General features: G+C 72.9%; 95 protein-coding genes, 1 tRNA gene, 1 rRNA gene and 1 other RNA gene (1 of these 98 running past the window's edge). 62 read left to right on the forward strand and 36 right to left on the reverse strand.

Features of this window, described 5'->3' with window-relative positions; all coding sequences use genetic code 11:
• A 5S ribosomal RNA gene (gene rrf / locus ACIGO8_RS16255) occupies positions 1-92 on the forward strand; the annotation flags it as partial.
• Between the two features lie 127 nt (positions 93-219).
• Here the strand turns inward: rrf and ACIGO8_RS16260 are convergent.
• The 5 genes from ACIGO8_RS16260 to ACIGO8_RS16280 are packed head-to-tail and all read right to left on the reverse strand — an operon-like array spanning position 220 to position 5,597.
• Positions 220-1,515: a DUF58 domain-containing protein gene (locus ACIGO8_RS16260; RefSeq protein ID WP_399730138.1), complete on the reverse strand. Its 1,296-nt coding sequence runs from the start codon at positions 1,513-1,515 to the stop codon at positions 220-222.
• Between the two features lie 12 nt (positions 1,516-1,527).
• Entirely contained in the window at positions 1,528-2,511 is a 984-nt protein-coding gene (locus ACIGO8_RS16265; protein ID WP_399730141.1) for an AAA family ATPase, read from the reverse strand.
• On the reverse strand, positions 2,508-3,704 hold the full coding sequence (locus tag ACIGO8_RS16270) for a DUF4350 domain-containing protein (RefSeq protein WP_399730145.1): 1,197 nt from the start codon (positions 3,702-3,704) through the stop codon (positions 2,508-2,510). The genes ACIGO8_RS16265 and ACIGO8_RS16270 overlap by 4 nt, the downstream gene beginning before the upstream one ends.
• Entirely contained in the window at positions 3,701-4,381 is a 681-nt protein-coding gene (locus tag ACIGO8_RS16275) for a DUF4129 domain-containing protein (RefSeq protein WP_399730148.1), read from the reverse strand. The genes ACIGO8_RS16270 and ACIGO8_RS16275 overlap by 4 nt, the downstream gene beginning before the upstream one ends.
• 4 nt (positions 4,382-4,385) lie before the next feature.
• A complete protein-coding gene (locus ACIGO8_RS16280) occupies positions 4,386-5,597 on the reverse strand; it encodes a glycerophosphoryl diester phosphodiesterase membrane domain-containing protein (RefSeq protein WP_399730151.1) in 1,212 nt (403 codons plus the stop codon).
• A gap of 261 nt (positions 5,598-5,858) precedes the next feature.
• Here ACIGO8_RS16280 and ACIGO8_RS16285 point away from each other — a divergent pair, with 261 nt between their 5' ends.
• The 7 genes from ACIGO8_RS16285 to ACIGO8_RS16315 all read left to right on the forward strand — a co-directional run bounded on the left by ACIGO8_RS16285 (position 5,859) and on the right by ACIGO8_RS16315 (position 13,875).
• Complete coding sequence (locus ACIGO8_RS16285) at positions 5,859-6,101, forward strand: hypothetical protein (RefSeq protein ID WP_399730154.1); 243 nt, start codon at positions 5,859-5,861, stop codon at positions 6,099-6,101.
• A gap of 204 nt (positions 6,102-6,305) precedes the next feature.
• Positions 6,306-6,983 (forward strand): two-component system response regulator MtrA, encoded by a 678-nt coding sequence (mtrA, locus tag ACIGO8_RS16290; protein WP_010356958.1) that lies wholly within the window; start codon positions 6,306-6,308, stop codon positions 6,981-6,983.
• Between the two features lies 1 nt (position 6,984).
• Positions 6,985-8,976 (forward strand): MtrAB system histidine kinase MtrB, encoded by a 1,992-nt coding sequence (mtrB, locus tag ACIGO8_RS16295; RefSeq protein WP_399730155.1) that lies wholly within the window; start codon positions 6,985-6,987, stop codon positions 8,974-8,976.
• Positions 8,977-9,151: 175 nt separating this feature from the next.
• The gene (locus ACIGO8_RS16300; protein ID WP_399731262.1) at positions 9,152-10,918 is read left to right on the forward strand and encodes an LpqB family beta-propeller domain-containing protein; all 1,767 of its coding nucleotides are present in this window, start codon (positions 9,152-9,154) and stop codon (positions 10,916-10,918) included.
• Between the two features lie 154 nt (positions 10,919-11,072).
• A complete protein-coding gene (locus ACIGO8_RS16305; RefSeq protein WP_399730158.1) occupies positions 11,073-11,927 on the forward strand; it encodes a ComF family protein in 855 nt (284 codons plus the stop codon).
• 295 nt (positions 11,928-12,222) lie between these two features.
• Complete coding sequence (gene hpf, locus ACIGO8_RS16310; RefSeq protein ID WP_399731265.1) at positions 12,223-12,903, forward strand: ribosome hibernation-promoting factor, HPF/YfiA family; 681 nt, start codon at positions 12,223-12,225, stop codon at positions 12,901-12,903.
• 216 nt (positions 12,904-13,119) lie between these two features.
• The gene (locus ACIGO8_RS16315) at positions 13,120-13,875 is read left to right on the forward strand and encodes a response regulator (protein ID WP_399730161.1); all 756 of its coding nucleotides are present in this window, start codon (positions 13,120-13,122) and stop codon (positions 13,873-13,875) included.
• 26 nt (positions 13,876-13,901) lie between these two features.
• Here the strand turns inward: ACIGO8_RS16315 and ACIGO8_RS16320 are convergent, their stop codons facing one another.
• Together ACIGO8_RS16320 and ACIGO8_RS16325 are read right to left on the reverse strand one after the other, a co-directional pair.
• Entirely contained in the window at positions 13,902-15,065 is a 1,164-nt protein-coding gene (locus ACIGO8_RS16320) for a winged helix-turn-helix domain-containing protein (protein WP_399730164.1), read from the reverse strand.
• A 126-nt stretch (positions 15,066-15,191) separates the two neighbouring features.
• On the reverse strand, positions 15,192-15,776 hold the full coding sequence (locus tag ACIGO8_RS16325; protein WP_399730167.1) for a GNAT family N-acetyltransferase: 585 nt from the start codon (positions 15,774-15,776) through the stop codon (positions 15,192-15,194).
• A gap of 252 nt (positions 15,777-16,028) precedes the next feature.
• On the opposite strand from ACIGO8_RS16325, the gene secA reads away from it, so the two are divergent.
• Positions 16,029-18,839, forward strand: a complete 2,811-nt coding sequence (gene secA, locus ACIGO8_RS16330) for a preprotein translocase subunit SecA (RefSeq protein ID WP_399730169.1) — start codon at positions 16,029-16,031, stop codon at positions 18,837-18,839.
• 963 nt (positions 18,840-19,802) lie between these two features.
• Here the strand turns inward: secA and ACIGO8_RS16335 are convergent.
• A complete protein-coding gene (locus tag ACIGO8_RS16335) occupies positions 19,803-20,213 on the reverse strand; it encodes an Rv3235 family protein (protein WP_399730172.1) in 411 nt (136 codons plus the stop codon).
• Between the two features lie 207 nt (positions 20,214-20,420).
• Between ACIGO8_RS16335 and ACIGO8_RS16340 the strand changes: the two genes are divergently transcribed.
• Entirely contained in the window at positions 20,421-20,927 is a 507-nt protein-coding gene (locus tag ACIGO8_RS16340) for a DUF6912 family protein (RefSeq protein ID WP_399730175.1), read from the forward strand.
• A 27-nt stretch (positions 20,928-20,954) separates the two neighbouring features.
• On the forward strand, positions 20,955-21,614 hold the full coding sequence (locus ACIGO8_RS16345) for an HAD family hydrolase (RefSeq protein WP_399730177.1): 660 nt from the start codon (positions 20,955-20,957) through the stop codon (positions 21,612-21,614).
• Between the two features lie 19 nt (positions 21,615-21,633).
• Here ACIGO8_RS16345 and ACIGO8_RS16350 read toward each other — a convergent pair whose 3' ends face one another.
• Complete coding sequence (locus ACIGO8_RS16350; protein WP_399730180.1) at positions 21,634-22,191, reverse strand: DJ-1/PfpI family protein; 558 nt, start codon at positions 22,189-22,191, stop codon at positions 21,634-21,636.
• Between the two features lie 377 nt (positions 22,192-22,568).
• Here ACIGO8_RS16350 and ACIGO8_RS16355 point away from each other — a divergent pair, with 377 nt between their 5' ends.
• Positions 22,569-27,527: an NAD-glutamate dehydrogenase gene (locus ACIGO8_RS16355; RefSeq protein ID WP_399730183.1), complete on the forward strand. Its 4,959-nt coding sequence runs from the start codon at positions 22,569-22,571 to the stop codon at positions 27,525-27,527.
• Between the two features lie 138 nt (positions 27,528-27,665).
• On the opposite strand, the gene ACIGO8_RS16360 is transcribed toward ACIGO8_RS16355, so the two are convergent.
• Positions 27,666-28,853, reverse strand: coding sequence for a glycosyltransferase 87 family protein (locus ACIGO8_RS16360; protein ID WP_399730186.1), 1,188 nt, complete (start codon positions 28,851-28,853; stop codon positions 27,666-27,668).
• Positions 28,854-28,866: 13 nt separating this feature from the next.
• On the opposite strand from ACIGO8_RS16360, the gene ACIGO8_RS16365 reads away from it, so the two are divergent.
• A complete protein-coding gene (locus ACIGO8_RS16365; RefSeq protein ID WP_399730189.1) occupies positions 28,867-29,085 on the forward strand; it encodes a hypothetical protein in 219 nt (72 codons plus the stop codon).
• Position 29,086: 1 nt separating this feature from the next.
• Here ACIGO8_RS16365 and ACIGO8_RS16370 read toward each other — a convergent pair whose 3' ends face one another.
• Positions 29,087-29,989, reverse strand: coding sequence for an ABC transporter ATP-binding protein (locus tag ACIGO8_RS16370; protein WP_399730192.1), 903 nt, complete (start codon positions 29,987-29,989; stop codon positions 29,087-29,089).
• A complete protein-coding gene (locus ACIGO8_RS16375) occupies positions 29,982-30,932 on the reverse strand; it encodes an ABC transporter permease (RefSeq protein WP_399730195.1) in 951 nt (316 codons plus the stop codon). The genes ACIGO8_RS16370 and ACIGO8_RS16375 overlap by 8 nt, the downstream gene beginning before the upstream one ends.
• 125 nt (positions 30,933-31,057) lie before the next feature.
• Between ACIGO8_RS16375 and ACIGO8_RS16380 the strand changes: the two genes are divergently transcribed.
• On the forward strand, positions 31,058-31,693 hold the full coding sequence (locus ACIGO8_RS16380; protein WP_399730197.1) for a TetR/AcrR family transcriptional regulator: 636 nt from the start codon (positions 31,058-31,060) through the stop codon (positions 31,691-31,693).
• A gap of 93 nt (positions 31,694-31,786) precedes the next feature.
• On the opposite strand, the gene ACIGO8_RS16385 is transcribed toward ACIGO8_RS16380, so the two are convergent.
• From ACIGO8_RS16385 to ACIGO8_RS16400, 4 genes are all read right to left on the reverse strand, one after another.
• Positions 31,787-32,590, reverse strand: coding sequence for a carbohydrate ABC transporter permease (locus ACIGO8_RS16385; protein WP_399731268.1), 804 nt, complete (start codon positions 32,588-32,590; stop codon positions 31,787-31,789).
• 116 nt (positions 32,591-32,706) lie between these two features.
• A complete protein-coding gene (locus ACIGO8_RS16390; protein WP_399730199.1) occupies positions 32,707-34,242 on the reverse strand; it encodes a carbohydrate ABC transporter permease in 1,536 nt (511 codons plus the stop codon).
• Between the two features lie 2 nt (positions 34,243-34,244).
• Entirely contained in the window at positions 34,245-35,615 is a 1,371-nt protein-coding gene (locus ACIGO8_RS16395) for an ABC transporter substrate-binding protein (RefSeq protein ID WP_399730201.1), read from the reverse strand.
• A 198-nt stretch (positions 35,616-35,813) separates the two neighbouring features.
• Positions 35,814-39,362, reverse strand: coding sequence for an FtsK/SpoIIIE domain-containing protein (locus ACIGO8_RS16400; protein ID WP_399730204.1), 3,549 nt, complete (start codon positions 39,360-39,362; stop codon positions 35,814-35,816).
• Between the two features lie 455 nt (positions 39,363-39,817).
• Between ACIGO8_RS16400 and ACIGO8_RS16405 the strand changes: the two genes are divergently transcribed.
• From ACIGO8_RS16405 to ACIGO8_RS16420, 4 genes are all read left to right on the forward strand, one after another.
• The gene (locus tag ACIGO8_RS16405) at positions 39,818-41,554 is read left to right on the forward strand and encodes a serine/threonine-protein kinase (protein WP_399730206.1); all 1,737 of its coding nucleotides are present in this window, start codon (positions 39,818-39,820) and stop codon (positions 41,552-41,554) included.
• Positions 41,555-41,670: 116 nt separating this feature from the next.
• Entirely contained in the window at positions 41,671-42,912 is a 1,242-nt protein-coding gene (locus ACIGO8_RS16410; protein WP_399730209.1) for a serine/threonine-protein kinase, read from the forward strand.
• A gap of 134 nt (positions 42,913-43,046) precedes the next feature.
• Positions 43,047-44,159, forward strand: coding sequence for a peptide chain release factor 2 (gene prfB, locus ACIGO8_RS16415; protein ID WP_399730212.1), 1,113 nt, complete (start codon positions 43,047-43,049; stop codon positions 44,157-44,159).
• 246 nt (positions 44,160-44,405) lie between these two features.
• Entirely contained in the window at positions 44,406-44,882 is a 477-nt protein-coding gene (locus tag ACIGO8_RS16420; protein WP_399730214.1) for a hypothetical protein, read from the forward strand.
• 399 nt (positions 44,883-45,281) lie between these two features.
• On the opposite strand, the gene ACIGO8_RS16425 is transcribed toward ACIGO8_RS16420, so the two are convergent.
• Positions 45,282-45,896 carry a hypothetical protein gene (locus ACIGO8_RS16425; protein ID WP_399730217.1) on the reverse strand — a complete coding sequence of 205 codons (615 nt, stop codon included), beginning with the start codon at positions 45,894-45,896 and terminating at the stop codon, positions 45,282-45,284.
• A gap of 112 nt (positions 45,897-46,008) precedes the next feature.
• On the opposite strand from ACIGO8_RS16425, the gene ACIGO8_RS16430 reads away from it, so the two are divergent.
• Positions 46,009-46,224, forward strand: a complete 216-nt coding sequence (locus ACIGO8_RS16430; RefSeq protein WP_399730220.1) for an LPXTG cell wall anchor domain-containing protein — start codon at positions 46,009-46,011, stop codon at positions 46,222-46,224.
• 93 nt (positions 46,225-46,317) lie between these two features.
• Here the strand turns inward: ACIGO8_RS16430 and ACIGO8_RS16435 are convergent, their stop codons facing one another.
• Positions 46,318-46,503 (reverse strand): hypothetical protein, encoded by a 186-nt coding sequence (locus ACIGO8_RS16435; protein WP_399730222.1) that lies wholly within the window; start codon positions 46,501-46,503, stop codon positions 46,318-46,320.
• Positions 46,504-46,728: 225 nt separating this feature from the next.
• On the opposite strand from ACIGO8_RS16435, the gene ftsE reads away from it, so the two are divergent.
• From ftsE to ssrA, 5 genes are all read left to right on the forward strand, one after another.
• Entirely contained in the window at positions 46,729-47,418 is a 690-nt protein-coding gene (gene ftsE / locus ACIGO8_RS16440) for a cell division ATP-binding protein FtsE (protein ID WP_345487862.1), read from the forward strand.
• A gap of 21 nt (positions 47,419-47,439) precedes the next feature.
• On the forward strand, positions 47,440-48,357 hold the full coding sequence (ftsX, locus tag ACIGO8_RS16445; protein WP_399730227.1) for a permease-like cell division protein FtsX: 918 nt from the start codon (positions 47,440-47,442) through the stop codon (positions 48,355-48,357).
• A gap of 78 nt (positions 48,358-48,435) precedes the next feature.
• Positions 48,436-49,689 (forward strand): S41 family peptidase, encoded by a 1,254-nt coding sequence (locus ACIGO8_RS16450; protein WP_399730230.1) that lies wholly within the window; start codon positions 48,436-48,438, stop codon positions 49,687-49,689.
• Between the two features lie 18 nt (positions 49,690-49,707).
• A complete protein-coding gene (smpB, locus tag ACIGO8_RS16455; RefSeq protein ID WP_399730233.1) occupies positions 49,708-50,253 on the forward strand; it encodes an SsrA-binding protein SmpB in 546 nt (181 codons plus the stop codon).
• A 128-nt stretch (positions 50,254-50,381) separates the two neighbouring features.
• Positions 50,382-50,750, forward strand: a transfer-messenger RNA (tmRNA) gene (gene ssrA, locus ACIGO8_RS16460).
• Between the two features lie 50 nt (positions 50,751-50,800).
• On the opposite strand, the gene ACIGO8_RS16465 is transcribed toward ssrA, so the two are convergent.
• A complete protein-coding gene (locus tag ACIGO8_RS16465) occupies positions 50,801-52,204 on the reverse strand; it encodes an MFS transporter (protein ID WP_399730236.1) in 1,404 nt (467 codons plus the stop codon).
• 85 nt (positions 52,205-52,289) lie between these two features.
• Between ACIGO8_RS16465 and ACIGO8_RS16470 the strand changes: the two genes are divergently transcribed.
• The 3 genes from ACIGO8_RS16470 (at position 52,290) to ACIGO8_RS16480 (ending at position 56,119) form a co-directional block, all read left to right on the forward strand.
• Positions 52,290-53,273 (forward strand): LysR family transcriptional regulator, encoded by a 984-nt coding sequence (locus ACIGO8_RS16470; protein ID WP_399730239.1) that lies wholly within the window; start codon positions 52,290-52,292, stop codon positions 53,271-53,273.
• Between the two features lie 113 nt (positions 53,274-53,386).
• Positions 53,387-54,742: a nitrate/nitrite transporter gene (locus ACIGO8_RS16475; RefSeq protein ID WP_399731271.1), complete on the forward strand. Its 1,356-nt coding sequence runs from the start codon at positions 53,387-53,389 to the stop codon at positions 54,740-54,742.
• 84 nt (positions 54,743-54,826) lie between these two features.
• The gene (locus ACIGO8_RS16480) at positions 54,827-56,119 is read left to right on the forward strand and encodes a uroporphyrinogen-III synthase (RefSeq protein ID WP_399730242.1); all 1,293 of its coding nucleotides are present in this window, start codon (positions 54,827-54,829) and stop codon (positions 56,117-56,119) included.
• Here the strand turns inward: ACIGO8_RS16480 and ACIGO8_RS16485 are convergent.
• Both ACIGO8_RS16485 and ACIGO8_RS16490 read right to left on the reverse strand, forming a co-directional pair.
• On the reverse strand, positions 56,116-56,550 hold the full coding sequence (locus tag ACIGO8_RS16485; RefSeq protein ID WP_399730244.1) for a PIN domain-containing protein: 435 nt from the start codon (positions 56,548-56,550) through the stop codon (positions 56,116-56,118). The two genes, ACIGO8_RS16480 and ACIGO8_RS16485, sit on opposite strands and share 4 nt — an antisense overlap.
• A gap of 1 nt (position 56,551) precedes the next feature.
• On the reverse strand, positions 56,552-56,770 hold the full coding sequence (locus ACIGO8_RS16490; protein WP_399730247.1) for a type II toxin-antitoxin system VapB family antitoxin: 219 nt from the start codon (positions 56,768-56,770) through the stop codon (positions 56,552-56,554).
• A gap of 81 nt (positions 56,771-56,851) precedes the next feature.
• On the opposite strand from ACIGO8_RS16490, the gene ACIGO8_RS16495 reads away from it, so the two are divergent.
• On the forward strand, positions 56,852-57,391 hold the full coding sequence (locus ACIGO8_RS16495; RefSeq protein WP_399730250.1) for a GNAT family N-acetyltransferase: 540 nt from the start codon (positions 56,852-56,854) through the stop codon (positions 57,389-57,391).
• A 16-nt stretch (positions 57,392-57,407) separates the two neighbouring features.
• Here the strand turns inward: ACIGO8_RS16495 and ACIGO8_RS16500 are convergent, their stop codons facing one another.
• The gene (locus tag ACIGO8_RS16500; protein ID WP_399730252.1) at positions 57,408-58,334 is read right to left on the reverse strand and encodes a helix-turn-helix domain-containing protein; all 927 of its coding nucleotides are present in this window, start codon (positions 58,332-58,334) and stop codon (positions 57,408-57,410) included.
• A gap of 219 nt (positions 58,335-58,553) precedes the next feature.
• Here ACIGO8_RS16500 and ACIGO8_RS16505 point away from each other — a divergent pair, with 219 nt between their 5' ends.
• From ACIGO8_RS16505 to ACIGO8_RS16520, 4 genes are all read left to right on the forward strand, one after another.
• Entirely contained in the window at positions 58,554-59,117 is a 564-nt protein-coding gene (locus ACIGO8_RS16505) for an ABATE domain-containing protein (RefSeq protein ID WP_399730254.1), read from the forward strand.
• Between the two features lie 61 nt (positions 59,118-59,178).
• The gene (locus ACIGO8_RS16510; protein WP_399730256.1) at positions 59,179-61,518 is read left to right on the forward strand and encodes a HelD family protein; all 2,340 of its coding nucleotides are present in this window, start codon (positions 59,179-59,181) and stop codon (positions 61,516-61,518) included.
• Between the two features lie 435 nt (positions 61,519-61,953).
• Positions 61,954-63,369: an NAD-dependent malic enzyme gene (locus ACIGO8_RS16515; protein WP_399730259.1), complete on the forward strand. Its 1,416-nt coding sequence runs from the start codon at positions 61,954-61,956 to the stop codon at positions 63,367-63,369.
• A 322-nt stretch (positions 63,370-63,691) separates the two neighbouring features.
• Positions 63,692-63,973, forward strand: a complete 282-nt coding sequence (locus ACIGO8_RS16520) for an HU family DNA-binding protein (protein WP_017237029.1) — start codon at positions 63,692-63,694, stop codon at positions 63,971-63,973.
• A gap of 272 nt (positions 63,974-64,245) precedes the next feature.
• Here the strand turns inward: ACIGO8_RS16520 and murA are convergent, their stop codons facing one another.
• Positions 64,246-65,586, reverse strand: a complete 1,341-nt coding sequence (gene murA, locus ACIGO8_RS16525) for a UDP-N-acetylglucosamine 1-carboxyvinyltransferase (protein ID WP_399730263.1) — start codon at positions 65,584-65,586, stop codon at positions 64,246-64,248.
• Positions 65,587-65,863: 277 nt separating this feature from the next.
• Between murA and ACIGO8_RS16530 the strand changes: the two genes are divergently transcribed.
• The 18 genes from ACIGO8_RS16530 (at position 65,864) to ACIGO8_RS16615 (ending at position 86,979) form a co-directional block, all read left to right on the forward strand.
• A complete protein-coding gene (locus ACIGO8_RS16530; RefSeq protein ID WP_399730266.1) occupies positions 65,864-66,424 on the forward strand; it encodes a YqgE/AlgH family protein in 561 nt (186 codons plus the stop codon).
• A 29-nt stretch (positions 66,425-66,453) separates the two neighbouring features.
• Complete coding sequence (locus ACIGO8_RS16535; protein WP_399730269.1) at positions 66,454-66,744, forward strand: DUF3039 domain-containing protein; 291 nt, start codon at positions 66,454-66,456, stop codon at positions 66,742-66,744.
• A 238-nt stretch (positions 66,745-66,982) separates the two neighbouring features.
• Positions 66,983-68,284 carry an extracellular solute-binding protein gene (locus ACIGO8_RS16540; RefSeq protein WP_399730272.1) on the forward strand — a complete coding sequence of 434 codons (1,302 nt, stop codon included), beginning with the start codon at positions 66,983-66,985 and terminating at the stop codon, positions 68,282-68,284.
• A gap of 3 nt (positions 68,285-68,287) precedes the next feature.
• Complete coding sequence (locus ACIGO8_RS16545; RefSeq protein ID WP_399730274.1) at positions 68,288-69,283, forward strand: carbohydrate ABC transporter permease; 996 nt, start codon at positions 68,288-68,290, stop codon at positions 69,281-69,283.
• A 143-nt stretch (positions 69,284-69,426) separates the two neighbouring features.
• Entirely contained in the window at positions 69,427-70,212 is a 786-nt protein-coding gene (locus ACIGO8_RS16550; protein ID WP_399731274.1) for a carbohydrate ABC transporter permease, read from the forward strand.
• A 4-nt stretch (positions 70,213-70,216) separates the two neighbouring features.
• The gene (locus tag ACIGO8_RS16555; protein WP_399730277.1) at positions 70,217-71,890 is read left to right on the forward strand and encodes a beta-N-acetylhexosaminidase; all 1,674 of its coding nucleotides are present in this window, start codon (positions 70,217-70,219) and stop codon (positions 71,888-71,890) included.
• Positions 71,891-72,123: 233 nt separating this feature from the next.
• On the forward strand, positions 72,124-73,011 hold the full coding sequence (locus tag ACIGO8_RS16560; protein WP_399730280.1) for an FAD binding domain-containing protein: 888 nt from the start codon (positions 72,124-72,126) through the stop codon (positions 73,009-73,011).
• On the forward strand, positions 73,008-74,306 hold the full coding sequence (locus ACIGO8_RS16565; protein ID WP_399730283.1) for a (2Fe-2S)-binding protein: 1,299 nt from the start codon (positions 73,008-73,010) through the stop codon (positions 74,304-74,306). The genes ACIGO8_RS16560 and ACIGO8_RS16565 overlap by 4 nt, the downstream gene beginning before the upstream one ends.
• Positions 74,303-76,585 (forward strand): xanthine dehydrogenase family protein molybdopterin-binding subunit, encoded by a 2,283-nt coding sequence (locus ACIGO8_RS16570; protein WP_399730286.1) that lies wholly within the window; start codon positions 74,303-74,305, stop codon positions 76,583-76,585. The genes ACIGO8_RS16565 and ACIGO8_RS16570 overlap by 4 nt, the downstream gene beginning before the upstream one ends.
• Positions 76,586-76,728: 143 nt before the next feature.
• Positions 76,729-77,106, forward strand: a complete 378-nt coding sequence (locus ACIGO8_RS16575) for a hypothetical protein (protein WP_399730288.1) — start codon at positions 76,729-76,731, stop codon at positions 77,104-77,106.
• Positions 77,107-77,122: 16 nt separating this feature from the next.
• Positions 77,123-79,486 carry a DUF6571 family protein gene (locus ACIGO8_RS16580; RefSeq protein WP_399730291.1) on the forward strand — a complete coding sequence of 788 codons (2,364 nt, stop codon included), beginning with the start codon at positions 77,123-77,125 and terminating at the stop codon, positions 79,484-79,486.
• Positions 79,487-79,587: 101 nt separating this feature from the next.
• Positions 79,588-80,193: a hypothetical protein gene (locus ACIGO8_RS16585; protein WP_399730293.1), complete on the forward strand. Its 606-nt coding sequence runs from the start codon at positions 79,588-79,590 to the stop codon at positions 80,191-80,193.
• A 211-nt stretch (positions 80,194-80,404) separates the two neighbouring features.
• Positions 80,405-80,962 (forward strand): hypothetical protein, encoded by a 558-nt coding sequence (locus ACIGO8_RS16590; RefSeq protein WP_399730296.1) that lies wholly within the window; start codon positions 80,405-80,407, stop codon positions 80,960-80,962.
• 33 nt (positions 80,963-80,995) lie between these two features.
• Positions 80,996-82,540, forward strand: a complete 1,545-nt coding sequence (locus tag ACIGO8_RS16595; protein WP_399730299.1) for a hypothetical protein — start codon at positions 80,996-80,998, stop codon at positions 82,538-82,540.
• Between the two features lie 30 nt (positions 82,541-82,570).
• Entirely contained in the window at positions 82,571-83,965 is a 1,395-nt protein-coding gene (mycP, locus tag ACIGO8_RS16600) for a type VII secretion-associated serine protease mycosin (RefSeq protein WP_399730302.1), read from the forward strand.
• Positions 83,966-84,173: 208 nt separating this feature from the next.
• The gene (locus ACIGO8_RS16605) at positions 84,174-84,560 is read left to right on the forward strand and encodes a hypothetical protein (RefSeq protein WP_399730304.1); all 387 of its coding nucleotides are present in this window, start codon (positions 84,174-84,176) and stop codon (positions 84,558-84,560) included.
• Positions 84,561-84,565: 5 nt separating this feature from the next.
• Entirely contained in the window at positions 84,566-86,383 is a 1,818-nt protein-coding gene (locus ACIGO8_RS16610) for an alpha/beta hydrolase (protein WP_399731277.1), read from the forward strand.
• Positions 86,380-86,979 carry a hypothetical protein gene (locus ACIGO8_RS16615; RefSeq protein WP_399730307.1) on the forward strand — a complete coding sequence of 200 codons (600 nt, stop codon included), beginning with the start codon at positions 86,380-86,382 and terminating at the stop codon, positions 86,977-86,979. The genes ACIGO8_RS16610 and ACIGO8_RS16615 overlap by 4 nt, the downstream gene beginning before the upstream one ends.
• A 54-nt stretch (positions 86,980-87,033) precedes the next feature.
• Here ACIGO8_RS16615 and ACIGO8_RS16620 read toward each other — a convergent pair whose 3' ends face one another.
• The 4 genes from ACIGO8_RS16620 to ACIGO8_RS16635 all read right to left on the reverse strand — a co-directional run bounded on the left by ACIGO8_RS16620 (position 87,034) and on the right by ACIGO8_RS16635 (position 92,563).
• Positions 87,034-89,142, reverse strand: coding sequence for a protein kinase (locus tag ACIGO8_RS16620; protein ID WP_399730309.1), 2,109 nt, complete (start codon positions 89,140-89,142; stop codon positions 87,034-87,036).
• A gap of 135 nt (positions 89,143-89,277) precedes the next feature.
• Complete coding sequence (locus ACIGO8_RS16625) at positions 89,278-91,473, reverse strand: protein kinase (protein WP_399730312.1); 2,196 nt, start codon at positions 91,471-91,473, stop codon at positions 89,278-89,280.
• 3 nt (positions 91,474-91,476) lie between these two features.
• Positions 91,477-92,421 (reverse strand): serine/threonine protein kinase, encoded by a 945-nt coding sequence (locus ACIGO8_RS16630; protein ID WP_399730315.1) that lies wholly within the window; start codon positions 92,419-92,421, stop codon positions 91,477-91,479.
• A gap of 70 nt (positions 92,422-92,491) precedes the next feature.
• A tRNA-Cys gene (locus tag ACIGO8_RS16635) sits at positions 92,492-92,563 on the reverse strand.
• Positions 92,564-92,729: 166 nt separating this feature from the next.
• Here ACIGO8_RS16635 and ACIGO8_RS16640 point away from each other — a divergent pair.
• The 5 genes from ACIGO8_RS16640 (at position 92,730) to ACIGO8_RS16660 (ending at position 98,378) form a co-directional block, all read left to right on the forward strand.
• On the forward strand, positions 92,730-94,199 hold the full coding sequence (locus ACIGO8_RS16640) for an MFS transporter (RefSeq protein WP_399730317.1): 1,470 nt from the start codon (positions 92,730-92,732) through the stop codon (positions 94,197-94,199).
• A 600-nt stretch (positions 94,200-94,799) separates the two neighbouring features.
• Entirely contained in the window at positions 94,800-95,003 is a 204-nt protein-coding gene (locus ACIGO8_RS16645) for a ribbon-helix-helix protein, CopG family (RefSeq protein WP_399730320.1), read from the forward strand.
• Positions 95,000-95,383 carry a type II toxin-antitoxin system death-on-curing family toxin gene (locus tag ACIGO8_RS16650; protein WP_399730322.1) on the forward strand — a complete coding sequence of 128 codons (384 nt, stop codon included), beginning with the start codon at positions 95,000-95,002 and terminating at the stop codon, positions 95,381-95,383. The genes ACIGO8_RS16645 and ACIGO8_RS16650 overlap by 4 nt, the downstream gene beginning before the upstream one ends.
• Before the next feature lie 105 nt (positions 95,384-95,488).
• Positions 95,489-97,282 carry a DEAD/DEAH box helicase gene (locus ACIGO8_RS16655; protein WP_399731280.1) on the forward strand — a complete coding sequence of 598 codons (1,794 nt, stop codon included), beginning with the start codon at positions 95,489-95,491 and terminating at the stop codon, positions 97,280-97,282.
• 454 nt (positions 97,283-97,736) lie between these two features.
• Positions 97,737-98,378, forward strand: coding sequence for an IclR family transcriptional regulator (locus ACIGO8_RS16660; protein WP_399730325.1), 642 nt, complete (start codon positions 97,737-97,739; stop codon positions 98,376-98,378).
• Between the two features lie 215 nt (positions 98,379-98,593).
• On the opposite strand, the gene ACIGO8_RS16665 is transcribed toward ACIGO8_RS16660, so the two are convergent.
• Positions 98,594-99,604 carry a helix-turn-helix domain-containing protein gene (locus ACIGO8_RS16665; RefSeq protein ID WP_399730328.1) on the reverse strand — a complete coding sequence of 337 codons (1,011 nt, stop codon included), beginning with the start codon at positions 99,602-99,604 and terminating at the stop codon, positions 98,594-98,596.
• 80 nt (positions 99,605-99,684) lie between these two features.
• Between ACIGO8_RS16665 and ACIGO8_RS16670 the strand changes: the two genes are divergently transcribed.
• Together ACIGO8_RS16670 and ACIGO8_RS16675 are read left to right on the forward strand one after the other, a co-directional pair.
• A complete protein-coding gene (locus tag ACIGO8_RS16670) occupies positions 99,685-100,884 on the forward strand; it encodes an acetylhydrolase (protein ID WP_399730331.1) in 1,200 nt (399 codons plus the stop codon).
• Between the two features lie 9 nt (positions 100,885-100,893).
• Positions 100,894-101,697 carry a S16 family serine protease gene (locus ACIGO8_RS16675; protein WP_399730333.1) on the forward strand — a complete coding sequence of 268 codons (804 nt, stop codon included), beginning with the start codon at positions 100,894-100,896 and terminating at the stop codon, positions 101,695-101,697.
• Here ACIGO8_RS16675 and ACIGO8_RS16680 read toward each other — a convergent pair.
• The 4 genes from ACIGO8_RS16680 to ACIGO8_RS16695 form a co-directional block, all read right to left on the reverse strand.
• Positions 101,630-103,015 (reverse strand): MFS transporter, encoded by a 1,386-nt coding sequence (locus ACIGO8_RS16680; protein WP_399730336.1) that lies wholly within the window; start codon positions 103,013-103,015, stop codon positions 101,630-101,632. The two genes, ACIGO8_RS16675 and ACIGO8_RS16680, sit on opposite strands and share 68 nt — an antisense overlap.
• 66 nt (positions 103,016-103,081) lie before the next feature.
• On the reverse strand, positions 103,082-103,291 hold the full coding sequence (locus tag ACIGO8_RS16685; RefSeq protein WP_399730338.1) for a hypothetical protein: 210 nt from the start codon (positions 103,289-103,291) through the stop codon (positions 103,082-103,084).
• A gap of 136 nt (positions 103,292-103,427) precedes the next feature.
• A complete protein-coding gene (locus tag ACIGO8_RS16690) occupies positions 103,428-104,033 on the reverse strand; it encodes an ArsR/SmtB family transcription factor (RefSeq protein WP_399730341.1) in 606 nt (201 codons plus the stop codon).
• A gap of 85 nt (positions 104,034-104,118) precedes the next feature.
• The gene (locus ACIGO8_RS16695) at positions 104,119-104,598 is read right to left on the reverse strand and encodes an Lrp/AsnC family transcriptional regulator (RefSeq protein ID WP_399730344.1); all 480 of its coding nucleotides are present in this window, start codon (positions 104,596-104,598) and stop codon (positions 104,119-104,121) included.
• A 136-nt stretch (positions 104,599-104,734) separates the two neighbouring features.
• On the opposite strand from ACIGO8_RS16695, the gene hppD reads away from it, so the two are divergent.
• Positions 104,735-105,874, forward strand: coding sequence for a 4-hydroxyphenylpyruvate dioxygenase (gene hppD, locus ACIGO8_RS16700; RefSeq protein WP_399731283.1), 1,140 nt, complete (start codon positions 104,735-104,737; stop codon positions 105,872-105,874).
• Positions 105,875-106,055: 181 nt separating this feature from the next.
• Here the strand turns inward: hppD and ACIGO8_RS16705 are convergent, their stop codons facing one another.
• On the reverse strand, positions 106,056-106,631 hold the full coding sequence (locus ACIGO8_RS16705; protein ID WP_399730347.1) for a GNAT family N-acetyltransferase: 576 nt from the start codon (positions 106,629-106,631) through the stop codon (positions 106,056-106,058).
• Positions 106,632-106,688: 57 nt separating this feature from the next.
• Positions 106,689-108,215 (reverse strand): hypothetical protein, encoded by a 1,527-nt coding sequence (locus ACIGO8_RS16710; protein ID WP_399730350.1) that lies wholly within the window; start codon positions 108,213-108,215, stop codon positions 106,689-106,691.
• 97 nt (positions 108,216-108,312) lie between these two features.
• On the opposite strand from ACIGO8_RS16710, the gene ACIGO8_RS16715 reads away from it, so the two are divergent.
• The gene (locus tag ACIGO8_RS16715; protein WP_399730353.1) at positions 108,313-109,752 is read left to right on the forward strand and encodes an FAD-binding oxidoreductase; all 1,440 of its coding nucleotides are present in this window, start codon (positions 108,313-108,315) and stop codon (positions 109,750-109,752) included.
• A 59-nt stretch (positions 109,753-109,811) separates the two neighbouring features.
• Here ACIGO8_RS16715 and ACIGO8_RS16720 read toward each other — a convergent pair whose 3' ends face one another.
• Complete coding sequence (locus tag ACIGO8_RS16720) at positions 109,812-110,303, reverse strand: SsgA family sporulation/cell division regulator (protein WP_399730356.1); 492 nt, start codon at positions 110,301-110,303, stop codon at positions 109,812-109,814.
• A gap of 309 nt (positions 110,304-110,612) precedes the next feature.
• Here ACIGO8_RS16720 and ACIGO8_RS16725 point away from each other — a divergent pair, with 309 nt between their 5' ends.
• Both ACIGO8_RS16725 and ACIGO8_RS16730 read left to right on the forward strand, forming a co-directional pair.
• Positions 110,613-112,442: an RDD family protein gene (locus tag ACIGO8_RS16725; RefSeq protein ID WP_399730359.1), complete on the forward strand. Its 1,830-nt coding sequence runs from the start codon at positions 110,613-110,615 to the stop codon at positions 112,440-112,442.
• Between the two features lie 119 nt (positions 112,443-112,561).
• Positions 112,562-113,275, forward strand: coding sequence for an RDD family protein (locus tag ACIGO8_RS16730; protein ID WP_399730362.1), 714 nt, complete (start codon positions 112,562-112,564; stop codon positions 113,273-113,275).
• Positions 113,276-113,305: 30 nt separating this feature from the next.
• Here the strand turns inward: ACIGO8_RS16730 and ACIGO8_RS16735 are convergent, their stop codons facing one another.
• Positions 113,306-113,575: a hypothetical protein gene (locus ACIGO8_RS16735; RefSeq protein ID WP_399730365.1), complete on the reverse strand. Its 270-nt coding sequence runs from the start codon at positions 113,573-113,575 to the stop codon at positions 113,306-113,308.
• Between the two features lie 320 nt (positions 113,576-113,895).
• On the opposite strand from ACIGO8_RS16735, the gene ACIGO8_RS16740 reads away from it, so the two are divergent.
• Positions 113,896-115,343 carry the 5' portion of an immune inhibitor A domain-containing protein gene (locus ACIGO8_RS16740; RefSeq protein WP_399730367.1) on the forward strand. It continues 970 nt past the right edge of the window, so 1,448 of the gene's 2,418 nt are visible here — the first part of the coding sequence; the start codon lies at positions 113,896-113,898; its stop codon lies beyond the right edge, outside the window.

Raw genomic sequence — 115,343 nt, forward strand, 5'->3', positions numbered from 1 at the left:
CGCCCGGTTACATTCCGAACCCGGAAGCTAAGCCTTTCAGCGCCGATGGTACTGCAGGGGGGACCCTGTGGGAGAGTAGGACGCCGCCGAACAATCATTGTGGGAAAGCCCCGCACCTCTGGTGCGGGGCTTTTCTGCGTTTTAGGGCCGGGAGGAAGAAGGCCTGGGAGGAAGAAGGCCGGCCTCGGCCTCCTTCGCCGGAGGCCGGGACGGCAGTCCTCAGAGCCGGCCCGCCGCCTTCAGGGCCAGATACGCGTCCGCGAGCGCGGGCGCCAGCTCGTCAGGGGACGCGTCGACGACGGTGACGCCGTGGCGCTGGAGCTGCTCCGCGGTGCGGAGGCGCTGGGTCTGGGCCTGGGTCGCGGCGGCGGCCTCGTAGACGCCCTCGATCGAGCCGCGCATGCCGGCCATGCGGGCGATATGCGGGTCGGAAGGTGAGGCCAGCAGGACGGTATGGCCCTGGGTGAGCTGAGGCAGGACGGGCAGCAGGCCCTCCTCGACGGGGGCCGCGTCCAGGCTGGTGAGCAGGACGATCAGGGAGCGGCGCGGGGCGCGGGCCAGGGCGGTGGCGGCGAGGCCGCGGGCGTCGGTTTCGACGAGTTCGGGTTCGAGCGGGGCCAGGGCCTCGACCACGCCGGGCAGGGCGTCGCTGGCTGAGCGGCCCTGGACCTGGGCGCGCAGGCGGCGGTCGTAGGCCAGGAGGTCGACACGGTCGCCGGCGCGGGCGGCCAGGGCGGTGAGGAGGAGGGCGGCGTCCATCGAGGCGTCGAGGCGGGGCACGTCGCCGACGCGGCCGGCGGAGGTGCGGCCGGTGTCGAGGACGACGAGGATGTGGCGGTCGCGTTCGGGGCGCCAGGTGCGGACGGCGACCGTGGTCTGCCGGGCGGTGGCCCGCCAGTCGATGGAGCGAGTGTCGTCGCCGGGGACGTACTCGCGGAGGCTGTCGAACTCGGTGCCCTCACCGCGGGTCAGGACGCTGGTGCGGCCGTCGAGTTCGCGGAGGCGGGCCAGGCGCGAAGGCAGGTGCTTGCGGCTCGTGAAGGGCGGCAGGACGCGCACCGTCCAGGGGACGTCGTGGTTGCCCTGACGGGCGGCGAGGCCGAGGGGGCCGTAGGAGCGGACGGTGACGCGCGCGGCGCGGCGGTCGCCGCGGCGGGTCGGGCGCAGGACCGTGGTGATGCGGCGGCGTTCGCCGGCGGGGACGGTCAGCTGCCGGCTGCTGGGGTTCTGGGCGCTGCTCGGGGGCCAGGCGTCGCGGAGCTGGGCGCGGAGGCGGCGGCGGGACGGGTTGGTGACCGTGAGCTGGACTTCGGCGGCGTCACCCAATCGAACTGATGTGTCACCACTTCGGGTGAACTGGAGCGTTCGCACTGGCGCGGCCCGCGCGTAGTCGCACAGAATTGCGAGTGCGAGGGGCGCGTTGACCGCCAGCATCCCCGTCCAGCTGGGAGCGAGGATGCCGACGGGCAGCGATCCGATGGCGGCGAGCAGGGCGGTTCGTCCGGTGAGGGCCATGGAGTGCCGTTTTCAGCGGGGTACGGGGACGTGGGCGAGGATCGAGGTGAGGACGGAGTCGGAGGTGACTCCCTCCATCTCGGCCTCGGGCCGCAGTTGGATGCGATGGCGCAGGGTCGGCAGGGCCAGGGCCTTCACATCGTCCGGGGTGACGTAGTCCCGGCCGGTGAGCCAGGCCCAGGCACGGGCCGTGGAGAGCAGGGCGGTGGCTCCTCGTGGGGAGACGCCGAGGGTGAGTGAGGGGGATTCACGCGTGGCACGGCAGATATCGACGACATAGCCGGCGATCTCGGCGGAGACCGCCACCTTGGCCACGGCCTCGCGGGCGGCGGCGAGTTGGGCCGGGCCGGCGACGGGGCGGACTCCGGCGGACGCGAGGTCGCGGGGGTCGAAGCCCTGGGCGTGGCGGGTGAGGACGCTGATCTCGTCCTCGCGTGAGGGCAGAGGGACCGTCAGCTTCAGCAGGAAGCGGTCGAGTTGGGCTTCGGGCAGCGGGTAGGTGCCCTCGTATTCCACGGGGTTCTGGGTCGCGGCGACGAGGAACGGCTCCGGCAGCGGACGGGCGGTGCCGTCGACGGTGACCTGTCGCTCCTCCATGGCTTCCAGGAGGGACGACTGGGTCTTCGGAGGCGTGCGGTTGATCTCGTCGGCGAGCAGCAGGTGGGTGAAGACCGGGCCGGGCTGGAAGGAGAACTCGGCGGTCCGGGCGTCGTAGACGAGGGAGCCCGTGATGTCGCTCGGCATCAGGTCGGGAGTGAACTGGACGCGCTTGGTGTCGAGTTCGAGCGCGGAGGCGAGCGCTCGCACCAGGAGGGTCTTGGCGACGCCGGGGACTCCTTCGAGCAGCACGTGGCCCTTGCAGAGCAGGGCGACGACGAGTCCGGTGACGGCGGGGTCCTGGCCGACCACGGCCTTCGCGATCTCGGTGCGCAGGGCCTCCAGGGAGGCGCGGGCGCTGTCCGAGCTCGTAGCGGTCTCGGGGGTCGGGGCGCTCATGAGGTGCGTACCTCTCTTTCGAGGGCGTCGAGTTGGTCCGCGAGGCGGATGAGGGCGGCGTCGTCGGCGGGAGCCGGGCCGAAGAGCAGGTCCTGGTGGGTGCCCGCGCCGGCGGGCACGCGGGCGGAGAGCGCGGGGAGGAGGAGATCGGGGGAGTGGGCGTCCCTGGCGGGGACGCCGAGGAGCGGGGCGATACGGCCGCGGGTCGCGGTGCGCAGGACGGTGGCCGCGCGGTCACGGGCGTCGGCCTTGCGATACAGGCGGGCGCGGCCCTCGGTGGCCTCGGAGGCGCGGACGGCGACCGGGAGCTGTTCGGGCACCAGGGCGCCGAGGCGGCGGCCGCGCCAGACGGCGGCCAGGACGACGGCGACGGCGAGCTGGAGGGCGCCCCAGAGCCAGCCGGAGGGGATCAGTTCGAGGAAGGCGCCGGTGGGGTCGTCCGCGGCCTCGGGGTCGGCGGGCGCGTCGGTGAGCGAGGGGAGGTACCAGACGAGATGAGGGCGGGAGCCGAGGAGTTGCAGGGCGAGGGAGGCGTTGCCCTGCTGGGCGAGGTGCTTGTTGTAAAGGAGGTCGGGGGAGCCGAGCAGGACGGTGTCGGCGGTGCCGGGGCCGGGGACGCGGACGAGGGTCGGCAGGCCGTCGGAGAGGTAGCAGGCGTCGGCGGTGGTCGTGCCGGTGCCGTAGCGCTCCCCGCCCAGGTCGACGCTGCCGGCGCGGGTGGCGGCGGGCAGGTCGCAGGCGGGCTCCAGGGTGGACGTCGTGGTGCTTCGGGCGGCGTCGATTCCCGGGACGAGGGTGGCGAGGGACGGGGCGCCGGCGCCGAGGAGGACGGTGCGCCCGGCGTGGCGGGTCATCGCCTCGTGCAGGCGGGACTGCTGCTGCTCGGTGAGGAGGTCCGGGGTGGTGACGAGGAGCGTGGTGTCGTCGGCGGTGGCGGAGGTGGCCTCGGTGAGGGTGCCGGCGACGTCGACGGTGACGCCCTGGGCCGTGAGGAGTTCGGCGACGGCGCGGCTGCCGTAGGGGTCGGCGGAGCGTGGATCGAGGCGGCCTTGGTGGTCGGTCGAGCGCATCGTGGCCAGGGCGAGGCCGCCGATGAGGAGCAGGAGGAGCAGCAGGAGGGGGCCGCGGGCGCGGGCCCAGATCTGGCGGGGGCCGAGCGAGGTCGAGGTGGTGCTGGTGGCCGGCCGGGTCATCGGGGCGCCTGCGTGAAGGCGGTGCCGGCGCCGGCCGGGCGGAGGGCGGGCTTGGCCCGCTCCAGGGCGGTGTCCAGTTGTGCGATGCGGCGGTACGCGTTCTCGTCGGCGGTGCGGCCGCCGTATGTGACGTCGTCGAAGGAGCGGGCGGCCGTGCGCAGGCCGTCCGCGTGGGCGGGCAGGCTGCGGCCCGCCTCGGCGGCGGCCTCGTCGGCGGTGCGGCCGGGGCGCGGGTCGAGCAGGGTGCGCTCCTCCAGGGAGCGGACGATGGCCCGCATGCGTTCCTGGACGGCCTGGTTCCACCGGCCGGCCGAGGCGTGGTGCTCGGCGGCGGACCGGTGGTGGTCCGCGGTGCGCGGGCCGTCGGCGAAGAGGGAGTCCTGGCCGACGGCGGGCGCGCGGCGGGGAGTGCCCAGGCGCCACCAGAGGGCGGCGGCCAGGGCAAGCACGACCAGGACGACGGTCACGAGGCCGACGACGCCGCCGGGTGCGGCCCCAGCGGCGGAGTCGAACAGGTCGCCGACCCAGTCCCAGAAGCGGTCGATGCCGCGTTGGAGGAGGTTGGGATCGTTCTCGTGGTACATCGGCTTGGACAGTTCCCGCTCGGCCGCCTCCTGGGCGGGGACGCGCGGGACGCCCACCGGTACGTCGCCGGCCGTGCCCCCCGTGACCGTCACGCCATCAGCCTCCGTAGCCGGGCAGTCCGGCGGCCCGGCCCAGTTCGAGGTCGAGCGCCTCGCGGCGGATGCGCTGGTCGATGTAGAGGAGGACGCTCACGCCGGCGGAGATCGGGTAGGTGAGGGCGCTGGTGAGGACGCCGCCGATGCCCGTAATGACGAGGAAGGACCAGCTCTTCTCGGGGACGGTGCCGTCGAGGAGGTCGCTCAGTCCGTTGCCCGCGACGCTCAGGGCGATGACGGTGAACGGGATCGCGACGAGCATCGCGACGACGACGATCAGCAGCTGGGTGAGCATCGTGATGCCGAAGATGCGCCACCAGGAGCCCTGGACCAGCTTGGCCGAGCGCTTCATCGCCTTGATGACGCCCTGACGCTCCAGCATGAGGGCGGGAGAGGCGAGGCTGAAGCGGATCGTCAGCCAGACGACGACCGCGAAGGCGCAGGCGCCGCCGAGGACGGCGAGGCTGACGCCGGCGGGGCCGCCGAGGAGCAGTCCGGGCAGTGTGCCGACGAACATGACCGCGGCGCCGATCAGCGGCACCAGCAGGGTGAGGCCGAGCAGCTGGAGCAGCCGCGGGCGGGCCTCCCGCCAGGCGGTGCCGAGGGTGACGGGGCTGCCGAGGACGGCGCGGCTGATGACGACGGTGAGCAGGGCGGCGCTGATCAGGGTCGCGGCCACCATGATCACGTAGGCCGGCCCCATCCTGATCATGCTGATGCGCATCGTCTCGCCGAGCTGGTCGAGGGCTTCGGCGGGACTGGCGTCCGGGTTGATCACCGGGGCCGCGGGCATCAGATAGCGCTGGGTGAGGATCTCCGCGATCTGCATGACCACGGCGACGGCGACGCTGACGGTGAGGACGGTCTGCCAGTAGCGGCGCAGTGTCGTCACCGCACCGTCGAGGATCTCGCCGAGGGTCAGCGGGCGCAACGGGATAACACCGGGCTTCGCGGCCGGCGGCAGGCCCCACGGGCCGTGCGGGGCCTGGCCGCCCCAGCCCGGGCCGCCGTGGGCGCGGGCGGGTGCCGGCTGCGGGGCGCCGTGCACCGGGGCGGTCGGCGGCTGCCACTGGCCGGCGGGCGGCTGGGTCTCGGACCACTGGGAGGTGGAGCCGTTCGCGTCGCCGGGCGGGGTCGGCCGGGGCACTGCGGCGTCGTCCTGGCCGTCGGAGGGAGCAGATCCGGGCGAGGCCCAGCCCGGAGAGTCGTTCACGGTCGTCCACCTCGAGGAATGGTCGCGGGGCCGGATCGGCGAACCGGCTCGGTCTCTGCGGCCGACCGCCTGGCGCGGCGGGCCGGGGGCCATCGTGCCACGCGGGACCCGCCGACGGGCGGGCCCGGCCGCTCTCCCGTGCCTTCCCCGCGGGGCCGGGCGGGCGCCAGACTGTGCCGACGCGCGAACGCGGGGCGCCGGCGCTCGGCGTAGGCCGCGTACGCAGTGCACGCCGACCGGCGTGCGAGGGGGGAGTCACGCATGGCAGGCAAGAGGGACTGGAAGAACCATCCGCACTGGCATCTGCTCGTTCTGGTGCCGCTGGTGGTCTTTCTGATCAGTGAGGACGACGGCGTCACCCGGACCTTCTTGGCCGTGGGGCTCTTCTCGGGTGCCGTCCACTACGGGCGCGCCACCGCGAGGTGGAGCAGGCCCGGCACCGGCCGGTCCGTCCCGGATCCGCGGCCCGTGTCCGCGGATCCGGGCGAGTACGGCGGTCGATGAGGTCCGCTGCCTCCATGGGCGGCGGCGTGTTCCGCAAGGTACGGTTCTCGGCGACCACGGGGGCCACGGGACTGACATCCATGTCTGGCATCAACACCCACAGACACCGGCGGTTCACGGCGGGCAAACACGGACGTCACCGCAGGTCAGTGAGGTATCTCACCAGCCGCCTTGAGACTGATACGGAAATGGGATGATGTCGATATGAAGGGACGCGTTCTTGTCGTCGACGACGACACCGCACTGGCCGAGATGCTCGGGATCGTGCTGCGAGGTGAAGGGTTCGAGCCGTCGTTCGTGGCGGACGGCGACAAGGCACTCGCCGCCTTCCGTGAGGCCAAGCCGGACCTGGTGCTGCTCGACCTGATGCTGCCCGGACGGGACGGCATCGAGGTGTGCCGGCTCATCAGGGCCGAGTCCGGTGTGCCGATCGTCATGCTCACGGCCAAGAGCGACACCGTCGACGTCGTGGTGGGCCTGGAGTCCGGGGCCGACGACTACATCGTCAAGCCGTTCAAGCCGAAGGAGCTCGTCGCCCGTATCCGGGCACGGCTGCGGAGGTCGGAGGAGCCGGCGCCCGAGCAGCTGACCATCGGTGACCTCGTCATCGACGTGGCCGGGCACTCCGTGAAGCGGGACGGGCAGTCCATCGCCCTGACGCCGCTGGAGTTCGACCTGCTCGTCGCCCTGGCCCGCAAGCCCTGGCAGGTGTTCACCCGCGAGGTACTCCTGGAACAGGTCTGGGGCTACCGGCACGCGGCCGACACCCGGCTGGTGAACGTGCACGTCCAGCGGCTGCGCTCGAAGGTCGAGAAGGACCCCGAGCGCCCGGAGATCGTGGTGACCGTCCGTGGTGTCGGTTACAAGGCGGGACCGAGCTGACATGACCGCGGGCAGTACTGCTCCGAAGCCCGGGGACCCGGGAGTCCGTACGGGGCGGGCTGCCGGACCGGGGCGGGGGGCCCAGGGCGTCGGCCGGCTGTTTCAGGACGGGGCGCCGGGCGGACCGGTGTTCCGGCTCCTCGCGCGCTGGCTGCGCCGACCGCTGCTGCCCGCCGTACGGCTGTGGCGGCGCAACCTCCAGGTGCGGGTCGTCGCCGGCACGCTGCTCATGTCGCTCGGAGTGGTCCTGCTGCTCGGCCTGGTCGTCATCGGCCAAGTCCGCAACGGCCTGCTCGACGCCAAGGAGAAGGCCGCGCAGAGCCAGGCCGCCGGCGGCTTCTCCGCCGCCCAGGACCGGGCGGCGACCACGCCGTCCCAGCCGGGCGAGCAGGACGGCGCCCGCGCCGGGGCGTCGGTGAACTGGCGCTCCACGCTCGTCGAGCAGCTCGCGAGCGGCGGCCAGAGCGCGTTCAACGTCGTGGCGCTCTCCCTGGAGACCGGGGACACCGCGAGCCGCGGTGCCCGTGCCTCCGGTGAGGTCGACCCGACCACCAGCATTCCCGCCGACCTGCGGCACAGCGTCGCGCAGGGCACCAGCACGTATCAGAAGTTCGCGCGGATCCACTACACCAGCGGCAAGGCGTCCGAGCCCGGCCTGGTGGTCGGCAAGCGGCTCAACGACGCCGACGGCACGCCGTACGAGCTCTACTACCTCTTCCCGCTGACGCAGGAGGAGGACTCCCTCACCCTGGTCAAGGGCACTCTGGCGACCGCCGGGCTGTTCGTGGTGGTGCTGCTCGGCGCCATCGCGTGGCTGGTGGTGCGGCAGGTCGTCACGCCCGTCCGGATGGCCGCCGGGATCGCCGAGCGGCTCTCGGCGGGCCGTCTGCAGGAACGGATGAAGGTCACCGGCGAGGACGACATCGCGCGCCTCGGCGAGGCCTTCAACAAGATGGCGCAGAACCTCCAGCTGAAGATCCAGCAGCTGGAGGACCTGTCGCGGATGCAGCGGCGGTTCGTCTCCGACGTCTCGCACGAGCTGCGCACGCCGCTGACGACCGTACGGATGGCGGCCGACGTCATCCACGAGGCGCGGGTCGACTTCGACCCGGTGACCGCGCGTTCCGCCGAGCTGCTCGGCGACCAGCTCGACCGTTTCGAGTCGCTCCTGGCAGACCTGCTGGAGATCAGCCGCTTCGACGCGGGCGCGGCGGCCCTGGAGGCCGAGCCGATAGACCTGCGCGTGGTGGTACGCCGCGTCATCGGCGGCGCGGAGCCGCTGGCCGAGCGCAAGGGCAGCCGGATCGTCGTCGTCGGCGACGAGCAGCCGGTGGTGGCCGAGGCCGACGCCCGCCGGGTCGAGCGGGTGCTGCGCAACCTGGTCGTGAACGCCGTCGAGCACGGCGAGGGCCGGGACGTCGTCGTGAAGCTGGCCGCCGCCGGCGGGGCCGTCGCCGTCGCCGTACGCGACTACGGCGTGGGCCTCAAGCCGGGCGAGGCGACACGGGTCTTCAACCGTTTCTGGCGCGCCGACCCGGCCCGCGCACGCACCACCGGCGGTACAGGCCTGGGCCTGTCGATCGCCGTCGAGGACGCGCGGCTGCACGGCGGCTGGCTCCAGGCGTGGGGCGAGCCGGGCGGCGGCTCGCAGTTCCGGCTGACGCTGCCGCGGACCGCGGACGAGCCGCTGCGCGGCTCGCCGATACCGCTGGAGCCCGAGGACTCGCGGCGCAACCGCGAGCAGGCGGGTGCCGGTGCGGCGGCCGGGACGCGCCTCGCGGCGGTGCCGGCGCAGCCCGCCGCGGACCGTTCGGCGCTGTCCGTACCGCACCGGATGCCGCCGGCGCCGCGCGCGACGGCGGACCCGACGGCCCTGCCGGGCAGCGGCGCGCGGGTGGTGGCCCGCCCGGCCGAGGGGCCGGACGGCGACGGCGGCGGTGAGGCGATGGCGTCGAGGCGCGTCGACGGGGAGGACGGGACACGTGGGCTCTGACCTTCGAGGGCAGCGGGAGGCCCTGGGGCGGGAACGGTCGGAGCGCCGGCCTTCGGACGCGGACCGGTCCGGGCAGGAGCGGTCGACGCCGGCGCGGCGGTCGGCGGCGGCGCAGGCCGGGCGCGGTGTCGTGCTGGCGGCCTGCGGTGCGCTGCTGGTGGCCGGGTGCGCCGGCATGCCCGACAGCGGCGACGTCCAGGCCGTCAAGGCGTCCAACCCGGGCGACTCGCAGGTGCGCGTGTACGCGGTCGCGCCGCGGGAGAACGCCGATCCGGACGAGATCGTCGACGGCTTCCTGGAGGCCATGACGAGTGACGACCCCGGCTTCGCCACGGCGCGGAAGTACCTCACCAAGGAGGCCGCGCGGGTGTGGAAGCCGGAGGAGAGCATCGCGGTGCTCACCGACGCGCCCAACCGCGACCAGGCCGACCGGATGGCCGACCCGGAGAGCAAGGGCAGGACCTTTTCGCTCTCGGGGCGGCGGATCGCCACGGTCGACGCGAGCCACGCCTACCAGCCGCAGGCGCCCGCGGAGTTCAACCAGTCGATCCACGTCGTGCAGCAGCTCTCGCCGGACGGCAAGAGCAAGGAGTGGCGCATCGACAGCCTGCCCAAGGGCCTGGTGCTCGGCGAGGCCGACTTCCTGCGCAACTACCGCTCGGTCAACAAGTACTACTTCGCGTCCGGTGAGAACTGGGTCGTCGCCGACCCCGTCTACATCCGCCAGCGCCAGGACCCGGTGACCCGGATGGACCCGGTCACGCAGACCGTCAAGGCGCTCCTGGAGGGCCCCACGGGCTGGCTGGACTCCGCCGTCGACTCCCGCTTCCCGACCGGCACGCAGCTGCGCGAGGGCGTCACGACGCTGGCGACCGACGACCAGTCGACGCTGAAGGTGCCGCTCAACGCCAAGGCCGACCATGTCAGCGCCCTGGCGTGCAAGGGCATGGCGGCGCAGCTGCTGTTCACGCTGGGCGACCTGACGTCGGTGCGGGTCGAGCAGGTCGAGGTCCAGGGCAGCGACGGCAAGTCGCTGTGCATGCTCGGCAAGGCCCAGGCCCGCGAGGAGTACTCGCCGGTGCGCAACCCGGGCCGGGGCGAGAACCCGTACTTCGTCGACGAGCACGGCAAGCTGATGATGCTGTCGGTCGACGGCCGGCAGCCGGACAAGCCGGCCGAGGTGCCCGGCCCGTTCGGCAAGGGCCTGGTGCCGCTGACGTACGTGGCGGTGGACCGCGAGGAGAGCCACGCGGCCGGCATCCTCCAACAGGGCCGTGAGCTGCGCGTCGGCTCCATCACGGCCGACGAGGAACTGCCCGCGCCGATCGTGACCAGCAGCGCGCTGCGGCCCGACGACCGGCTGTCGGCGCCGAGCTGGGACGGCCGAGGAGACCTGTGGGTCGCCGACCGCAACCCGGTGAGGCCGCGGGTGTGGATGGTGCCCGGCGGCCAGGGCGAGCGGATCGAGGTCAGCACGCCGTGGCTGAAGGACGGCGCCCGCATCGAGTCGCTGCGGGTCTCCGCGGACGGTGTGCGCATCGCCCTGCTCGTGACGAAGGACCACCGCACCACGCTGCAGATCGGCCGGGTCGTGCGCGGTTCGTCCGAGGGCCGCACCACGGTCTCCGTCGACGACCTGCGCAACGCGGCGCCGCGCCTGGAGTCGGTCACCGCCGTGTCCTGGGCCGGGCCGAGCCGGCTCGTCGTGGTCGGTACGGAGGCCGGCGGGGTGCAGCAGGTGCGCTACGTGCAGACGGACGGCTCGACCTCGGCGACGTCGGTCCTGCCGGGCCTGAACGGCGTCACGTCGGTGGCCGCCCCGCACAGCGAGGCGTCCCCGGTGGTCGCGGACTCCGGCAACGACGGCATCGTGCGGCTGGTGCCGGGCGCGAACTGGCAGCCCGTGGTCAAGGAAGGCGGCGCGCCCGTCTACCCGGGCTGATCACGGTCCGCGCGACGGATCACGGGCCGTCCGGCTGATCACGGGTCTGCCCGGACGGGTCGCCGTTCTCGTCCTCGCGGGTCCGGCGGCGGCTTTCCACAGGGCGTTTTCCACAGGGGTGGCCGGGTCGGCCGCACCGGAGGACAGTGGAGCCATGCGGGGGTGGTGGCGCGAGATCGCCGGGCTGGTGCTGCCGGTCTCCTGCGGAGGCTGCGGCAGTCCTCGCACCGCGCTGTGCCCGCGGTGCGCGGCCGAACTCACCGGAGCGGGTCCGCGCAGGGTGCGGCCGGCGCCGGAGCCGCCGGGCCTGCCCGACGTGCACGCGGCGGCGTCGTACGAGGGCGGGGTACGGACGCTGCTGCTCGCGCACAAGGAGCGCGGTGCGCTGCCGCTCGCCGGACCGCTGGGCGGCGCGCTGGCCGGCGCCGTGGAGGCGGCCGTACGGGCTGTGGACGGGCCCTCTCGCGGTCCCGGGGCGCGGGAGCTGATGCTCGTGCCGGTGCCCTCCTCGCGGCGCTCCGTGCGGGCGCGTGGCCATGATCCGACGCGGCGGATCGCGTGGGCCGCGGCCGGGCGGCTGCGGCGGGCGGGACGGGCCGTGCGGGTGCTGCCGGTGCTGCGGCAGGGCCGGCCGGTGGCCGACCAGTCGGGGCTCGACGCGCGGGGCCGGCTGGCGAACCTGGCCGGGGCGCTGGAGGTCGCGCCGGGCGCGGTGCGGCTCCTGCGGAAGGGCGTCGCGGCGGGCGGGCGTGTGGTGCTCGTCGACGACCTCATGACCACCGGCGCGTCACTGGCGGAGGCGGCGCGCGCGACCGCGTGGGCGGTCGGGTCGGCACGTCCGGGCGTACACACCTTGTTCATTCCAGGATTACCGGACAGCCTGAAGGAAGGAGTGTCGGAGGCGTTATTCGAACAGCCGGTGGCGGCGGTAGTCGCATCTTCTCCGTCTTCGTTCGAAATAAACCGGAACCCTCGGGGAAGTTGCATCGTTGCAGGTGGTGAGAGGTGAATGCACCCGTACGGAGGTAAGTGGCCGCAGCGGGTGCCGACACCCGTCCGAACGAGCTATGTTCGGTTGTGAGGAATGGCGGACGCCATGCCTCACCGAATGCATACGGGTGCGCCTACAGGACAGGAGTTCAGGGCGAATTAACCTCAAGTTGGTGGGGTGGGGAGCTTGTCGGCTGGGGAGGAGGAGGGCAGTTCGCCAAGTCCGAGACTCCGGTAATCGCCGGGGTCTGGTGCAAAGGGAGAAGCTCGCCGGCCAAGGCGCCGTGACGAGCGATCCGGGAACGGAGTTCTGCGTGGACATCGTCGTCAAGGGCCGCAAGACCGAGGTGCCCGAGCGGTTCCGGAAGCACGTGGCCGAGAAGCTGAAGCTGGAGAAGATCCAGAAGCTCGACGGCAAGGTGATCAGCCTCGACGTCGAGGTGTCCAAGGAGCACAACCCGCGGCAGGCCGACCGGTCCGACCGCGTGGAGATCACCCTCCACTCCCGAGGCCCGGTGATCCGGGCGGAAGCGGCAGCAGGCGACCCGTACGCAGCGCTCGACCTCGCCAGCGACAAGCTGGAGGCACGACTGCGCAAGCAGCACGACAAGCGGTACACCCGCCGCGGCGCCGGCCGGCTGTCGGCGGCCGAGGTGGCCGACGTGGTGCCCGGCGTGGCGGCGCTCAACGGGAGCGGCGAACTGGTGCCCGAGGAGTCCGGCACCGTGCCCACCACGATGATGGGCACGATCGAGGTGCAGGGCGAAGGACCGCTGGTGGTCCGCGAGAAGACCCACAAGGCCGCACCGATGACGCTCGACCAGGCGCTCTACGAAATGGAGCTGGTCGGGCATGACTTCTACCTCTTCGTCGACTCCGACACCAAGCAGCCCAGCGTCGTCTACCGGCGGCACGCGTACGACTACGGCGTCATCCACCTCGAGAGCGACCCGCTCGCCGAGGGCGGCGGCGCAGGCGGTGCGCTCGGCGGCTGACCGCCGGCTGCGGACCATGACACGGTGCCCCTGGAGCGCCTCTCGCGCCCCCAGGGGCACCCCTGTGCGACCGCGTGCGCTGCCCCGGGATCACCGCCCGGCCGCCGCGGCATGAAATCATGGCGTGCACGCCAACCGGTGCTCCCCGAGCAGCGGTTGGGGACCGAATGTGAATGGGTACACGACTTCAGGCCACGGCCTTCAGGGGGAGGAACGATGGCGGACAGCTTCGGCCCGGTGCACGGCGGGCGTCAGCCCGATCGCACGATGAACCCGGAGGGAATGGATTCGGCCACGGGGGCGTCACGGGACGAGCCGATCCGGGTCCTCGTCGTGGACGATCACGCCCTTTTCCGCCGCGGTCTGGAGATCGTCCTCGCCCAGGAAGAGGACATCCAGGTCGTCGGAGAGGCGGGTGACGGCGCCGAAGCCGTCGACAAGGCCGCGGATCTCCTTCCCGACATCGTCCTCATGGACGTCCGGATGCCCAAACGGGGCGGGATCGAGGCCTGCACCTCCATCAAGGAGGTGGCCCCCAGCGCGAAGATCATCATGTTGACGATCAGCGACGAGGAGGCCGACCTCTACGACGCGATCAAGGCGGGCGCGACCGGCTATCTCCTGAAGGAGATCTCCACCGACGAGGTCGCCACCGCGATCCGCGCGGTCGCCGACGGCCAGTCGCAGATCAGCCCCTCGATGGCGTCCAAACTGCTCACCGAGTTCAAGTCGATGATCCAGCGCACCGACGAGCGCCGGCTCGTGCCCGCGCCCCGGCTGACCGACCGCGAGCTTGAGGTCCTCAAGCTCGTCGCCACCGGGATGAACAACCGGGACATCGCCAAGGAGTTGTTCATCTCCGAGAACACCGTGAAGAACCACGTCCGCAACATCCTGGAGAAGCTGCAGCTGCACTCCCGGATGGAGGCCGTGGTCTACGCGATGCGGGAGAAGATCCTCGAGATCCGCTGACGCGGAGCTCCTGTGACGCGGAGCTGCTAGCCGAGCGCCTTCACCAGCTCCGGTGCCAGCTCGGGCGCGTCCACGCGCTCCACCGCCACCGCGTCGCAGCCCACCCACTCGGCGGCCTCGCGCAGCGCCCGCGCCACCGCCGGCACCGCCTTGGCGCCGTCCAGCGTCACCTGCCGGGCGACCAGGGTGCGGCCCTCACGCGCCGGGTCCACCCGCCCCACGAGCCGCCCGCCCGCCAGGACGGGCATCGCGAAGTATCCGTACACCCGCTTCGGCTTGGGCACATAGGCCTCCAGACGGTGGGTGAAACCGAAGATCCGCTCGGTGCGGGGCCGCTCCCAGATCAGCGAGTCGAAGGGCGAGAGCAGCGTCGTGCGATGCCGGCCGCGCGGCTCGGTCGCGAGCGCCGCCGGATCGGCCCAGGCCGGCTTGCCCCAGCCCGCCACCGTCACCGGAACGAGCCCCGAGGACTCCACCACCGCGTCGAACGCCTCGCCCTTGATCCGGTGGTAGTCGGCGATGTCCGCACGGGTGCCGACACCGAGGGCCTCGCCCGCCTGCCGTACGAGGCGGCGCAGACACCCCGTGTCGTCCAGGTCGTCGTGGAGCAGCTCGGCCGGGATCGCGCGCTCGGCCAGGTCGTACACCCGCTTCCAGCCGCGCCGCTCGGTGACGACGACCTCGCCGTACATCAGCGCCCGCTCGACCGCGATCTTCGAGTCGGACCAGTCCCACCACTCGCCCTTGTTCTTGGCGCCGCCGAGCTCCGTCGCCGTCTGCGGGCCCTCGGCCTTGAGCTGCGCGATCACCGCCTCGTACGCGCCCTCGGACAGCTCGTGGCCCCAGTGCGGGCGGTCGCGGTAGGCGCGGCGGCGGAAGGCGAACAGCGGCCACTCCTCGACGGGCAGGATGCAGGCGGCGTGCGACCAGTACTCGAAGGCGTGGCCCTCGGTCCAGTACGCGTCCTCGACGGTGCGGCGGCCGACCGCGCCCAGGCGCGCGTACGGGATCAGCTCGTGCGAGCGGGCCAGGACCGAGATGGTGTCCAGCTGGACCTGGCCGAGGTGGCGCAGCACTCCCCGCACGCCCGCCCGTCGGTCGGGCGCTCCGAGGAATCCCTGCGCCCGCAGGGCGATCCGGCGGGCGTCGTCGGCGGACAGTTCTGCGGCGGGGGGCGGGGCGGTCGTCATGATCCGCACCCTAGACGGCGGCACTGACAGCGGTCAGGGAAACGGATACGGATCGGCCACCGCCGGGCCCGCCGGCGAAGGGCCCGGACTTCGCCGGCCCGTCGGGCGGCGCCCGCGCCGGGCCGGTCAGGCCTCGGTGCGGACGTTCGCCGGGAGGTACGGCAGCGCCGACGGCAGACCGAGGTCGGAGGGCAGCAGCGAGCCCAGCCAGCTGTCACGGGCCGTGCCCTTGTTGACCAGGCCGGCGCGCTCGACGCCCTCGATCGTGAAGCCGGCCCGTTCGGCGACCGCCCGCGACGGCCCGTTGCCGACCTCGGCGCGCCACAGCAGGCGGTGCACGCCGAGCCCGGTGAAGGCCCAGTGGGCGAGGGCGCCGACGGCCTCCGTCATGTAGCCGTGGCCGCGCTGCTCCTTGACCAGCCAGAAGCCGACCTCCCGCACGCCCGGGCCGCGCGCGTGCAGACCGGCCGCGGCGACCAGCGGCCCGCCCTCCAGCGGCTCGACCGCGAAGGCGTACTCCCCGTCCTGGCGCCAGCCCTCCGGCACGAGACGGGTCACGAAGAGCTCGGCGTCGGCCCGCCCGTACGGAGACGGGACGGTGGTCCAGCGCTGGATGTCGGGGTCCTGACAGGCGGCGTGGACGGCGTCGACGTCGTCCGGCGTGAACGGGCGCAGGCGAAGCCTGCCCGTGGTCAGTGTGATGGGCTCCATGACGGAATTGTGGTGACCCGCCCAGCCCGGTGCGAACACTTTTCGGGCGGGGCGGCACCTTCCGGCGGCCTCGTGCGTTCTCTCTTGCGGGAGGTGTCACGGACGGGAGCGGGGGCTCCGGCCCTGCGGGCCTCCCTCCGCGAGGGCGGTCTCGCTTACGATGGCCGTTGCGGTGGGGACCACCTGCCGTGCCCGCGCCCGAGTCATGACAAGACCCAGTGCCAGGCCCGACCGGCAAGGAGACCAGCCTCAGTGTCCGTCTTCCACAAGCTCATGCGTGCAGGCGAAGGCAAGATCCTGCGCAAACTGCACCGCATCGCGGACCAGGTCAACTCCATCGAAGAGGACTTCGTCAACCTCTCCGACGCCGAGTTGCGGGCGCTCACGGACGAGTACAAGGAGCGCTACGCCAACGGCGAGAGCCTCGACGACCTGCTCCCCGAGGCCTTCGCCACCGTCCGTGAGGCCGCCAAGCGCGTCCTCGGCCAGCGCCACTACGACGTCCAGATCATGGGCGGCGCCGCCCTGCACCTCGGTTACGTCGCCGAGATGAAGACCGGTGAGGGCAAGACCCTCGTCGGCACCCTCCCGGCGTACCTGAACGCGCTGTCCGGCAAGGGCGTGCACCTGATCACGGTGAACGACTACCTCGCCGAGCGCGACTCCGAGATGATGGGCCGCGTCCACCGCTTCCTGGGCCTGTCCGTCGGCTGCATCCTCGCCAACATGACGCCCGCGCAGCGCCGCGAGCAGTACGCCTGCGACATCACGTACGGCACGAACAACGAGTTCGGCTTCGACTACCTGCGCGACAACATGGCGTGGTCCCAGGACGAGCTCGTCCAGCGCGGCCACAACTACGCGTGCGTCGACGAGGTCGACTCGATCCTCGTCGACGAGGCCCGTACGCCGCTGATCATCTCCGGCCCGGCCGACCAGGCCACCAAGTGGTACGGCGACTTCGCCAAGCTCGTGACCCGCCTCACCAAGGGCGAGCCCGGCAACCCGCTCAAGGGCATCGAGGAGACCGGCGACTACGAGGTCGACGAGAAGAAGCGCACCGTCGGCATCCACGAGTCCGGCGTCGCCAAGGTCGAGGACTGGCTGGGCATCGACAACCTGTACGAGTCGGTGAACACCCCGCTCGTCGGTTACCTGAACAACGCCATCAAGGCCAAGGAACTGTTCAAGAAGGACAAGGACTACGTCGTCATCGACGGCGAGGTCATGATCGTCGACGAGCACACCGGCCGTATCCTCGCCGGCCGCCGCTACAACGAGGGCATGCACCAGGCCATCGAGGCCAAGGAGGGCGTGCCGATCAAGGACGAGAACCAGACGCTCGCCACGATCACCCTCCAGAACTTCTTCCGCCTCTACGACAAGCTGTCCGGCATGACCGGTACGGCCATGACCGAGGCGGCCGAGTTCCACCAGATCTACAAGCTGGGCGTCGTCCCGATCCCGACGAACAAGCCCATGCAGCGCAAGGACCAGCCGGACCTGATCTACCGGACCGAGGTCGCCAAGTTCGCCGCGGTCGTCGACGACATCGCCGAGAAGTACGAGAAGGGCCAGCCGGTCCTCGTCGGCACCACCTCCGTCGAGAAGTCCGAGTACCTCTCGCAGCAGCTCAGCAAGCGGGGCGTGCCGCACGAGGTGCTCAACGCCAAGCACCACGAGCGCGAGGCCGCGATCGTCGCGCAGGCCGGCCGCAAGGGCGCCGTCACCGTCGCCACGAACATGGCCGGCCGCGGTACGGACATCAAGCTCGGCGGCAACCCCGACGACCTCGCCGAGGCGGAGCTGCGCCAGGCGGGCCTCGACCCGGTCGAGCACGTCGAGGAGTGGGCGGCGGCGCTGCCGGCCGCGCTGGAGCGGGCCGAGAAGGCCGTGAAGGCGGAGTTCGAGGAGGTCAAGGAGCTCGGCGGGCTGTACGTGCTGGGCACCGAGCGCCACGAGTCGCGCCGTATCGACAACCAGCTGCGCGGCCGCTCCGGCCGACAGGGCGACCCGGGCGAGTCCCGCTTCTACCTGTCGCTGGGCGACGACCTGATGCGCCTGTTCAAGGCGCAGATGGTCGAGCGCGTGATGGCGATGGCGAACGTGCCGGACGACGTGCCGATCGAGAACAAGATGGTCACGCGCGCGATCGCGTCCGCGCAGGCGCAGGTCGAGAGCCAGAACTTCGAGACCCGTAAGAACGTCCTGAAGTACGACGAGGTGCTCAACCGGCAGCGCGAGGTCATCTACGGCGAGCGCCGTCGCGTCCTGGAGGGCGAGGACCTGCACGAGCAGGTGCGCCACTTCATGGACGACACGATCGACGACTACATCCGCCAGGAGACCGCCGACGGCTTCGCCGAGGAGTGGGACCTGGACCGGCTGTGGACGGCGTTCAAGCAGCTCTACCCGGTCAAGGTCACGATCGAGGAGCTCGAGGAAGCGGCCGGTGACCGGGCGGGCATCACCGCGGAGTTCATCGCGGAGTCGGTCAAGGACGACATCCACGAGCAGTACGACGCGCGCGAGAAGCAGCTCGGCTCGGAGATCATGCGCGAGCTGGAGCGGCGCGTGGTCCTCTCGGTCCTCGACCGGAAGTGGCGCGAGCACCTCTACGAGATGGACTACCTGCAGGAGGGCATCGGCCTGCGGGCCATGGCCCAGAAGGACCCGCTGGTCGAGTACCAGCGCGAGGGCTTCGACATGTTCTCCGCGATGATGGAGGGCATCAAGGAGGAGTCCGTCGGCTACCTGTTCAACCTGGAGGTCCAGGTCGAGCAGCAGGTCGAGGAGGTCCCGGTCCAGGACGCGGCCCCGTCGCTCGACAAGGACTCCGTCCCGGCGCCGGCGGGCGCGGGCCGCCCGGAGATCCGCGCGAAGGGCCTGGACGCGCCGCAGCGCCCGGACCGGCTGCACTTCTCCGCGCCGAAGGTCGACGGCGACGGCTCGATCGTCGAGGGCGACCTCGTGTCGGACGGCGCCGCGGACGGCGACGGCCTGACGCGGGCGGAGCGCCGCAAGGCCCAGAAGAGCGCGGGCGGCCGTCGCCGCAAGAAGTAGGACGGCGCCGCGCGCGCGATGCGTCGAAGGGGCCCCACCGCCGATGGCGGTGGGGCCCCTTCGCGTTGTCGGCGTTGTCGGCGTTGTCCGCGTGGCGGGGGACGGTGGCTGTGGCCCGTGGGCCCGGCACTCCGGGTGCCGCCGGGCTGCGGTGTCGGAGGGCCCGCGGGGGCGCGCGCCGATCACCCGAAAGGTGACGCCGGAGGGCGTGGGCGGGCGGTGTGGTTGCCGTGGTGCGTCGGCGCCGCCGAGCGGTACGGGCGCGGTTGGGAGCGGCGGCGGGGTCGTACTCGCACCGCCCGGGTCGCGTCGATCACCCGAAGGGTGACGCCGGAGGCCTTGAGCGGACCGGGCCGTGGGCGGTGCGAGGAGGCTCTGGGCGACGGAGTCCGGTGTTGTCGCAGCGCGCACCTGCCGCGGTGCGGGTGGGGGCTCTTGCGGGCGCCTGGCGGCCTTGGGGCGCGCTGCCGCCGTGGCGCCTGAGGATGCGGGCGCGGGGCGAGGAGCGCGCGGCCGGGCTGGGCGGGTGGGGTGGGGGCGGCCGGAGGCCGGCCGTGGCGCTTGGCGGGCCCGCGCTTGAGGGGGCAGGCCCGCCTCAAGCCGCCCGCCGGGCCGCAGGTGGCCTGGCCGCATGGCGAGGCTGCGTGCGGGCTGGAGGCGCCCTTGGGCGGTCGCCGGCTTGTCCTGTCTGCCTGCCTGCCAGGCCACGGCGCGCACGGCGCACGCCCGAAGGTGACCGCCGAACGCGCAGCGGCGGGGCTGGCGGGCCGGGCGGTGAGTTCGTCCGCCCGCCGGCCGGCGGGGTTCGCCGGGCCACGGCGCGCACGGCGCACGGCGCACGCCCGAGGGGTGACCGCAGAACGCGCAGCGGCCCCGCCTGGAGGCGGGGCCGCTGGGTGGGTCGGGCGCGCCCGGTCCGGGCGCTGGCGGTGTCCGGGGCGGTGGGCGGTGCCGTCGTCGGTGTCAGCTGGACGGGGGGAGGCCGTCGAGTTCGACGGCCGCGCAGCGCCAGCGGCGGTCGGGGCCGCGTTCGAGGCGGAAGGCCATGGCGCGGACGCGGTCACCCGTGGTGATCGTGGCGCAGGCCTCGACCGCGTCGCGGTGGCCCGGGAGGTGCGCCGAGCAGCGGCGCAGGACGGGGCGGGGGCCGTGGGAGCGGAGCGGGGTCGCGGGAGCGAGGCGGACGAGCTGTTCGTACGCCTCGCCGATGGTGTGGCCGAGCATCCAGTGGACCGGCCGTTCCCCGCTCAGGACGGCCAGCAGGCGCTCGGCGAACACGATGTGCGGCGGCAGCATCCGCCGCGGTGCGGTGCCCGCGCGGCCGCGTGGGCGGGTGCCGGCCGGGCCGGCCGGGCGGCGCGTGGAGGTGCTCATGGGATCCCCGTTCGTCGCGTTGAGTCATCGACCCGTACCGGTCGGTAACTTGGCTGGGGATCTTCTACGGCCGCCCCGCCCGCCCCGGCAAGGCACCCGCACCCGCCCGCCGTGACGCAGAGCGATTCACCTATCAGGGTGACGAGCCCCGCGAAGGCGCTCCGCACGTATCCTGAGGGCGTCTCCCGACTACGAAAGCGGCCTGCCATGCGCGTCTACGTACCCCTGACCCTCCCCGGTCTCGCACAGGCGCACAAGGCGGGCGAGCTCGGCCCCGGGCCGCTCACCGCCTACGCCGTCACGCCCGCGCTGCGCGAGTGGTACGTCTCCGACGACATCGAGGAGCTCGAGTACGCCGCGCTCAACCGCGCCGCCGCGGCCTCGCTGCGGCTCCTCGCCGGTGATCCCGAGGCCGCCCGCCGCCGGGTCGTCGTCGCCGTCGACGTGCCCGACAAGGACGCCGTCGTCGACCCCGACCGCGGGCTCGACGCGAGCGCGCTCGGCGAGGTCCGTATCGCCTCCGCCGTGCCCCTCGCCAAGGCCGCCGCCGTGCACGCCGACGCCGACGACGCCGAGGCGGACGTCTCCGCCGCCGCCGACGCCCTCGGCGCGGCGGACCAGGGCGACGACGACGCCCAGTTCGTCGTCGACGGCGCCGAGGACCACGAACTGCTCTGGTTCGGCGTGCAGGAGATCCCGGGCCTGCTGGGCTGAGCCGGCCGGCCGGTACCGTGACCTCCCATGGGGAAGCACGCGAAACACCTGGTCTGGGACTGGAACGGCACTCTGCTCGACGACATCGCCGCGGTGATCGGCGCCACCAACGCCGCCTTCGCGGAGCTGGGGCTCGAAGCGATCACCCTGGAGCGCTATCGCGACCTGTACACGGTGCCGGTGCCCAAGTTCTACGAGCGCCTGATGGGCCGGCTGCCCACCGACGAGGAGTGGGTGGTCATGGACGGCGCCTTCCACCGGCACTACTGGGCCCGGGCCGAGAACTGCGGGCTCACCGCCGGCGCGGCGGAGCTGCTCGCCGCGCGGCAGGCCTCCGGTTCCACCCAGTCGCTGCTCTCCCTCGCGCCGCACGAGGAGCTGATACCGCTGGTGCGGCGGCACGGGATCGCCGAGCGGTTCCTGCGCGTCGACGGGCGGCTCGACCGGTCCACGGAGGGGAAGTCGGGGCACATGGTGCGCCACCTCGCGGCGCTCGAGGGAGTGCCGGCCGAGCGGGTCGTGGTCATCGGCGACGCGGCGGACGACGCGGTGGCGGCGGCGTACGTCGGTGCGAAGGCGGTGCTCTACACCGGCGGCTCGCCCAGCCGGGCCTCGCTGGCGCGGGTGGGCGTGCCCGTCGTCGACACGCTGGCCGAGGCGGTCGCCGTCGCCGACGAGCTGGTCTGACCGCCGCGCGCCCGCCCTCCTACGCCTTCGCCTCCCGCAGCACCTTCAGGAACTCCCTCATCCACGTCGGGTGGTCCGGCCAGGCCCTCGACGAGACCAGCTGGCCGTCCACCACCGCCGCCGTGTCCTGGAACGTCGCGCCCGCGGCCTGCATGTCGAGTTCGAGGGCGGGGTACGCGGTGACGCGGCGGCCCTCCAGGCTGCCGACGGCGGCGGTGAGGAGAGGGCCGTGGCAGATCTGGGCGACCGGTTTGTCGGCGTCGAAGAAGGACTTGAGGATCTTGCGGAGTTCCGGGTCGTTGCGCAGGTACTCCGGGGCCCGGCCGCCCGGGATGACCACGGCCACGTACTCGCCCGGGTCGACCTCCGAGAAGGCCAGGTCGGCGGGCCAGGTGTAGCCGGGCTTCTCCGTGTACGTGTCGTAGCCCGGCTCGAAGTCGTGGACGACGAACCGCAGCTGCTTGCGCGCCGGGGCCGCGATGTCGACCTCGTACCCCTCCTCGAGCAGGCGCTGGTACGGGTACATCACCTCCAGCGACTCCGCCGCGTCTCCCGTCACGATCAAGATCTTCGCCATGGCGACTCCCAGATCTTCGGATCCGTCAGTTGTCGTATGCCCCGGGGAACCATTCGTCGCTGTCCAGATCGTCAAACTTACCGACCCGCTTTTGTACACATAAGGCTCATGACGGCCAGGGGGTCAACAGCGATAGGCTTTTCCCGTGATCAGCGCGATACGCCGAGGGGGCAACGCAGCCCCCGGCTTCCGCCCGGTTCGCCACAGCGGCCGGGCCGACGGTGCGTTCGCCTGTCTCTCGCGTCCGGTGGCCGAGAAGCGCCCGGACATCTCTCATCGCGGCATAACGTCTCTTTCGACCGGTACCACCGCGTCGTGGCGTTGTGTCCTTTCTTCCACCGACGTCACGCAATGGCGCGCGACAGGAGTCAGAGGACATGCAGACCAAGCTGGACGAAGCCAAGGCCGAGCTGCTCGATCGGGCTGCCCGGGTAGCTGAGAACAGCCCGGTCGGGGGGCGACTTCCGACAGGGCCGAAGACCGGGGAGCGTCCGGACCACGCGACCCTGCTCGACTACCTCCAGCGCTACTACCTGCACACCGCGCCCGAGGACCTCACCGACCGCGACCCCGTCGACGTGTTCGGTGCGGCGCTGTCGCACTACCGGCTCGCCGAGAACCGTCCCCAGGGCACCGCGAACGTCCGCGTCCACACCCCGACGGTCGAGGAGAACGGCTGGACCTGCAGCCACTCCGTCGTCGAGGTGGTCACCGACGACATGCCGTTCCTCGTCGACTCCGTCACCAACGAGCTGTCCCGCCAGGGCCGCGGCATCCACGTCGTGATCCACCCGCAGGTCACCGTCCGCCGTGACGTGACCGGCAAGCTGATCGAGGTGCTCGCCAAGGAGCCCCTGGCCGAGCTGCCGCACGACGCGCTCCTCGAGTCCTGGATCCACGTCGAGATCGACCGCGAGACCGACAAGGCCGACCTCAAGCAGATCACCAACGACCTGCTGCGCGTCCTGTCCGACGTCCGCGAGGCCGTCGAGGACTGGGAGAAGATGCGCGACGCCGCGCTGCGCATCGCCGAGGGCCTGCCGGAGGAGCCCACCGCGCCCGACCTGCGGCCCACCGAGGTCGAGGAGGCCCGCGAGCTGCTGCGCTGGCTCGCCGACGACCACTTCACCTTCCTCGGCTTCCGCGAGTACGAGCTGGTCGACGGCGACGCGCTGTCCGCCGTGCCCGGCACCGGCCTCGGCATCCTGCGCTCCGACCCGCACCACAGCGGCGAGGACAACCACGCCCACCCGGTCTCGCCCTCGTTCAGCCGGCTGCCCGCCGACGCCCGCGCCAAGGCGCGCGAGCACAAGCTGCTCATCCTCACGAAGGCCAACAGCCGCGCGACCGTGCACCGGCCCTCGTACCTCGACTACATCGGCGTGAAGAAGTTCGACGCCGCCGGCAACGTCATCGGCGAGCGGCGCTTCCTCGGCCTGTTCTCCTCGGCCGCCTACACCGAGTCCGTGCGCCGCGTCCCGGTCGTCAAGCGCAAGGTCCGTGAGGTCATCGAGGGCGCCGGCTTCGCGCCGAGCAGCCACGACGGCCGCGACCTGCTCCAGATCCTGGAGACCTACCCGCGCGACGAGCTGTTCCAGACCCCGGTCGACCAGCTCCAGGCCATCGTCACCAGCGTCCTGTACCTGCAGGAGCGCCGCCGGCTGCGGCTCTACCTGCGCCAGGACGAGTACGGCCGCTACTACTCGGCCCTCGTCTACCTGCCGCGCGACCGCTACACCACCCGCGTCCGGCTGCGGATCATCGACATCCTCAAGGAGGAGCTGGACGGCACCTCCGTCGACTTCACCGCCTGGAACACCGAGTCGATCCTCTCCCGGCTCCACTTCGTCATCCGCGTCGAGCCCGGCACCGCGCTCAGCAAGCTGACCGACGCCGACGTCGACCGGATCGAGTCCCGGCTCGCCGACGCCGCCCGCTCCTGGTCCGACGGCTTCGCCGAGGCGCTCAACGCCGAGCTGGGCGAGGAGCGCGCCGCGGAGCTGCTGCGCCGCTACGGCAACGCCTTCCCCGAGGGCTACAAGGCCGACCACTCGCCGCGCGCCGCCGTCGCCGACCTGTGCCACCTGGAGGCCCTGGCCGGCAGCGGCAAGGACTTCGCGCTCTCGCTCTACGAGCCGGTCGGCGCCGGCCCCGGCGAGCGCCGCTTCAAGATCTACAAGATCGGCGACCAGATCTCGCTGTCCGCCGTCCTGCCGGTCCTCAACCGGCTCGGCGTCGAGGTCACCGACGAGCGTCCCTACGAGCTGCGCTGCTCCGACCGCACCCACGCCTGGGTGTACGACTTCGGTCTGCGCATGCCCGCGGCCACCGGCAACGGCGGCGACTACCTCGGCGACGACGCCCGCGAGCGCTTCCAGGAGGCCTTCGCCGCCACCTGGACCGGCGCGGCCGAGAACGACAACTTCAACTCGCTCGTCCTGTCCGCCGGGCTCACCTGGCGCGAGGCGATGGTGCTGCGCGCGTACGCGAAGTACCTGCGGCAGGCCGGTTCGACGTTCAGCCAGGACTACATGGAGGACACCCTCCGCAACAACGTCCACACCACCCGGCTGCTCGTCAACCTCTTCGAGGCCCGGATGGCGCCGGAGCGCCAGCGCGCCGGCACCGAGCTGACCGACGGTCTCCTGGAGGAGCTGGACGGCGCCCTCGACCAGGTCGCCTCCCTCGACGAGGACCGCATCCTGCGTTCCTTCCTCACCGTCATCAAGGCCACGCTGCGGACGAACTTCTTCCAGAAGGCCGCGGACGGCAACCCGCACTCCTACGTGTCGATGAAGTTCGACCCGCAGGCCATCCCGGACCTGCCGGCCCCGCGCCCGGCGTTCGAGATCTGGGTCTACTCGCCGCGCGTCGAAGGCGTCCACCTGCGCTTCGGCAAGGTCGCCCGAGGCGGCCTGCGCTGGTCCGACCGCCGCGAGGACTTCCGTACCGAGATCCTCGGCCTGGTCAAGGCGCAGATGGTGAAGAACACCGTCATCGTGCCGGTCGGCGCCAAGGGCGGCTTCGTCGCCAAGCAGCTCCCGGACCCGTCGGTGGACCGTGACGCCTGGATGGCCGAGGGCATCGCCTCGTACAAGACCTTCATCTCGGCGCTGCTCGACATCACCGACAACCTGGTCGGCGGCGAGGTCGTGCCGCCGGTCGGCGTGGTCCGCCACGACGAGGACGACACCTATCTCGTCGTCGCCGCCGACAAGGGCACCGCGACCTTCTCCGACATCGCCAACGGCGTCGCGGAGTCGTACGGCTTCTGGCTCGGCGACGCGTTCGCCTCCGGCGGCTCGGCCGGCTACGACCACAAGGGCATGGGCATCACCGCCCGCGGCGCCTGGGAGTCGGTCAAGCGGCACTTCCGCGAGCTGGGCCACGACACCCAGACCGAGGACTTCACCGTCGTCGGCGTCGGCGACATGTCCGGCGACGTGTTCGGCAACGGCATGCTGCTCTCCGAGCACATCCGGCTCGTCGCGGCCTTCGACCACCGCCACATCTTCATCGACCCGAACCCGGACGCGGCCACCTCGTACGCCGAGCGCCGCCGCCTCTTCGAGCTGCCGCGCAGCTCCTGGGCCGACTACAAGGTCGAGCTGCTCTCCGCGGGCGGCGGCATCCACCCGCGTACGGCCAAGTCGATCCCGGTCAACGCGCACATGCGGGCCGCCCTCGGCATCGAGGACGGGATCACCAAGATGACCCCGGCCGAGCTGATGAAGGCGATCCTCCAGGCGCCCGTCGACCTGCTGTGGAACGGCGGCATCGGCACGTACGTCAAGTCGAGCGTCGAGTCCAACGCCGACGTCGGCGACAAGGCCAACGACGCCATCCGCGTCGACGGCCAGGACGTCCGCGCCAAGGTCATCGGCGAGGGCGGCAACCTCGGCGCGACCCAGCTGGGCCGCATCGAGTTCGCCCGCTCCGGCGGACCCGAGGGCGAGGGCGGCAAGGTCAACACCGACGCCATCGACAACAGCGCCGGCGTGGACACCTCCGACCACGAGGTCAACATCAAGATCCTGCTCAACGGGCTGGTCGCCGAGGGCGACATGACCGTCAAGCAGCGCAACAAGATCCTCGCGGAGATGACCGACGAGGTCGGCGCGCTGGTGCTGCGCAACAACTACGCGCAGAACACCGCCCTGGCCAACGCCGTCGCCCAGTCGCCGTCGCTGCTCCACGCCCACCAGCGCTTCATGCGCCGGCTGGGCCGGGACGGCGCGCTCGACCGCTCGCTGGAGTTCCTGCCCAACGACCGGCAGATCCGCGAGCTGCTCAACGCCGGCAAGGGCCTGACCCAGCCGGAGCTGGCCGTCCTCCTCGCCTACACCAAGATCACGGTGGCGGACGAGCTGATCGGCACCGAGCTGCCGGACGACGCCTACCTGCGCAAGCTGCTCCACGCGTACTTCCCGACGCAGCTGCGCGAGAAGTTCGTCGAGGCGGTCGACTCGCACCCGCTGCGCCGCGAGATCATCACCACGGTGCTGGTCAACGACACCGTCAACACCGGTGGCTCGACCTTCCTGCACCGGCTGCGCGAGGAGTCCGGCGCGTCGATCGAGGAGATCGTGCGCGCGCAGACCGCCGCCCGCGCGATCTTCCGGCTCGGCGAGGTCTGGGACGCCGTCGAGGCGCTCGACAACAAGGTTCCGGCCGAGTTCCAGACCCGGATGCGGCTGCACTCGCGCCGTCTGGTCGAGCGCGGCACCCGCTGGCTGCTCAACAACCGGCCGCAGCCGCTCCAGCTGAGCGAGACCATCGAGTTCTTCTCGGAGCGGGTCGAGCAGGTCTGGGAGAAGCTGCCGCAGTTGCTGCGCGGCTCCGACCTCGAGTGGTACCAGTCGATCCTGGACGAGCTGACCGCGGTCGGCGTGCCGGAGGAGCTGGCGCTGCGCGTGGCCGGCTTCTCCTCCGCCTTCCCGACGCTCGACATCGTCGCGATCGCCGACCGCATGGGCAAGGACCCGCTGGCGGTCGCCGAGGTCTACTACGACCTGGCCGACCGGCTGCGGATCACCGACCTGATGGACCGGATCATCGAGCTGCCGCGCAGCGACCGCTGGCAGTCGATGGCCCGTGCCTCGATCCGCGAGGACCTGTTCGCGGCGCACGCGGCGCTCACGGCCGACGTCCTCGCGGCCGGGAACGGCACCGCCACGCCGGAGCAGCGGTTCAAGGCCTGGGAGGACAAGAACGCGGCGATCCTGGGCCGGGCGCGCACCACCCTGGAGGAGATCCAGGGCTCGGACGCCTTCGACCTGGCGAACCTGTCGGTCGCGATGCGGACGATGCGGACGCTGCTGCGTACGCACAGCTAGCCGCTGGTACCAAGCTCGTACGTAGCGCGTACATAGCGCGTACGAAGCGCGTACGAAGCTCGTACGAAGAAGGAGGCGCCCTCGCCGGTCCCGTGACCGGCGGGGGCGCCTCCTTTGCGTGTGCCGCGTACGGTACGGCTACGAGGTGACCGTCGACGTCCACAGGCGGCGGACGGCGAGCACCGCCGCCGCGAGCAGCAGCCCGTTGCGCAGCACCATCACGGCGACGCCCTGCCAGGTGCCGGCGACCACGTCGAGGTAGACGACCGGGTACGCGAGGGAGCTGAGGGCCGCGGCCGGCAGGATCAGCAGGGCGGCCGGGCGCATCACCGTGCGGCGCGAGGTGAGGCACACGGCGGCCAGACCGAGCAGCCAGATCAGGTACTGCGGGCTGATCACCCGGCTGGTGACGGTGAAGAGCAGCACGGCGGCGAAGGCCGCGTCGAGCGGCGTGGCCTCGGTCCAGCGGCCGGCCCGTAGCCGCCACAGCAGCAGCCAGATGAAGGCCAGGGCGGTCAGCAGCAGCGACAGGTGGCCGATGGTGGAGACGTAGGGGCCGACGTACTCGAAGGCGCCGTAGCGGAAGCGGACGGTGCCCGGCCAGCCGCCGAGGGCCTTGGCCAGGGCGAGCGCGGTGCCGCCGAGCGATTCGATCTGGACGCCCCGGCTGCCCTGCTGGCGCAGGAAGCCGAGCGAGTCGGCGAACAGCATCGAGAGCATGGCGAGCAGCGTCACGGCGGTGACGGCGGCGGCGGTCCAGGCCTCGCGGGTGGTGCGTCCGCGCGGGGTGCCGAGGAGGGCGAGGGCGGGCCAGACCTTGACCATGGCGCCGATCCCGGCGAGCACACCGCCGAAGCGGTGGGCGACGGGCGAGCGGGCGGTGAAGGCGAGCAGCGCGAGCACGGCGAGGGCGGTGGTCTGCACGTCGTAGCGGGCGAGCGGGATGTGCAGCAGCAGCGGGAGGCCGAGGGTCCAGTACCAGGCGCCGTGGGTGAGGCGGGCGCTGTCGGCGTAGGCCAGGGCGGCGACGACGACGAGGTCGGCGAGCAGGGTGAGCAGGACGAAGCCCTGGAAGTAGGTGAGGGAGGGCACGATTCCGGGCGACATGATGACCAGGCCCGCGCCGGGCGGGTACTGCCAGGCGACGTCGCCGGACGGGAAGGTGCCGTGCGCGAACTGGCCGTACCAGTGCTGGTAGAGGCCGTACACCTCGCTGGCGACGCGGCCGATGCCGAGGCTGTCGCGGTAGAGCAGGAGCAGCATCCCGGCGCGGCTGAGCAGCCAGACGGCGGCGAGGGCGAGCAGCGGGCCGCTGCCGACGGTCACGAAGGTGGCGGAGGTGAAGGTCTCCGACTCGAACGGGGACCGGGTGAGGGCGGGCCGCGCGGGCTCGGTGCGGGAGGGGATACCGGAGGCGGAGGAGGTGGGAGAGACAGAGGGGGCAGAGGAGGTGGATGAGACGGACGCGGAGGGGGACGCGGAGGAGGCGGGAGAGGCGGCGGAGGCGTCGTGCGGAGGCGGATCGGTCGTCACCCCTCCGCACTCTAGCCCGCTTTGACCTATTTGCCGTTTTTCTTCGCGCCTGCGTTGCTCGTGCCCGCGCCGGTGCGGCCCGTGAACTCCTCGTACGCCGCCACCACCTCGTCCGCCGGCCCGTCCATCCGCAGCGTGCCCGCCTCCAGCCACAGCGCGCGGTCGCAGGTCTCGGTGATGGTCGAGTTCGAGTGGCTGACCAGGAACACCGTGCCCGCCTCGGCGCGCAGTTCGTCGATCCGCCGCCGGCTGCGGCGGCGGAAGGCGGCGTCGCCGGTCGCGAGGGCCTCGTCGATGAGCAGCACGTCATGGCTGCGGGCGGCGGCGATGGAGAAGCGCAGCCGGGCGCCCATGCCGGAGGAGTAGGTGCGCATCGGCAGCGAGATGAAGTCGCCCTTGTCGTTGATCCCGGAGAAGTCGACGATCGCCTCGAAGCGCTCGGTGACCTCGCGGCGGCTCATGCCCATGGCGAGCCCGCCGAGGATCACGTTCCGCTCGCCGGTCAGATCGCCCATGAGCGCCGCGTTGACGCCGAGGAGGGCGGGCCGGCCCTGGGTGTACATCAGGCCCCCGCTCACCGGGAGCAGGCCCGCGACCGCTTTCAGGAGCGTCGACTTCCCGGAGCCGTTCGAACCGATCAGGCCGATCGCCTCGCCCCGGTACGCGGCGAAGCTGACGCCCTTGACGGCGTGGACGGTGCGGACGCCGGCGGCGGAGCCGGGCCCGGAGGCGGTCCCGGAGGCGCGGCGGCGCCGGGAGACGATGCGGCTGAGCGCGGAGGTCGCACTGCCCCTGCCGGCCCGGCCGCCCTGGACGGTGTACGTGACGTGGACGCCGTCGGCGACGACGGTCGGCGTGCGCTCGTCGGCCTGCGCGGATGTCTGAGGGGATGCCTGAGGGGACGTCGGGGAAAGGGACTGGTCAGCCACGGCCGTAGGTCTCCTCCGCCTTCCAGAACCAGATGAAACCGCCCGCGAAGGCCAGCGCCGCCCAGCCGGCCGCCAGCGCCCATACGTGCGGTGGCAGCTGGGTGCCGGTGAAGCTCTCGACGAGCGCGAAGCGCAGCAGGTCGATGTAGACGGCCGCGGGATTGGCCCGGAGCAGCACGGTCACCGCCTCCGGCAGGTCGCGGCCCTGGGTGACGTGGGCGATCGACCACATGACGCCGGAGGCGTACATCCAGGTGCGCAGCAGGAACGGCATCAGCTGGGCGATGTCCGGCGTACGGGCCGCGAGCCGGGCGGTCGCCAGGGCGAGCCCGGTGCTGAACAGCGTCTGGCACAGCAGCGCCGGGACTGCGAGCAGCCAGCTCGGGCGCGGGAACTCGCCGCAGCAGAACAGGATCACGACCAGCGCGCCGAGCGAGAAGGCCAGCTGCTGGAGCTGCTGGAGCGCCAGCGCGAGCGGCAGGCTCGCGCGCGGGAAGTGCAGGGCCCGGACCAGGCCGAGGTTGCCGCTGATGGCCCGGGTGCCGGTCATGATCGTCTGCGAGGTGAAGGTCCACGCGAAGACGCCCGTGATGAGGAACGGGACGTAGTCCGGGATGTCCCGCTGGACGTCCATGAGGACGCCGAAGATCGCGTAGTAGACGGCCGCGTTGAGCAGCGGCGTCATCACCTGCCAGATCTGGCCGAGCCGCGCCTGGCTGTACTGGGCGGTCAGCTTGGCCGTCGCGAAAGCGGCGATGAAGTCCCGCCGGGACCACAGTTGCCGCGCGTACGCGGCGAGGGAGGGACGCGCGCCGCTCACGGTGAGGCCGTGGCGCAGGGCGAGGGCGCGCAGCTCCTCGGAGGAGAGTGCGGGAGCCGGCGCGGGTGGCGCCGCGGGAGGCGGGGCGGGCGGCGCGTGCGGTGCGAGGGTCTGCGGGGTCACGGCATCACTTTCGATGGAACGGGTCCGTATCGTCGCTACGGGGAGAGTAGGACGCACGCACGTCGAGACGCAACCGTGTCGTCGTCTCGTACCTCGACGCGTCACCGCTGGTTAAGATCCTGTGCATGACGCCCTCCACCGGACCCTCGGGAACCCCTCGCCGCGCCCCCGCGGGAGCCGCCGTGCTCCGGGAGGACGTCACCGAGGCCATCCGCGCCGCCGTCTTCGAGGAACTCGCCGCCGTCGGCTACGCCCGGATGTCCATCGAGGGCATCGCCCGCCGCGCCGGCGTCGGCAAGACCGCCGTCTACCGGCGCTGGAAGTCCAAGCTCGCCCTCGTTCTCGACCTCGTCGGCGCCTTCGCCGTCCAGGGCCTGCCCGCCCCGGCCACCGGCACGCTGTACGGGGACGTCCGCGCCCTCCTGGAGGTCGCCGCGCACGCCCTGCGCCACCCCGTGGCGTCCCAGGTCATCCCGGACCTGCTGGTCGAGGCGGCCCGGCACCCCGAGATCGCCGACACCCTCAAGGCCGTCCTCCTCGACAGCCAGCAGGGCGTCATGGCCCAGGTCGTGCGCGCGGCCGTCGAGCGCGGCGAACTGCCCGGCGGGGAAGCGGAGGGCGGCGGCGCGGCCGACCCCGACCGGGCGCTCGACCTCGTGCTCGGCCCGCTCTACTGGCGGCTCGTCGTGGTCCGCACCGAGCCGCCGAAGGGCTACCTCGACGACCTGGCGCGGTCGGCGGTGGCCGCCCTCACCGCGTAACCCGCCCTCACCAGGCGTGACCCGCCCTCACCGCGTGACCCGTCCCCGGCTCCGTGACCCGTCCCCGGCTCCGTAACTCCGCCTCCGCCGCGGCTACTTCACCGCGCCCGCCATCACGCCGGACACGAACTGCCGCTGGAAGGCGAAGAACACCAGCAGCGGGATCACCATCGACACGAACGCGCCCGGCGCGAGCACGTCCACGTTGTTGCCGAACTGCCGCACCTGCTGCTGCAGCGCCACCGTGATCGGCGGTGACTGCGCGTCCGCGAAGATCAGCGCCACCAGCATGTCGTTCCACACCCACAGGAACTGGAAGATGCCGAGCGAGGCGACCGCCGGGCCGCCCAGCGGCAGCACCACCCGGGTGAAGAGCCGGATCTCGCCCGCACCGTCGAGGCGGGCCGCCTCCAGCAGTTCGCGCGGGATCTCCGCGAAGAAGTTCCGCAGCAGGAAGATCGCGAACGGCAGACCGAAGGCCGTGTGGAAGAGCACCACGCCCACGGTCGTCTCGAAGATCCCGACCGCGCCGAACAGCTTCGACACCGGCACCAGCGCCACCTGCACCGGCACCACCAGCAGTCCCACGACCACCAGGAACCACCAGTCGCGGCCCGGGAAGTCCCACCAGGCGAAGGCGTAGCCGGCGAGCGCGCCGATCACGATGACCAGCACCGTGGCCGGCACGGTGATCAGGACCGTGGAGAGCAGCGAGTCGGTGATCGTGTCGTTGGCGAGCAGGTCGCGGTAGTTCTCGGTGGTCAGCTGCGCGGGCGCGGTGAACACCTGCCACCAGCCGCCCGAGGCGATGTCGGACGGCGAGCGCAGCGAGGACAGCAGCAGCCCGAACGTCGGCATCAGCCAGAACAGCGCGACCAGGACCAGGAACACCCGCATCGTGCCGCCGGCGGCACGGGCCGCCAGGCGCGAGGCGAGGCCGGGCGAAGGGCGGGCCGCGGCCGGCGAGGCGGCGCGGGACGGGGTGGAGGATGCGGTCCGGGCGGCGGAGGACGTCACCGGCGGGCCTCCCTTCGCATACGGCGGATGTTGACCGCCATCACCGGCAGCACGAGCAGCAGGAGCAGCACGGCGATCGCCGAGCCGACGCCCAGGTCCGCGTCCGTGCCGAAGGACGAGCGGTACAGCTGCAGCGCGAGCACGTTCGCGTCGTCCTGCGCCGAGCCGGGCGCGATGATGAAGACCAGGTCGAAGACCTTCAGGACGTTGATCATCAGAGTGACGAGGACGACGCCGAGGACCGGTGCGAGCAGCGGGACCGTGATCCGGCGGAACACCTGCCACTCGTTGGCCCCGTCGACCCGCGCCGCTTCGAGGAGTTCGCGCGGCAGGCCGGCGAGCCCGGCGGCGATGAGCACCATCGCGAAGCCGGCCCACATCCACACGTAACTGCCGATGATCGCGGGAGTGACCAGCGTCGGGCCGAGCCACTCCACGCCGTCGTACTGCTCGCGGAAGTTGCTCGCGGGCAGCCGCAGGACCGCGCCGTCGGCGGCGGCCGGCAGCGTGAACGTGCCGTCGGCGGCCGCCGTGGCCCGCGCCACCACCCGGCCGTCCTTCACGGCCTCGATCCGCAGGCCCTTCAGACCGAGCTCCTTGGCGTCGACGGCGTTGGGCTTTCCGCCGCCGCCGCGGGTGAAGTCCAGCCAGGCGGTGCCCGCGATGCCGCCGTCGCCCGCGGCCTCGGGCGCCGGCGTACGGGCCGGGCGCGCGTCCTGCGGCATCTGCGCCGGAGCCACGCCGACCAGCGGCAGCCGGGCGATCTCGCCCGTCCGCACCGGGGCCTTGGTGACGTACGCCCCGCCGCCCGCCGCCTTGAGCGGGTGCACGGGCAGCGGGCGGGCGCGCGGGAAGCCGGACGCCTCGGCGAAGGTGTCGTGGACGCCCACCCAGACGGCGTTGGCGACCCCGCGGTCCGGGTCCTGCTCGTAGACCAGCCGGAAGATGATGCCGGCGGCGAGCATCGAGATCGCCATCGGCATGAAGACGACCAGCTTGAACGCCGTTCCCCAGCGCACCCGTTCGGTCAGGACCGCGAAGATCAGGCCGAGGGCGGTCGCCACGGTGGGAGCGACGACCACCCAGATGATGTTGTTGCGGACGGCGGTGCGGATCGAGTCGTCCGTGAAGAGCGTGACGTAGTTGTCCAGGCCGGCGAAGGAGTCACCGGACTGGTCGAAGAAGGAGCGCTGGATCGAGTACCCGATGGGGTAGACGACGAGCGCGCCGAGCAGGACGAGGGCGGGGAGCAGGAAGACGGCGGCGGTGACGACGGTGCGGCGGCCGCCGCGCGTACGGCCGCGCGGGCGGCTGCCCGTACGGCTCGTACGGCTCGCAGCACTCGTCGGGCTCGCAGCACTCGTCGGGCCGGGGCGGGTGCGATCGCGGTCGCGGGTGCGGTCGCGGTCGCCGGTGCCGCCGGCCGCCGTGGTGCTGCCGGTCGTGGTGCCGGCGGCCGCGTCACCTGTCGTCGTCGCCCTGGCGTCCGCGGCATCCCCGGGATCCGTGGCGTCGGATTCGGCGCTGGCCATCGTCAGCCCTTGTACGCCTTGGCCGCCTCGGCCTCCAGCCTCGCCTGCGTCCCGGCCACGTCCTTCGGGTTCTTCAGGAAGTCCTGGAGCGCCTTCCACTCACCCTTCCCGGGCGTTCCGCCGAACGACTGCGGCATCTGGTCCGACATGTCGAAGCGGAAGTCGTCGCCCGCGCCGATCAGCGCCGTGGCGATCTTCCGCTGCACGTCGTTCGGATACGCGGCCGGGTCCAGGGCCTTGTTGGGCGAGAGGAAGCCGCCCTGGCCCGCCCACACCCGCGCCGCGTCGGGCGAGGCGAGGAACGTCAGCAGCGCCTGCGCGCCCTTGCTGTCCTTCAGCGCCACGGCCGCGTCGCCGCCGGTCACCACGGGCGCCGCCGCGCCGTCACCGACGGCCGGGAACGGGAAGACCTTCGCGTCCGTGCCGATCTTCGCGCCCGCCTCCGCGATGTTGACGGACGAGAAGTCGCCCTCGAAGACCATCGCCGCCTTGGCCTGGTCGCCGCCGGTGAAGGTCTGGGTGACGGACACCGGGAACTCGGTCTGCAGCGCGCCGTTCGTGCCGCCCGCGAGCAGGGACGGCTTGCCGAACAGCTCGCCCAGCGTCGTCAGCGCCTTGGCGACGGACGGATCCGTCCACTTGAGGGTGTGCTTGGCCAGCTGGTCGTACTTCTCGGGGCCGGCCTGGGAGAGATAGACGTTCTCGAACCAGTCGGTCAGCGTCCAGCCGTCCGCGCCGCCGACCGACACCGGCGTGACACCGGACGCCGAGATCGTCTCGGCGGTGGCGAGGAAGTCCTTCCAGCTCTTCGGCTCGCTCGCGCCCGCATTGTCGAAGGCCGCGGCGTTGTACCAGACCAGGGACTTGTTGGCGGCCTTGAAGTACACGCCGTACGGCGTGCCGTCGACCGCGCCGAGGTCCTGCCAGCCCTTCGAGTAGTTCTTGGCGAGCTGCGCCTTCGCCTCCGGGCCGAGCGGCTTGAGCCACTTCTGGGCGGCGGCCTGATGGATCGCGCCGACCTGCGGAAGCATCGCCACGTCCGGCGGCGAGCCGCCCGCGATCTTCGTGCCGAGGAAGTTCACGATCGGGTCCTGGGCGGGCACGAAGGTGACGGTCGCGCCGGTGCGCTTCTCGAACTCCTTCAGGACCTTGGTGAAGTTGGCCTGTTCCGGGCCGGTCCAGACGGCGGCGACCTCGATCTTCTCGCCCTTGAGGGAGGGCAGCGTCAGCCCGGAGCCGCCGCTGGGAGCGTCCGTGCCGGGCTTGGTCCCCTTGCCGCCGTCCCCGCCGCCACCGCCGCAGCCCGCGGCCGCGAGCACCGCGGCCGTGGTCGCCGCCACGACACCGAGTCGAAGAGTTCTGCCGTTGCGCATCCGAGCCCCGCCTCTCCCGCGTTTCCTGGTCCCGTGGGCTCAGGTCTACGCCGGGTGCCGGAGGCCCGCAATACCGCCTTCGGTGTCAAGTGGACGATCGTGATCGGCTCGTGACGTGACGTCAGGCCTGGCTCGAACGCGCCTCGGACCCGCCTCGCGCCTGCCTTGAGCGCGCCTCGGGTCCGGCTCGCACGGGTGTTACGCGTGGGTCGGCGAGGTCAACGGGGCTACGGGAGTGGCGTCGACCGAGCGGGCGGCGCGGTCCACCGCGCTGGCCAGCAGGGCCAGGTCCGTCGGACCGTTGCCGAGCTCGCGGACCGGGCGGCGGGTGGGCGGGTCGCCCATCCGCTCCCACTCCAGCGGCACCACCGTCGGGCGCAGGGTGGCCGTGCGCGGGATCCGGCCGGTGACCCGGCCCGTCTGGAACGGCGTCACCCGTCCGTCCGGGTGTCCGAGCCGGCCGCGGCCCGGCTGCGGCTCGTCCGGGCCGGGCGCGGTGGGCGGCGGGTCCAGCACGATCCGCAGCCGCGCGCCGTGCGCCAGCTCCGTGTCCGCGGTGCGGTCCGGGCGGGCCGAGGCGGCGACCAGGTGCACTCCGAGCCGGGCGCCGTTGCGCGCGACCGCCTCCAGGGCCCGCACCACCGAGCCGGCCGCGGGCCGGCCGGCGGCCCCGAGCGCGGGTGCGACCAGCGCGTCGTAGTCGTCGACGAGCACGACGAGCCGCGCGAGCCCGCCGGCGCCTTCCCCGGTGCCGGTGCCGGTGCCGACCTGGTGGTGCGGGGCCGGGCTGTGGTGGCCCTGGTCGTGCAGAGCCTGGTCGTAGAGCTCGCCGGCTCCGGCACGGGCGGTGCGGCTGCTGGGCGTGTCGCCCAGGGAGCCGGTGCGGTGGGTGCGGCTGCTGGGCGTGTCGGCCAGGACGTCCGGGCCGTGGCGGTGGGTGCGGCTGCTGGGGCTCTCGCCGAGCGGGCTCGCTCCGGCCGGCGCGGTGCGGCTGCCGGGAGTGTCGCCCAGGGAGCCGGTGCGGGCGGTGCGGCTGCTGGGGCTGTCGGCCAGCGGGCTCGCTCCGGCGCGGTAGGTGCGGCCGCTCGGGGCGTCGCCCAGGGCTCCGTCCGGGGCCACCCGGAGGGTGCGGCCGCTCGGGCGGTCGGGGAGGGCGACGGACGGGTCCGGGCTGGTGCGGGCGTCCGGGACGCGCGCGCCGGCGCGCGGCGCGGCGGGCACGGACTCGGCGGGGCTCGGCGAGCGCTGCCCGATCAGGCGGCCCGACCGGCGGTCGGCGAAGTGGGCGTCGCCGAGGAGCTCGGCGCGGCGCTTCAGCTCGGCGCCCAGGGCCTGGGCGAACTCCCGCATCCGTACCGGATCGGAGGCGGCCAGGTGCTCGGTCACGTGCGGCAGGTCCGTGCAGGGCGCGAGACCCTCGCCGCGCTCGCCGCCCGCGCCGTCCACCAGGAGCAGGCCGAGCCGGTCGGGGCGGGCGCCGGCGGCGAGCGAGGCGGCGATCGAGCGCAGCAGCTCGGTGCGGCCGCTGCCGGGCGGGCCCTCGATCAGCAGGTGCGGGCCCTCCTGGGTGAGATCCACGGCGACCGGTCCGCGCGGGCCCGCGCCCAGGACCGCGGTGCCGTCCGACGAGGAGGCCCAGCGGGCCATCAGGGAGGCGGGAGTGGCCCGGGCCAGGCCCAGCTCGTCGAGGAGCCGGGCGGCCGGCGGCAGCGCGGCGGCGGCCCGGCCCCGGCCGGTGCCTCCGGCCGTCTCCGTACGCAACGGGGCGAGGGCCCGTCCGAAGCGCTCCGCCCAGGCGACGGACACCGCGTCCACCACGCCGACCGTGCCGTGGCCGGCGGCCCGGCCGCCGGCCGTGCGCAGCAACCGCAGCGCCGTCGCGACGTCTCCGCTGAGCAGCGCCACGGCCCCGCACTCGCGGAAGGCGAAGGAGGCCGCGCACGCCTCCTCGTAGGTCGCCGCGACCGGTGAGGCGGGCGAGGCGGAGGGCGCCTCGGCCAGGCAGATCAGGTGGATGCCGGCCGCGGCGCCCGCCCCGGCGAGCCGTGCCGCGGTCTCGCGCAGCACGGCCGTGCCCGGGTCGCCGTCGAGGATCACGACGGTCGCGGGCCCGTCGTGGCGTGCGGCGGCCTCGGCGATCGCGGCCCGGTCGGCGCTCGGCCAGCCGGGGCCGAGCGGGCCGTCGTCCAGGCGCCGGGTGAGCTCGGTGAGCCGTGCGTGGGCCTGGTCGCGGTCGTACGCCAGGAGCAGCCGGCAGTCCTGGCCGTGCGCGGGCCGCACGTGCGGGAGCCAGCCGAGCCAGCCCCAGGCCCGGCGCCGCTCCTCGAGAGGGCGGTTCCGGTCGGCGCTGACCAGGACGATCTCCAGGTCGCCGGGGGAGTGGAGGGCGGCGAGCTGGGCCACCACGGAGCGGGCGAGCCCGGCGAGCCGCGGCGCGGGTCCGGCGAGGCCGAGGGAGCCGGCCTCGCGCAGTCCGACGGTGACGGGCACTCCGGACAGCTCGGCCCGGTCGGCCGTGCCGAGCCGGACCACCAGGGCCTCGGTGTGGTCGAGGCTCCGTTCCCACAGGCGCGGGCCGGGGCCGAGGGCGGTGAGCAGGACGGTGGAGGGATCGGGCCAGCTGTCCGGCGAGGAGGCGGCCGAGCGGCCCTGGCCGCTGCCGCCGCCGCTGCCGGGTCCGTTGGAGGCGGGTCCCCCGAAGGCGGGCACGGGCGCCACGCCGTACTCGCCGGAGGGCGCGTCCTCCCGGCCGCCCGCGAGCCGCCGGGCCCAGGCGCCGAGCCCGCGCCGGCGGATCTGCCGGGTCCTGCTGTGGGCCTCGATCTCGTCCTCGGCCTCGCCGTCGGGCGCGGCCGGGTCGGCCACGCGCGCGTGCCCGTGTCCGGAGCCCTCGGGCGCGAGGTCCTCGGGCAGGCCGAGCCGCGTCCGGCCGCCGTGGGTGGCGCCCGGGGCGGGTGATCCCGCGCCGTGGGCCGCCGCGTACGCCGTGGAGCCCGCGTCCCGTCCCGTAACCCCGGACGCGCCGGACGCGCCGGACGCGCCGCCCGCGTCGGCCGGGGCGCCGGGACCGCTCGCGCCGCCGGCCGCGGGGCGGGTCACGCGCAGGTGGCCCTCGCCGTCCGAGGAGGTCGCGAGCGGGTGCTCGGCGCCGCTCTGCCCGCCCGCTCCGGCCGTCAGGCGCAGGGCGGACTCGCCGACCCGCAGCAGCGCGCCGGGCGGGAAGCGGACGGGCTGCGGGCCGACCGGCACGCCGTCGAGCGTGGTGCCGTTCGTGGAGCCCGGGTCGCTGACGGTGACGCGGCCGTCCGGGCCGACCGTCACCGTGCAGTGGGAGCGCGAGACGTCCGGGTCGTCGAGCGGCACGTCCGCGTCCACGGAACGGCCGATTCTGATCGCTCCGCCGTGCAGCAGGTGCACGCCGCCGGCGTCCGGGCCCGCCACCACGTGCAGCCGGGCCTGGGCGCCCTCGCCGACGCCGTCGTCCGCTCCGGGCGTCTGCAAGGAGAGCACGGCGCCGTCGACCAGCGGCGGCTCGCCGAGCAGGCAGCGGCGGGTGTCGAGCCGCTCGCCGCCCGCGTACAGGACGGTGGTGCCGGAGGAGGAGGCGTCCGGGCCGGAGACGGCCGCGGCGAGCGACGAGGCCACGGCGGCCAGCTCGGTCCCCGCGGGCGCGGTGACGAGCACGTCGCAGGCGCGTCCGACGCCGTGGCCGGCGTGCGGCGCGAGGACGGTCAGCCGGATCTGCATCGCCGTCAGCGGTCCCTTCTGCGCGGCGCGCCCGGCAGGGAACGGCCCACTCGCTCCCCCCACCCGGCGCGGACGCGTCGTCCGGTACAGGTCTGCACGGCGCGGGGGCTCCCGACCCTCGCACGTCGTGCTGGGTGCATCCTCGCACCTGCCACCGACAACCCGCCCGCGGGTCGCCCAGAAGTGATCTTGTTCGATCGCCGGTGGACGCTGATTCGCCTGGTTGCGTACGTCTCGCGTCACTTCCGGCAACCTGGTCAGGGCCACCGGCGTCTTGTTCACGGACAGGTTTCGGACACGTACGGCATCGGAATCGGCCGTCCCGGCGACAGCCGGTGACCCGTTCGGCGGCACTAAAGTGGGTCGGACACCCGGACGGGTCACAGAACACACAGGGACCCCGGGGACACTCCGACGAACCACCCCAGGACCACGATCAGCAGGGAGCGCGTGACGTGCGGCCTATCGGCAGCAAGTACCTGCTCGAGGAGCCGCTCGGCCGCGGCGCCACGGGCACCGTCTGGCGAGCCCGCCAGCGGGAGACGGCCGGCGCCGAGGCGGCGGTGCCCGGCGAGCCCGGCGAGACCGTCGCGATCAAGGTCCTCAAGGAGGAGCTGGCCAACGACGCGGACATCGTGATGCGCTTCCTGCGCGAGCGGTCCGTGCTGCTGCGGCTCACCCACCCCAACATCGTGCGCACCCGCGACCTGGTCGTGGAGGGCGACGTCCTCGCCCTCGTCATGGACCTCGTCGAGGGCCCCGACCTGCACCGGTACATCCGCGAGAACGGCCCGCTCACCCCGGTCGCCGCCGCCCTGCTCACCGCGCAGATCGCCGACGCGCTCGCCGCCAGCCACGCCGACGGCGTCGTCCACCGCGACCTCAAGCCCGCCAACGTGCTGGTCTCCGAGCGCGACGGCGCCATGCACCCGATGCTCACGGACTTCGGCATCGCGCGGCTCGCCGACTCCCCGGGCCTGACCCGCACCCACGAGTTCGTCGGCACGCCCGCCTACGTCGCGCCGGAGTCCGCCGAGGGCCGGCCGCAGACCTCCGCCGTCGACATCTACGGCGCCGGCATCCTGCTCTACGAGCTGGTCACCGGCCGCCCGCCGTTCGCCGGCGGCACCGCGCTGGAGGTCCTGCACCGCCACCTGAGCGAGGAGCCGCGCCGGCCCTCGACCGTGCCCGGGCCGCTGTGGACGGTGATAGAGCGCTGCCTCAGCAAGGACCCGGAACGCCGGCCCAGCGCCGAGAACCTGGCCCGCGGGCTGCGCACGGTCGCCGCCGGCATCGGCGTGCACGCCACGCCCGCCCAGATCGAGGCCGCCGACGGCGTCGGCGCGCTCCTCGCGCCCGACCCGGCCCCGGCGCCGGTGCCCCAGACCCCCGGCGTGGACCCGGCCGGCGCCACCCAGGTGCTGCCCGGCGCCGGCGGCCCCGCCCCGCAGTACGACCCGGCGGCGGCCACCAGCGTCATGCCGACCAGCGGCCCGTCGGGCGCCGCCGACCCGACGGCGGTCATGCCTCCCGTACCGCAGGATCCGCCGGGCCCGGCCGCCGAGCAGCCGCACCCGTGGCAGACCCAGCTGCGCGCGGCCCGCGACCGCAACGAGCAGACGCAGATGCAGTACCTCGACCCGAGCGAGGACCCTCTGCGCCGCCGTCCGCAGCGACGCCCGCAGCAGCCGCCCCAGGGCGCGCCGCAGCCCTACCAGCAGCCCTACCAGCAGCAGGGCCCGCCGCAGCAGCCCTACCAGCAGCAGGGCCCGCCGCAGCCGCCGTACCAGCAGCGGCCGCCGCAGCCCCAGCCGTACGCCCCGCAGGCGCCGCAGCAGCAGTACGCGCCCCAGCCGCAGCGGCAGCAGTACGCGCCGCCGCAGCCGCCGCCCCAGGCCCCGGCGCCCGCGCCGGTCCCGCGCGAGCCGCGCCCGCCGCGGCAGCGCGGCGCCAACCCGATGCGGATCCCCGGCCTCGGCTGCCTCAAGGGCTGCCTGTTCACGATCCTGCTCTTCGTGGTCGCCGGCTGGCTCGTCTGGGAGCTCACCCCGCTCCAGGACTGGGTCGCCCAGGGCAAGGGCTACTGGGAGGCCATCGGCGACGGCATCAGTTCCTTCACCGACTGGGTGTCGTCGCTCACCGACAGCGGGAGCGGCACCACCGGCGGGAGCGGGACCGGCGCCGGCGGTTAGGCGCAGTAATCCTGTCGCTTTGTCGACTTCCGAGGGGTGATTTCCCCTCGGAAGTGCCGGTGGATGCCTTCGGACGCGTAACTTTGAGCCGAACCGCAGCCGCTGAGGGAGCAGTCTTGGCACGGAATATCGGCAGCCGCTACACGGCCCACCAGATCCTCGGGCGGGGCAGCGCCGGCACGGTGTGGCTCGGCGAGGGCCCCGAAGGCCCCGTCGCCATCAAGCTGCTGCGCGAGGACCTCGCCTCCGACCAGGAGCTCGTCGGCCGCTTCGTCCAGGAGCGCACCGCGCTCCTCGGACTCGACCACCCGCACGTGGTCGCCGTCCGCGACCTCGTCGTCGACGGCAACGACCTCGCGCTCGTCATGGACCTGGTGCGCGGCACCGACCTGCGCACCCGGCTCGACCGCGAGCGCCGGCTCGCGCCCGAGGCCGCCGTCGCGATCATCGCCGACGTCGCCGACGGCCTCGCCGCCGCCCACAAGGCCGGCGTCGTCCACCGGGACGTCAAGCCCGAGAACATCCTGCTCGACATGGAGGGCCCGCTCGGCCCCGGCGGCGCCCACCCGGCCCTGCTCACCGACTTCGGCGTCGCCAAGCTCATCGACACGCCCGGCCGCACCAAGGCCACCCGGATCATCGGCACCCCCGACTACCTGGCGCCCGAGATCGTCGAGGGCCTCCCGCCGCGGGCCGCCGTCGACATCTACGCCCTCGCGACCGTCCTGTACGAGCTGCTCGCGGGCTTCACACCGTTCGGCGGCGGCCACCCCGGCGCCGTCCTGCGCCGGCACGTCACCGAGACCGTCGTGCCGCTGCCCGGCATCCCCGAGGAGCTGTGGCAGCTGATCGTCCAGTGCCTCGCCAAGGCCCCCGCCTCCCGGCTGCGCGCCTCGGAGCTCGCGACCCGGCTGCGGGAGGTGCTGCCGCTCCTGAAGGGCATCCCGCCGCTCGACGTCGACGAACCGGACGCGGACCCGGCGACCGCCGAACCCGCCGAGGACCCGTATCCCACCTCGGCCACGGGCACGGGCGAGCCCGCGCCGCGCCGCGCGGCCGTCCCGCTGGTGCCGGGGGCCTCCACCGACTCCAACCGCGACACCCACACCTCCATGCGGGTCCCCGGCCCCGACGAGCTCTCCGGCGGCCCCCTCGGCACGGCCCGCGCCCCGCGCCCGGCCGGCGCCCGCCGCCCCGGCTCGGCCCGCCACAAGGCCGACGCCGTCCGCAAACGCCGGATCACGCTCACCGTCGCCGCGGTCGTGATCGCGGGCGCGCTGGGCGCGGGCGGCTACCTGGCGGCGTCGGGCGACGCGGAGACGCCGCCGGGGGACTCGAAGCAGTCGCAGCAGCCGTAGACGGCGGCGGGCCCGGGCCCCGGTCCTCGGCCGGGTCCCGGAGCCCTTGGGGGCAGCGGCCCGTCGAGGACCGTTGTCCACAGGACGGGGCCCGGCGAGTCCGGGTCCCGGCCGGGAGCCGTTACGCTGGACGCGTGGCAGTCGTCGATGTATCCGAAGAGCTGAAGTCCCTCTCCTCGACCATGGGGTCGATCGAGGCCGTCCTGGACCTCGACAAGATGAGGGCAGACATCGCCGTGCTCGAAGAGCAGGCCGCGGCCCCGTCCCTGTGGGACGACCCGGAGGCGGCGCAGAAGATCACGAGCAAGCTTTCGCACCTCCAGGCCGAGGTCCGCAAGGCCCAGGCCCTGCGCAGCCGGATCGACGACCTCGCGGTCCTGTTCGAGCTGGCCGAGGAGATGGACGACCCGGACACCCGGGCCGAGGCCGAGACCGAGCTCGCGGCCGTCCGCAAGGCCCTCGACGAGATGGAGGTCCGCACCCTCCTGTCCGGCGAGTACGACGAGCGCGAGGCCCTGGTCAACATCCGGGCCGAGGCGGGCGGCGTCGACGCCTCCGACTTCGCCGAGCGCCTCCAGCGCATGTACCTGCGCTGGGCCGAGCGCCACGGCTACTCGACGGAGGTCTACGAGACCTCGTACGCGGAAGAGGCCGGCATCAAGTCGACCACCTTCGTGGTCAAGGCCCCCTACGCCTACGGCACCCTCTCCGTCGAGCAGGGCACCCACCGCCTGGTCCGCATCTCCCCCTTCGACAACCAGGGCCGCCGCCAGACGTCCTTCGCGGGCGTCGAGATCCTCCCGGTCGTCGAGCAGTCCGACCACGTCGACATCGACGAGTCGGACCTCCGCATCGACGTCTACCGGGCGTCCGGCCCCGGCGGCCAGGGCGTCAACACGACCGACTCGGCGGTGCGCATCACGCACATCCCGACCGGCATCGTGGTCTCCTGCCAGAACGAGCGCTCCCAGATCCAGAACAAGGCGAGCGCCATGAACGTCCTCCAGGCCAAGCTCCTCGAGCGCCAGCGCCAGGAGGAGCGCGCCAAGATGGACGCCCTCAAGGGCGACGGCGGCAGCTCCTGGGGCAACCAGATGCGCTCCTACGTCCTCCACCCGTACCAGATGGTCAAGGACCTCCGTACGGACTTCGAGGTCGGCAACCCGCAGTCCGTCCTGGACGGCGAGATCGACGGCTTCCTGGAGGCCGGCATCCGCTGGCGCAAGCAGCAGGAACAGACCCAGTAGTCCTGCCCACAAGCACGCAGGAACGGGCCCCGCTCACGACTCGCGAGCGGGGCCCGTTCCGCGTCCTGTACCTGACACTCTCCTGCTCCGTGTGTTGACCCCGATCGCGTGAGTCACAAGGCTGCGCACGCTCGCCGAAATCCGCCGGCAGCGAAGGACCGTAGTGGCGCCTCCTGGCCGCGCTCGCCTGGCAGGCCGGACGGGAGGATACGCGTGGTGAGGCGGCGACTCAGAGGGGCGGTCAGCGTGCTGATCGCGGTGACGGTACTGCCGTCGTGCACCGTCGAGGCCCCGGATCCGCCGGACTTCGGCTTTCGGTGGGCGGGCGGCGGGCTGGTCGTCGCCGCTCCGCTCTGCCCTTCCGAGTCGGTGGACCAAGCCCGTGTGTCGGTGCCCTCCGCCGCCGACGGGCGGGGGGACGGGTTCGACACCCTGTGGAGCGCCGGCGGGCCCGTCACGGACGAGGCGAGAGGCGGCACGTTCTCCGTGGGAAGCTCCACGAGCTTCCGCAACGTGGAGAAGCCGCTCTCGGGTGCGCTGCCGGACGAGTTCTACGTCGAGATCCGGCTCGCCGAACCCGGGCGGACCGCGGAGGGGCGTGACGGGACGGTCGACCTGACCAAACTCAAGGGCACCCGGCTGCGCGACGGCGAGTTCATGACGTGGACGGGCAAGGTGCTGACGCGGGGGCAGCTCGATGCCCAGTTGCGGTGTGGGGACTGATTCGCTTGCGCAAGCGGCGCGTTGGTGGTTCTGGCGCTTTGTCGACATGCGAAGTGGCGTGGTGAGGCCGGGAGTTCCGGGCTTACGTCACAGTTGCATCGCCGCATGGCAGGCAGAAGGTGATCTTTCGGGCATCGCACGCGCAACGACCTTGACGTGTCATCGGAAACTCGGAAGGGTGGCAGGCGGCATGCGTGTATCTGGGGCGCGTGTGAACGGGGGCAGGTTCAGCCAGTGCGATGGCCCCCGGGTGTCCGGTGCCCCGAGCGCAGCTCTACAGACGATTTGAGCTACTGGGGGTAGCAGCCAGATGACGAAGAAGACGCGGGTTCGCGTTGCTCGCATTGCGGCCGGTGCGGTGATCGCGGCCGGCGCGTCGCTCACTGTCGCGGGTGCCGCTCAGGCCGTGAACGGCGTCGAGGCCGATGTCACGGTGAACAACACCACCGTCGACGTCGGTCTCGGGATCGGCGGCGAGGGCGAGAACGGCGGCAGCACCACCGTCGGCGAGACCGAAGGCACCTCGACGGGCACGTCGACCGGTACCTCGACGGGTACGTCCACGGGCACGTCTACGGGCACGTCCACGGGCACCTCGACCGGCACGTCCACGGGCACCTCGACGGGCACGTCGACCGGCACCTCGACCGGCACGTCCACGGGTACGTCGACCGGCACCTCGACGGGTACGTCCACCGGCACCTCGACCGGTACGTCCACCGGTACCTCGACCGGTACCTCGACCGGTACGTCCACCGGCACCTCGACCGGTACGTCCACGGGTACGTCCACCGGCACGTCGACCGGCACCTCGACGGGTACGTCCACGGGCACCTCGACCGGTACGTCCACGGGTACCTCGACGGGTACGTCGACCGGCACCTCGACCGGCACGTCCACGGGTACCTCCACCGGCACCTCGACCGGCACGTCCACGGGCACCTCGTCGGGTACGTCCACCGGCACCTCGACCGGCACCTCGTCGGGTACGTCCACCGGTACGTCCACCGGCACGTCCACCGGCACCTCGACCGGTCAGGGCAACAACGGTGGTCAGAACGGCGGCGGCCAGAACGGCGGCGCCGGGGACAACGGTGGCGGCAACGGTGGCGCCGGGACCTGCACCGTGGATCTCGACGGGGCCGAGTGCGTCGACAACAACCCGGGCACCAACAACGCCGGCTCGCAGCCCGTCGAGCAGGGCAAGGCCAAGGAGGAGCTGGCGGAGACCGGTGCCGCCGAGACCTCGTTCCTGATCATCGGAGCGGCCACCATGATCGCCGGTGGTATCGGCTTCCGCTTCCTGCCGCGCCTCGTGGGCGGCGGCCGTACCGTCGCCTGACGGTGCGCTGAGGCGTAACGGAAGGGCCGGAGCACTCCTCGAGTGTTCCGGCCCTTCTCGTAGCTCTACGGGCCCCTGGGGGCCGTCAGGGGCCTACGCGCCCCGCAACGCCACCAGCAACGCCATCGTCGCCGCCAGGGCGATCACCAGGGTCAGCAGCATCGCCGGGGTCAGGCCCGTCGGCTGGGGCAGTCGCTCGCGGCTCGCGCGGCAGACAGGGCAGCGGCCCTCCGCGACGGGGGCCGCGCAGTTGGCGCACACCAGTCGGTCATAGGTCATGCGCTCTCCTCCTCCCGCGCAACAGTCCTCACCTGAAGAACGCTCCGGGTGAGCCGCGCGTTCCCTTACCACTGTGCCAGTTCCGCAGCTTTTCGGCGCGCCCCGTAAGGACACGGACAGAGGGACGAAAAGGATAAAGCACACAAGCCCGGACCGCGACTGCGCAGGCCATCCCCGGTCGCGTATGGTCACGCACACCTACTCCCGGCCGACCGTGGTGCATCCGTGATCCGATTCGACAACGTCTCCAAGTCCTATCCGAAGCAGAACCGCCCCGCGCTCCGGGATGTCTCCCTGGAGATCGAGAAGGGGGAGTTCGTCTTCCTCGTCGGTTCCTCCGGCTCCGGAAAGTCCACCTTCCTGCGGCTGATCCTGCGCGAGGAGCGCGCCAGCCACGGACAGGTGCACGTCCTGGGCAAGGACCTCGCCCGGCTGTCCAACTGGAAGGTGCCGCACATGCGGCGCCAGCTGGGGACGGTCTTCCAGGACTTCCGGCTCCTGCCCAACAAGACCGTCGCCGAGAACGTGGCCTTCGCCCAGGAGGTCATCGGCAAGCCCCGCGGCGAGATCCGCAAGGCCGTGCCCCAGGTGCTCGACCTGGTCGGCCTCGGCGGCAAGGAGGACCGCATGCCGGGCGAGCTGTCCGGCGGTGAGCAGCAGCGCGTCGCCATCGCCCGGGCCTTCGTCAACCGCCCGATGCTGCTGATCGCGGACGAGCCCACCGGCAACCTCGACCCGCAGACCTCCGTCGGCATCATGAAGCTGCTCGACCGCATCAACAGGACAGGGACCACCGTCGTCATGGCGACCCACGACCAGAACATCGTCGACCAGATGCGCAAGCGCGTCATCGAGCTCGAGAAGGGCCGCCTCGTCCGCGACCAGGCGCGCGGCGTCTACGGATACCAGCACTGAGCCAGTAGGGGATACAGACACATGCGCGCTCAGTTCGTGCTCTCGGAGATCGGGGTCGGTCTCCGCCGCAATCTCACGATGACGTTCGCCGTCATCGTGTCCGTGGCCCTCTCGCTCGCCCTGTTCGGCGGCGCCCTGCTCATGCGCGAGCAGGTCAGCACGATGAAGGACTACTGGTACGACAAGGTCAACGTCTCCATCTTCCTCTGCAACAAGAGCGACGGGTCGACCTCGCCCAAGTGCGCCAAGGGCGCGGTGACCGCGCAGCAGAAGGAGCAGATCGAGGCCGATCTGAAGGAGATGGACATCGTCGAGTCGGTCCACCACGAGACCGCCGACGAGGCCTACAAGCACTACAAGGAGCAGTACGGCGACACGGCCATCGCCTCGGTCGTCACGCCGGACCAGATGCAGGAGTCGTTCCGGGTCAAGCTGAAGGACCCGGAGAAGTACAAGGTGGTCGCCACCGCCGTGGCCGGCCGTGACGGCGTCGAGTCGGTCCAGGACCAGCGCAACATCCTGCAGAACCTGTTCGACCTGATGAACGGCATGAACATCGCCGCCCTCGGAGTCATGGGCCTGATGCTGATCATCGCGCTGATGCTGATCGTCAACACGGTGCGCGTCTCCGCCTTCAGCCGCCGCCGCGAGACCGGCATCATGCGGCTGGTCGGCGCGACCAACTTCTACATCCAGATGCCGTTCATCATGGAGGCCGCCTTCGCCGGTCTCCTCGGAGGCGCGGTCGCCTGTGTGATGCTGCTGGTCGGCCGGTACTTCCTGATCGACCACGGCATCGCGCTCGCCGACAAGATGCAGCTGGTCAACTTCATCGGCTGGGACGCCGTCTTCGCCAAGCTGCCGCTCGTCATCGCGATCGGCCTGCTGATGCCCGCTCTGGCCGCTTTCGTCGCGTTGCGCAAGTACCTGAAGGTGTGACAGTTCACTCGCGCTGTGTCATGGCGTCGTCCGGCCAACCGCCGTACGGCGCCATGCGCTTGTCCTAGAGTGGGCGACATGCGTGCCGGTGCCGGCCCCGAATTCTGTCGACGGCCCCGCGGAGTTCTCCGTGGGGCCGCCTTGACGTTGGTCTTCGCCGGAGTGCTCGGCACGGCCGCGGCCACCGGCTCGCTGCCGCGGCGGGAGGACGCGTACGAGCCCGCCGGCGCCCACGCGTCGGCGGCCAACGGCGCCAACGGCGCCGGCGCCGACCGCGCGGACCGCGTCGACCGGGCCGCGCTCGCCCGCGCCGCCGCCGAGGCCATCGCCGACGGCAAGTCCGGCGCGAAGGCCGCCGAGGAGTTCGTCAGCCGCAGCGGCGACCGCTGGGGCGCGGTGTACGACAAGCGGGAGTACGCGGAGTTCGAGCAGGCCCTCGACGGCGCCTACACCGGCGTCGGCCTGTCCGCCCGCAGGGCGGCCAGGGACCGGGTCGAGATCAGCCGCGTGCAGGCCGGCGGACCCGCCGCGCGGGCCGGGCTGCGGCCCGGCGACCGGCTCACCGCCGTCGACGGACGCCCGGTCGCCGGCCTGTCCGTGTCCCAGGTCGTCGCCCTGCTGCGCGGCGACGGCGTCCCCGGCTCCACCGTCACCCTGGGCGTCGAGCGCGGCCGGGCCGCCTGGACCCAGACCCTGCGCCGGGCCCGGCTCGCCACCGACCCGGTCACCGTCCGCCGGCTCGACGACGGCACGGTCCTGATCCGGGTCGCCGCCTTCACCAAGGGCACCGGCGAGCGGGTACGCGGAGCCGTGCGCGCCGCGCCGGCCGGCGCCGGAGTGCTGCTCGACCTGCGCGGGAACTCCGGCGGACTGCTCGCCGAGGCCGCCACCGCCGCCTCCGCCTTCCTCGACGGCGGGCTGATCGCCACGTACGACGTGGACGGCGAGCAGCACGCCGTGTACGCGGAGGGCGGCGGCGACACCGCCCGGCCGCTGGTGGCGCTGGTGGACGGCGGCACGATGAGCGCGGCCGAACTGCTGACCGGCGCCCTGCAGGACCGGGGCCGGGCGGTCACGGTCGGCTCGCGCACCTTCGGCAAGGGCTCGGTGCAGATGCCCAGCACCCTGCCCGGCGGCTCCGTCGCCGAGCTCACCGTCGGCCACTACCGCACGCCCGCCGGGCACGTCGTGGACGGCCGCGGCATCACGCCCGACCTCACCGTGGCCGAGACGGACGGCCGCGCCGGCGGCGCCGCACCCGGTCCGGCGGCCGGCGACCGGGCCCAGGAGCGGGCCCGTACGGTATTGAGTGGCCTCGGAGGGGCCTCGTAGTGCGAAAATGACCGCACTATGGCAAAGGGACTCGTCAACGTGCAGGGCAAGCCTGCGAAGAAGAAGACCCAGGACAAGGGGCCGGAGCGCAAGCTCATCGCGCAGAACAAGAAGGCGCGGCACGACTACCACATCCTCGACACCTACGAGTGCGGTGTGGTGCTCATGGGCACCGAGGTGAAGTCGCTGCGGATGGGCCGGGCGTCGCTCGTCGACGGCTTCGTCCAGATCGACGGCGGTGAGGCCTGGCTGCACAACGTCCACGTCCCGGAGTACTCCCAGGGCAGCTGGACCAACCACTCGGCCAAGCGCAAGCGCAAGCTGCTGCTGCACCGGGCCGAGATCGACAAGCTCGAGCAGAAGTCCTCCGAGACGGGTCACACGATCGTGCCGCTCGCGCTGTACTTCCTGGGCGGCCGGGTGAAGTGCGAGATCGCGCTCGCCAAGGGCAAGAAGGAGTACGACAAGCGGCAGACGCTGCGCGAGCAGCAGGACACGCGCGAGACGGCCCGCGCCATCGCGGCGGCCAAGCGCCGCCAGCGCGCGGCCCAGGCGGCGCTCTAGCCACCGGCCCGCGCGCCCGTGCCGGCGCGCCCGCCGGCCCCGGCGGAATACGCTGGCGACGGTGCGCGTTGGTCACGTACGATGGGCCACGCACCTCACCGAGGGTGCGTGCATTGAAAAATCAACATGGGGATGATCGGTTTCGACAGCGGATGTCGAAGCAGGGGAAGCGTGTCGAGGAAGCGGCAATGATCTCGTTAACCACGCGCCGAAACCAATAATCGCCAACACCAAGCGCGATTCCTTCGCCCTCGCTGCCTAAGTAGCGACTTGCGAAGTGTCAGCCCGGGGCTGTTCCCGACCCGGATCCTGGCATCATCTAGGGAACTAAACCTTGATCCCGGTCACGGGGTGAAGAGGGAAATCACACAGTGACTGAGCCCGTTCCGGACTTGTCTGGGTGATCCGGAGGGCCGAGAAAAGCGCACCAGACTGCACACGGAGAAGCCCTGGTTCCGCACCGTTGGACGCGGGTTCGATTCCCGCCATCTCCACCATCCCATGTGGGCGCAGGCCCGGTGGTCGCCAGTCGACCGCCGGGCCTTCGTCATGAGCGGGCAGCCGCGCCGGCCCGGGCTCGTGCGTCGGCCCGGGGGCGGGTGGTGAGGCGGAGGGTGAGGGCCAGGGTCGCGGCCGTTACCGGGGCCAGGTAGCCGTAGGTGGGGGTCGGGGCGTGTTCGGCGAGCCAGCCGCCGGTCGCGGAGCCGAGCGCGATGCCGCCGAGCAGGGCGGTCACGGCGAGCGTCATGCCCTCGTTGAGCTGGGCGGCCGGGGTCTGGCGCTGCACCAGCGTCATGCCGGTGACCATGGTCGGCGCGGTCGCCATGCCCGCCAGGAGCAGCGCGCCCGCGAGGGCGAGGACCGAGCCGGTGAGGGCGGCGAGCAGCGGCAGCGTCATCAGCGCGGCCATCGCGGCCAGGCAGGCCGCGAGCCCGGCCGTGCGGCGGACGTGGCCGTAGACCAGGCCGGCCGCGCAGGAGCCGGCCGCCTGGAGGGCGAGCACGGGACCGGCGACGGGGCCGTCCACGTACGCGAGGGTGACCACCTCCATCGCGCCGAAGACCGCGCCGGTGGCGAGGAAGACGGCGAGCAGGGCCGGCATGCCGGAGGCCCGCAGCGGGGAGCCGGCGGTGACGCGCGGTGCGACGGGCGGTTCGGTGTCGCGCTGTGCGGCGAAGATCAGCACCCCGGTGAGGAAGAGGGCGGAGCCGGCCAGGCTGCCGGCCGCCGGGAACAGCGCCGAGCAGAGGAAGGCGGCCAGGACCGGGCCCAGCATGAAGCACAGCTCGTCGGCGGCCTGCTCGAAGGCGTTGGCGGTGTGCCGGGCGTCCGGGTCGCCCTTGAGCAGGTGCGCCCAGCGGGCGCGGGACATGCCGCCGGTGTTGGGAGCGGTGGCGCCGAGGACGGCGGTGGCCAGCAGGGCCCAGGCGGGTGCCCGGACGTGGACGCAGGCCACCATGACGAGCTGCCCGAGCACCGCCCAGGCGGTCGCGGGCACCGCGATCCGCGCCTGGCCGTGGCGGTCGACGAGCCGGGCGATCCAGGGCGCGGTGAGCGCGCCGGCGGCCATGCCGGCGGCGCTGACGGCGCCGGCCAGCGCGTAGGAGTCGTACGCGCCCGCGATCATGACGATGACGCCGACGCCGAACATGCCCATGGGCAGCCGGGCGATCAGGTTGCCGACGGTGAAGGCGCGGGCGCCGGGGACGGCGAAGAGGCGGAGATAGGGGTTGGCGGGCCGGGACCGGGGCCGGGCCGGGTGGAGGGGCCGAGCCCGAGGCCGGGCCCGGGACCCGGGCCGGGGGCTGGGCAGGGATCGTTCGGCGCTGAGCGGTGCGGCGGCCGCCGGCTCGCGGTAGCGGGGTGCCAGGGCCGGGCCGGCGGGTGTCAGCGTCAGGTGGTGGGCCGGCTTCGGGGCGGGCGTCGTCATCAGGTCCGGTCGCGGGGGCATGCGGCAAGGTTCGGCGGACACGGCCCCGCCGGTCCAACACCTATTCGGTGGCCGTTCACGCACCTGGGTTGTTAAAAAGGCGCACGTGGGCACTCCGAACGACCTCGATCCCCGCCTCCTGCGCGCCTTCGTCGCCGTCGCGGAGGAACTCCACTTCACCCGCGCCGCCGGGCGGCTCTTCGTCGCCCAGCAGGCCCTCAGCCGGGACGTGCGCAGGCTCGAACGGGACCTGGGCGCCGAGCTGTTCGTGCGGACCACCCGGCAGGTCGCGCTCACCGAGGACGGCGAGCGCCTCGTCCCGTACGCGCGCCGCGTCCTCACCGCGTACGACGAACTCGCCGAGGCCTTCCGCGCCGAGCCCCGCCCGCTCCTCGTCGACCTCAACAGCCCCGGCCTCGGCCACGAGCGCGTCCTGCGCCGCGCCCGCGAACTCGCCCCGGACCTGGAGCTGATGGCCCGCTACGAGAGCGGACTCACCCATGCCGCCCGCGAGATGATCGCCGGCCGCCTGGACGTGTCCTTCGGCCGCTACGGCGGGCTCGCGCCCGACCTGCGGGCCGGTCTGGAGGCGCAGTTCGTGCGGTACGAGCCGATGGCCGTGCTGCTGCCCGAGGACGATCCGCTCGCCGCGCTGCCCGAGGTGCCGCTCGACGCGCTGGCCGGCCGGGCGGTCTACGCGGGCGCCGGCAACGACCGCACGCCCGAGTGGACCGACCTCGCCGCCCGGCTCTTCGCCGGCCACGGCGTCCACGTCGCCGCGCCCGCCCCGCTGGTCGTCGGCATGGAGGAGTTCCGGCGGGTCATGGCCAAGGCCCCGACGCCGGTCCTCGCCGTCGTCGACTTCCCGGCGATGCCCGGCAGCGTCAAACGGCCGCTCGTCGATCCCGTACCGCTGTCACCCGTGAGCCTCGTGTGGCGCAAGGGGCTGCGGCACCCGGGTCTCGACGCGCTGCGCCGGGCCGCCGCGGCCCTCGCCGCCCGGCACGGCTGGCACGAGCGGCCGCCCGGCTCCTGGCTGCCGGCCGACGAGATGCTGGGGGCGCTCACAGCATCCCCGCGCTCCGGGTGAGAGCAAGGTTCCGCGCCCGTCACCTCCCGCCACCGCCCTGAAACGCGGCTTTCCTAGCGTCACCGCCAAGGGATACGACACCGTGGAGGTGCGCGATGGGCGGCATGGGTGGCATGGGCGGCCGGTGGATCGAACGCTGGGAGCCGGAGGACGAGACCTTCTGGCGGGAGGGCGGCGAGAGGATCGCCCGCCGCAACCTGTGGTTCTCCGTGCTGGCCGAACACATCGGCTTCTCCGTGTGGAGCCTGTGGTCGGTCATGGTCCTGTTCATGGGGCCGCAGTACGGCATCGACCCGGCCGGCAAGTTCTTCCTGATCGCGACCGCCACCCTGGTCGGCGCCTTCATCCGCGTGCCGTACACCTTCGCCGTGGCCCGCTTCGGCGGCCGCAACTGGACCGTGCTGAGCGCGCTGCTGCTCCTGCTGCCGACCGGTCTCGCCTACGCGGTGATGCAGCCGGGCACCTCGTACGGCACGTTCGTGCTCGTGGCTGCCCTCACCGGCGTCGGCGGCGGCAACTTCGCCTCCTCCATGACCAACATCAACGCCTTCTTCCCGCTGCGCAAGAAGGGCTGGGCGCTCGGCCTGAACGCGGGCGGCGGCAACATCGGCGTGCCCGTGGTCCAGCTCGTCGGCCTGCTCGTCATCGGCACCGCCGGCGCCCTGCACCCGAGGATCGTGCTCGGCGTCTATCTGCCGCTGATCGTCGTCGCCGCCGTGTGCGCCGCGCTGTTCATGGACAACCTGGCCCCGGTCAGGAACGACGCGGGCGCCGTGAAGGAGGCCGTGCGCTCCCGCCACACCTGGATCATGGCCTTCCTCTACATCGGCACCTTCGGCTCCTTCATCGGCTACGGCTTCGCCTTCGGCCTGGTCCTGCAGACCCAGTTCGGCCGCACGCCGCTCCAAGCCGCCTCGCTCACCTTCGTCGGCCCGCTGCTCGGCTCGCTGGTGCGGCCGGTCGGCGGCGCGCTCGCCGACCGGCACGGCGGCGCCCGCATCACGCTGGGCACGTTCGCGGCCATGGCGGTCGCCGCCGGCATCGTCCTGTACGCCTCGCTCGCCGAGTCGTTCGGGACCTTCCTGGTCGGCTTCGTCGCGCTCTTCGCGCTCAGCGGCCTCGGCAACGGCTCCACGTACAAGATGATTCCGGCCATCTTCCTCTCGCAGGGTTACGCGAAGGGGCTCACGGGCGAGGCGGCCGAGGCCCACGGGCGGCGGCTCTCCGGCGCGGCGATGGGCCTGATCGGCGCGGTCGGGGCGCTCGGCGGCCTCGGCATCAACCTCGCCTTCCGGCAGTCCTTCCTCACCCTCGGCTCCGGCACCGGCGCCTATGTCGCCTTCCTCGCCTTCTACGCGGTGTGCATGGCCGTCACCTGGGCGGTATACCTTCGCCGGCCGGCCGCCGTGGGTCCGGTGCCGGACACCGCGGCCGGCGCGGAGCCGCGGCGCGAAGCCGCCGAGGTATGAGTCACAGTGGTCGGGAAGGGCCGTAACGACCAGGAAATACGCGTGAACCGAGAAGGACATCCGTCCCCGGCAGTCTCGGCCGACATGGACGAGCAGCAGCAGGGCCGGCGACCGGAGCAGCAGCGGGACCCGGAGCGGGCGCGGGACGCGGACCGTGCGCGGGGCCCCGAGCGGGCGCGGGACGCCGAGCGGGAGCAGGAGCAGGGCCCGCTCGCGGGCTTCACCGTCGGCGTGACGGCGGCACGGCGCGCCGACGAACTGATCGCCCTGCTGCGCCGGCGCGGCGCGGCCGTCGTCCACGGGCCCGCGCTGCGGATCGTGCCGCTCGCCGACGACACCGAACTGCTCGCCGCCACCAAGGACCTCATCGACCACGCCCCGGACGTCGTCGTCGCCACCACGGCGATCGGCTTCCGCGGCTGGGTCGAGGCGGCCGACGGCTGGGGCCACGGCGAGCAGCTCCTCGGCCGGCTCCGCGGCGTCGAACTGCTCGCCCGCGGCCCGAAGGTGAAGGGCGCCGTGCGGGCGGCCGGGCTCACCGAGTCCTGGTCGCCGTCCTCGGAGTCGATGGCGGAGGTCCTCGACCGGCTGCTCGACGAGGGCGTGGAGGGGCGGCGGATCGCCCTGCAGTTGCACGGCGAGCCGCTGCCCGGGTTCGTGGAGGCGCTGACGGCGGGCGGCGCGGAGGTCGTGCCGGTGCCCGTCTACCGCTGGATGCCGCCCGAGGACATCGCGCCGCTGGACCGGCTGCTCGACGCGGTCGTCGGCCGCGCCCTGGACGCGGTGACCTTCACCAGTGCCCCGGCCGCCGCCTCGCTCGTCGACCGGGCGCGCGAGCGGGGCCTGCTGGAGGATCTGGTGGCGGCGCTGCGGCACGACGTGCTGGCGGTGTGCGTGGGGCCGGTGACGGCGCTGCCGCTGCAGGCCCTGGGCATCGACACGCATCAGCCCGAACGCTTCCGGCTCGGCCCGCTCGTGCAGCTGCTCTGCCAGGAGCTGCCGGCCCGGGCCCGGGTCCTGCCGGTCGCCGGGCACCGGATCGAGATCCGCGGCCACGCGGTCCTCGTCGACGGCGCCCTGCGCCCGGTGCCGCCGGCCGGCATGGCCCTGCTCGGCCTGCTCGCCCGCCGTCCCGGCTGGGTCGTCGCCCGCCCCGAGCTGCTCCGCGCCCTGCCGGGCGCCGGCCGCGACGAGCACGCGGTGGAGACGGCGATGGCCCGCCTGCGCACGGCGCTCGGCACCCCGAAGCTGATCCAGACGGTGGTCAAGCGCGGCTACCGCCTGGCGCTCGACCCGGTCTCGGACACGAAGTACGGCGACGGGGCCGGGGACGGCGCCGGGGACGGCGACGGGGCCGGGGACGGCGCCGGGGCCTAGTCGACCGGGTCCTGCTCGGTGCCGACGTGGTGCACGTTGTGCTGCGACAGGTCGGGCAGGACCGCGGCCGCCGTGGCGAAGTCCTTGTCGTCGTGGAGCAGGGTCAGGCCGTGGTGCACCGCGGTGGCGCAGAGGAGCCAGTCCACGATCGACAGGGCCTGGTGCCGCCCGCGCTGGGCGAGGCGGTACTGCGCCGTCTCGATCCAGCGCCAGGCGTTCTTGGGAACGGAGACGTCGGGAAACAGCGCGTGGAGCTGGTCGGTCATCGCGTCGTACTCGTCGAGGTTCCGCGCCGACCGGCGGAACTCGATGCGCTGGGGATGGCACGACCCGACGTTGCCCGCGTCGATCTCGTGCGCCCACGCCTCGTTCAGGGCGCGATCGCGCTGGAGGCGCCAGACGGCGGTGGAGTCCACCAGATAACGCAGCACGTCAGGATTGGCCCTTCTCGGCGGCGTGCTGCCGCCAGAAGCTGCCGTCGTCCCACTTCTGCGCCTCTTCGAAGAAGCGCAGCCGGGCCTCCGTACGCCGCTGCCGCTCGACGTACTCGCGCAGGGCGAGGTTCACCATCTCCTTCTTGGTGCGCGCGCCGGAGAGTCGCATGGCCTCGGCGAGCGCCTCGTCGTCTATGTCGATCTGCGTCGCGGTCATCGAGGCCTCCGAGAGGGAAAGCATGGGTCTCATACAAAGCTAGCGCATGTCATGTATGCGAGGTCCGGTTACCGTACGCGGATGACGTCCACCATCACCATCAGGCCCGCCGTTCCCGAGGATCTCGCCGAGGCCGACGCGCTCGCCGCCGCTCTGCTGCGGAACCGGGCGTACATGGCGGCCACGGAGCCGCACCGGCCCGAGGGGTACTACACCCGGGAGGGGCAGGTCGCACGGCTGAACGACGGCGGGCGGCGCTGGTTCGCGGTGGAGCGGGGGAGCGTGGGTGAGCGGATCGTCGGTGCGGCGATCCTGTCCGGGATCGTCCTCGGTCCCTTCCGCAGCGGCTCGCTGGGCTACTGGGTGGCCGAGGAGTACGCGGGCCGGGGGCTTGCCACCGCGCTCACCGAGGAGGTGTGCCGGGCCGCCCGCGAGGAGCTCGGGCTGCACCGCGTCGAGGCCTCCACGCTGCTGGACAACCACGCCTCGCAGCGCGTGCTCGCCAAGTGCGGCTTCGTGCCGATCGGCACGGCTCCGAACTACCTGCACATCGACGGCGCCTGGCGGGACCACCACCTCTTCCAGCGGGTGCTGCACGACGACCCGCCGCCGCGCGGCTAGCGGCCCTGACGTTGCGTCAGGGCCGCGGCTCCCACAGCAGCGGGGCCCGCAGCATCGGCGCGCGTTCGTGGGACTTCTGGGCGCCCGGGCGGAACAGCATGATGATCAGGCGGGCGCCCGGGGCGGTGAGCGGCTGGGCGGCGCAGATCGTGACGTGGCCCGGGCCCAGGAGGGCGTGGCGCAGCGGCCGTTCGTCGCCGTCCGGGTGGATGTGGGCGCCGCCCGCCTCCCACAGCGGGCCGAGGTCCGGGTCGGCGCGGACCTCGCGCTCGATCTGCCGCAGCGTCTCGTCGTCGCGGCGCGCGGCGAGCGCGGCCCGCAGCTGGGGCAGGACCAGCGGGGCCCAGGCGGTGTGCCAGTCGAGGAGGCTGGTCTCGCGGGCCTCCTCGTCGAGGAGCATCCACCGCATGGTGTTGGCCGGGACCCGGCCGCCCGGGTGCATCTCGGCGAAGTGCCGGTTGTGGGCGAGCAGGTTCCAGGACGCGTCGGTGAGGTACGCCATGTGGCCGATGCCGTCGACGGCCTCCTGCCACACGCCGGGCACCTCGAGGCCGGAGGACGGGGTGAGCGGGCAGGGCGGGTCGCCGATCCCGGCGTACCGGCAGAGCGAGACCCACTCCTGCTCGTTGAGGCCGAAGAGGCGGGCGACCTGGCGCAGGTAGTCGGCGGGCGGGTTCGGGTAGCGGCCGGTCTCCAGGCGGTTGTACGTGTCGATCGCGCGGCAGGTCAGCTCGTCGACCTGGTGCTGGGACAGGCCGCGGGCGCGCCGGCCGCGGCCGGTCGGGCGGGAGAGGCCGTGTGCCTCGGGTGCGATCAGTTCGCGGCGCTCCTTGAGGAGGGCCCGTAGCGCCGTCTTGTTCACCGTGGCTCCCTTCCCGGAGTGGCCGAGTGCGCGATTTATGAGGAAAAAGAGTCCGTAGATAATAAACAGTTGAACGTTCATGCTGTGGAGGCCTCGCTCTGACCTGCGAGGACACCCTCGGACCACCGGACGGCTCTCCCCCGTGCCGTCACGGTGCCGGCCGGCCCGGGCGGCTCCCCCGTACGCCCGGGCCGGCCCCTTCCGCCGCCTCGCCCCGCGCCCGCTCCCGGACCTCTTCCGTCCCTCCCGCGCACCGGGCACTCTGGTCGGGACGTTCCCGGCACAGGGGGTGGCAGGAGCATGACACTCGGCTTCGATTCCGGCCGCGTCTGCCTCGACCTCGCCGCCGAACCACTCGAACGGCCCGACGCCCTCGCCCGCTTCCTGCGCACCACCGGCCTCGTGCCGCCCGCCACCCGCCTGCGCACCCTCGACACCCGCTGGCTCGCGCCCTTCCGCGAACTGCGCGACTGCGTCGCCGAACTCGTCACCGCCCACCTCGAGGGCCGCCCCGCCCGCCCCGCCGCCCTGGAACTGCTCAACGCCCTCGCCGCCGCCTCCGCACCGCCCGCGCCCCGCGCCGTCCGCACCCGCTCCGGCCTGCTCGTGCGCACCCTCAGCGGCGAACCCGACTGCCGTGCCCTGCTCGCCGCCGTCGCCCGCGACGCCGTCGAACTCCTCACCGACCCCGCCGCCCGCGCGCTGCTCCGCCGCTGCGAGGGCCCCGGCTGCCGCCGCTGCTACCTCGACACCTCCCGCGGCCGGCGCCGCCGCTGGTGCTCCAGCGAGGCCTGCGGCAACCGGGCCCGGGTCGCCCGCCACCGCGCCGCGCATCCACGCCCCGCCTCGCGCCACCAGGCCTGACACGGCACCCCCCGGTGGCGTAGCCTCGAAGGCTGCCCAGTGCACGTCAGAAGGGGGCCCGGTGGCCGCGCAGGAAGCCGTCGACACGGTCAGAGACCGCGAGATCGGTGTCGAACAGGAACATCTGGATCAGGTCTACCGCCGCCTCGAGGAGAAGATCCACGAGGCCGAGTTCCTGATGAACGACGCCGCCCAGCGGGCCCAGGTCGGCACGCCCGGCGCCCTCGCCGAGCGCGACGCCCAGGTCTTCCGGGCCGGAATCCACCTCAACCGGCTCAACAACGAGTTCGAGGACTTCCTCTTCGGCCGCATCGACCTCCTCCACGGCAAGGACGGCAAGAAGGGCCCCGACGGCGCGTACACCTCCGTCGAGCCGGCCGAGGACGCCGTACGGACCGACGGCACCCGCCAGTACGCCGACATCGGCGAGACCCTGCACATCGGCCGCATCGGCGTCCTCGACGCCGACTACTCCCCGCTCGTCATCGACTGGCGCGCGCCCGCCGCCGCACCCTTCTACCGCTCCACGCCCGTCGACCCCGGCCGGGTCGTGCGCCGGCGCGTCATCCGCTCCAAGGGCCGCAAGGTGCTCGGCGTCGAGGACGACCTGATGCGCCCCGAGATCAAGGCCACGCTCGACGGCCAGGAGCTGCCCGTCGTCGGCGACGGCGCCCTCATGGCCGCGCTCGGCCAGGCCCGCAGCCACACCATGCGGGACATCGTCGCCTCCATCCAGGCCGAGCAGGACCTGGTCATCCGCGCGCCCGCCGCCTCCGTCACCTACGTCGAGGGCGGCCCCGGCACCGGCAAGACCGCCGTCGCGCTGCACCGCGCCGCCTACCTGCTCTACCAGGACCGGCGCCGCTACTCCGGCGGCATCCTCATCGTCTCGCCGACACCGCTGCTCGTCTCCTACACCGAGGGCGTGCTGCCCTCGCTCGGCGAGGAGGGCCAGGTCGCCATCCGCGCGCTCGGCTCGCTCGTCGACGGCGTGGAGGCCGACGCGTACGACGAGCCCGCCGTCGCCCGCGTCAAGGGCTCCTCCCGGATGGTCGCCGTGCTGCGCAAGGCCGCCCGCGGCGCCCTGGAGACGCCCGCGCCCAAGGCCCAGCTCGCCCTCGGCGAGGACGACGACGCTCCCCGCGGCGGCACCCCGGCCCTCCTGCGCGTCGTCGCCTTCGGCCGCCGCATCGAACTCGGCGCCGACGAGCTCAAGCGGATCCGCCACAACGTCCTCGGCGGCACCGCGCCCGTCAACCTGCTGCGCCCGCGCGCCCGCCGCCTCCTGCTCGACGCGCTGTACGCCAAGTCCGGCGCCGCCGGGCGGCACAGCGACCCCGAGCTCGCCGCCGAACTGCGCTCCTCCTTCGACGAGGACGTGTCCACCGAGGACGCCTTCCTCGGCTTCCTCGACGCCTGGTGGCCCGAACTCACCCCGCGCCAGGTCCTCGACGCCATGGCCGACGAGAAGCGGCTCGGCCGCTGGGCCCGACGGGTGCTCAACCAGGGCGAGGTGCGCCGGCTCGCCCGCTCGCTGCGCCGCCCCGGCCTGTCCGCGCACGACGTGGCCCTGCTCGACGAGCTGGCCATGCTCCTCGGCACGCCGGCCCGGCCGCGCAAGAAGCGCGAGTACGACCCGCTGGACCAGCTCACGGGCCTGGAAGAGCTCATGCCCGTACGGGAGGAGACCCAGCGCGAGCGGGCCGAGCGGCTCGCGGCCGAGCGCACCGAGTACGCGCACGTCATCGTCGACGAGGCCCAGGACCTCACGCCCATGCAGTGGCGGATGGTCGGCCGCCGCGGCCGGCACGCCACCTGGACGGTCGTGGGCGATCCCGCCCAGTCCTCCTGGTCCGACCCGGACGAGGCGGCCGCGGCCCGCGACGAGGCCCTCGGCACCCGGCCGCGCCGCCGCTTCGAGCTGACCGTGAACTACCGCAACCCGGCCGAGATCGCCGAGCTCGCCGCCAAGGTGCTCGCGCTCGCGATGCCCGGCAAGGAGTCGCCGCGCGCGGTCCGCTCCACGGGCGTCGAGCCCCGCTTCGTACCGGTTCAGGACAGGACCGCTCTGGCCGAAACCGTACGGTCGGAGGCGGAGCGGCTGCTCACCCGGGTGGACGGGACCGTCGGAGTGGTCGTCGCCATGGACCGGCGCGCGGAGGCCGCCCGCTGGCTCGACGGGCTCGGCGACCGGGTGGTCGCGCTGGGCTCGCTGGAGGCGAAGGGCCTGGAGTACGACGCCACGGTGGTCGTCTCGCCCGCGGAGATCGCGGACGAGTCGCCGGCCGGCCTGCGGGTGCTCTACGTGGCGCTGACCCGGTCCACGCAGGCGCTGACGGTGGTCTCGGGCGAGCGCGACCTGCCGGACCAGGACGGCGTGCCGGACCTGCTGCGGGACTGAACGGGACCGGGCGGCCGACGACCGAGCGGGGCCCGGCGAGGGGCGGCCGAACGGGGCCGGCGACGGGCGGATTTCGAGTCAACTCGCGCGGGAGGAATCACTTCCCAGGGTGGTTTGTTAGCCTTGTCGTGGCACCGGCTCGATCCAAGCCCCCGGGCCCAACCTTCGTCCCTCAGAGGGACCACTTGCCGCGAGGCGAGCATGGCGGGTCGGTGCCACCTGAACATGTGTACGGAAGAGGCCCTCGCCACCTTCGGGTGGCGAGGGCCTCTTCTGTTTCCCGGGCATCTCTCGTATGGTGGAAACTACTTTCCGAAAACGAAAAGACCGTATTACCTGCTACCCGCAGGTAGGTGCGACGATCGGAGGGCGCCTCCCGGCAACCAGCCCGGGCGGGCGTAGCAACGAAGCTAGGGAAAGCAGAGGAACACGGCCATGGCAACGGCGCCCAGCGTCTCGTACTCGATGACGGTCCGTCTGGAGGTGCCCGCGAGCGGCACCGCGGTCTCCCAGCTCACCACGGCCGTCGAGACCCACGGCGGCTCGGTGACCGGCCTCGACGTGACCGCCTCCGGCCACGAGAAGCTGCGCATCGACGTCACCATCGCCGCGACCTCCACCGCGCACGCCGACGAGATCGTCGAGCAGCTGCGCGGCATCGAGGGAGTCGTCCTCGGCAAGGTCTCCGACCGTACGTTCCTGATGCACCTCGGCGGCAAGATCGAGATGGCGTCCAAGCACCCCATCCGCAACCGTGACGACCTCTCCATGATCTACACGCCGGGCGTGGCCCGCGTGTGCATGGCGATCGCCGAGAACCCCGAGGACGCCCGCCGCCTCACCATCAAGCGCAACTCGGTCGCAGTCGTGACGGACGGCTCCGCCGTCCTCGGCCTCGGCAACATCGGCCCCAAGGCCGCCCTGCCCGTCATGGAGGGCAAGGCGGCCCTCTTCAAGCGCTTCGCCGGCATCGACGCCTGGCCGCTCTGCCTCGACACCCAGGACACCGACGCCATCGTCGAGATCGTCAAGGCCATCGCGCCCGGATTCGCGGGCATCAACCTGGAGGACATCTCCGCGCCCCGCTGCTTCGAGATCGAGGCCCGGCTGCGCGAGGCCCTCGACATCCCGGTCTTCCACGACGACCAGCACGGCACCGCCATCGTCGTGCTCGCCGCCCTGACCAACGCGCTGCGCGTGGTGGGCAAGGGCATCGGCGACGTACGGGTCGTCATGTCCGGTGCGGGCGCGGCCGGTACGGCCATCCTCAAGCTGCTCATCGCGGCCGGCGTCAAGCACGCCGTCGTCGCCGACATCCACGGCGTCGTCCACGCGGGCCGCGAGGACCTCGTCGACGCCAAGCCGGACTCGCCGCTGCGCTGGATCGCCGACAACACCAACCCCGAGGGCGTCACCGGCACCCTCAAGCAGGCCGTCGTCGGCGCCGACGTCTTCATCGGCGTCTCGGCCCCGAACGTGCTCGGCGCCGAGGACGTGGCCGCGATGGCGGAAGGCGCGATCGTGTTCGCGCTCGCGAACCCGGACCCCGAGGTGGATCCGGCGATCGCCCGTCAGACGGCCGCCGTCGTCGCCACCGGCCGCTCCGACTTCCCGAACCAGATCAACAACGTGCTGGTCTTCCCGGGCGTCTTCCGCGGTCTGCTCGACGCGCAGTCCCGGACGGTGAACACCGAGATGATGCTGGCCGCGGCGAGCGCGCTGGCCGACGTCGTCACCGAGGACGAGCTGAACCCGAACTACATCATCCCGTCCGTCTTCAACGACAAGGTCGCGGGAGCGGTCGCGGGCGCCGTGCGCAACGCGGCGAAGGCGGCGGGCGCGGGCGCCTGAGCCCGGGCGGGGTGCGTGTCGCGGGTCGCCGCACCCCAAACCCGCCTTTAGGGTGGTAGTTCGACTCCGCTCGGTCCGCGCGGAGTCGACGCAACGTCACCACCGAGGGGCACTGGCGCTTTTCGTGTGACCCGCGAGGGTGCCGGATTGGCGTTCCCGCCGCTGGTGGGGGCAGGATGCGTGTCTGGGCGCGAGGGTCTGTCACCAGACCCGGGTCCGGGGACTGTCCGAGGGCCCTGGCAGCATCGGCTTAGCAGTGCCCATCATGCGGCTCCGCCGCGTGGCCCGCCTCACAGGCAAGAAGAAACACGGGAGTAACGAAATGAACCGCAGTGAGCTGGTGGCCGCCCTGGCCGACCGCGCCGAGGTGACCCGCAAGGACGCCGACGCCGTTCTGGCCGCGCTCGCCGAGACCGTCGGCGAGGTCGTCGCCAAGGGCGACGAGAAGGTCACCATCCCCGGCTTCCTGACCTTCGAGCGCACCCACCGTGCCGCTCGCACCGCTCGTAACCCGCAGACCGGCGACCCGATCAACATCCCGGCCGGCTACAGCGTGAAGGTCTCCGCGGGCTCGAAGCTCAAGGAAGCCGCCAAGGGCAAGTAAGCAGCCTGTAGGCAGCGCGCCGAGAGGCCGCACGCAGGCCTGAGGCAAGCGCGAAGGGCGGTCACCCTGTCAGGGGGTGGCCGCCCTCTCGTTCGGGCCGCAGAAGCCGCCGCAGGGCCTCGGAGCGCGGCCGCGGGGCCTGGGAGGCGGCTTGCGGGCCTCGGAAGCCGCCGCGGGCCCTCGGGCGCGGCCGGCGTCAGCTCGTACGAGAACGGCCCCCGCCACTGTGGCGGGGGCCGTTCTCGTACGCCTGTGCTGGGCGCGGGCGCCGGTCAGACCAGCGCGCTGCCCGGCAGCTCGACCTTGGCGCCGAGCTCCACGAGCTTCTCCATGAAGTTCTCGTAGCCGCGGTTGATCAGGTCGATGCCGTGCACCCGGCTCGTGCCCTGCGCCGCGAGGGCCGCGATGAGGTACGAGAAGCCGCCGCGCAGGTCCGGGATGACCAGGTCCGCGCCCTGCAGCTTGGTCGGGCCGCTGACGACCGCGGAGTGCAGGAAGTTGCGCTGGCCGAAACGGCAGTCCGAGCCGCCCAGGCACTCGCGGTACAGCTGGATGTGCGCGCCCATCTGGTTCAGCGCCGAGGTGAAGCCGAGCCGCGACTCGTACACCGTCTCGTGCACGATCGACAGGCCCGACGCCTGGGTCAGGGCCACCACCAGCGGCTGCTGCCAGTCGGTCTGGAAGCCGGGGTGCACGTCCGTCTCCAGCGCGATCGCGTTGAGCGAGCCGCCCGGGTGCCAGAAGCGGATGCCCTCGTCGTCGATCTCGAAGGCGCCGCCGACCTTCCGGTAGGTGTTGAGGAAGGTCATCATCGAGCGCTGCTGCGCGCCGCGCACGTAGATGTCGCCCTCGGTGGCGAGCGCCGCCGACGCCCAGGAGGCCGCCTCCAGACGGTCCGGGAGGGCGTGGTGGTTGTAGCCGCCGAGCTTGTCGACACCGGTGATCCGGATGGTCCGGTCGGTGTCCATGGCGATGATCGCGCCCATCTTCTGCAGCACGCAGATGAGGTCCTCGATCTCCGGCTCCACGGCCGCGTTCGACAGTTCGGTGACGCCCTCGGCGAGGACGGCGGTGAGCAGCACCTGCTCGGTCGCGCCGACGGACGGGTACGGGAGGGCGATCTTGGTGCCGCGCAGCCGCTGCGGGGCCTCCAGGTACTGCCCGTCCGCGCGCTTCTCGATCGTCGCGCCGAACTTGCGCAGCACGTCGAAGTGGAAGTCGATCGGCCGGCCGCCGATGTCGCAGCCGCCCAGGCCCGGGATGAAGGCGTGGCCGAGGCGGTGCAGCAGCGGGCCGCAGAAGAGGATCGGGATACGGGAGGAGCCGGCGTGGGCGTCGATGTCGGCCACGTTGGCGGACTCGACGTGCGTCGGGTCCATGATCAGCTCGCCCGGCTCCTCGCCGGGGCGGACCGTCACGCCGTGCAGCTGCAGCAGCCCGCGGACCACCCGGACGTCACGGATGTCGGGCACGTTGCGCAGGCGGCTCGGCGCGCTGCCGAGCAGGGCGGCGACCATCGCCTTGGGCACGAGGTTCTTCGCGCCGCGGACGCGGATCTCGCCCTCCAGCGGGGTTCCGCCGTGGACAAGCAGGACATCGTCTGTGCCGGTCATGAATCTCGCGTTCCGGGTCGTCGGTCGGGTGGCCAGAGAAAAGGGTAAGGGGCAAGCAGACCCCACTTGTGTGGCTGAGGGGGCCCCGCGAATGTAATGAATTCGGCACAACACCCTCCGTCCCCGTGATCTTGCGGAGCGTCACCGTCCGGTTGGCTCTGTCACCCCTCCTTCAAGCGCCCGGGCGAGCTGCGACGGCGCACGCCTACCCCGGACCGGCCGGTACAACCCCGGCGACACCCTCCGCGATCGACGAAGATGCGGAATCATGTGTCGCATGACCGAGGTGTCCTCGCTCACAGGCCGACTGCTCGTCGCCACGCCCGCGCTGGCGGACCCCAACTTCGACCGCGCGGTCGTCCTGCTGCTCGACCACGACGACGAGGGCTCCCTCGGCGTGGTCCTCAACCGGCCCACCCCGGTGACGGTCGGCGACATCCTCGCCCCGTGGGCCGATCTGGCCGGCGAGCCCGGCGTGATCTTCCAGGGCGGTCCGGTCTCGCTCGACGCGGCCCTCGGCATCGCGGTGATTCCCGGCGACGAGGGCCCCATCGGCTGGCGGCGGGTGCACGGCGCGATCGGTCTCGTGGACCTGGAGACCCCGCCCGAGCTCCTCGGCCCCGCCATCGGCGCCCTGCGGATCTTCGCCGGCTACGCGGGCTGGGGCCCGGGCCAGCTGGAGGCCGAGCTGGGTGACGGCGCCTGGTACGTGGTCGAGTCCGAGCCCGGTGACGTCTCCTCGCCGCGCCCCGAGACCCTCTGGCGCCAGGTCCTGCGCCGTCAGCGCGGCGAGCTCGCGATGATCGCCACCTATCCGGACGACCCTTCGCTGAACTGACACGCCCTCTTTCAGTACCCTTGGGACCCATGAGCACTCTCGAGCCCGAGCGCGGGACAGGTACGGGAACCCTCGTGGAGCCGACGCCGCAGGTGTCCCACGGCGACGGTGACCACGAGCGCTACGCCCACTACGTCCAGAAGGACAAGATCATGGCGAGTGCCCTCGACGGCACTCCCGTGGTGGCACTCTGCGGCAAGGTCTGGGTCCCGGGGCGCGACCCCAAGAAGTACCCGGTCTGCCCGATGTGCAAGGAGATCTACGAGTCCATGGGCTCCGGCGGAGACAAGGACAAGGACAAGGGCGGCAAGGGCAAGTAGCCCGGCTTCCCGCCGTTCGGGGACGGCCCCCGGCGTGCGCACCCGTGCGGTGCGTGTGCCGGGGGCCGTCGTCGTTGCAGGAGTCGTACGAAGGTGCGCGGAGTTGCACGGAGTGCTTCGGGCGGTCACAGAGTGGTTGAGACCACTTGTCGTGGCCCCGGCCCGCCCCTAACCTCTCGCGTGTTGTGCAGCACGAAACGCCCGTTGCGTATGTTGCAACACGCTCGGAGGGGACCGTATGAAGCTTCCTGCCCGCATCGCCCTGCCCGTCGCCTTGCCCGTCGCCCTGCTGACCCTCGCCGCCTGCGCGCCGCCGGCCGCGGGCGGCGCCTCCGCCACCGACGACAAGAGCGGCACCCTGCGCGTCTGGCTCTTCCAGGAGGTCGGCAACACGCCCAAGCAGAAGGTCGTCGACCAGGCCGTCGCCGCCTTCGAACAGCGGCACCCGGGCGCCAAGGCCGAGGTCGAGTACATCCCCGTCGAGACCCGCGCCCAGCGCATCAAGGCCGCCTTCAACGACCCCGCTTCCGCGCCCGACGTCGTCGAGTACGGCAACACCGACACCGCCGGCTACGTCAAGGACGGCGGACTCGCGGACATCACCGCCGAGTTCGGCGCCTGGCCCGACGCCAAGGACACCGACCCCGCCGCCAGGGCCTCCGTCACCGTCGACGGCAAGGTCTACGGCGCCCCGCTCTTCGTCGGCGTCCGCGCCCTCTACTACCGCACCGACGTCTTCTCCGAACTCGGCCTGGCCGCACCCAAGACCCAGGACGAGCTGATCGCCACCGCGCGGAAGGTCCACCGGGCGAAGCCCGATCTCTACGGCCTGGCCGTCGGCGGCGCGTACACCTACGGCGCCCTGCCGTTCCTCTGGGCCCACGGCGGCGAACTCGCCACCGCACACGGCGACTCCTACCGGTCCGCCGTCAACAGCGAGGCCGCCCGCAAGGGCATCGCCGCCTACACCTCCCTCTTCGGCGACGACAACTGCCCGGCCGCCAAGTGCGCGCCGATGGGCGGCAACGCCACCGTCACCGCCTTCGCCTCCGGCAAGGCCGCCATGGCCATCGGCGGCGACTTCAGCCACGCCGCCGTCGAGGCGGGCGTCGTGAAGGGCAAGTACGCCGTCGTTCCGCTGCCCGGCACCGCCCCCGGCTCCGTGGCGCCCGCCTTCGCCGGCGGCAACAACCTCGGCGTCCTCAGGAGCACCACGCACCGCACCCTCGCCGTCGACCTCGTGAAGACACTGGCCGGCAAGGAGACCCAGGGCCGGCTCTTCGACGCGATGGGCTTCCTGCCCACGTACACCGACGTCCGTGCCGAGGCCGCGCGGAAGGAGCCCTTCGTGAAGCCCTTCACCGACACCCTCGCCGCCGGCGCCAGGTTCGTGCCCGCCTCCGCCGGCTGGGGCCGGATCGACGCCTCGCTCGTGCTGCCGACCATGTTCCAGGAGGTCGTCAGCGGCCGGAAGGACGTCAAGACCGCCGCCGACGACGCCGCGAAGAAGATGGACGCGGCCTTCGCCGCCGCGGGCTGACCCATGACGGCGGCTTTCGGCACCCGTACGAAGGAAGACGCCTCCGCGCGGCTTCCCGGACCCGCACCGAGCTCCGGCCGAGGCCCCGCGCGCGGCGCCGGCCGGCGCACGGCCGCACGCCGCGGCGACTCCGCCCTGACTCCCTGGCTCTATCTGCTCCCGGCGCTCGCCGTCCTCGGCGGACTCCTCGTCTACCCGGTCTACCAGCTCGGCCTGATCTCCTTCCTCGCCTACACCCAGGCCCAGGTCAGCGGCGGCGAGCCCACCTCCTTCCGGGGCCTCGGCAACTACACCGAGCTCTTCTCCGACCCGCGGTTCTGGCAGGTCCTCCTCGCCACCGTGCTCTTCGCCGCCGCCTGCGTGCTCGCCACCCTCGCCGTCGGCTGCGCGCTCGCCGTCCTGCTCACCCGGGTCCGCGCCCTGCCGCGGCTCGCCCTGATGCTGGCGGCGCTCGGCGCCTGGGCGACACCCGCCGTCACCGGCTCCACCGTCTGGGTCTTCCTCTTCGACCCCGACCACGGGCCGGTCAACCGGGTCCTCGGACTCGGCGACTTCTCCTGGACCTACGGGCGCTGGAGCGCCTTCGCCCTGGTCCTCATGGAGGTCGTCTGGTGCTCGTTCCCCTTCGTGACGACGACCGTGTACGCGGGCATCAGAGCCGTCCCGTCCGAGGTCCTGGAGGCCGCCGCCCTCGACGGCGCCTCCCAGTGGCGCATCTGGCGCTCCGTCACGGCCCCGATGCTGCGGCCGATCCTCACGGTCGTCACGATCCAGTCGGTCATCTGGGACTTCAAGGTCTTCACCCAGATCTACGTGATGACGGGCGGCGGCGGCATCGCCGGCCAGAACCTCGTCCTGAACGTGTACGCGTACCAGAAGGCGTTCGCCTCGTCCGAGTACGGCCTCGGCTCGGCCATCGGCGTCGTGATGCTGCTGATCCTGCTGGCGGTGACGCTCGGATACCTCCGGCTGCTGCGCCGCCAGGGAGAAGAACTGTGACCGCACCCACCGCATCCACAGGGCCCGCCGCATCCACAGGGCCCACCGCGCCCAACGGGTCCGCCGCGCGCCCGGCTCCCACGGCTCCCGCGCGCGGCCTCCGCGTCCGCCGTCCCGGCCGGCTCGCCGCCGAGGCCACGGCCCTGCTCGTCGCCGCCGTCGTCGCCTTCCCCCTCTACTGGATGGTCCTGTCCGCACTCAAACCGGCCGGCGAGATCCAGTCGGCCACGCCCCGGCCCTGGACCCTGTCCCCGTCCCTCGACTCCTTCCGCCGCGTCTTCGAACAGCAGGATTTCGGCCGTTACTTCCTCAACTCGCTGATCGTGGCCGGCACGGTCGTACTCGCCTCCGCGGTCATCGCCTTCCTCGCGGCGACCGCCGTCACCCGCTTCCGCTTCCGCTTCCGCACCACCCTGCTCGTGCTGTTCCTGGTCGCGCAGATGGTCCCCGTCGAGGCCCTCACCATCCCGCTGTTCTTCCTCATGCGGGACTTCGGGCAGCTCAACACGCTGGGCTCGCTGATCCTCCCGCACCTGGCCTTCTCGCTGCCCTTCGCGGTCTGGATGCTGCGCGGCTTCGTCAGGGCGGTGCCCGAGGCGCTGGAGGAGCAGGCCCGGATCGACGGCGCGAGCCGCACCCGCTTCCTGTGGCAGATCCTCTTCCCGCTGGTCTTCCCGGGGCTCGTCGCGACGAGCGTCTTCTCCTTCATCTCGACCTGGAACGACTTCCTCTTCGCGAAGTCCTTCCTCATCAGCGACACCTCGCAGTCGACCCTGCCGATGGCGCTGCTCGTCTTCTTCAAGCCGGACGAGAACGACTGGGGAGGAATCATGGCCGGATCGACCGTGATGACGGTCCCGGTCCTCGTCTTCTTCGTACTCGTACAGCGCCGCCTGGTCTCGGGACTGGGCGGAGCGGTCAAGGACTGACGCGATGCCCTTCGAACCCGACCTGATCCCCGCGCCGCTGCGGACCGAGTGCCGCGCCGCCGGCTACTTCGCCCTCGACGAGCGCGCCAGCCTCGACGCCGGACCCGGCACGCACGACACCGCACGCTGGCTGCGCACGACGCTCGGCGCCGCCACCGGACTCACCCTCGCCGACGGCTCCGGACCGCACGCGATCCGGCTGCGGATCAGCGCGGACGTGGAACGCGCGTACGGCCCCGAGGGCTATCTGCTGTCCACCGACGGCTCCGTCGCCGACGCGGCCGTCGTCATCGAAGGCGGCGGTGCCGCCGGGGTGTTCTGGGGCGCCCAGACCCTCCGGCAACTCCTCGGGCCGGAGGCGCACCGCCGGGCGTGCGTGGCGCCCGCCGGGCACGACTGGGACCTGCCCCTGCTCACCGTCACCGACGGGCCCCGCTTCCGCTGGCGCGGCCTCCTGCTCGACGTCGCCCGCCACTTCATGCCCAAGGACGACGTCCTGCGCCAGCTCGACCTGATGGCCGCGCACAAGCTGAACGTCCTGCACCTCCACCTCACCGACGACCAGGGCTGGCGCGTCGAGATCCGGCGGCACCCGCGCCTCACCGAGGTCGGCGCGTGGCGGCCGCGGACCAAGTGGGGACACCGGGAGTCGCCGCTGTGGAACGACACGCCGCACGGCGGCTACTACACCCAGGACGACATCCGCGAGATCGTCGCCTACGCCGCCGACCGGCATATCTCGGTCGTGCCCGAGATCGACGTGCCCGGCCACTCGCAGGCCGCCCTCGCCGCGTACCCCGAACTGGGCAACACCGACGTCATCGACACCACCGCCCTCTCCGTCTGGGACACCTGGGGAGTCAATCCGAACGTACTCGCCCCCACTGACAACGTCCTGCGCTTCTACGAGGGCGTGTTCGAGGAGGTGCTCGACCTGTTCCCCGGCACCTTCGTCCACATCGGCGGCGACGAGTGCCCCAAGGACCAGTGGAAGGCCTCACCGGCCGCCCAGGCCCGCATCCGGGAACTCGGCGTCGGCGACGAGGACGGGCTCCAGTCCTGGTTCGTCCGGCACTTCGACCGCTGGCTCGCCGCCCGCGGCCGCCGGCTGATCGGCTGGGACGAGATCCTGGAGGGCGGGACGACGGAGCGCGGCCTCACACCGGGCGCGGCGGTCTCCTCCTGGCGCGGTGACGAGGGCGGTGTCACCGCCGCCGAGGCCGGTCACGACGTCGTGATGTGCCCCGCCCAGCACGTCTACCTGGACTACCGTCAGGCGCCGGGCGACGACGAGCCGGTGCCCGTCGGCCCGGTCAGGACCCTCGCGGACGTCTACCGCTACGAGCCGGTGCCGCCCGGCCTCGCGCCGGAGGCCGCCGCCCACATCCTGGGAACCCAGGCCAACGTGTGGACCGAGGTGACGGAGAACCGGGCCCGCGTCGACTACCAGACCTACCCGCGCCTCGCCGCCTTCGCCGAGGTCGCCTGGTCCCGGCTGCCCGGCCCGGACGCGCGCGACCTCGCCGGGTTCGAGCGCCGCATGACCACCCACTACCGGCGCCTGGACGCCCTCGGCGTGGACTACCGCCGGCCCGCCGGACCCCTTCCCTGGCAGCGCCGGCCCGGCGTCCGGGGCCTGCCCACCGAGGAGGCGCCCACGGCACCCCCGAACGTGTGAGGCACGTATCGCCCCGCGTTCTCCCAAGAGAGGCGAAACGGGAGTTACCGTCGCTCCAGGGACCTCCCCGCATCTCCGGGACGGAACCGTCCTTCGCGGACCCTCGCGACGTACGGCTCGGAAGATGTGCCAGAGTTGCCACGTCCGGGCCGTGAGCACGTACGGTACGGCCACACAGGCGTGAGCGCCGGGGACGGTCGGGGATCACCGGGACACCGGGAAGGGGCAGCGGGTTGACCACGCACGCACCACAGACGGCACCACACACGGCGCGGTCCGTGACGCTGCCCGCCTCGCTCGACGAGGCAGTGGCGGCGCTCACGGCCATGCCGGCGGCCGTTCCCGTGGCCGGCGGCACCGACCTGATGGCCGCCGTCAACCGCGGGCAGCTGCGCCCCGCCGGTCTGGTCGGCCTGGGCCGGATCAACGAGATCCGCGGCTGGCAGTACCAGGACGGCCACGCCCTGCTCGGTGCGGGCCTGACCCACGCCCGGATGGGCCGCCCCGACTTCGCGGCCCTCATCCCGGCCCTGGCCGCCGCCGCCCGCGTCGCCGGCCCGCCGCAGATCCGCAACGCCGGCACCCTCGGCGGCAACGTCGTCTCCGCCGCGCCCACCGGCGACTCCCTGCCCGTGCTGGCCGCCCTGGAGGCCGAGCTGGTCGTCGTCGGCCCGCTCGGCACCCGAGAGATGCCCGTCAGCCACCTCCTGGCCGGCCGGGACCTGCTGGCCCCCGGCGAGCTGGTCGCCTTCGTCCGCGTACCGCTGCTGCACGCTCCCCAGGTCTTCCTGAAGGCCACCGGCCGCACCGGCCCGGCCCGCGCCACCGCCTCCGTCGCCGTCGTCCTGGACCCGGCGCGGCGCGGGGTGCGCTGCGCGGTGGGCGCGATCGCGCCCATGCCGCTGCGGCCGCTGGAGGCGGAGCAGTGGATCGCCTCGCTGGTGGACTGGGACGCGGAGCGGGGCCTGGCCCCGGAGGCGTTGGCGGCCTTCGGCGAGTACGTGGCCGCCGCCTGCATTCCCGACCCGCAGGGGGACGAGCAGTTGCCCCCGGCCGTACTGCACCTGCGGCGCACGGTCGCCGCGCTGGCCCGACGTGCACTGGGGAGGGCGCTGTCGTGAGCGACGAAGCACAGGAGAACCACCGGCACCAGCACCAGCACGGTACGGGTGGCTGGGAGCCGATCCCGCAGAGCGAGGGCTACGACGGCGACGCCACCGCCTTCGTCCAGCTGCCGCCGGAGTTCATGCTGGAGGGCGTCCCGCTGGAGGCGCCGGGCCACGGCTACGTTCCGCCGATGATCACTCCGCTGCAGCCGCTGGCCCCGATGGCCACGGACCCGGCGACGACCGGCAGCTGGACGGTGCAGATGCCGGCGGCGGAGGAGGCCGAGGCCCAGGCCCACCAGGAGTCGTACGAGGCGTTCCGGCCCTTCGAGCAGGGCGGGCAGTTCGAGCAGACCGACCAGACCGGCCAGACCGGCCAGACCGGGCAGTGGACGATTCCGACCGTCGAGGAGGGCGCGGACGGCCTGGACGAGTCGGGCGAGTACACGGCGTCGCGCCTGGCGCAGTACACGAACGGCGCCCCGGCGACGCTGCCGGGCGGCGCCCCGGCACCCTGGGCGGTGGCGGAACCGGAGCCGGAGCCCGAGCCCGTACCCGTAGAGGAATCCGTACAGGCATCCGTACAGGAGACGCCTGAGCAGGAGCCCGAGCCCCAGGTGGCGCCCGAGGTCGAGCCCGCGGTCGAGGCCGTCCCCGCGGTCGAGGCCGTCCCCGCGGTCGCGCCCGAGGCCGCGCTCGAGCCGGAGCAGCTGCCGGAGCCGTTCCCCGCCGACCTGTCCACGGACAGCGAGGAGCACCCGCACTCCTCGTACACGTTGCGCGTCAACGGCGTCGACCGGCCCGTCACCGATTCCTGGATCGGCGAGTCGCTGCTCTACGTGCTGCGCGAGCGCCTCGGTCTCGCCGGCGCCAAGGACGGCTGCTCGCAGGGCGAGTGCGGCGCCTGCAACGTGCAGGTCGACGGCCGCCTCGTCGCGTCCTGCCTGGTGCCGGCGGCCACCGCGGCCGGCAGCGAGGTGCGCACGGTCGAGGGCCTGGCCGTGGACGGCGAACCGTCCGACGTCCAGCGGGCCCTCGCCAAGTGCGGCGTCCAGTGCGGCTTCTGCATCCCCGGCATGGCCATGACCGTGCACGACCTGCTCGAGGGCAACCACGCCCCGACCGAGCGCGAGACCCGCCAGGCCCTCTGCGGCAACCTGTGCCGCTGCTCCGGCTACCGGGGCGTCCTCGACGCCGTACGCGAGGTCGTCGCCGAGCGCGGCGCGGCGTCCGAGGCCCCGGACGAGGCCGCCACCACGGCCCGCATCCCGCACCAGATCCCCCACCCGCACGACGGAGGCACGGCGTGAGCAGCGACCCGACGACCACGGAGCCCGCCGAGGGCCTCCTCGGGCTCGGCGTCTCGCTCCCGCAGGCCGACGCGCGGGCGAAGACCGAGGGCACCTTCCCGTACGCCGCCGACCTGTGGGCCGAGGGCCTGCTGTGGGCGGCGATCCTGCGCTCCCCGCACCCGCACGCCCGGATCGTGTCGATCGACACGACGGCCGCGGCCGAGATGCCCGGCGTACGGGCCGTGATCACCCACGCCGACGTGCCCGGCGCCGCCACCTACGGCCGCCAGGTCGCCGACCGTCCCGTCTTCGCCGCCGAACTCGTCCGCCACCACGGCGAGGCCATCGCCGCCGTCGCCGCCGACCACCCCGACACGGCCCGGCTCGCGGCCGCCGCCATCGCCGTCGAGTACGAACTCCTCGACCCGGTCACCGACCCCGAGCAGACCTTCGCCGCGCCGCCGCTGCACCCGGACGGCAACCTGATCCGGCACATCCCGCTCAGCTACGGCGACCCGGAGGCGACCGGCGAGATCGTCGTCGAGGGCCTGTACCGGATCGGCCGCCAGGACACCGCGCCGGTCGGCGCGGAGGCCGCGCTCGCCGTGCCGCGCCCCGACGGCGGCGTCGAGATCTACACCGCCTCGACCGACCCGCACACCGACCGCGACCTCGCCGCCGCCTGCTTCGGCCTGCCGCCCGAGCAGGTCAAGGTCGTCGTGACCGGCGTTCCGGGCGCCACGGGCGACCGCGAGGACCCCGGCTTCCAGATCCCGCTCGGCCTGCTCGCGCTGCGCACCGGCTGCCCGGTCAAGCTCACCGCCACCCGCGAGGAGTCGTTCCTCGGCCACGCCCACCGCCACCCCACCCTGCTGCGCTACCGCCACCACGCGGACGCCGACGGCCGTCTGGTGAAGGTCGAGGCGCAGATCCTGCTCGACGCCGGCGCGTACGCCGACTCGTCGTCCGAGTCGCTGGCCGCCGCCGTCGCCTTCGCCTGCGGCCCGTACGTCGTCCCGCACGCCTTCGTCGAGGGCTGGGCGGTACGCACCAACAACCCGCCGTCCGGCCATGTGCGGGGCGAGGGCGCGATGCAGGTGTGCGCGGCGTACGAGGCGCAGATGGACAAGCTGGCGGCGCGGATCGGCGTCGACCCGGCGGAACTGCGGATGCGCAACGTCCTGGCCACCGGCGACATCCTGCCCACCGGCCAGACCGTCACCTGCCCGGCCCCGGTGGCCGAACTCCTCGCCGCCGTACGCGACTTCCCGCTGCCCGCCCTTCCCATGGACGCGCCCGAGGAGGACTGGCTGCTGCCCGGCGGCCCGGACGGCGCGGGCGAACCGGGCGCGGTGCGGCGGGGCGTCGGCTACGCGATCGGCATGGTGCACATGCTGGGCGCCGAGGGCACGGACGAGGTCTCCACGGCCACCGTCCGCGTCCAGGACGGCGTCGCCACCGTCATCTGCGCCGCGGTCGACACCGGCTCCGGCTTCACGACGCTCGCCCGCCAGATCGTCCAGGAGACCCTGGGCGTCGAGGAGGTCCACGTGGCCTCCGTCGACACCGACCAGCCGCCGGCCGGGCCCGCCACCCACGGCCGCCACACCTGGGTCTCCGGCGGCGCCGTCGAACGCGCCGCCAAGATGGTCCGCACCCAGCTGCTCCAGCCGCTGGCCCACAAGTTCGGCATGTCGACCGAACTCCTGCAGATCACCGACGGCAAGATCACCTCGTACGACGGCGTCCTGTCCACCACGGTCAGCGAGGCCATGGAGGGCAAGGAACTCTGGGCCACCGCCCAGTGCCGGCCCCACCCCACCGAGCCCCTCGACGACTCCGGCCAGGGCGACGCCTTCGTCGGCCTCGCCTTCTGCGCCATCCGCGCGGTCGTGGACGTCGACGTCGAACTGGGCACGGTCCGCGTCGTCGAGATGGCCGTCGCCCAGGACGTCGGCCGCATCCTCAACCCCGCCCAGCTCGCCACCCGCATCGAGGCCGGCGTCACCCAGGGCGTCGGCGCGGCCCTCACCGAGAACCTCCGCACCTCCCGCGGCCTGGTCCGCCACCCCGACCTGACGGGCTACGCCCTTCCCACCGCCCTGGACGCCCCCGACATTCGCATCGTCAAACTCGTCGAGGAACGCGACGTCGTGGCCCCCTTCGGCGCCAAACCCGCCAGCGCGGTCCCCGTCGTCACCTCCCCGGCCGCCATCGCCTCCGCAGTCCGCGCCGCCACCGGCCGCCCGGTCAACCGCCTCCCGATCCGGCCCCAGGCAGCGGTCGTCACGGCCTGAGCCCGCCCGCGGCGCCCGTCGCACTCGCCGAACGTGGCCGAGGACAGCCGTAACCAACGGCTGCCCTCGGCCGCCGTCGGTGACGTTGCCCTAGCATCGGCCCGCACCACCGGGTTCTGGGGCAACGGAACTGAGGGGGAAACGTGTCGTTCGACCAGGAGTGGGCCTCCGCCCGCACAGCCGGAGCCAAGGGCGCGGTCGCGGACCTGAGCGTCGACCAGGACCGGCTCGGCGCCCTCGGCAGCGCCGCGTACGCCCTGCACGGCCGTCTCACCAAGGACGGCAACCACGCGGGCGCCGAAACGGCGGTGGCGGGCGCCGACCTGACAAGGAACGGCTTCCGCACCGGGGCGGCCCTGATCGCCGTCCACGAGGCGTGGGGTTCGCAGCTGCGCACCCTCCTCGACGCGTGCGCGCACATCTCCAATCACCTCGACTACAGCGCGGCGTCGCACGCGCGCGAAGAGGAAGACATCAGAACGGCCCTCGCGGTGTCGCAGATCGACCGGTACCTGAAGTAGGCGAGAGGCGCTCACCATGCTGACGTACGACAACGTGATCCACGCGTCGCTCGGCAAGCTGAAGACCGCGGTCGATCACTGGGCCGAGATGAAGACCAGGCTCGACCGCCTCGCGGAGGACGCGCGCACCACGATGGCCGCCAAGGCCAAGGACGAGTACTGGCGTGGGGTGAACGCCGAGGTCACCAAGCCGTTCGTGGACAAGACGGCCAAGGAGTTCACGGACGCGGCGAAGGCGGCGGCGGGCATCCACCGGGTCCTCAAGGAGGGCTACGCCGCCTTCGAGAAGGCGCAGAACGACCTGAAGGCGATCGCCGAGACCGACGCGCCGAAGCAGCAGCTGAAGGTCACGCCGACGGGCGTGGTCGAGGCCGTCCGGCCGATCTCCACCATGAACGACCCCGAACTGCGCCGAGATCCGGACTATCTCGCCCTGATCCGGCAGGAGGAGGAGAACATCGGCGCGCTGCAGCAGCGGATCCACGCGATCCTCGAGACCTGCGACGACGCCGATGCCGCCTGCGCCAACGCGCTGCGAGCCGACGTCACCACCGGCCGGCACGACTTCAGTGCGCCGACCTACGGCAGCCTCGACGCGGAGGAGGCCCACCGAGCCCTGGAGCTCGCGAAGAAGGGCCGGAGCCTGACCCACGCGGAGCTCGAACGCCTCAACGAGCTGCTCGCGGACAACAGCACCTCCAAGGAGTTCGCCCGCGCCTTCTACGACGGCCTGGGACCGAAGGAATCGCTGGAGTTCTTCGGACAGTTGTCGGCGAGCACGTACACCTACGGCAAGGTCGACGAGGAGCGCCTGACCGACGTCCGGGAACTCCAGAAGAACCTCGGACTCAACCTGGCCACCGCGAGCCGGTCCGACAGCGCCTGGGCCGACCGGTGGTCCACCGAGATGCGCCGGCTCGGCACCGAACACGTTCCGCTGGCGAAGAACGACCTCAACGCACCCTTCGGCTATCAGCTTCTCGGCGGCATCCTGCGGTACGGCGACTACAGCCCCCGCTTCCTCGTGCCGATCGCCGAGCACGTGACGCAGCTGCACGCGAAGGACCCGAAAATGTTCGCCGCGACCAAGGGCTTCGGCGGCCTCCACCACAACCCCTTCAACCCGTCCGGGACGAACGGCGCCGGCTACGACCCGATGGTGCCGGTGCTGGAGGCGCTCGGGCACAGTCCGGAGGCGGCGAAGGAGTTCTTCTCGAAGGAGCCGGTCGAGTACGAGAAGGACGGGACGGCCAAGTCGGGCCCCTACACGCTCGGCACGATGCCCGACGGGACGCCGAAGTCCTATCTGTCCCTCTTCACCGACGAGAAGTACGCCTTCTTTCCGGACACCGACGGGCGTCATCCGGACGACGTCAAAGCTGCGGCGGACTACATGCCGGACGCGCTCGGGCACGCGCTGGAGGCGGCCACACTGGGGCACACCTGGGACGACCCGGACCCGAAGCTCGCCCGGGACGACGTCACCGCGCAGATCATGCGAGACGTCGTGACGACGTACGGGGACGCCGGGCTGCTGAAGGAGCACCATTCCGCCCTGGCGGACAGCCTGGGCACGATGGCCGCCGGGTACATCGACGACCTGAACCGTTCCTTGGCCGAGGGCGAAGTGGCGCGTGACGTCTACGGACCGTGGGGGACGGACATCAAGGCACTGGCCGCACACCCGAGCTTCGAGCCAAAGGACGCGATCGGCTTCCTCAGCGCGCTCGGGCAGCACCCGGACGCCTACGCGACAGTGTCGACGGCGGAGCGTGTCTATGTCACCAGCGTGCTGGAACGCGAGCTCGACGCTCACGGCCGGCTCGTCGAAGGGCGCGGGCAAGCGGCCGTCACGACGGGCGCCATGATGCAGGGGCTTCTGGACCACGCCCGGGCGGGCCAGATCGAGGCCGAGGGGCTGAAGGTCCAGGAGGACTACGAGAAGGCGCAGGAGGCGAGGGGCGCGTGGATCGAGTTCGGTACGACGGCCGCGATCGCCGCCGGCGTCGCGTTCCTGCCGGCGACGGCGGCGGCCGCCGGCGTGGCCGCCGTCCTGGTGCCGCTTGCCGTGGACACGGGCAGCGGTGCCATGGAGACGCTGGCCGGCCAGGTCGTCGGTGACTGGTCGGACAAAGCGAAGGAAGACCACAAGGGCGACGTCGAAGAGAAGATCCGCGAGGATCAGGCCGCCCAGTACGCCTGGGGAAAGGCCAGTGCCGACGCCCCGTTGGACCGCTTTCTCGCCTACCACCGGGGCGAGTTGGACGAGACTCTTCAGCAGCACCTCGTCGAATCGCGAAACGACGGCTACAACGACGGCTACCTCCGTCAGAAACGGCAGGGCGCTCTGCCTCAGACCGGCGCATCGGACGAGGGGTGACAGGGGTGATCAGGAGGGGCGGCCGCAGGGCCGCAGGGATCGTGGTGGCCGGTGTGCTCGCTCTGACCGCCTGCGGGCACGAGGAGAATCCCAGGCCGAGGGTGACGGCGGAGGATCAGTGCGACGGCGCCGTGTCCGGGGCGGCGGCGCCCGCCCTTGAAAGGGCTCTGGTCACGGAGGTCTTCCACTCCGCCGTGTTCGGCCATACGCCGACCGAGGGCTGGCTCGACCGGGCGAAGACGCAGCTGGAGTCCGACTACCGCGGGGACGAGGACCGGGCCGGCGAGTCGGCTGACTGCTACGTCTTCGCGAATCCGGGCCCGCACCGCCTCCGCGTCTCGTTCGATCTCTACGGCCCCAAAGCGCCGGGGCAGCACGTCGTCGATCCCTTCATGTACCCGTACGAGATGGCAGTCGACGCATCCGCCGGTTACCGGAAGGCCTACCTCTACACCAGGTGCGTCAGCCCCCTGCTGAAGGGCTCGGACAAGGAGCCCGCCCGCATCCGCGGGACTCTGGACGTCCTGAAGTCCACCACCCCGGACACCGTCGCCACCCGCGAGGACAACCTGGTGGTGCTTCACTCGGTCATGCTGGCGATGGTGCGGAAGCTGGGCTGCGCGGACGACGCCGGGCTGCCCGCGACGCCCGTGATCAAGGCGAAGAAGCCGAGGAAGGTGTGGCCGCCGGGGCCGAGCGGGGCGTGACGCGGGCGGTCAGGTGCGCATCGTGGGCATTCGCAGCGAGAAACCCGCCGGAGGGAGGCGCGAGGGAGCGGCTTCCGACCAGGGGCGGGTTGAAGGTCGTTGTGGCCAAGTCGTAACCGTACGATTGGCGTTGCGTGTGCAACCCGGAGGTGCGCTGTGTCCGTCGTCTTGACTACAGTGAACTCCTGACGTGTCGAACGGGGAGGCGACGATGGCGGAGGCGTTGGACAACGGGGGCGGTGCGATCGGCGCGGTGGCCCCCTACCTGGGGCTGATGGGCCCGGTCGGGGCAGTGGCCGGGGCGGCCGCGAGCCTGGCCTTCGAGGTGAGCGAGCTCGCGAACCTCAAGACCCGGGTGCAGGCACTGCTCGCCGACTTCGAGAAGTCGGACGCCGGTCCCAGCAAGATCGGCGAGGAGTGGCTCGAGCAGGGCGCGCTCGCCGGCCCGGGCTTCAAGGAGGCGGAGTTCCTCTTCGGGACGTACAACGTCGTCCGCGAGGAACTCCGCACGTTCTGCAAGGTCTTGGGTCTCCAGATGGAGAGCATGCAGATCGCGATCGACCTCTCCAAGAACGGGTACCAGGACATCGACGACGACATCCGCGCGCGAATGCAGCGGCTCAACGCGCAGATCACCGAGCTGCAGAACCAGGGCAAGGGCCACGGCGGCGCCAACGCCCAGACCACCATGGGCGGTACGTCGGACGCGCCGCTCCCGGACGGCGCACCGTCCGCGGGCGGAGCCTCGGGCACGCAGGCCGGCTTCTAGTGAACGACTGGATGGAAACGGGGGAAGAGTCGCATGGGTAAGCCCAAGGCACCGGCGGCGGAAACGACGCCGCTCGACGGCCTGACCAACGAGCAGCTGCTGGCGATGCTCACTCCCATCAATCACGATCGCGCCGTGACCCTGTCGGAGAAGCTGGGCAAGGCGGCCACCGAGATCACGAAGATCGCGGAGTATCTGCGCGCCCGGGCCTCCGGCGGCCTCAGCTGGCAGGGCAAGGGAGCCGACGCCTTCACCGAGTGGACGGCGGCCACGGCGAGCGCCACCTTCTACCTCGCCGAGTACACGGAGCTGGCCAGCAAGGCCCTTTCCTATTCGGCACAGGCCATGGCCGAGGCGAAGAGCGGCGTCGACGAGCTCGCCAAGTCCAGCGCCTCGGCGAAGACGAACTACGCGTCCGCCCAGCGCGCGCTGAACGCGGCCCGGCACGACCCCGAAGCGGGCAAGACCGAGGTCAAGTCGCTGAGCGAGGACATGAACGCGGCGGCGACGCTGCGGGAGCGGACCCGGATCGAGGCGCTGATGAAGCTGCGCTCGCTCGGGCAGACGTACACCCACACGGGCCAGCAGGTGAACAGCGCGCCGAGGCCGGAGTTCCCGCCGCCGGCGGGGATGAACGACGCCTGGCGTGAGAAGGACACTTACGTCCAGGTGCCTGGGCGTGCCTCCACGAGCAGCACGTCGTCCACGCGCGGCGTGATGACCGCTGACAAGATCGGTGGTCGGCCTGACACCGGTTCCGACAGCGGCACCGTGCGTGGTTCCGACGGCACGGTCGACCACGGCGGCACCGTGCGCCCCACGCCGACTCACGTGGTCCCTCCGGACCCGGAGATTCCGGCGGACCTCGGGATCGACTCCGTGATCACTCATCCGGACGTCCCGACCGTGCCCACGACTCCGCCCGGGCCCGGCACGGTGAAGCCCGATGTGCCGACCACCTTCCCGGGAGGCAATCAGTTCACGCCGCCTCCGCTGATCACCGGCCCCACCGGTCCGGGACCGCTGCCGACCACCGGTGGCACCGCCAAGGGCCTGCCGGGCGGGCGTCCGGGGCCCTTCGGTCCCGGCGGGACCACCGCGGGTCGTCTGCCGCGGGAGACCGGCATCTTCGGCGGGAAGCCGACGCCGACGAACGGTGGCCGTCCCACGACGGGCATCCCGCGCAGCAACGTGATCGGCAACGAGCAGACGTACGGCCGCGGCGGCACGAGCGGCGCCACGCAGCCTCACGCCGGCCGTCCCGGCGAGCGGGGCATGGCGGCGGGCCGCCGGCTCGCGACGGAGCAGGGCGGCGTGGTCGGCGGCAAGGCCCAGAAGGCCGGCCAGGCCGGTGCCAAGCCGTTCACTCCCGGTGGCTCGGGGCTCGTGCGCGGCGGCCAGTCGGGCGCCGGGACGGGACCGGTCGCGGGTCGCGGTGCCGGGATCCACGGTGCCGGCGCGCGCAACGGCGCCGACGACCGCGACGAGCGCAACGGAGAGCGTCCCGACTACCTGGTCGAGGACGAGGAGACCTGGCAGCAGGGCCGGCGCCCGATCGTGCCCCCGGTCGTCGACTGACCTCGTAGAAGAAGGACGCGGAGACAACAGATGCGCACCAGCAGTGGACGGGCCCGGCGGCTCGGCTCCCTGGCGTCGGCCGGCTTGGCCCTGACACTGCTGGGCATCGGTGCGACGCCGGCACACGCCGAGTCCGTACGGGACATGCAGTGGCACCTCGACGCCATGAAGGCGGACGAGATGTGGAAGATCAGCAAGGGTGAGGGCGTCGTCGTCGCGGTCCTCGACTCAGGCGTCAACGACTCCATTGCGGACCTGAGGGGACAGGTGCTTCCCGGCAAGGACTTCTCCTTGCTGTCCGGGGACGAGAACAACGACGTCGACGATCACGGCACCGGAATCGCGGCCGAGATCGCTGCCACGGGTGCGCGCGGCGCAACGCAAGGGTCGTTCGGCCTCGCGCCGAAGGCGAAGATTCTGCCGATCCGGCTCCCGTACAACCAGGAGCGGTGGCAGCAGAAGAACCGTGTGACCGACACCTTCGCGCAGAGTGTCGCCAAGGCGATCAGGTACGCGGCGGATTCACCGGCAAAGATCATCAATATCTCGGCCGGTGACCAGAAGACCGGTCCGGAGCTCGACGAGGCGGTCAGGTACGCGCTGTCGAAGAACAAGCTGATCTTTGCGTCGGTAGGTAACTCGGCCGATACCGGCAACGCCGTCGAATATCCCGCTGCCACGCCGGGTGTCGTCGGTGTGGGAGGGCTGACGGAGAAGGCCGCGTGGTGGCCGAAGTCGCAGACGGGCCCCCAGGTCGATCTGGCCGCGCCGGCTGAGAACATCCTGCACGCGTGCGGTAAGAACACTCAGCTCTGCAAGGGGCAGGGGACCAGTTCCGCCAGCGCCCTCGCGTCCGCCTCCGCCGCTCTCATCTGGGCCAAGCACCCCGACTGGACCAACAATCAGGTCCTGCGCGTCATGCTCAACACGGCAGGCGGGCCCACGAACGGGAAGAAGCGCACCGACTACATCGGTTACGGAGGCGTCCGTCCCCGTATCGCGCTGACCAACCCCGGCGATCCCGGGCCCGCCGACGTCTACCCGCTGCCGGATCTCGCGGCCGCCGAGGCGTCCGCCTCGCCGTCGCCCTCGACCGCGCCGTCCGCCGGAGCCTCCTCCGCTCCCGCGACCGCCGACACCGGGCAGCCGCCCGCTGCCGCCGGCTCGTCGGGCGACGGGAACACCGGGATGTGGGTCGCGCTCGGAGTCGGGGCCGCGCTGGTCGTCGGGGGTGCCGTGGCGGCGGTCGTCGTGCGGGCGCGGCGGCGTGGGGCGGCTCAGGCGGTGGCGCCGGCGGCTCCGCCGGTGCCGTCGTACGCTCCGTACGGGCCGCCGCAGCAGCAGCCGTACCCGCAGCAGCAGCCGCCGTACCCGCCGCAGCACCAGCAGTACCCGCAGCAGCCTCCGTACGGCCAGGGCGGCTGATCTCCGCGGCCTCCTGTGAAGAGGCTGCAGATCTTCTCATTGCACTTGCGTACGAACGGCGTACGGCCTGTAGCTTTGCCGTGCACAGATATAGACGTGTGGCGTGAACAGAAAACGGGGGAGTGCCGTGTCCGAAGTGACGCAGCCGCAAAGCCTGCAGCAACTGCTTCAGGCCGATGGAGGCGGGGGTTCCTCCGCCGAGCCGGGAATGAGCCTCGCCGGGCTGGCGATGGACCCGGGTGGCAGCGGAGGTGGCGCGGCCGGGCCGGACCTCAAGCAGACCGAGGGGCCGTGGACGCACGCGGCCGGTGCCGTCGTTCAGATCCAGTCCGAGACCAACGGCGGTCTGAGCCAGCTGGAGACGGCGCACAACGGCGTGGAGGCCAACACCGAGGGCCTGGAGACCACGGCCGCGCTCACCGCCGTCCTCTTCTCCTGGCAGCAGCGCCTGAAGTCCGTGCGCGACGAGGCCGGGGCACTGGAGGGCCCGCTGCGCCAAGTGGCCAAGGACCACGGCGAGTTCGAGGCGTACCAGCGCTCGAGGTTCTCGGCGATCGCTCCCGCGCCCGCCGACAAGCCCAAGGCGGGTGAGTGACCGCCATGGTGTCCATGCAGGAACTCAAGGACCTCAAGCTCAACGAGCTGCTCGAGGCCGCCCGCGGCTGGGCCGACGTCAGCAAGCGCGCCTACCAGTCCCGCAAGCAGGTCGACAACGACGTGGTGCCCAAGCTGACGGACACCACCAAGGGCATGTCGACCATGATGGCCACCTACCGGCTCGGCCGGCTGGGACGCAACTTCCAGTACATACACACCGAGTGCGGTCTGCTCGAGGCGGCGCTCAGCGGCCTCGCCGAGGAACTCGTCGGCCCGCAGAAGAAGTTGCTGAACGCGCTCGACGAGGCCCAGCACTACGGCTTCACCGTGCACGCGGACGGATCCGTCAGCTATCCGGCCGCCGAGGGCAAGTACGACGGCAAGGAAGTCCCCGGCGACACCGTGCAGCACGGCAGCGGCGGCTTCTGGAACCGCATGATGGACGACGTCCAGGCCCAGATGAACGCCAATCCGAACGCGGCCCGCGCCCAGGACATCGCCGACGCGATAGCGAGCGCGCTGTCCGAGGCGACCTCGATCGACGGGCAGTACGCGGGTGCCGTACGCCAACTGAAGGCCGAGCAGGGCCTCGACGTCACGGAGAGCACCTGGGCCGACGTCAGCAGGGACAGTCAGGCGGTGCACGGCGCCGCCGACGACGTGCTCAAGGACGACATCCCGACCAAGGGCACGCCTGCCGAGCGCAAGGCGTGGTGGGACGGGCTCTCCGAGGAGCAGCGGATCGAGTATCTGGCGGTCTACCCGGACACCGTCGGCAACCTGGACGGCATACCCTCGCTCGCCCGCGACGAGGCCAACCGCACCTACATGCCCCAGCTCATGGGCAAGCTGTCCGAACAGGGCGGCGAGGACGCGGAGACCAAGCTCGCCGGTCTGCGCGGCATCCAGGAGAAGCTGAACACGCCCTCGCAGCCGCCCATGCTGCTGCTCGGCATCGGCGACCAGGGCAACGGCCGGGCCATCGTCGCGTACGGAAACCCGGACACCGCCAGGAACGTCTCCGCCTACGTGCCGGGCCTCGGCACCAAGCTCGACGAGGGATTCGCCGGCGGCACGGTCAAGCGCGCCTACGACACGGCGGTGGGCGCCCAGAAGCTCGATCCTTCGAGCGCGTCCATCGTCTGGCTGGGATACGACGCCCCGCAGGACATCGACGTGATGACCAAGGAGGACGCTCAGCGCGGCGCCCCGGCCTACAACTCGTTCATGGCCGGCATCTCGGCGACGAACGAGAACGCCGACCCGCACATCACCGCCATCGGCCACTCCTACGGCTCGCTCACGGTCGGCCAGGCCACGCAGCAGCCCGGCGGCATCCCCGGCGCGGACGACATCATCCTGGTGGGCAGCCCCGGTGTCGGCGTCGACCGGGCCGAGGACCTCGGTGTCGGCAAGGAGCACGTCTTCGTCGGCGCCGCCGACAACGACATCGTCACGAAGCTCCCGTCGCACGGCTCGGTGAAGGGCGGTCTCATCGGCGCCGGTGCCGGCTTCGTCCTCGGCGGACCGCTCGGCGGCTTCGCCGGCGGTGCGATCGGCGCGGACGTGGGCGACCCGGGCGACGACGACGTATGGTTCGGCAAGGACCCGTCGAGTGAGGCGTTCGGCGCCAACCGCTTCCGCACGGAGGACGGGCCCGCGCTCGTCCGGCCGAAGTTCCCCGACGTCTGGAACAGTGAGGCCGGTGTCGAGGCCCACTCGAACTACTTCACCCCCGAGAAGGACCGGATCTCCGCGCAGAACATCGCGGCGATCGTCGCCGGAGAGCCCGGCAAGATGATTCCGGAGGCGCGCCGATGAAACTGGTGCACAAGGCGCTCACCGCGATGACTGTCGTGCTGCTGCTCGCGGGTTGCGGCACGGCGGCAGGCGGGCACACGGGTTCCGGCGGGAACACGGGTTCAGGGGAGAAGGAGAAGCCGAAGATGAACATGCAGCAGGCCGCCGAGCGCGCCGACCAGATCCTCGACGAGACGATGGCGGCCATCGTTCCGCCGGTGCAGTGGACCCACCGGCAGACCATGCCGGGCAACTGCTCGACCGACCGGGCACGCACGGTCATGACCATCATCTCGGAGCAGCGCCGCAGCGCCTTCCTCGGGCTGGTGGACCGGCACTGGCGGAGCAAGGGCTACGCCTTCCGCGCGACGAGCGTGGACAAGCTCTCCGCGCACTACTTGACGCCCGACGGCTTCCAGCTGGAGGTGCTGATCGGCTGGAAGGGACAGGCCCACTTCGAGATCACCACGCCCTGCGTGGACAAGTCCGAGGTGCTGCCGCCCACCACGCCGCCGAACGGCCCCGACTACAGCAACCAGCCGCCGACCGCGCCGAACGTGACGTCGGACTTCTGGTCCTCGACGACGCCGTTGCCGTCCTCGTCGGCCTCCTCCTGACGTCCGGCGCGTCGCTCCCTGAGCGCCGGGCGGGGCGGGCGGCCCGGCCGGCACTCAGGACGTCGGCATCGCCACCACCTTACCCTTGCTGAGCAGGAAGACCCGGTTGCCGGCCGCGGCCATCGTCCAGGGGCCCGAGTTGTCCCGCTCGTACGTCCACAGGCGGTCCTTGCCCTCCTTGGAGAGGCCGGAGACGCCCGCGTTCTCGAAGTCGCCTTCGATCACCCAGATGCAGTCGCCCTGGACGGCCGGCTGCTGCATCGACGGGTAGGGGCTGTTGAGGTCGACGATCCACAGCTCGGTGCGGGTGCCGTCCTTCTCGTAGCGGTAGGCGAGGCCGCCGTCGACGGCCGTCAGGCCGTCGGGGTCGAGCGCCGGCGGGCCCCACTCGCCGTGGGTGTCGACGGCCCAGCGCCGCTTGCCGGTGGTGAGGGTGACGGCGGTGAGGGTGTGGCCGCCGAGATAGACGGAGTCGTCCTCGACGACGGGCTGCAGCGCCTGTGACGACTGGCCCTTGATGTGCCAGACACCCCGACCGGTCGCGGTGTCCAGGACCGTGACGTCGCCGTTCGTGCCGGAGAGCACCAGACGGCCGCGGCCGACGGCGGCGAACGGGCCGGTGCTGTCCGTGCCGCTCTCCTTCGAGGGCACCGTCCAGCGGATCGACCGCCCGGCGGTGTCGACGGCGCGCAGCTGCCCCTTGCGGGTGAGGAAGTAGATTCCCTCGGCGGTGGCGGCGAGCAGGAACGCGACGTCCGCGTTCGCCACCGACCACCTTTCCTCGCTGGTGGAGGCGTTACGGACGACGAGCCGGCCGGTCGTGTCCGCGGCCGCGAAGTCGTCTTCGCCGACGGCGAGTTGGCGGGCCTTGGCGGACAGGTCCGGCAGTGTCCACTTGGTCGACCCGTCGACCACCTTGAGGGCGGTGAGCCCGCCGCTGCGTGCCGCGAAGACGACCACGTCCCGCAGCACCACCGGCGTCGGGAGCGGGCCCGAGGCGGCGACCTCGAGCGGGCCCCACAAGGGCGTGGGCCGGATGCCCGCGTTCGCCCGGTCGAGGAGCCTGGCCGCCGGCGCGTCGCCGGCGGGCGGCAGCGCCGACTCCTGCCGGTCGCGCAGCCACCACAGGGTGCCCCCGGTGCCGGCCCCGGCCAGCAGGACGGCGCCGCCCGCGCCCCAGACGGTGAGGAAGCGCCGACGGCTCGGCCCGGACGGGGAGGACCCGACGGTGGTCGTGGCGGCGGTGGTGGCGCCGGCCGTGGCGGCGGAGGACAGCTGGCGCCGCATCTCGGCCTCCCGCCGCTTCACCTCCTCGCGCAGCGGACCGCGCCGCCACGCGTCGCGCGCCGCCTTCCGGTCGGGCGCGAAGACGCGGGCGATCTGTTCGGGAGCGGGCCGGAGCGCCGGGTCGTGCTGGAAGCAGGGCGCGATCAGCGGGTGGAGCGCGGCCGGCAGCCCGTCGAGAGCCGGGCGCTCGTGCACGACGGCGTACTGCACGGCCGCCACATGGGCTCCGGCGTAGGCGGGACGGCCGGTCGCGGCGTAGACGAGGACCGCTCCCAGCGAGAAGACGTCCGCGGCCGCCGTCACCCGCCGCCCGAGCACCTGCTCGGGCGCGCCGTAGCCCGGGGTGACCGGGATCTGGCCGGTGGTGGTGAGGGTGAGGCCGTGCTCGGGCCGGGCGATGCCGAAGTCGATCACGCGCGGGCCGTCCGAGGTGAGCACGATGTTGGCGGGCTTGATGTCGCGGTGGACCAGTCCCGCCGCGTGGATGTCCCGCAGGGTCGCGCCGAGCGCCGCGGCCAGCGACCGTACGGCCTGCTCGGTGAGCGGGCCGTGCCCGTCGACGGCCTCGGCGAGGGTGGGCCCGGCCAGGAACTCCGTGGCGATCCACGGCCGCCCGGCCTCCAGCTCCGCGCCGAGCACCCGCGCCACACCCGGGCTCGTGACGGCCTGGGCGGTGTGCGCCTCGCGTACGAACCGCTGGGCCAGGTGCTGGTCGTGGGCGAGTTCGGGCCGCAGCACCTTGACCGCGGCGGGACGGCCGTCCGGTCCCGCCGCGAAGTACACCTTGCCCATGCCGCCCTCGCCCAGGACGCCGAGGAGACGGTACGGCCCGAGCCGTAGCGGGTCGCCGAAGCCGAGCGGATTCACGGAAGTCACGTCCTGTCGTGGTCGTCGGAGGCACGGAGCCGAGGGGGCGGGAACGGGGGCGGGAAGGGGAGCGGGGGCGGGAGCGGAAGGGGGCGGCGGAAGGGGGCGGCGGAAGGAGACGGGGGGCCGGGGCAGGGCGGTGCGTCAGGTCAGCGGCAGGGCGATCACGAAGCCGTCACCGACGGCGAACATGCGCTGCTCGTCCCGCTGCTGGACGATGTGGTCGGCATCCGTCTGGTACACCCAGGCGCGGCCGTGGCTCTTGAGGTCCACGGCGGCCAGGCCGAGCTCGGACCGGTAGAAGAGGTGGCGCCGGCCCACCGCGAGGCACTGTTCGGTCGTGGGCAGGGCCGGATTGTCCTTGCTCGCCCGTTCCTGCCAGAGCTTCGTGCCCGTGGACGCCGAGACCGCGAACGCGGCCTGTTCCACGACGGCGTAGACGACTCCGTCCCCGAGTACGGGAGCGGAGAACGGGTCCTTCGCGGAGATCCGCTGCTGCCATGACTCGACGCCGTCCGCAAGCCGGAACGCGGAGAGGTTGGCACCGCCGGTGTAGAGATGGGTCCCGTCCAGGCAGGGCGGGCTGGACGCGGCGGTCTTCCGGCCGATGTCCAGCTCCTTCTGCCAGCGGACGGCCCCGCTGCGGGTGTCGCGCGCGACCACCCGCGTGGTGTCCGTGAACTCGTTCTCCACCTCGAACGTGACCAGCCGGTCTCCGTGGGCGGCCGCCGCCACGATCATCGGCTCGTCGTCCTTCCCGGAGTTGCTCACCTCCGTGCGCCACCGCTCCTTGCCCGTCCGGGTGTCGACGGCCACGAGGAGGTGGGACTTCAGGGACGTGCGGGTGCCCGTCGCCCCGGAGACGTAGAGGATCCCGTCGGCCGCGCACAGCAGCTGTGTCGCGTGCATGTTGGCGTTGAGGCCCTTGACCTTGATGCCGGGTTGCCGCAGCCGGTAGCGCGTCGCGTCGACCGGGTGCACGACGAAGTCGTGGTGCACGTCGTCCGGCTTCCGGGGGACCGCGTAGACGGTCTCGCCGTCCGAGACGGCGCTCCACGGCGTCGTGTCGACCGTGGCGACACCGCCGTCCTTGCCGGAGGCGGCGTCGCCGAACACCACGCCCAGACCCGCGACCAGCGCGACCTGGCCGCCGGCGAGCATCGGGAAGGAGCGCTCCTCCTTCTGCGGCGTGGCCATGTTCAGACTCCACAGCGAGTGCGGCGCCTCGCCGAGCAGGGGAGCGGACGGCAGTTGCTTGGCGTCGTCGGCGGGTTCGTCCCGTGACGACAGCCAGGCCCAGACGCCCGCGCCCGCCGCCGCCGTGGTTGTGGTCGCGGCGGCGGCCAGGGTGAGGAGGCGGCGGCGGGTGAGCGGGGCGGGGCGGGGGACGGTCGTCGTGGGGGAGGAGGAGGCGTAGGGGTCGGTGGCGGGGGCCGGGAGGCGGGGCGGGTGGGGATGCCAGACGTCGGTGGCGCGGCGGGCGATGGCGGCGAGGAGCGGTGCGGGCAGGTGGTCGGCGAACTCGCCGTGGCCGTCGTGGAGTGCGGTGACCAGGGTGGTCGTGGTCGGGCGGGCCGTCGGGTCCTTCGCGAGGCAGGCGGTGAGGAGGGGGCGCAGGGACGGCGGGAGGGCGGCGAGGGCGGTCGGGTCCGGGTCGGCGTAGCGGACGCGGTAGAGGAGGTCGGCCGGGGCGCCGGTGCCGAAGGGCGCGTGGCCGGTGGCGGCGAAGAGCAGCACGCCGGCGAGGGCGAACACGTCGCCGGCCGGGGTGTGTTCCTGGCCCGAGGCCTGTTCCGGGGACATGTAGGCGGGCGTGCCGGCCGCCTGGCCGGTGGTGGTCAGGCGGTCGTCGCCGGCCGCGCGGGCGATGCCGAAGTCGATCAGCTTCGGTCCGTGGGCGGTGACCAGGATGTTGGACGGTTTCAGGTCGCGGTGGACGACGTCGGAGGAGTGCAGCTGCCGCAGGCCGCCGGCGAGGGCGGCGCCCAGGGCGCGGACCGTCGGTTCGGGCAGCGGGCCGGCGAGGGCGACGGCGTCGTCGAGCGGCGGGCCGAGCACGTACTCGGTGGCCAGCCACGGCGTGTCGGCCAGCGGGTCCGCGTCGAAGACCTCGGCGCCGTGCCGCGGGCCGATGATGCGGGCCGCGTCCGTCTCCAGCCGGAACCGGGTGCGGAAGGCGGCGTCGGCAGCGAGGCGCGCGTGCAGCGTCTTCAGCGCGACCGTACGGCCGCCCGGCGAACGGGCCAGATACACCGTGCCCATGCCGCCCGAACCGAGCCGGGCGAGCAGGCGGTACGAGGCGAGGGACGACGGGTCGTCGTGGGTGAGCGGGGTGAGCATCCGTCAGTTTCCCGGGGCAGGCGCCGTGACGGGCGCGACGGGTGTGGTGGGTGGGGCGGGCGTGGCGGGTGGGGTCGATCCGCCCGGGCCGGTGGGTGCGGTGGGGCCGGCGGGTCCCGCAGGGCCGGTGGGTGCGGGCAGGTCGGCCGAGAGCAGCGACGACGACTGGTGCGCCAGCGCCGCCACGACCCGGGGCGGCAGCCAGCCCGGCGTCAGCAGCGAGGCCGCCGAGCCCAGCACCGTCCCGTGCGGCGCGGGCGGCGCCAGCGCGGGCAGCAGCGCGGCGGCGGCCGGGCGCTGCGCCGGGTCGCCGGTCAGGCAGGCGGTGACCGTCTGCCGCAGGGCGGGCGGGAGTTCGGCGCGCTCGGGTACGCGGTGGCCGGTGGCGGCGTACGCGAGGACGGCCCCGAACCCGTACACGTCACCGGCCGGCGTCGGCTCCGCCGCCCGCCCCGCCGCCTGCTCCGGAGCGCACGCCTCCCGGTCCACCCGGTCCGTGACGCGCCCCGCGCCGAAGCAGGTGAGCCGCGGGCCGTCGGCCGTCAGCAGCACCGCGGCCGGCGCCACGCCCGCGTGCGCGGCGCCCTGCGCGTGCAGCGCCGCGAGCGTCTCGGCGAGCGCCGCGCCGATCACCCGTACCGTTTCCTCCGGCAACGGGCCGCCGTGCACGGCCAGGGCGACGGGGAGCGGAAGGGCCGGCACGTACGGAGTGGCGTACGACCCGGCGCCGGTCTCCGTGACCGGCAGTGTCCAAGGCGCCGGCAGGCGCTGGGCCTTCTCCGCCTCCGCCCGGAACAGGCCCGGGTCGGTGCCGGGATGCGGGACGGTGAGCAGCACCGTACGGTCGTCGGCCGGGTCGCGGGCGACGAAACGCTGGTACGGGGCGGGCGGTGAGGCGGCGGAGTGCACCGGGTCCAGGCGCGTGACGAGACGGTACGGCCGTTCCATGTGCGAATCCCCCTGTCGTTCGCCTGAGCAGGGAGAGCCTACTCAAGCGACGCCAGGGGGGACGCGGCGGAGACCGTGGCGGGAATTGAACCCGCGTAACTCGCTTTGCAGGCGAGCCCCTGAACCACTCGGGCACACGGTCGTGGTGACGAGAAAGACGTTAGGCGGCGGGCGCGGCGGTGCTCAATGCTTCCGGCCGGTGCGCAACACGACTGCCATACGGCGTTCATGGTCGTACGACCAAGGGGCCAGGACGGATACGACTCCCGACAGGGGCCAAAACCGGATACGGCCCTTACTCTGAGCCCATGAGCGCCCTCGAACCCCGCGACGCCGACGTCGTCGCACCGCACCCCGCCGCCGCGACACCCTCTCCCACCGGCGGCGGATCCGTGCTCGACCGGGCCCACCGGGCGCTCAGCATCGGCGTCATCTCCGTCGTCCTCCTCGTCGCCTTCGAGGCGACCGCCGTCGGCACCGCCATGCCCGTGGCCGCCCGCGAACTCGACGGAGTCCCGCTCTACGCCTTCGCCTTCTCCGCCTACTTCACCACCAGCCTCTTCGGCATGGTCCTGTCCGGACAGTGGTCCGACCGCAGCGGGCCGCTCGGACCGCTCACCGTCGGCATGAGCTGCTTCGCCGCCGGACTGCTGCTGTCCGGGACCGCCGGCGCGATGTGGCTGTTCATCCTCGGCCGGGCCGTCCAGGGCCTCGGCGGCGGGCTGGTGATCGTCGCGCTGTACGTGGTCATCAGCCGCGCCTACGAGGAACACCTCAGGCCCGCGATCATGGCCGCGTTCGCCGCCGGCTGGGTCGTGCCGTCCGTCGTCGGACCGCTCGCCGCCGGAACGATCACCGAGCAGCTGGGCTGGCGCTGGGTCTTCGTCGGCATCCCGGTCCTCGTCGTCTTCCCGCTCGCCCTCGCCCTCCCCGCGATCCGGCGCACCGCCTCCGGGCCGGCCGATCCCGACGCGGCCGTCGCCGGCTGGGACCGGCGGCGCGTACGCCTCGCCCTCGGCATCTCGCTCGGAGCAGGACTGCTCCAGTACGCCGGGCAGGAGCTGCGCTGGCTGTCCCTGCTGCCCGCGGCGGCCGGCGCGGCGCTGCTCGTCCCCGCCGTACGCGGGCTGCTGCCGCGCGGAACGTACCGGGCGGCGCGCGGGCTGCCGTCCGTGGTGCTGCTGCGCGGCATAGCCGCCGGCTCGTTCATCGCCGCCGAGTCCTTCGTGCCGCTGATGCTGGTCACCCAGCGCGGGCTCACCCCGACGCTCGCCGGGCTCTCGCTCGCCGTCGGCGGCCTGACGTGGGCGCTCGGCTCCTACGTCCAGTCCCGGCCGCGCACCGAGCCGTACCGGGAGCGGTTCGTGGTCGGCGGCATGGTCCTCGTCGCGGCGGCCGTCGCGGCCGCGCCGAGCGTCCTGATCGCGGCCGTGCCGGTGTGGACCGTCGCGGTCGCGTGGGGCTTCGGTTGCTTCGGCATGGGCCTGGTGATCTCCTCCACGAGCGTGCTCCTGCTGAAGCTGTCCGCCCCGGAGGAGGCCGGCGCGAACTCGGCCGCGCTCCAGATCTCCGACGGCCTGTCCAACGTCCTGCTGCTGGCGGCGGGCGGGGCGGCGTTCGCCGCGTTGGGGGGTGGGGCGGTCGGGCACGCGGCCGCTGCCGGCGGCGCGGCGGCGGGCTCGCACCCGGTGGCCTTCGCGGCGGTGTTCCTGCCGATGGCGGGTGTGGCGGCGGCCGGCATCTGGGTCGCCACCCGCCTCTCCGCCCGCCCGACCTAGCCCGACCCCTGCGGCCCGCGGCCCGCTGGGCCCGCGCCCTGCCGTTGTGGGCCTGCGCCCTGCTGGGCCTCCGCCCTCCGCCGGTGCGGTGCCTGTCGCCCACCTCCGTTGTGGGCATTCGTTCCGCTGGGGCGGAACGGGTGGGCACAACGGACGGCGCCCCTTGCCGGGCCTAGGCTCCCGCGCCTGGACCCGCACCCGGAGCGCGGCGTCCATGGGGTGCGGGTCAAGGCGCAGGTGCGGAACGCGCCCGCAAGGGCGCCGTCCCGTGTGCCCACCCGTCCCGCCCCAGCGGAACGAATGCCCACACGGGCGCGGGGCGAGGGCGCCGCGCAAGCAGGCGCAGCCCGCGCGGAGGCGGACCCGGGCCGCGGCGGCCGCGCAAGCAGGCGCGAGCCCACACGGGCGGGGGAGCGCGGCCCGCACGGAAGCGGGCGCGGGGTGGACCGGGGGCGCCGGGTAAGGGGGCGCCGCGCAAGCAGGCGCGGGCGGGGCGACGAGGGCGCCGCGCAAGTGGGCGCGGCCCGCACGGGCGGGGTGCCGGCGGCGGCGCCGGGAAAAGAGGTCGCCGGGGGAGCAGGGGGTGCCTAGGGTCGGTGCATGGGACGTGATGCCGTGATCCTTTCCGGGGCCGAAGAGCTCGCCGCGCTCTCCGATCTCGCCGACGCCCGCGGCCTCCCCGTCGAGGAGCTCGTCCGCGAGGCCGTACGGCGGTACGTCGACGAGGAGGCCGGCCGGGTGCGCGACGAGGCCGGGCGGCTCGCGCGGCGGCACGAGGAGCTGCTGAGGAGGCTCGGGCAATGAGCGGGGTCCGGTTCCTGACCGTCGCCGAGGTGCGGGAGATCGCGCGGATCGCGTTCACCGGCGAAGGCGTGCCCGAGCTGCGGGCGCCCGGACTCCTGGAGTCCGCCGTGCACCGCCCCAGGGCGCGGATGTTCGGCGAGAGCGCGTACGGCGACCTCCACGAGCAGGCCGCCGTGCTGCTCCACGCCCTCGCCTCGAACCATCCCTTCGTCGACGGCAACAAGCGCGCCGCCTGGCTCTCCGCCGCCGTCTTCCTCGGCGTCAACGGCGTGGATCTCGGCGAGGCCGACCAGGACCGGGCGTACGAGCTGGTCGTGGGCGTCGCGGCGGGTGAGGTGCAGGACATCGCGGACATTGCGGAGCGTTTGCGGAGGCTGTGAGGACCGTCTCACGCAGCCGCGGCACGGGCTCGTTCCGCCGGGGTCGCGCCGGTCGCACCGGTAAGGTGGCCCGGTTGTCATATCTGGACGAGCGTCGAACCGGAGATCGTGACTACCACCGCCACCTCCTCACATCACCTCTCTCCCGCCTTCCCCGGCCGCGCCCCCTGGGGCACCGCCAACAAGCTGCGCGCCTGGCAGCAGGGCGCGATGGAGAAGTACATCCAGGAGCAGCCCCGTGACTTCCTCGCGGTCGCCACGCCCGGCGCCGGCAAGACCACCTTCGCGCTGACCCTCGCGTCCTGGCTGCTGCACCACCACGTGGTGCAGCAGGTCACGGTCGTCGCACCCACCGAGCACCTGAAGAAGCAGTGGGCGGCGGCCGCGGCGCGGATAGGGATCAAGCTGGATCCCGACTACAGCGCCGGGCCGCTCAGCAAGGAGTACGACGGGATCGCCATCACGTACGCCGGTGTCGGCGTGCGGCCCATGCTCCACCGCAACCGTTCCGAGCAGCGCAAGACCCTCGTCATCCTCGACGAGATCCACCACGCCGGAGACTCCAAGTCCTGGGGCGAGGCCTGCCTGGAGGCCTTCGAGCCGGCGACCCGCCGGCTCGCCCTGACCGGTACGCCCTTCCGCTCGGACACCAACCCCATCCCCTTCGTGACGTACGAGGAGGGGAACGACGGGATCCGCCGGTCGTCGGCCGACTACACCTACGGCTACGGCAACGCCCTCGGCGACGGCGTCGTCCGCCCCGTCATCTTCCTCAGCTACAGCGGCAACATGCGCTGGCGCACCAAGGCCGGTGACGAGATCGCCGCCCGGCTCGGCGAGCCCATGACCAAGGACGCGGTCTCGCAGGCCTGGCGCACCGCCCTCGACCCGCGCGGCGACTGGATGCCGAACGTGCTGCGCGCCGCCGACCAGCGGCTCACCGAGGTCCGCAAGTCCATCCCGGACGCCGGCGGGCTCGTGATCGCCTCCGACCAGGACTCGGCGCGGGCGTACGCCAAGCTGATCCGCGAGATAACCGGCACCAAGGCCACCGTCGTCCTTTCCGACGACGCCGGCGCCTCGGGCAGGATCGACGAGTTCAGCGAGAGCACCGACCGCTGGATGGTCGCCGTCCGGATGGTGTCCGAGGGCGTCGACGTGCCGCGGCTCGCGGTCGGCGTGTACGCGACGACGATCTCGACGCCGCTGTTCTTCGCGCAGGCCGTCGGCCGCTTCGTGCGATCCCGCAGGCGCGGCGAGACCGCGTCCGTGTTCCTTCCCACCATCCCCAGCCTGCTCGGCTTCGCCAGCGAGATGGAGGTCGAGCGCGACCACGTCCTCGACCGGCCGAAGAAGGAGGGCGAGGAGGACCCGTACGCCGAGTCCGAGAAGGAGATGGCGGAGGCGGAGAAGCAGCAGGACGAGGACACCGGCGAGCAGGACATGCTGCCCTTCGAGGCGCTGGAGTCCGACGCCGTCTTCGACCGCGTGCTCTACAACGCCGCCGAGTTCGGCATGCAGGCCCATCCCGGCAGCGAGGAGGAGCAGGACTACCTCGGCATTCCCGGGCTCCTCGAACCCGACCAGGTGCAGCTGCTCCTGCAGAAGCGCCAGGCCCGGCAGATCGCGCACAGCCGCAAGAAGCCGGACACCGAGGCGGACCTGTTGGAGCTTCCGGCGGAACGGCGTCCCGTCGTTTCCCACAAGGAGCTGCTCGAGCTGCGCAAGCAGCTCAACACGATGGTCGGCGCCTACGTGCACCAGAGCGGCAAGCCGCACGGCGTGATCCACACCGAGCTGCGCCGGGTGTGCGGCGGCCCGCCGAGCGCCGAGGCGACCGCCGGACAGATCCGCGAGCGGATCAAGAAGGTGCAGGAGTGGGCCACCCGCATGCGGTGACCCCGCCCCGGCCGCCGAGACCCGCCCCGGCCGGGCCCTGTGGCCCGGTGAACCGGTGATTCCGGCGGATCGATGACGGCAAGAGGCCCGTACGCAGGCGGCGTACGGGCCTCTTCCGTCCCACGAGAACCGGCCCCCACGGTCGGCCCCGCGCACCTCCACGCTACGGGCACGCGACCGCCCGCCTTGTCCGCCGAAGTCCCGAGTTCGGCCGACTTAGGTCCCGAACCCGTCCGTATCAGGGCGCACGCGCCCGGATTCTGGACGAGGTCTTCCGCTGAGCGGGACACGCCGCTACTGTCCCGGCTCAAGCAAACGCCCCGTGGCAGCGCCGCCGCGGAGCGCAGCCGGTGTACCCCGTCCTGCCGGCGGCCTCTGACGTGCGTCGCCGATGGGACCGGTGCCGCAGCTCTCGTACGAGTCCGCTGTCACTCACTCCGAAGGAGAGGGCGTCGTGACCGCGGAGACCTCCCAGACGCTCGACCGGGGACTCAGAGTCCTCAAACTGCTCGCCGACACCGACCACGGCCTGACCGTCACCGAGTTGTCCAACCGACTCGGGGTGAACCGGACCGTCGTCTACCGACTGCTCGCCACACTCGAACAGCACGCCCTCGTCCGCCGTGACCTCGGCGGCCGCGCCCGCGTCGGGCTCGGCGTGCTGCGCCTCGGCCGCCAGGTCCACCCCCTGGTGCGCGAGGCGGCGCTGCCCGCGCTGCGCTCGCTCGCCGAGGACATAGGCGCGACCGCGCACCTGACCCTCGTCGACGGGGCGGAGGCGCTGGCCGTCGCCGTCGTCGAACCGACCTGGACCGACTACCACGTCGCCTACCGGGCCGGTTTCCGTCACCCGCTCGACCGCGGGGCGGCCGGCCGCGCCATCCTCGCGGCCCGCGCGGGCGAACTCATCGAACCCGGCTTCACCCTCACCCACGGCGAACTCGAGGCCGGCGCCAGCGGCGCCGCCGCGCCGCTGGTGGGCGTCACGGGCATCGAGGGCAGCGTGGGCGTCGTCATGCTGGCGGACGCCGTACCGGAGCGCGTGGGCCCGCGCGTCGTGGACGCGGCCCGCGAGGTCGCCGACGCGTTGCGCTAGGACGCGAGACGGGCCCACGGCGCGCCCTCGGGCGTGAGGCAGGCCACCTGCTGGGGTGAGACAGCCACCTACGGCGCGAGACAGGCCCTGGGGCGCGGAGAACGCCCTACGGCGCGCGGCGCGCCCCCGGACGCGAGAGAGGCCCCGCGGCGCGGGACGTGCCTCGGGTGCGCGGCCGGCGGGGATACGGCTCCGAGGCGGCCCGCCAACCCGGCTCACGGGCGCCGTGCGTGGGGCGTCGAGGTCACGATCAGGGCTCCCAGTGCCGTTCGCTCGTGTCGGACCGACCGCCCCGTGCGGGTCGTCGTCACCAGACCCGCTCCCCGCAGCGCCGCCGCCTGCGCCGAGGCCGTCGCGTTGCTGACGCCCAGCGCCCGGGCCAGTTCCGTCGTGGTGCGGGGCTCGGCCAGGAGGCGGAGGACGTCCCCGCGCGTGCGGCCGAGGACGGCCGCCAGGGCCTCGTCCGGGCTTCCCGGACCTCCCGGGCCCTCCGGGGCGGGCGGCGCGAGGCCGGGGCCCGCCGGGTACGTGAGGACCACGGGCCGCTCCGGCCGGTCCGCGCGGTCCTGGAGGAGCGGGCCCGCCGTGTGGTGGAAGGTCGGCAGCAGGACCAGGCCCCGCCCTCCGAGCCGTACGTCGCGGCCTTCGGCACCCGGCCACTCCCACACGCCCTCGTGGAGCCGCGTGCCCGGCGCCAGCGCGGTCAGGGCGGCGGCCACGCCGTGTGCGGCGGCGGTCAGGGCGTAGCGGGTGAACTCCTCGCGGTGCAGGTCCTGCACCACCGGCCAGACCGGCGCGAGGACCGTCTCGTACGCGGCGCGCTGGGCCCGCCGTACGGTCTGCCAGGCCGTCTCCTCGCCCGCGTGCAGGCCGCGCAGCCAGCCGGGCGCGGGCCCCGCCCCGTGGACCCGCTCCAGCTCGGAGCGGACGAGCCCGGGCCGGGTCGCGCGGATCAGGTCGAAACTCTCGGCGAGGGTGTCGCCGAGGACGTCGAGGAAGAGCGGGGCCCGGCCGGCCGGCGCGAGGGCGGCGAGCGGTGCCGCGGCGTCGGGAAGGGTGCGCAGGATCCGGCGGCGCCAGCGGCCGAAGAGCGGCGCGGTCCCGGCGCCGGGCAGGACGGCGGTGGCGAGGGCCGCGTGGAGTTCCTGGAGCGGGGCCGGCCGGGCCGCGAAACGGACCCGGGTGAGGTCGTCCGCCGTGAAGTGGATCCGCAGCGCCACCCGCACAACTCCTCGACTTCCGCCCGCCTTTCGGCCAGGGCCTGAACCTTCGCGCGGGCCTCCGCCCCGCCCCCAGGATGCCCGGTATGACGACCCACCTCGCCCTCAGCCGCCGGACCCTCGCGAAGGGAGCCCTCCTCGGCGCCGCCGTCGGCCTGCTGCCCGCGGGCGCGGCCCGTGCCGCCGCGTCCGCGCCCGCCTTCCGGCTGCCCGCGCCCACCGGGCCGCACCCCGTGGGCCTGCGCACCGTCCATCTGACCGATCCGACCCGTACCGACCCGTGGGCGGGCGGGACCCGGGAGGTGATGCTCACGGTCCTCTACCCGGCCCGCACCGTCCGCGGCTGTCCGCGGGCCCCTCAGCTCGGCCGGGCCGCGGCCGAGGCCTTCGCCGAGCTGGCGCCGCTCGTCCACCCGGGGCTCCCGGCGGCCGGCACGGTGGACTGGGGCGCGATCCTCACGCACGGGCACGTGGACGCGCCGCCGCTGCCGGGCCGCCGGCCGGTGCTCCTGTACAGCCCGGGCGGCGGCGACTCCCGCACGCTCGGTACGAGCCTCGCCGAGGACCTGGCGAGCCACGGCCGGGTCGTGATCCTCGTCGACCACCCGGGCGACGCGAGCCAGGTGGAGCTGCCGGGCGGGATGCGGTTCACCGTGCTGCGCGGTGAACCCGACCCGGCGACCTTCCGCACCATGATCGACACCCGGGTCGCGGACCTCCGTCTCGTCGTCGACCGTCTCGTCGCGGGCAGCCTCCTCGCGGGCAGCGTCGCCGACGGACCGCTTGCCGGCGGACCGCTCGGCGGCGCGCCTCTCGCCAACGCCCTGGATCCCGGCCGGATCGGTGTGTACGGGCACTCCGCGGGCGGCACCGCCGCCGTCCACGCGGCCCACCACGACCGCCGGATCGGCGCCGTGGCCGACCTGGAGGGCTACCTCGACCTCGAACCGCTGGACGGCTTCGACCGGCCGCTGCTGCTCTTCCGCAGCGACGGCTTCGACGGCGCCGCCCGCATCGACCGCTCCTGGGCCGCCGTCCCCGGCCGGCGCGCGCTGCTCGCCGACGCCGACCACTGGGCCTTCACGGACTACGCGGCCCTGGTCCCGCGCTTCGAGGCCGCCGGACTCGTGACGCCCGCCGCCCGCGCCGCCCTGGTCGGCGCCGGCCGTCCCGCCGCCACCGTCGCGGCCGTACGGCGCAGGCTCGGCTGCTTCTTCGACCGCCACCTGCCCGGGGCGGGGCCTCGGGTCCGTCCGGCAGTCGGTCCGCCGGGCGCCGCCCGCTAGATTGGGTGCGTGCTCTCCCGTCTCGCCAGTCTCCCGCGTCACCGTGCCCTGGCGCTGTGCGCCGTGCCCGTCGTCGCGCTGTTCGCCGTCGCCGGGCTCGCGCCGCTGCCGTACGCGATCGCCCAGCCCGGCACGACCGCCGACGTCCTCGGCAAGGACAAGGGCCGGGAGGTGATCACCGTCTCCGGTGTCCCGGTCCGGCCGACCGACGGGCAGCTGCGGATGGTGACGATCATCGCGACCGGGCCCTCGGCCTCCATCGACCTCGGAGAGGTGACCGACGCCTGGTTCCGCACCGACCGGGCGGTTCTGCCGAAGTCCTCGGTCTATCCGTCCGGCAAGTCCGACGAGGAGATCGAGAAGCACAACCTCGGCCAGATGAAGGAGTCGCAGGACGCGGCCACGCTGGCCGCGCTCGGCTACCTCAAGCTGGACCCGAAGAAGGTGAAGGTGGACCTCCACCTCGCCGACGTCGGCGGCCCCAGCGCCGGGCTGCTGTTCTCGCTCGGCATCGTCGACAAGATCCAGGGCGACGGCGACGGCGGCGACCTCACCGGCGGCCGCACCGTCGCCGGTACGGGCACGATCGAGCCGGACGGGACGGTCGGCGCCGTCGGCGGCGTCTCGCTGAAGACGCAGGCCGCCGCGCGCGACGGCGCCACCGTCTTCCTGGTGCCGAAGGCCGAGTGCTCCCAGGCGCAGGCGGAGCTGCCCAAGGGGCTGCGGCTCGTCCCGGTGACCGCGCTCAGCGACGCGGTGACGTCCCTCCGGTCGCTGGAGCAGGGCCAGGAGTCGAAGGTCCCGAGCTGCTGACCGCCGCTCCCTCGGCCTCGGCCTCGGCCCCGGCCCCCATCCCGGACCCCGCTCCGGCCTTCGCCGACTCGGTCCTGGTGCCGGTCCCCGGCCCGGCGGGCGCGTCCAGGCCCCGCCAGGCCGGAAATATCAGCGGCGCGAGGGTGGCGAGGAAGTAGGCCCCGGCGCAGGTCAGCAGGGCCGTGGTGAGGCCGGCGCGTTCGACCAGGAAACCGGCGGCGAGACCGCCGAGCGGCGTGGTCAGCAGGACGCCGGCCGTACTCGCGCTGCCGACGCGGCTGCGCAGCTCCTCGGGCACGATCTCGTAGAAGACGGTGGTCAGGATCGGGTTGAGCACGCCGGCCCCGAGACCGCCGAGCGCTATCACGACGAGCAGCGGCGGTGTGGTGTCGGTGAAGGCGGCGACGACGTACGACGGCGTGCCGGTGAGCAGGAAGCCGACCGCGAACACCGGGCGGCGCGGGAAGCGGTGGCCGAAGGCCCCGTAGAGCAGCGCGCCGGCGAGGGCGCAGCCACCGAAGACGGCGACGAGCAGGCCGAGTGAGGAGGGTCCGCCGAGGTTCTCGCGGGCGTGCACCGGCAGCAGGACCGAACTCCAGCTCTGCGCCAGGCCGTTGGTGGTCATCACCATCAGGTTCACGCCGAGCAGCAGCCGGGTGCGCAGCAGGAAGGCATAGCCCTCGCGCAGGTCGGCGCGGTAGCCGGCGAGCGAGAGCGGCGGGGCGTCGCGCTGCGGCTCGGCGGACGGTATGCCGCGCAGGCCCGCGAGGACGAGCAGCGCGGAGACGGCGAAGGTGGCGGCGTCGAGATACAGCACGGTGTCGGCGCCGACGAGGGCGACGAGGAGACCGGCGAGGGCGGCGCCGGTCATCCGCGCGCCGCGTGAGACGGCGTCGTAGAGGCTGGCGGCGCGGGTGAGCGGGGTGTCGGCGCGCCGGGCGAGGTCGGGCACCAGGACGTGGCGGGCGGTCTCGCCGGGCGCGTGGAAGAGGCCGGTGACGGCCATCAGCGCGCACAGCATCCAGAACCGCAGGAGGCCGGCCTGGTTGAGCAGCGGGATCGCGGTGAGCGCGAGGCCGCAGACGAGGTCGGAGGCGACGGAGACCCGGCGGCGGCCGATGCGGTCGATGACGGGCCCGCCGGCGAGCGCGGAGATGACGACGGGGACGGCGGCGCAGAAGGCGACGAAGCCCGCCTTGCCGGGGCTTCCGGTGGTCTCCAGGGCGAACCAGGGGACACCGATGAGGGTGAGCGAATTGCCGCTGATGGAGATGGCGTTGGCGGCCAGGACGGTGGCCAGTGGTGTGCGGGAGCGCACGGTGGTTCCCCCCGTTGTGGGTCCGTAATGGGTCCGCTGTGGGCCCCGTGTGGGTCCGAGGTGGTTTCAGGCGGCCAGGGACGCGGCGCGGGCGTGGCCGGGCAGGGCGAGCCTGAGCCCGAACTCGACGAGCTTCCAGCCCACTTGGACACGTATGGATTCGGCGGGCGCGGCGGGGGCGACCTGCGCGGAGGGCGTGGCGGGGGCGGCGGCCACGGCTCCGTGGAGTTCGGCGGCGGTCAGGCGGTGCAGGGCGAGGTGGATGTCGGCGTGCATGGCATGGCCTTTCCGGTGGGATCCGGGCGCGGAGCCCGGACGGGTAAGGACGGTGAGGAAGGCGAGGGTGGCGAGGGTGGCGAGGGCGGCGAGGGCGGGGCAGGAGCGGCCGACCGGAATCCGGCCGGCGTGGCGGTCAGTTGACGCCCTTCTGCGGGAACGCGTGGAAGTGCATCCGCACCCGCTGGACGTCCGCGGAGTCCGGTTCGGTGGTGCCGCTGTACTCGTCGATCAGGTCGTGGATCCGCTGGTTGAGCTCACGCTGCCGCTCGGCCGTCAGGTGGATCGTGAAGTCGCTTATGTCGGACGCGCCGCCCCACGCGTCGGTCCACTCGTGCCGGGTGCCCAGATAGGTGTTGAGCTCCTGGGTGTGGATGTTGGCGATCTCGTAGAGGAAGACCTCGACGGCGCCCTGGACCTCCGGGTCCGGGTTCTTGTACAGCGCCTCGTCGACGGTCGTGCCCTCCTGGGCCGCCTTCCACCACCGCTCCCGGCCCTTGCCGCGCTCCGGGTCGTCCTGGACGAAGCCGTGGGCGGCGAGCTGGCGCAGGTGATAGCTGGTGGCGCCGCTGGACTCACCGAGCCGCTCGGCCAGTTGGGAGGCGGTGGCGGGGCCGTGGTGGCGCAGGGCGCGCAGGAGCTGGATGCGGAGAGGGTGGGCGAGGCCGCGCAGGGAGCGCGGGTCGAGCACCCGGGGTGCGGGCTTTTCTTCGCGGGTGGGGTGGGCGGGCTTCTCGGGCATGACTCCACAGTAGAGTTGCAAAGAACCCTCTGCAAGGGATTTTTGCAGAGAATTCTTTGCAACTCCTGAGGAGCCCGGCCCGTCCCTACCTCGGCGGCTGGTCCTCCGCGGCCTGCTCCACCAGCGGGATGATCCGCAGCGGCACCGGGTTCTCCATGACGATCGCCGTGGAGGCCCGCACGATGCCCTCGAAGCCGACGACCCGGTCGATCACCCGCTGCAGGTCGGCGTTCGACCGGGCCACCAGCCGGCACAGCATGTCACCGTGGCCGGTGGTGGTGTGCAGCTCCAGGACCTCCGGCACGGTCGCCAGATGGCCTCGTACGTCGGCGCCCTGGCCCTGCTTGATCTCCAGCGTCGCGAAGGCGGTGACCGGATAGCCGAGAGCCGCCGGGTCGACCTGGGGGCCGAATCCGCGGATGACCCCGTTCGACTGGAGCCGGTCGAGCCGCGCCTGCACCGTGCCGCGCGCCACGCCGAGCCGGCGCGAGGCCTCCAGGACCCCGATCCGCGGTTCCTCCGCGAGCAGCACGATCAGCCGCCCGTCCAAATGATCGATCGCCACGGAGCCCTCCCGATGGTCATGATGTACAAGTCGCACGGCCATACTGGCCGGTCGCTGTGCAGATTGCCCAGCCGTACAACAAACTATTGCGCAGCTTGCGGGGCGGCGGGACTCTGCTGCCATGGCAGATACCTCGATGACTATCGACCCCAACCCTTCCACCGCGCGTGAGGCCGATCCCTTCCCGGTGAAGGGCATGGACGCGGTCGTCTTCGCCGTCGGCAACGCCAAGCAGGCCGCGCACTACTACTCCACGGCCTTCGGCATGAAGCTGGTCGCCTACTCCGGACCGGAGAACGGCAGCCGCGAGACCGCCAGCTACGTCCTCACCAACGGCTCCGCCCGCTTCGTCTTCACCTCCGTCGTCAAGGCCACGACCGACTGGGGCCGCTTCCTCGCCGACCACGTCGCCGAGCACGGCGACGGCGTCGTCGACCTGGCGATCGAGGTGCCGGACGCGCGCGCCGCCTACGCCTACGCCGTCGAGCACGGTGCCCGCGGCATCACGGAGCCGTACGAGGTCAAGGACGAGAACGGCACCGTCGTCCTCGCCGCCATCGCCACCTACGGCAAGACCCGCCACACCCTCGTCGAGCGCTCCGGCTACGACGGCCCCTACCTGCCCGGTTACGTGGCCGCCGCGCCGATCGTCGAGCCGCCGGCCAAGCGCACCTTCCAGGCCATCGACCACTGCGTCGGCAACGTCGAGCTCGGCAAGATGAACGAGTGGGTCGGCTTCTACAACAAGGTCATGGGCTTCACGAACATGAAGGAGTTCGTGGGCGACGACATCGCGACCGAGTACTCGGCGCTGATGTCGAAGGTCGTCGCCGACGGCACCCTCAAGGTGAAGTTCCCGATCAACGAGCCGGCGATCGCGAAGAAGAAGTCGCAGATCGACGAGTACCTGGAGTTCTACGGCGGCGCCGGCGTCCAGCACATCGCGCTGGCCACCAACGACATCGTCGCCACCGTGCGCGCGATGCGGGCCGCGGGCGTACAGTTCCTCGACACGCCCGACTCGTACTACGACACGCTCGGCGAGTGGGTCGGTGACACCCGGGTCCCGATCGAGACCCTGCGCGAGCTGAAGATCCTCGCCGACCGCGACGAGGACGGCTACCTGCTGCAGATCTTCACCAAGCCGGTCCAGGACCGCCCGACCGTCTTCTTCGAGATGATCGAGCGCCACGGCTCGATGGGCTTCGGCAAGGGCAACTTCAAGGCCCTGTTCGAGGCGATCGAGCGCGAGCAGGAGCGCCGCGGCAACCTCTAGCAGCCGCCGCCAGAACGAGGGGCCCGGACCCGGGGTGACGACCCCGGGGCCGGGCCCCTGCCACGCCCCGGCGCCCGCCGACCGCGCCCGGGGCACCCGGGCACGCCCCGGGCGGGCACGGGGGACCCGCCCGGGGCGGACGTGTGTCCAGGCACGGGGCCGACCACCGACGGCCGGCGGATCAGCCGAGGAAGAGGCTCATGTACAGCGCCGTCTCGCCCTCGGACGCGGTGGCGCTGTAGAGGGACGTGTCCAGGCCGCAGAAGGTGAACCCCATGCGCTGGTAGGCGCGGATGGCCGGAGCGTTGATGTTCGACACCTCCAGCCACACGTGCCCGGCACCGCACGCGCGGGCCCGGTCGACGGCGTGGCTCATCAGCGTGCGCCCGATTCCCCGTCCCTGATACGGCCCGGCCACCTCGATATCGGCGATGACCAGCCGCCGGTTCCAGGGCTCGTAGCGCGTGTCGACATAGCCGCACACGACGTCGCCGTCCAGCGCGACGAACCGGCGCTCGTCCTCCGACGTCTCACCGGCCTCGGGCTCGTCGTCGGGAAAGACCTTGTGGACCGGAGGGTCCAGCCGGGCGGGCCGAATGGTGAACCCGCCCTCGGACCCGGCCACTTCGAAGACGGTGTCCGAGCTGAACTCGCCCTTGATCACGGCGGAGGTGTCCCGCTCGCTCTCCGCCACGCGATAGGTGATGGTCTCCGCCGCCTCACGCTCGGCGGCGACTCCACGGTCAGATGGGATCATTTCCGCACCGTATCCGCCCCGTGCGCCACGGCGGCGGGCCGGCCCTGGGGCGCGCCCTCAAGGCCGCGGCGCCGCCGGGGTGTGGACCGGCGCGGGCGGCCTCGCGGCCGAGCCCGTTCCCGTACCTGAGCCCGTTCCCGTACCTGAGCCCGTTCCCGTACCTGAGCCCGTTCCCGCACCCTCGGCCGTTCCCGCACCCTCGGCCTCGGGTTTCGGGTCCTCCGGGCGGACGTCCGCGGGGAGCTCGTCCGGTGGTTCGCCGAGTGCCGCCACCGCCTCCTTCGCGCGGGGCGCGAGCAGCGGCGAGAAGGCCGGGTTGATCCGCAGGGCCTCCGCCAGGTGGCGGCGGGCCGGTCCGGTGTCCGCCAGGGCCCGCTCGATCTCGCCGCGGTGGTACGCGAACAGCGCGCTGCGCAGTCCCTCGTCCGTCGCCCGCTTCGCGAAGTCCAGCGCCTCCTTCGGCTCGCCCGACCGGTACAGCGCCCAGCCCAGCGCGTCCGCCACCCGCACCGAACGGTGTCCGCGCTCCCACTCCGCGCGCAGCCGCCGTACCGCCGCCGCCGGTTCGCCGTGGTCCGCGTCCAGCAGCCCCAGCGCGACCTCCGCGCCCGGCCACGTCCCGGCCCTCAGCCGCTCGTAGCGGGCACGCGCCTCGTCCCGCAGGCCGAGGGACTCGGCCAGCTCGCCCGCCTCCAGGAAGTACTCCGGCAGCGGCAGCCGTTCCAGCGCCGACCGCCAGTCGCGCAGCGCCTCCCGCGGCCGGCCCAGCGCCGCCAGCGCCCGCGCCCGGCCCGCGAGCGACGGCCCGTGGTCCGGTACGAGACCGAGCGCCGTCCCGTACTGCGCCACCGCCTCCGCCGGCTCGCCCCGCTCCCACGCCAGGTCCCCGGCCCGCGCCAGCGCCGCCGCCTTCTCCGGGCCGGACTCGGCGAGCGCCACCGCGTCCAGCGCCGCGGCGCCCGCGTCCTCGCGCCAGCCGCGGTCGCGGTACATCTGGGCGGTGCGCCCGCTCACCGCCGCGCCGGAGTGCAGCTCGGCCAGCGTCTGTGCCGCCTTCTCCGCCGCCTTGTAGTCGCCCAGACCGTTGTACGCGTCGATCAGGACCGGATACGCCGTCCAGCGCTTCGGGTTCGCCGCGCGCACCCGCTCGCCCCACTCCCTCGCCGACCGCCAGTCGCCGCGGGCGTTCGCCAGGGCCGCCATGCCCAGCTGGGCGTCCAGGTTCCCGGCCTCGGCCGGCCGGACGGCGAGGGAGCGCCTGAGCGCGCTCTCCGCGCGCGGGAGGTCCGCCGGGTCGGCGCGCCGCAGCCCCCGCTCCGTATAGGCCGCGCCCAGCACCGCCCATGACGCCTCGTCACCGGGATGGGCCCGCAGCCACTTCTCGCGGTCGCCGATCAGCGCGGCCAGATCCGGCAGCGCGGCCGGCGCTCCCGCGTGCGCCGCGTGCACCGCCCGTTCGGCCGGACCCGGCGCGGGCGGCGGCGTCCGGCCGCCCGGATCGGGCACGAACAGCAGCGCCGTCGCGGCGAGCACCGCGCCCGCCCCGGCGGCGAGGACCGTCCTCGACACGTTCTCGCTCTTCATGGCGCTCACTGTGCGCCCGCCCGCGGCTGTACGAAGAGCACACGAGCGCCCGCTCCGGCGGGTTCACACCGATGGCCCCGAGTGCCACGCTGGACGCATGGACGATCTTCAGCGGAACGCTCAGCAGGACGATCCCCCACCGGACGGTCTTCAGCAGGGTGATCCTCGCCAGGACGATCTTCTGGCCCGGCTGCGTGCCGGGCTGCCCGCCGAGGCCGTGCTCACCGACCCGGACGTCACCGCCTCCTACGCCCACGACATGGCGAGCTTCTGCACGGCCGGCACCCCCGCGGCCGTCGTGCTCCCGCGCACCGTCGAGCAGGTCCAGCACGTCATGCGCACGGCGACCGCCCTGCGCGTCCCCGTCGTCCCGCAGGGCGCCCGCACCGGCCTCTCCGGCGGCGCCAACGCCTCCGACGGCTGCCTCGTGCTGTCCCTCGTCAAGATGGACCGCATCCTGGAGATCAACCCGGTCGACCGGATCGCCGTCGTCGAACCGGGCGTGGTCAACGCCGTGCTCTCCCGGGCCGTCGCCGAACACGGCCTGTACTACCCGCCGGACCCCTCCAGCTGGGAGACCTGCACCATCGGCGGCAACATCGGCACCGCGTCCGGCGGCCTGTGCTGCGTGAAGTACGGCGTCACCGCCGAGTACGTGCTCGGTCTGGACGTCGTCCTCGCCGACGGCCGGCTGCTGCGGACCGGCCGGCGCACCGCCAAGGGCGTCGCCGGATACGACCTGACCCGCCTCTTCGTGGGCTCCGAGGGCAGCCTCGGCGTCGTCGTCGGAGCCGTACTCGCCCTCAAGCCGCAGCCGCCGGTGCAGCTCGCGCTCGCCGCCGAGTTCCCTTCGGCGGAGGCGGCCTGCGCGGCCGTCTGCACGATCATGGAGCGCGGCCACACGCCGTCCCTCCTGGAACTGATGGACGGCACCACAGTCCGGGCCGTCAACAAGCTCGCGAACATGGGCCTGCCCGACACCACCGAGGCGCTGCTCCTGTGCGCCTTCGACACGCCGGACCCGGCCGCCGACCTGGCCGCGGTGGCGGAGCTGTGCCGGGCCGCCGGGGCCACCGAGGTCGTACCGGCCGAGGACGCCGCCGAGTCCGCACTGCTGCTCCAGGCGCGCCGGCTGTCGCTCACCGCCCTGGAGACCATCAAGACGGCGACGATGATCGACGACGTGTGCGTGCCGCGCACCCGCCTCGCGGCGATGCTCACGGGCACGGCGGCGATCGCCGAGAAGTACGGGCTGACCATCGGCGTCTGCGCGCACGCGGGCGACGGCAACACCCATCCCGTCGTCTGCTTCGACCACGCCGACGAGGACGAGTCGCGGCGGGCCCGGGAGTCCTTCGACGAGATCATGGCGCTCGGTCTGGAACTGGGCGGCACGATCACCGGCGAGCACGGAGTGGGCGTGCTGAAGAAGGAGTGGCTGGCGCGGGAGCTCGGGCCGGTGGGCGTGGAGTTGCAGCGCGGGATCAAGCGGACGTTCGACCCGCTGGGCCTGCTGAACCCCGGCAAACTCTTCTGACCCGGCGAACTGCCTTCCGGCTCCGCCGGGCGGACCGTGCGGGGTTTCCCGTACGGGGCTCACAGCTCGCCCTCCGTGGACTCGTCCGACGGCCACGGGTCGCGCAGCCACAGCTCGTCCGTCACGACGGTGGTGGCGAGGAGTTCGGCGAGCCCGTCGTCGATGCCGAGCCGCTCGGTCTCGGTGCCCGGCGGCACCACGCGCAGGGTCCGCTCCAGCCAGGCGGACACCTGCGCGGACGGCGCCTCCAGGAGGGCGTCGCCGTCGGGCGACGACAGCGCCGTCAGGATGACGTCGCGGCCGTCGACCTTGGTCGGCCAGATGCGGACGTCGCCGTGGCCGCAGGGCCGGAAGACGCCCTCCACGAGGAGTTCGCGGGCGAAGGTCCAGTGGACGGGATGCTCGGAGCCGACGTGGAAGGTGATGTGGACGGCGTACGGGTCGTCGACGTGGTAGGCGAGGCGGGCGGGGACGGGGATCGAGCGCTCGGGCGACAGGACGAGCCTCAGCTCGAGTTCGCGCTCGACCACGTTGTTCTCGGTGTTCTGCATGGCTGCTGCCTCTCCCTCTGTCCTGTGTGCGGTGGGCCCGGGCGGGCCCTGCACAGGGAGAGAGAGGGGTCGGGCGGATCCATTACGCGACTTCCGGAAAGTTTCCGGGGAATTTTTTCCCGGGGTGGGGGTAGGGCCCGAGAATTACGGTGCGTGACGAAAAGCGGGGCCTGTCCCTCGTAGGCGGGCTTTCTGGCGGGCTCCTTGTCCCCGGGGCCGCGTTCTTCGTTACTGTCCTCCCTGGGGCGCGGCCCGGTGACGGGCGCCCCGTGCGGATCCAAGACGTTGTGACTGAACGGAGTCGGGGCAGTGGCTACTCCTCCTGGAGGCGGCGGAGACGTACCGCGGGCGGGCTACTACCCGGATCCGTCGATTCCGGGCTACATCCGCTACTGGAACGGCGGTGCGTGGGTCCCCGGTACGAGTCGCCCGGCGCCCAAGGACGGCGAGGCGCTCCCGGCGCCGCCGGTCTCCGTCGCCCCTCAGCTCGCCCCGAGCCCGGCCCCGGCGCCCTCGGTCGAGGAGACGGGCCCGGTCTTCCTCGACGACGACCCGGTGACCGCCGCCGCCCAGGAGCCCTCCTCGGCCTGGCAGGCCAGCACGTCCAGCCAGACGGGCTTCGGCGGCGACCGCGACCAGAAGGTGTCCTGGGGCGCCGATCCTCGCGCGGCGGGTGCCGCGTGGCCGTCGGCCGGCGGCGCCGCCGACGTGGCGGGCACGGACAGCGGCCGTACGCCCGCGGGCTCCGCGTCCGGCGCCACGGACCGGACCGACGCGGCCGGGACGTCCGGCGGTCCCGGTGACGTGCGCCCGGCCGTGCCGGGCCAAGGAGCCGGTGGCGGCGATCCGTCGCGCGCGGAAGGTACGGACGCGCCGGGCGCCGGAGCTCCGGCGGAGGGCCTGGCGGCGACGGCGTGGCCCGCGGCCGGTGGCACGGACCGGCCGGGCGCCGGTGCCGGTGCCGGCGGCGCGGTGGCTACGGGCGGGCCTGACGCGGGCCGGCAGGCCGGCGCCCCGGCGGACACCCGGGCGGCCGTGCCGGGCCAGGGTCCCGGCGCCGGTGCGGCGGAGGACGCTGCCGCCGCCGTGGCGTGGCCTCCGGCCGGAGGCGCGGCGGGCTCCGACGCGGGCGCCCGCGCCGGCGCCGACCGCGACCGCACGCCCGGCGCCGCCCCGGCGCAGCCGGGCGCGCGCCTCGGCGGCATGCCCGTCAACCCCGCTGCCACGGCGGCCTCCTGGCCCCAGCAGACCACCGCCGGACCGCAGCCTCACGCCGCCGCCTCGGCGGCCGTCGCCCCGCACGCCCAGCCGCACGCAGGCCCCGGCCCGCTCGGCCACGCCCAGCCGCAGTCCGCTCCCGGCCCGCAGGCTCACGCCGCCGCCCCGGCGACGGCCGTCCCGCACGCCCAGCCCCAGCCGGCCCCCGCACCGCAGCCTCAGCCCCAGGCCGCCCCCGGCCTCCCGGGCCAGGCCCAGCCCGCAGCAGGTCCCGGCCTCCCGGGCCCGACCGCCCAAGGCCACGTCCCCGCCCCCGCCTCCGCGGGCCCCGCGGCCTCCTCCGCTCCCGGCGCGCAGGACGGGCAGCCCGTCGTGCCCTGGAAGCCCGTCGCCGAGGATCCCTTCCTCTCGGCGGTGCGCGCGCAGGCCGCCGCGCGGCCGGCCGGGCTCGGGCGGCGGCTGGTGGCCCGGATCGTCGACGGCGTGGTGCTCGGCGCGCTCGTCGGAGCGGTGGCGTATCCGTTCCTGAGCGCCGCCGTCGCCCACATCGACGACAAGATCGAGGCCGCCAAGCAGTCCGGCGTCACCGTCCAGGTCTGGCTGGTCGACTCCACCACCTCCGTGCAGTTCGGCATCGTCCTCGCCGCCTTCCTTGTGCTCGGCGCGCTCTACGAGGCGCTGCCCACCGCCAAGTGGGGCCGCACGCTCGGGAAGAAGCTGTGCGGGATCGAGGTCCGGGACATCGAGGCGCACGAGCCGCCGTCGTTCGGCGGCGCGCTGCGCCGCTGGCTGGTGTACGGCGTGCTCGGCCTCCTCGGGATCGGCGTCCTGGGTGTGCTCTGGTGTCTGTTCGACCGGCCGTGGCGGCAGTGCTGGCACGACAAGGCGGCCCGGACCTTCGTCGCCGGCAAGGCCGCGTAGGCCGCGTAGCCCGCAGCGGCGGCGCGGCTGACCTCGCCGGCGCCGCCGGCGCCGCGCGCCGTCCCCCGAACGGGCGGCGATTCCTTGCGACGCTCCAGGGGCCGGGATGCACTGCCCCCATGAGCAACGATCAGCCGCCGCCGCCCCCGGGGCAGCCGCCCGAAGACGATCCCTTCCGGAAGAGGCCCCAGGAACCGCCTCCCGGCGGCCCTCCGCCCGGTGGTGCGCCTCCACCCGGCGGCCCTCCGCCCGGCGGCCCGCCTCCCTCGTACGGGCAGCCGCCGCCGGGCAGCCCGTACGACAACCCGCCGCCCTACGGCGGCTACGGCGGCGGCTACGGCGGCGCCGATCCGCTGGCCGGCATGCCGCCGCTCGCCGACTCGGGAAAGCGCATCGTCGCCCGCATCATCGACTGGCTGATCGTCGCCGTGCCGCTCGCGATCATCGGCATCCCGTTCAAGGTGTACGACCGGGCGACCAACGGCAACGACTGGGACGACACCGTCAACAGCCTCAACGGCGGCAGCCAGCTCGTCTTCCAGCTGATCACGATCGTCGCGTACGTCGCGTACGACACCGTGATGACCGCCAACAAGGGCCAGACGCTGGGCAAGAGGTGGATGAAGCTGCGGGTCGCCATGCTCAACGACGGGTCGACGCCGCCGATGAGCACCTCCCTCGTGCGCGCGATCGTGCTCTGGCTGCCCGCGCTGATCTGCTGCGCCTGTCTGTGGCCGCTGCTCCTGCTGATCCTGATCCTCGTGGACAAGCCGTACAAGCAAGGCCTTCACGACAAGGCGGCCAAGACGGTCGTCGTGTCCGTGCCGTCGTAGCCGCCGTGGCCGTCGTAGCCGTCGCGGCGGCTACGAGCCGATCCGGGTGTCGGCGCCCGCGCCCACGGGCGCGGCCGGCATCCGGATCTCCTCGTTCCCGGGAGTCGTGACCGGGGTCTTGACGTGCTTCGCCCGGACCGGCATCGTCACCGCCACCAGCACGCCGAGCATCAGGCCCGCGGCGCAGATCGCCGCGACGCCGAGCGTCGTGGTCGTGCCGGAGAGCAGCAGCAGGGCGACCGTCGAGACGACGACGGTGGCCGAACCGTAGGCGGACTGTGCGGCGTTCGGACGCGGCATGACGGGTACCGTCCCTCGGGCGAGCGTGGCAACGGGCGACTCTACGACGGTGGATGCCCGAGCGGAGCCGAAGTAAGCGTGACCTTACCCACGGTGCCGGTGCACGGGGGGCGCAGGGGCGCACGATCTCCCCGGAAATTCGTTCGATGTTCGACTATCGGAAATCCGTTCTCGTATAGTGCAGTTGGCCTGTCCAAGTCAAGATCTGGCTTTTCTGCTTCAACTCCGGTCGAATGTCGTCACTTGTGACGCGTACCCGCCGGGCGGACACCCCACCATCGATCCGCCCCGCCGAGGTGCGTCGGGGAGGACATAAACAAGTGACCAACAAGCGACGGGCGATCAGAGCGTCCGCGGTCGTCGTGGCCCTGGCGGCCACCGCCGCCACCGCGTCGGCCTTCGGCACCGCCTGGGCAGACGACCACCGCAGCGCGCCGGCGGACTCCGCCGTCCGTGCCAACGCGATCGACAAGACCGCGGTCGACCACGACCTCGACGGTCCGTTCAGCAAGCAGCAGGAGCAGCAGCGCAAGGCCGCCGTGGAGCAGGTGCTCAGCGGCGAGACCAAGGTCGAGCGCCGCGCCGGCTCCCAGGTCGTCAAGCTCGACAACAAGAAGTACGTCGAGCTGGGCCGTGAGAAGACCGACAAGATCTTCACCATCCTCGTCGAGTTCGGCGACCAGGTGGACAACACCACCCTGGTCGACCGCAAGGACGACGACACGGACGAGCTCAAGCCGAAGTACGGCGGCGTGCCCGGCCCCCTGCACAACGCGATAGCCCAGCCGGACCGCAAGAACGACAACTCCACGGCCTGGCAGGCGGACTACAACCAGCAGCACTTCCAGGACCTGTACTTCGGCACCGGCAAGGACGCCGCCGGCCGCCCGAAGCAGTCCCTGAAGACCTACTACGAGAAGACCTCGTCCGGCCGCTACTCGGTCGACGGCGCGGTCTCCGACTGGGTCAAGGTCCCGTACAACGAGGCCCGCTACGGCTCCAACTACTGCGGCCAGACCAACTGCGCCAACGTCTGGGACACCGTCCGCGACGGCCTCGTCGCCTGGAACGCCGACCAGAAGGCCAAGGGCAAGACCGACGCCGAGATCAAGGCCACGCTGGCGCAGTACGACCAGTGGGACCGTTACGACTTCGACGGCGACGGCAACTTCAACGAGCCCGACGGCTACATCGACCACTTCCAGATCGTCCACGCGGGCGAGGACGAGTCGGCCGGCGGCGGCGCCGAGGGCACCAACGCCCTGTGGGCCCACCGCTGGTACGCCTACGGCACCGACGCGGGCAAGACCGGTCCGGCGAACAACAAGGCCGGCGGCACCCAGATCGGAGACTCGGGCATCTGGGTCGGCGACTACACGATGCAGCCGGAGAACGGCGGCCTCGGCGTCTTCGCCCACGAGTACGGCCACGACCTCGGTCTGCCGGACCACTACGACACCGCGGGCGGCGAGAACTCGACCGGCTTCTGGACGCTCATGTCCTCCGGCTCGTGGCTCGGCACCGGCAAGGACTCCATCGGCGACCTGCCCGGCGACATGAACGCCTGGGACAAGCTGCAGCTCGGCTGGCTGAACTACGCCAAGGTCAACGACTGGCAGCGTGGCACCAAGACCACCCACAAGCTGGGCGTCTCGGAGTACAACACCAAGAACCCGCAGGCGCTCGTCGTCGAGCTGCCGAAGAAGACGGTCACCACCGACGTCGTGGCTCCCGCCGAGGGCGCCACGCAGTGGTGGAGCGACATGGG

The sequence above is a fragment of the Streptomyces sp. NPDC053493 genome (assembly GCF_044544825.1).
In the GTDB taxonomy this organism is placed as follows: Bacteria; Actinomycetota; Actinomycetes; order Streptomycetales; family Streptomycetaceae; genus Streptomyces.

Coding starts and splice junctions, on each gene's coding strand:
- ACIGO8_RS16260 (WP_399730138.1), bottom strand. CDS start 1,515: ATGGCCCTCACCGGACGAACCGCCCTGCTCGCCGCCATCGGATCGCTG.
- ACIGO8_RS16265 (WP_399730141.1), bottom strand. CDS start 2,511: ATGAGCGCCCCGACCCCCGAGACCGCTACGAGCTCGGACAGCGCCCGC.
- ACIGO8_RS16270 (WP_399730145.1), bottom strand. CDS start 3,704: ATGACCCGGCCGGCCACCAGCACCACCTCGACCTCGCTCGGCCCCCGC.
- ACIGO8_RS16285 (WP_399730154.1), top strand. CDS start 5,859: ATGGCAGGCAAGAGGGACTGGAAGAACCATCCGCACTGGCATCTGCTC.
- mtrA (WP_010356958.1), top strand. CDS start 6,306: ATGAAGGGACGCGTTCTTGTCGTCGACGACGACACCGCACTGGCCGAG.
- mtrB (WP_399730155.1), top strand. CDS start 6,985: ATGACCGCGGGCAGTACTGCTCCGAAGCCCGGGGACCCGGGAGTCCGT.
- ACIGO8_RS16300 (WP_399731262.1), top strand. CDS start 9,152: ATGCCCGACAGCGGCGACGTCCAGGCCGTCAAGGCGTCCAACCCGGGC.
- ACIGO8_RS16305 (WP_399730158.1), top strand. CDS start 11,073: ATGCGGGGGTGGTGGCGCGAGATCGCCGGGCTGGTGCTGCCGGTCTCC.
- ACIGO8_RS16315 (WP_399730161.1), top strand. CDS start 13,120: ATGGCGGACAGCTTCGGCCCGGTGCACGGCGGGCGTCAGCCCGATCGC.
- ACIGO8_RS16320 (WP_399730164.1), bottom strand. CDS start 15,065: ATGACGACCGCCCCGCCCCCCGCCGCAGAACTGTCCGCCGACGACGCC.
- ACIGO8_RS16325 (WP_399730167.1), bottom strand. CDS start 15,776: ATGGAGCCCATCACACTGACCACGGGCAGGCTTCGCCTGCGCCCGTTC.
- ACIGO8_RS16335 (WP_399730172.1), bottom strand. CDS start 20,213: ATGAGCACCTCCACGCGCCGCCCGGCCGGCCCGGCCGGCACCCGCCCA.
- ACIGO8_RS16340 (WP_399730175.1), top strand. CDS start 20,421: ATGCGCGTCTACGTACCCCTGACCCTCCCCGGTCTCGCACAGGCGCAC.
- ACIGO8_RS16345 (WP_399730177.1), top strand. CDS start 20,955: ATGGGGAAGCACGCGAAACACCTGGTCTGGGACTGGAACGGCACTCTG.
- ACIGO8_RS16350 (WP_399730180.1), bottom strand. CDS start 22,191: ATGGCGAAGATCTTGATCGTGACGGGAGACGCGGCGGAGTCGCTGGAG.
- ACIGO8_RS16355 (WP_399730183.1), top strand. CDS start 22,569: ATGCAGACCAAGCTGGACGAAGCCAAGGCCGAGCTGCTCGATCGGGCT.
- ACIGO8_RS16380 (WP_399730197.1), top strand. CDS start 31,058: ATGACGCCCTCCACCGGACCCTCGGGAACCCCTCGCCGCGCCCCCGCG.
- ACIGO8_RS16385 (WP_399731268.1), bottom strand. CDS start 32,590: ATGCGGGTGTTCCTGGTCCTGGTCGCGCTGTTCTGGCTGATGCCGACG.
- ACIGO8_RS16390 (WP_399730199.1), bottom strand. CDS start 34,242: ATGGCCAGCGCCGAATCCGACGCCACGGATCCCGGGGATGCCGCGGAC.
- ACIGO8_RS16395 (WP_399730201.1), bottom strand. CDS start 35,615: ATGCGCAACGGCAGAACTCTTCGACTCGGTGTCGTGGCGGCGACCACG.
- ACIGO8_RS16400 (WP_399730204.1), bottom strand. CDS start 39,362: ATGCAGATCCGGCTGACCGTCCTCGCGCCGCACGCCGGCCACGGCGTC.
- ACIGO8_RS16435 (WP_399730222.1), bottom strand. CDS start 46,503: ATGACCTATGACCGACTGGTGTGCGCCAACTGCGCGGCCCCCGTCGCG.
- ftsX (WP_399730227.1), top strand. CDS start 47,440: ATGCGCGCTCAGTTCGTGCTCTCGGAGATCGGGGTCGGTCTCCGCCGC.
- ACIGO8_RS16450 (WP_399730230.1), top strand. CDS start 48,436: ATGCGTGCCGGTGCCGGCCCCGAATTCTGTCGACGGCCCCGCGGAGTT.
- smpB (WP_399730233.1), top strand. CDS start 49,708: ATGGCAAAGGGACTCGTCAACGTGCAGGGCAAGCCTGCGAAGAAGAAG.
- ACIGO8_RS16465 (WP_399730236.1), bottom strand. CDS start 52,204: ATGCCCCCGCGACCGGACCTGATGACGACGCCCGCCCCGAAGCCGGCC.
- ACIGO8_RS16475 (WP_399731271.1), top strand. CDS start 53,387: ATGGGCGGCCGGTGGATCGAACGCTGGGAGCCGGAGGACGAGACCTTC.
- ACIGO8_RS16480 (WP_399730242.1), top strand. CDS start 54,827: ATGGACGAGCAGCAGCAGGGCCGGCGACCGGAGCAGCAGCGGGACCCG.
- ACIGO8_RS16490 (WP_399730247.1), bottom strand. CDS start 56,770: ATGACCGCGACGCAGATCGACATAGACGACGAGGCGCTCGCCGAGGCC.
- ACIGO8_RS16495 (WP_399730250.1), top strand. CDS start 56,852: ATGACGTCCACCATCACCATCAGGCCCGCCGTTCCCGAGGATCTCGCC.
- ACIGO8_RS16500 (WP_399730252.1), bottom strand. CDS start 58,334: ATGAACGTTCAACTGTTTATTATCTACGGACTCTTTTTCCTCATAAAT.
- ACIGO8_RS16505 (WP_399730254.1), top strand. CDS start 58,554: ATGACACTCGGCTTCGATTCCGGCCGCGTCTGCCTCGACCTCGCCGCC.
- ACIGO8_RS16515 (WP_399730259.1), top strand. CDS start 61,954: ATGGCAACGGCGCCCAGCGTCTCGTACTCGATGACGGTCCGTCTGGAG.
- ACIGO8_RS16520 (WP_017237029.1), top strand. CDS start 63,692: ATGAACCGCAGTGAGCTGGTGGCCGCCCTGGCCGACCGCGCCGAGGTG.
- murA (WP_399730263.1), bottom strand. CDS start 65,586: ATGACCGGCACAGACGATGTCCTGCTTGTCCACGGCGGAACCCCGCTG.
- ACIGO8_RS16530 (WP_399730266.1), top strand. CDS start 65,864: ATGACCGAGGTGTCCTCGCTCACAGGCCGACTGCTCGTCGCCACGCCC.
- ACIGO8_RS16535 (WP_399730269.1), top strand. CDS start 66,454: ATGAGCACTCTCGAGCCCGAGCGCGGGACAGGTACGGGAACCCTCGTG.
- ACIGO8_RS16540 (WP_399730272.1), top strand. CDS start 66,983: ATGAAGCTTCCTGCCCGCATCGCCCTGCCCGTCGCCTTGCCCGTCGCC.
- ACIGO8_RS16545 (WP_399730274.1), top strand. CDS start 68,288: ATGACGGCGGCTTTCGGCACCCGTACGAAGGAAGACGCCTCCGCGCGG.
- ACIGO8_RS16555 (WP_399730277.1), top strand. CDS start 70,217: ATGCCCTTCGAACCCGACCTGATCCCCGCGCCGCTGCGGACCGAGTGC.
- ACIGO8_RS16580 (WP_399730291.1), top strand. CDS start 77,123: ATGCTGACGTACGACAACGTGATCCACGCGTCGCTCGGCAAGCTGAAG.
- ACIGO8_RS16590 (WP_399730296.1), top strand. CDS start 80,405: ATGGCGGAGGCGTTGGACAACGGGGGCGGTGCGATCGGCGCGGTGGCC.
- ACIGO8_RS16595 (WP_399730299.1), top strand. CDS start 80,996: ATGGGTAAGCCCAAGGCACCGGCGGCGGAAACGACGCCGCTCGACGGC.
- mycP (WP_399730302.1), top strand. CDS start 82,571: ATGCGCACCAGCAGTGGACGGGCCCGGCGGCTCGGCTCCCTGGCGTCG.
- ACIGO8_RS16605 (WP_399730304.1), top strand. CDS start 84,174: ATGAGCCTCGCCGGGCTGGCGATGGACCCGGGTGGCAGCGGAGGTGGC.
- ACIGO8_RS16610 (WP_399731277.1), top strand. CDS start 84,566: ATGGTGTCCATGCAGGAACTCAAGGACCTCAAGCTCAACGAGCTGCTC.
- ACIGO8_RS16615 (WP_399730307.1), top strand. CDS start 86,380: ATGAAACTGGTGCACAAGGCGCTCACCGCGATGACTGTCGTGCTGCTG.
- ACIGO8_RS16625 (WP_399730312.1), bottom strand. CDS start 91,473: ATGCTCACCCCGCTCACCCACGACGACCCGTCGTCCCTCGCCTCGTAC.
- ACIGO8_RS16630 (WP_399730315.1), bottom strand. CDS start 92,421: ATGGAACGGCCGTACCGTCTCGTCACGCGCCTGGACCCGGTGCACTCC.
- ACIGO8_RS16640 (WP_399730317.1), top strand. CDS start 92,730: ATGAGCGCCCTCGAACCCCGCGACGCCGACGTCGTCGCACCGCACCCC.
- ACIGO8_RS16645 (WP_399730320.1), top strand. CDS start 94,800: ATGGGACGTGATGCCGTGATCCTTTCCGGGGCCGAAGAGCTCGCCGCG.
- ACIGO8_RS16650 (WP_399730322.1), top strand. CDS start 95,000: ATGAGCGGGGTCCGGTTCCTGACCGTCGCCGAGGTGCGGGAGATCGCG.
- ACIGO8_RS16670 (WP_399730331.1), top strand. CDS start 99,685: ATGACGACCCACCTCGCCCTCAGCCGCCGGACCCTCGCGAAGGGAGCC.
- ACIGO8_RS16685 (WP_399730338.1), bottom strand. CDS start 103,291: ATGCACGCCGACATCCACCTCGCCCTGCACCGCCTGACCGCCGCCGAA.
- ACIGO8_RS16690 (WP_399730341.1), bottom strand. CDS start 104,033: ATGCCCGAGAAGCCCGCCCACCCCACCCGCGAAGAAAAGCCCGCACCC.
- hppD (WP_399731283.1), top strand. CDS start 104,735: ATGACTATCGACCCCAACCCTTCCACCGCGCGTGAGGCCGATCCCTTC.
- ACIGO8_RS16705 (WP_399730347.1), bottom strand. CDS start 106,631: ATGATCCCATCTGACCGTGGAGTCGCCGCCGAGCGTGAGGCGGCGGAG.
- ACIGO8_RS16710 (WP_399730350.1), bottom strand. CDS start 108,215: ATGAAGAGCGAGAACGTGTCGAGGACGGTCCTCGCCGCCGGGGCGGGC.
- ACIGO8_RS16715 (WP_399730353.1), top strand. CDS start 108,313: ATGGACGATCTTCAGCGGAACGCTCAGCAGGACGATCCCCCACCGGAC.
- ACIGO8_RS16720 (WP_399730356.1), bottom strand. CDS start 110,303: ATGCAGAACACCGAGAACAACGTGGTCGAGCGCGAACTCGAGCTGAGG.
- ACIGO8_RS16730 (WP_399730362.1), top strand. CDS start 112,562: ATGAGCAACGATCAGCCGCCGCCGCCCCCGGGGCAGCCGCCCGAAGAC.
- ACIGO8_RS16735 (WP_399730365.1), bottom strand. CDS start 113,575: ATGCCGCGTCCGAACGCCGCACAGTCCGCCTACGGTTCGGCCACCGTC.